107 protein-coding genes (1 of these 107 only partly in view) are annotated in these 113,499 nt (G+C 71.4%); 67 read left to right on the top strand and 40 right to left on the bottom strand.

All coding sequences use genetic code 11. The features are described from left to right. From ACIRC0_RS33385 to ACIRC0_RS33340, 10 genes are all read left to right on the top strand, one after another. Positions 1-394 carry the 3' portion of a DUF2231 domain-containing protein gene (locus ACIRC0_RS33385; RefSeq protein ID WP_403623847.1) on the top strand. It extends 155 nt beyond the left edge of the window, so the window shows 394 of its 549 coding nt (coding positions 156-549); its start codon lies beyond the left edge, outside the window; its stop codon occupies positions 392-394. 71 nt (positions 395-465) lie between these two features. Next, entirely contained in the window at positions 466-924 is a 459-nt protein-coding gene (locus tag ACIRC0_RS33380) for a hypothetical protein (RefSeq protein WP_403623844.1), read from the top strand. Position 925: 1 nt separating this feature from the next. Next, positions 926-1,582, top strand: a complete 657-nt coding sequence (gene folE / locus ACIRC0_RS33375) for a GTP cyclohydrolase I FolE (protein WP_403623841.1) — start codon at positions 926-928, stop codon at positions 1,580-1,582. Between the two features lie 453 nt (positions 1,583-2,035). Then, positions 2,036-4,426 (top strand): ATP-binding cassette domain-containing protein, encoded by a 2,391-nt coding sequence (locus ACIRC0_RS33370; RefSeq protein WP_403623838.1) that lies wholly within the window; start codon positions 2,036-2,038, stop codon positions 4,424-4,426. Between the two features lie 315 nt (positions 4,427-4,741). Then, positions 4,742-5,776 (top strand): LacI family DNA-binding transcriptional regulator, encoded by a 1,035-nt coding sequence (locus ACIRC0_RS33365; protein WP_403623835.1) that lies wholly within the window; start codon positions 4,742-4,744, stop codon positions 5,774-5,776. 151 nt (positions 5,777-5,927) lie between these two features. Next, complete coding sequence (locus ACIRC0_RS33360) at positions 5,928-7,190, top strand: extracellular solute-binding protein (RefSeq protein WP_403623833.1); 1,263 nt, start codon at positions 5,928-5,930, stop codon at positions 7,188-7,190. A gap of 75 nt (positions 7,191-7,265) precedes the next feature. After that, entirely contained in the window at positions 7,266-8,222 is a 957-nt protein-coding gene (locus tag ACIRC0_RS33355) for a carbohydrate ABC transporter permease (protein WP_403623830.1), read from the top strand. A gap of 1 nt (position 8,223) precedes the next feature. Next, complete coding sequence (locus tag ACIRC0_RS33350) at positions 8,224-9,138, top strand: carbohydrate ABC transporter permease (RefSeq protein WP_403623827.1); 915 nt, start codon at positions 8,224-8,226, stop codon at positions 9,136-9,138. Between the two features lie 88 nt (positions 9,139-9,226). Then, on the top strand, positions 9,227-10,690 hold the full coding sequence (locus ACIRC0_RS33345; protein ID WP_403623824.1) for a glycoside hydrolase family 32 protein: 1,464 nt from the start codon (positions 9,227-9,229) through the stop codon (positions 10,688-10,690). 178 nt (positions 10,691-10,868) lie between these two features. Beyond that, entirely contained in the window at positions 10,869-13,418 is a 2,550-nt protein-coding gene (locus tag ACIRC0_RS33340) for a GH32 C-terminal domain-containing protein (RefSeq protein ID WP_403623821.1), read from the top strand. A 180-nt stretch (positions 13,419-13,598) separates the two neighbouring features. Here ACIRC0_RS33340 and ACIRC0_RS33335 read toward each other — a convergent pair whose 3' ends face one another. Further along, on the bottom strand, positions 13,599-14,537 hold the full coding sequence (locus ACIRC0_RS33335; protein WP_403623818.1) for an aminoglycoside phosphotransferase family protein: 939 nt from the start codon (positions 14,535-14,537) through the stop codon (positions 13,599-13,601). Between the two features lie 294 nt (positions 14,538-14,831). Between ACIRC0_RS33335 and ACIRC0_RS33330 the strand changes: the two genes are divergently transcribed. Further along, the gene (locus ACIRC0_RS33330; protein ID WP_403623815.1) at positions 14,832-15,098 is read left to right on the top strand and encodes a hypothetical protein; all 267 of its coding nucleotides are present in this window, start codon (positions 14,832-14,834) and stop codon (positions 15,096-15,098) included. A 63-nt stretch (positions 15,099-15,161) separates the two neighbouring features. Here ACIRC0_RS33330 and ACIRC0_RS33325 read toward each other — a convergent pair whose 3' ends face one another. Continuing rightward, positions 15,162-16,016: an aminoglycoside phosphotransferase family protein gene (locus ACIRC0_RS33325; protein WP_403623960.1), complete on the bottom strand. Its 855-nt coding sequence runs from the start codon at positions 16,014-16,016 to the stop codon at positions 15,162-15,164. 165 nt (positions 16,017-16,181) lie between these two features. On the opposite strand from ACIRC0_RS33325, the gene ACIRC0_RS33320 reads away from it, so the two are divergent. From ACIRC0_RS33320 to ACIRC0_RS33300, 5 genes are all read left to right on the top strand, one after another. Beyond that, the gene (locus tag ACIRC0_RS33320) at positions 16,182-16,844 is read left to right on the top strand and encodes an ArsR/SmtB family transcription factor (protein ID WP_403623812.1); all 663 of its coding nucleotides are present in this window, start codon (positions 16,182-16,184) and stop codon (positions 16,842-16,844) included. Next, positions 16,841-18,178, top strand: a complete 1,338-nt coding sequence (locus tag ACIRC0_RS33315; RefSeq protein WP_403623809.1) for an MFS transporter — start codon at positions 16,841-16,843, stop codon at positions 18,176-18,178. The genes ACIRC0_RS33320 and ACIRC0_RS33315 overlap by 4 nt, the downstream gene beginning before the upstream one ends. A gap of 189 nt (positions 18,179-18,367) precedes the next feature. After that, on the top strand, positions 18,368-19,564 hold the full coding sequence (locus ACIRC0_RS33310; RefSeq protein WP_403623806.1) for a glycosyltransferase: 1,197 nt from the start codon (positions 18,368-18,370) through the stop codon (positions 19,562-19,564). 36 nt (positions 19,565-19,600) lie between these two features. After that, entirely contained in the window at positions 19,601-21,751 is a 2,151-nt protein-coding gene (gene helR, locus ACIRC0_RS33305) for an RNA polymerase recycling motor ATPase HelR (RefSeq protein ID WP_403623803.1), read from the top strand. Between the two features lie 192 nt (positions 21,752-21,943). Continuing rightward, a complete protein-coding gene (locus ACIRC0_RS33300) occupies positions 21,944-22,375 on the top strand; it encodes a YrdB family protein (RefSeq protein ID WP_403623801.1) in 432 nt (143 codons plus the stop codon). 4 nt (positions 22,376-22,379) lie between these two features. On the opposite strand, the gene ACIRC0_RS33295 is transcribed toward ACIRC0_RS33300, so the two are convergent. Then, positions 22,380-22,514, bottom strand: coding sequence for a hypothetical protein (locus ACIRC0_RS33295; RefSeq protein ID WP_403623978.1), 135 nt, complete (start codon positions 22,512-22,514; stop codon positions 22,380-22,382). A gap of 37 nt (positions 22,515-22,551) precedes the next feature. Here ACIRC0_RS33295 and ACIRC0_RS33290 point away from each other — a divergent pair, with 37 nt between their 5' ends. Next, positions 22,552-23,100, top strand: a complete 549-nt coding sequence (locus ACIRC0_RS33290; protein ID WP_403623799.1) for a GNAT family N-acetyltransferase — start codon at positions 22,552-22,554, stop codon at positions 23,098-23,100. A 225-nt stretch (positions 23,101-23,325) separates the two neighbouring features. Next, positions 23,326-23,610: a hypothetical protein gene (locus ACIRC0_RS33285; protein WP_403623796.1), complete on the top strand. Its 285-nt coding sequence runs from the start codon at positions 23,326-23,328 to the stop codon at positions 23,608-23,610. A 68-nt stretch (positions 23,611-23,678) separates the two neighbouring features. Here the strand turns inward: ACIRC0_RS33285 and ACIRC0_RS33280 are convergent, their stop codons facing one another. After that, complete coding sequence (locus ACIRC0_RS33280; protein ID WP_403623793.1) at positions 23,679-23,801, bottom strand: Lrp/AsnC ligand binding domain-containing protein; 123 nt, start codon at positions 23,799-23,801, stop codon at positions 23,679-23,681. A 3-nt stretch (positions 23,802-23,804) separates the two neighbouring features. Here ACIRC0_RS33280 and ACIRC0_RS33275 point away from each other — a divergent pair, with 3 nt between their 5' ends. The 3 genes from ACIRC0_RS33275 to ACIRC0_RS33265 all read left to right on the top strand — a co-directional run bounded on the left by ACIRC0_RS33275 (position 23,805) and on the right by ACIRC0_RS33265 (position 25,011). Next, on the top strand, positions 23,805-24,047 hold the full coding sequence (locus tag ACIRC0_RS33275) for a hypothetical protein (RefSeq protein ID WP_403623790.1): 243 nt from the start codon (positions 23,805-23,807) through the stop codon (positions 24,045-24,047). Between the two features lie 158 nt (positions 24,048-24,205). Further along, the gene (locus ACIRC0_RS33270; RefSeq protein ID WP_403623787.1) at positions 24,206-24,475 is read left to right on the top strand and encodes a hypothetical protein; all 270 of its coding nucleotides are present in this window, start codon (positions 24,206-24,208) and stop codon (positions 24,473-24,475) included. Beyond that, positions 24,472-25,011, top strand: coding sequence for a hypothetical protein (locus ACIRC0_RS33265; protein WP_403623785.1), 540 nt, complete (start codon positions 24,472-24,474; stop codon positions 25,009-25,011). Before ACIRC0_RS33270 ends, ACIRC0_RS33265 begins: the two co-directional genes overlap by 4 nt. 144 nt (positions 25,012-25,155) lie before the next feature. Here ACIRC0_RS33265 and ACIRC0_RS33260 read toward each other — a convergent pair whose 3' ends face one another. The 4 genes from ACIRC0_RS33260 to ACIRC0_RS33245 all read right to left on the bottom strand — a co-directional run bounded on the left by ACIRC0_RS33260 (position 25,156) and on the right by ACIRC0_RS33245 (position 30,861). Next, positions 25,156-25,824, bottom strand: coding sequence for a CAP domain-containing protein (locus ACIRC0_RS33260; RefSeq protein ID WP_403623782.1), 669 nt, complete (start codon positions 25,822-25,824; stop codon positions 25,156-25,158). Positions 25,825-26,351: 527 nt separating this feature from the next. Next, entirely contained in the window at positions 26,352-27,548 is a 1,197-nt protein-coding gene (locus ACIRC0_RS33255) for a cytochrome P450 (RefSeq protein ID WP_403623780.1), read from the bottom strand. A 323-nt stretch (positions 27,549-27,871) separates the two neighbouring features. Then, positions 27,872-30,163 (bottom strand): FUSC family protein, encoded by a 2,292-nt coding sequence (locus ACIRC0_RS33250; RefSeq protein ID WP_403623777.1) that lies wholly within the window; start codon positions 30,161-30,163, stop codon positions 27,872-27,874. Positions 30,164-30,366: 203 nt separating this feature from the next. Continuing rightward, positions 30,367-30,861 carry a PaaI family thioesterase gene (locus ACIRC0_RS33245; RefSeq protein WP_403623775.1) on the bottom strand — a complete coding sequence of 165 codons (495 nt, stop codon included), beginning with the start codon at positions 30,859-30,861 and terminating at the stop codon, positions 30,367-30,369. A gap of 91 nt (positions 30,862-30,952) precedes the next feature. Between ACIRC0_RS33245 and ACIRC0_RS33240 the strand changes: the two genes are divergently transcribed. After that, positions 30,953-31,420 carry a winged helix-turn-helix transcriptional regulator gene (locus ACIRC0_RS33240; protein WP_403623772.1) on the top strand — a complete coding sequence of 156 codons (468 nt, stop codon included), beginning with the start codon at positions 30,953-30,955 and terminating at the stop codon, positions 31,418-31,420. A 261-nt stretch (positions 31,421-31,681) separates the two neighbouring features. Here the strand turns inward: ACIRC0_RS33240 and ACIRC0_RS33235 are convergent, their stop codons facing one another. The 6 genes from ACIRC0_RS33235 to rpmG form a co-directional block, all read right to left on the bottom strand. Further along, on the bottom strand, positions 31,682-32,104 hold the full coding sequence (locus tag ACIRC0_RS33235; RefSeq protein ID WP_403623769.1) for an Hsp20/alpha crystallin family protein: 423 nt from the start codon (positions 32,102-32,104) through the stop codon (positions 31,682-31,684). A 125-nt stretch (positions 32,105-32,229) separates the two neighbouring features. Continuing rightward, a complete protein-coding gene (locus ACIRC0_RS33230) occupies positions 32,230-32,712 on the bottom strand; it encodes a flavin reductase family protein (protein WP_403623766.1) in 483 nt (160 codons plus the stop codon). Between the two features lie 200 nt (positions 32,713-32,912). Beyond that, positions 32,913-33,329, bottom strand: a complete 417-nt coding sequence (locus tag ACIRC0_RS33225; RefSeq protein WP_403623763.1) for a hypothetical protein — start codon at positions 33,327-33,329, stop codon at positions 32,913-32,915. 522 nt (positions 33,330-33,851) lie between these two features. After that, positions 33,852-33,974 (bottom strand): type B 50S ribosomal protein L36, encoded by a 123-nt coding sequence (gene ykgO / locus ACIRC0_RS33220; RefSeq protein ID WP_028801377.1) that lies wholly within the window; start codon positions 33,972-33,974, stop codon positions 33,852-33,854. Between the two features lie 55 nt (positions 33,975-34,029). Continuing rightward, complete coding sequence (locus ACIRC0_RS33215) at positions 34,030-34,290, bottom strand: type B 50S ribosomal protein L31 (RefSeq protein WP_403623760.1); 261 nt, start codon at positions 34,288-34,290, stop codon at positions 34,030-34,032. A 47-nt stretch (positions 34,291-34,337) separates the two neighbouring features. Then, positions 34,338-34,502 (bottom strand): 50S ribosomal protein L33, encoded by a 165-nt coding sequence (gene rpmG / locus ACIRC0_RS33210; RefSeq protein WP_366029637.1) that lies wholly within the window; start codon positions 34,500-34,502, stop codon positions 34,338-34,340. Positions 34,503-34,799: 297 nt separating this feature from the next. Between rpmG and ACIRC0_RS33205 the strand changes: the two genes are divergently transcribed. After that, positions 34,800-35,672, top strand: coding sequence for a polysaccharide deacetylase family protein (locus tag ACIRC0_RS33205; protein WP_403623957.1), 873 nt, complete (start codon positions 34,800-34,802; stop codon positions 35,670-35,672). An 11-nt stretch (positions 35,673-35,683) separates the two neighbouring features. On the opposite strand, the gene ACIRC0_RS33200 is transcribed toward ACIRC0_RS33205, so the two are convergent. Further along, entirely contained in the window at positions 35,684-36,529 is an 846-nt protein-coding gene (locus ACIRC0_RS33200) for an MBL fold metallo-hydrolase (RefSeq protein WP_403623757.1), read from the bottom strand. A gap of 324 nt (positions 36,530-36,853) precedes the next feature. Then, a complete protein-coding gene (locus ACIRC0_RS33195; RefSeq protein WP_403623754.1) occupies positions 36,854-37,333 on the bottom strand; it encodes an ATP-binding protein in 480 nt (159 codons plus the stop codon). A gap of 169 nt (positions 37,334-37,502) precedes the next feature. Here ACIRC0_RS33195 and ACIRC0_RS33190 point away from each other — a divergent pair, with 169 nt between their 5' ends. The 3 genes from ACIRC0_RS33190 (at position 37,503) to ACIRC0_RS33180 (ending at position 40,270) form a co-directional block, all read left to right on the top strand. Further along, a complete protein-coding gene (locus ACIRC0_RS33190; RefSeq protein WP_403623751.1) occupies positions 37,503-37,865 on the top strand; it encodes an STAS domain-containing protein in 363 nt (120 codons plus the stop codon). 547 nt (positions 37,866-38,412) lie between these two features. After that, positions 38,413-39,102: a GAF and ANTAR domain-containing protein gene (locus ACIRC0_RS33185; RefSeq protein WP_403623748.1), complete on the top strand. Its 690-nt coding sequence runs from the start codon at positions 38,413-38,415 to the stop codon at positions 39,100-39,102. Between the two features lie 274 nt (positions 39,103-39,376). Next, a complete protein-coding gene (locus ACIRC0_RS33180; protein WP_403623745.1) occupies positions 39,377-40,270 on the top strand; it encodes a trypsin-like serine peptidase in 894 nt (297 codons plus the stop codon). A 311-nt stretch (positions 40,271-40,581) separates the two neighbouring features. Here the strand turns inward: ACIRC0_RS33180 and ACIRC0_RS33175 are convergent, their stop codons facing one another. Next, positions 40,582-41,463, bottom strand: coding sequence for an LLM class F420-dependent oxidoreductase (locus tag ACIRC0_RS33175; protein ID WP_403623742.1), 882 nt, complete (start codon positions 41,461-41,463; stop codon positions 40,582-40,584). A 224-nt stretch (positions 41,464-41,687) separates the two neighbouring features. Further along, on the bottom strand, positions 41,688-42,953 hold the full coding sequence (locus ACIRC0_RS33170; protein WP_403623739.1) for an MFS transporter: 1,266 nt from the start codon (positions 42,951-42,953) through the stop codon (positions 41,688-41,690). A 167-nt stretch (positions 42,954-43,120) separates the two neighbouring features. Here ACIRC0_RS33170 and ACIRC0_RS33165 point away from each other — a divergent pair, with 167 nt between their 5' ends. Then, positions 43,121-43,297, top strand: coding sequence for a hypothetical protein (locus ACIRC0_RS33165; RefSeq protein ID WP_403623736.1), 177 nt, complete (start codon positions 43,121-43,123; stop codon positions 43,295-43,297). A gap of 61 nt (positions 43,298-43,358) precedes the next feature. On the opposite strand, the gene ACIRC0_RS33160 is transcribed toward ACIRC0_RS33165, so the two are convergent. Beyond that, complete coding sequence (locus ACIRC0_RS33160; RefSeq protein WP_403623733.1) at positions 43,359-44,066, bottom strand: SDR family NAD(P)-dependent oxidoreductase; 708 nt, start codon at positions 44,064-44,066, stop codon at positions 43,359-43,361. Between the two features lie 102 nt (positions 44,067-44,168). Here ACIRC0_RS33160 and ACIRC0_RS33155 point away from each other — a divergent pair, with 102 nt between their 5' ends. Continuing rightward, positions 44,169-45,008 (top strand): helix-turn-helix transcriptional regulator, encoded by an 840-nt coding sequence (locus tag ACIRC0_RS33155; protein ID WP_403623730.1) that lies wholly within the window; start codon positions 44,169-44,171, stop codon positions 45,006-45,008. Positions 45,009-45,042: 34 nt separating this feature from the next. On the opposite strand, the gene ACIRC0_RS33150 is transcribed toward ACIRC0_RS33155, so the two are convergent. Next, complete coding sequence (locus ACIRC0_RS33150; protein WP_403623727.1) at positions 45,043-45,741, bottom strand: SDR family oxidoreductase; 699 nt, start codon at positions 45,739-45,741, stop codon at positions 45,043-45,045. Positions 45,742-45,847: 106 nt separating this feature from the next. On the opposite strand from ACIRC0_RS33150, the gene ACIRC0_RS33145 reads away from it, so the two are divergent. Further along, on the top strand, positions 45,848-46,354 hold the full coding sequence (locus tag ACIRC0_RS33145) for a winged helix-turn-helix transcriptional regulator (RefSeq protein WP_403623725.1): 507 nt from the start codon (positions 45,848-45,850) through the stop codon (positions 46,352-46,354). A gap of 441 nt (positions 46,355-46,795) precedes the next feature. Here the strand turns inward: ACIRC0_RS33145 and ACIRC0_RS33140 are convergent, their stop codons facing one another. Both ACIRC0_RS33140 and ACIRC0_RS33135 read right to left on the bottom strand, forming a co-directional pair. Then, positions 46,796-47,647, bottom strand: coding sequence for an NmrA/HSCARG family protein (locus ACIRC0_RS33140; protein ID WP_403623722.1), 852 nt, complete (start codon positions 47,645-47,647; stop codon positions 46,796-46,798). 428 nt (positions 47,648-48,075) lie between these two features. After that, positions 48,076-48,804 (bottom strand): hypothetical protein, encoded by a 729-nt coding sequence (locus tag ACIRC0_RS33135; RefSeq protein ID WP_403623719.1) that lies wholly within the window; start codon positions 48,802-48,804, stop codon positions 48,076-48,078. Positions 48,805-49,018: 214 nt separating this feature from the next. Here ACIRC0_RS33135 and ACIRC0_RS33130 point away from each other — a divergent pair, with 214 nt between their 5' ends. The 4 genes from ACIRC0_RS33130 to ACIRC0_RS33115 all read left to right on the top strand — a co-directional run bounded on the left by ACIRC0_RS33130 (position 49,019) and on the right by ACIRC0_RS33115 (position 51,788). Further along, complete coding sequence (locus ACIRC0_RS33130) at positions 49,019-49,348, top strand: antibiotic biosynthesis monooxygenase (protein ID WP_366029654.1); 330 nt, start codon at positions 49,019-49,021, stop codon at positions 49,346-49,348. 147 nt (positions 49,349-49,495) lie between these two features. Next, positions 49,496-49,843: a DUF1330 domain-containing protein gene (locus tag ACIRC0_RS33125; protein WP_403623716.1), complete on the top strand. Its 348-nt coding sequence runs from the start codon at positions 49,496-49,498 to the stop codon at positions 49,841-49,843. A 125-nt stretch (positions 49,844-49,968) separates the two neighbouring features. Then, entirely contained in the window at positions 49,969-50,802 is an 834-nt protein-coding gene (locus ACIRC0_RS33120; protein ID WP_403623713.1) for a DUF1206 domain-containing protein, read from the top strand. A 191-nt stretch (positions 50,803-50,993) separates the two neighbouring features. Then, a complete protein-coding gene (locus tag ACIRC0_RS33115; RefSeq protein ID WP_403623954.1) occupies positions 50,994-51,788 on the top strand; it encodes a polysaccharide deacetylase family protein in 795 nt (264 codons plus the stop codon). A gap of 37 nt (positions 51,789-51,825) precedes the next feature. On the opposite strand, the gene ACIRC0_RS33110 is transcribed toward ACIRC0_RS33115, so the two are convergent. Beyond that, entirely contained in the window at positions 51,826-53,004 is a 1,179-nt protein-coding gene (locus tag ACIRC0_RS33110) for an NUDIX domain-containing protein (RefSeq protein WP_403623710.1), read from the bottom strand. 94 nt (positions 53,005-53,098) lie between these two features. Further along, a complete protein-coding gene (gene pip / locus ACIRC0_RS33105; RefSeq protein WP_403623708.1) occupies positions 53,099-54,061 on the bottom strand; it encodes a prolyl aminopeptidase in 963 nt (320 codons plus the stop codon). 381 nt (positions 54,062-54,442) lie between these two features. Here pip and ACIRC0_RS33100 point away from each other — a divergent pair, with 381 nt between their 5' ends. Beyond that, positions 54,443-55,633, top strand: a complete 1,191-nt coding sequence (locus ACIRC0_RS33100; protein WP_403623705.1) for a PP2C family protein-serine/threonine phosphatase — start codon at positions 54,443-54,445, stop codon at positions 55,631-55,633. A gap of 24 nt (positions 55,634-55,657) precedes the next feature. Here ACIRC0_RS33100 and ACIRC0_RS33095 read toward each other — a convergent pair whose 3' ends face one another. Further along, entirely contained in the window at positions 55,658-56,419 is a 762-nt protein-coding gene (locus ACIRC0_RS33095; RefSeq protein ID WP_403623702.1) for an ATP-binding cassette domain-containing protein, read from the bottom strand. Between the two features lie 213 nt (positions 56,420-56,632). On the opposite strand from ACIRC0_RS33095, the gene ACIRC0_RS33090 reads away from it, so the two are divergent. Next, a complete protein-coding gene (locus tag ACIRC0_RS33090) occupies positions 56,633-57,667 on the top strand; it encodes a substrate-binding domain-containing protein (RefSeq protein WP_403623699.1) in 1,035 nt (344 codons plus the stop codon). 67 nt (positions 57,668-57,734) lie between these two features. After that, positions 57,735-58,745, top strand: a complete 1,011-nt coding sequence (locus ACIRC0_RS33085) for an ABC transporter permease (RefSeq protein ID WP_403623696.1) — start codon at positions 57,735-57,737, stop codon at positions 58,743-58,745. Between the two features lie 32 nt (positions 58,746-58,777). Here the strand turns inward: ACIRC0_RS33085 and ACIRC0_RS33080 are convergent, their stop codons facing one another. Continuing rightward, positions 58,778-59,743, bottom strand: a complete 966-nt coding sequence (locus ACIRC0_RS33080) for a hypothetical protein (protein ID WP_403623693.1) — start codon at positions 59,741-59,743, stop codon at positions 58,778-58,780. Between the two features lie 221 nt (positions 59,744-59,964). Here ACIRC0_RS33080 and ACIRC0_RS33075 point away from each other — a divergent pair, with 221 nt between their 5' ends. Next, entirely contained in the window at positions 59,965-60,453 is a 489-nt protein-coding gene (locus ACIRC0_RS33075; protein WP_403623690.1) for a universal stress protein, read from the top strand. Positions 60,454-60,616: 163 nt separating this feature from the next. Here the strand turns inward: ACIRC0_RS33075 and ACIRC0_RS33070 are convergent, their stop codons facing one another. Then, a complete protein-coding gene (locus tag ACIRC0_RS33070) occupies positions 60,617-61,297 on the bottom strand; it encodes a hypothetical protein (RefSeq protein ID WP_403623689.1) in 681 nt (226 codons plus the stop codon). 325 nt (positions 61,298-61,622) lie between these two features. On the opposite strand from ACIRC0_RS33070, the gene ACIRC0_RS33065 reads away from it, so the two are divergent. The 8 genes from ACIRC0_RS33065 (at position 61,623) to ACIRC0_RS33030 (ending at position 69,359) form a co-directional block, all read left to right on the top strand. Continuing rightward, complete coding sequence (locus tag ACIRC0_RS33065; RefSeq protein ID WP_403623686.1) at positions 61,623-62,309, top strand: hypothetical protein; 687 nt, start codon at positions 61,623-61,625, stop codon at positions 62,307-62,309. Positions 62,310-62,361: 52 nt separating this feature from the next. Next, the gene (locus ACIRC0_RS33060) at positions 62,362-62,979 is read left to right on the top strand and encodes a hypothetical protein (protein WP_403623683.1); all 618 of its coding nucleotides are present in this window, start codon (positions 62,362-62,364) and stop codon (positions 62,977-62,979) included. Between the two features lie 101 nt (positions 62,980-63,080). Next, positions 63,081-63,758 carry a hypothetical protein gene (locus tag ACIRC0_RS33055; protein ID WP_403623680.1) on the top strand — a complete coding sequence of 226 codons (678 nt, stop codon included), beginning with the start codon at positions 63,081-63,083 and terminating at the stop codon, positions 63,756-63,758. A 154-nt stretch (positions 63,759-63,912) separates the two neighbouring features. Further along, positions 63,913-64,158 carry a ferredoxin gene (locus ACIRC0_RS33050; protein ID WP_403623677.1) on the top strand — a complete coding sequence of 82 codons (246 nt, stop codon included), beginning with the start codon at positions 63,913-63,915 and terminating at the stop codon, positions 64,156-64,158. Beyond that, a complete protein-coding gene (locus tag ACIRC0_RS33045) occupies positions 64,148-65,542 on the top strand; it encodes an NAD(P)/FAD-dependent oxidoreductase (RefSeq protein ID WP_403623674.1) in 1,395 nt (464 codons plus the stop codon). Before ACIRC0_RS33050 ends, ACIRC0_RS33045 begins: the two co-directional genes overlap by 11 nt. A 59-nt stretch (positions 65,543-65,601) precedes the next feature. After that, entirely contained in the window at positions 65,602-66,843 is a 1,242-nt protein-coding gene (locus tag ACIRC0_RS33040) for a cytochrome P450 (protein ID WP_403623671.1), read from the top strand. 70 nt (positions 66,844-66,913) lie between these two features. Then, a complete protein-coding gene (locus ACIRC0_RS33035; RefSeq protein ID WP_403623669.1) occupies positions 66,914-67,999 on the top strand; it encodes a YihY/virulence factor BrkB family protein in 1,086 nt (361 codons plus the stop codon). A gap of 166 nt (positions 68,000-68,165) precedes the next feature. Further along, complete coding sequence (locus ACIRC0_RS33030) at positions 68,166-69,359, top strand: hypothetical protein (protein ID WP_403623666.1); 1,194 nt, start codon at positions 68,166-68,168, stop codon at positions 69,357-69,359. Positions 69,360-69,421: 62 nt separating this feature from the next. Here the strand turns inward: ACIRC0_RS33030 and ACIRC0_RS33025 are convergent, their stop codons facing one another. Next, positions 69,422-69,901, bottom strand: coding sequence for an SRPBCC family protein (locus ACIRC0_RS33025; RefSeq protein ID WP_403623664.1), 480 nt, complete (start codon positions 69,899-69,901; stop codon positions 69,422-69,424). Between the two features lie 92 nt (positions 69,902-69,993). After that, positions 69,994-70,134, bottom strand: a complete 141-nt coding sequence (locus ACIRC0_RS33020; protein WP_403623661.1) for a hypothetical protein — start codon at positions 70,132-70,134, stop codon at positions 69,994-69,996. A 158-nt stretch (positions 70,135-70,292) separates the two neighbouring features. Between ACIRC0_RS33020 and ACIRC0_RS33015 the strand changes: the two genes are divergently transcribed. After that, entirely contained in the window at positions 70,293-70,415 is a 123-nt protein-coding gene (locus ACIRC0_RS33015; protein ID WP_403623658.1) for a hypothetical protein, read from the top strand. A gap of 540 nt (positions 70,416-70,955) precedes the next feature. Here ACIRC0_RS33015 and ACIRC0_RS33010 read toward each other — a convergent pair. After that, positions 70,956-71,336 (bottom strand): hypothetical protein, encoded by a 381-nt coding sequence (locus ACIRC0_RS33010; RefSeq protein WP_403623655.1) that lies wholly within the window; start codon positions 71,334-71,336, stop codon positions 70,956-70,958. 187 nt (positions 71,337-71,523) lie between these two features. Here ACIRC0_RS33010 and ACIRC0_RS33005 point away from each other — a divergent pair, with 187 nt between their 5' ends. After that, positions 71,524-75,927, top strand: coding sequence for an HAD-IC family P-type ATPase (locus tag ACIRC0_RS33005; RefSeq protein WP_403623652.1), 4,404 nt, complete (start codon positions 71,524-71,526; stop codon positions 75,925-75,927). A 310-nt stretch (positions 75,928-76,237) separates the two neighbouring features. Then, positions 76,238-77,818 (top strand): NlpC/P60 family protein, encoded by a 1,581-nt coding sequence (locus ACIRC0_RS33000; RefSeq protein ID WP_403623649.1) that lies wholly within the window; start codon positions 76,238-76,240, stop codon positions 77,816-77,818. 18 nt (positions 77,819-77,836) lie between these two features. On the opposite strand, the gene ACIRC0_RS32995 is transcribed toward ACIRC0_RS33000, so the two are convergent. Next, entirely contained in the window at positions 77,837-78,895 is a 1,059-nt protein-coding gene (locus ACIRC0_RS32995; RefSeq protein ID WP_403623646.1) for an NAD-dependent epimerase/dehydratase family protein, read from the bottom strand. A gap of 122 nt (positions 78,896-79,017) precedes the next feature. On the opposite strand from ACIRC0_RS32995, the gene ACIRC0_RS32990 reads away from it, so the two are divergent. The 5 genes from ACIRC0_RS32990 (at position 79,018) to ACIRC0_RS32970 (ending at position 84,566) form a co-directional block, all read left to right on the top strand. Then, positions 79,018-80,121 carry a PP2C family protein-serine/threonine phosphatase gene (locus ACIRC0_RS32990; RefSeq protein WP_403623643.1) on the top strand — a complete coding sequence of 368 codons (1,104 nt, stop codon included), beginning with the start codon at positions 79,018-79,020 and terminating at the stop codon, positions 80,119-80,121. Between the two features lie 104 nt (positions 80,122-80,225). Continuing rightward, positions 80,226-81,590: an FAD-dependent oxidoreductase gene (locus ACIRC0_RS32985; protein WP_403623641.1), complete on the top strand. Its 1,365-nt coding sequence runs from the start codon at positions 80,226-80,228 to the stop codon at positions 81,588-81,590. 88 nt (positions 81,591-81,678) lie between these two features. After that, positions 81,679-82,617, top strand: coding sequence for an ABC transporter ATP-binding protein (locus ACIRC0_RS32980; RefSeq protein ID WP_403623638.1), 939 nt, complete (start codon positions 81,679-81,681; stop codon positions 82,615-82,617). Beyond that, the gene (locus tag ACIRC0_RS32975; RefSeq protein WP_403623636.1) at positions 82,614-83,429 is read left to right on the top strand and encodes an ABC transporter permease; all 816 of its coding nucleotides are present in this window, start codon (positions 82,614-82,616) and stop codon (positions 83,427-83,429) included. Before ACIRC0_RS32980 ends, ACIRC0_RS32975 begins: the two co-directional genes overlap by 4 nt. A gap of 117 nt (positions 83,430-83,546) precedes the next feature. After that, on the top strand, positions 83,547-84,566 hold the full coding sequence (locus ACIRC0_RS32970) for an LLM class flavin-dependent oxidoreductase (protein WP_403623633.1): 1,020 nt from the start codon (positions 83,547-83,549) through the stop codon (positions 84,564-84,566). Between the two features lie 23 nt (positions 84,567-84,589). On the opposite strand, the gene efeB is transcribed toward ACIRC0_RS32970, so the two are convergent. After that, positions 84,590-85,870, bottom strand: a complete 1,281-nt coding sequence (gene efeB / locus ACIRC0_RS32965; protein ID WP_403623630.1) for an iron uptake transporter deferrochelatase/peroxidase subunit — start codon at positions 85,868-85,870, stop codon at positions 84,590-84,592. A gap of 68 nt (positions 85,871-85,938) precedes the next feature. Continuing rightward, on the bottom strand, positions 85,939-88,053 hold the full coding sequence (gene efeU / locus ACIRC0_RS32960; protein ID WP_403623627.1) for an iron uptake transporter permease EfeU: 2,115 nt from the start codon (positions 88,051-88,053) through the stop codon (positions 85,939-85,941). Positions 88,054-88,322: 269 nt separating this feature from the next. Between efeU and ACIRC0_RS32955 the strand changes: the two genes are divergently transcribed. Continuing rightward, a complete protein-coding gene (locus ACIRC0_RS32955; RefSeq protein ID WP_403623624.1) occupies positions 88,323-89,273 on the top strand; it encodes a TauD/TfdA dioxygenase family protein in 951 nt (316 codons plus the stop codon). A gap of 208 nt (positions 89,274-89,481) precedes the next feature. Here the strand turns inward: ACIRC0_RS32955 and ACIRC0_RS32950 are convergent, their stop codons facing one another. Next, positions 89,482-89,847 (bottom strand): cupin domain-containing protein, encoded by a 366-nt coding sequence (locus ACIRC0_RS32950; RefSeq protein ID WP_403623621.1) that lies wholly within the window; start codon positions 89,845-89,847, stop codon positions 89,482-89,484. Between the two features lie 187 nt (positions 89,848-90,034). Here ACIRC0_RS32950 and ACIRC0_RS32945 point away from each other — a divergent pair, with 187 nt between their 5' ends. The 4 genes from ACIRC0_RS32945 to ACIRC0_RS32930 all read left to right on the top strand — a co-directional run bounded on the left by ACIRC0_RS32945 (position 90,035) and on the right by ACIRC0_RS32930 (position 96,853). Further along, complete coding sequence (locus tag ACIRC0_RS32945) at positions 90,035-91,960, top strand: AMP-dependent synthetase/ligase (RefSeq protein WP_403623952.1); 1,926 nt, start codon at positions 90,035-90,037, stop codon at positions 91,958-91,960. Between the two features lie 100 nt (positions 91,961-92,060). Further along, the gene (locus tag ACIRC0_RS32940) at positions 92,061-94,586 is read left to right on the top strand and encodes a SpoIIE family protein phosphatase (RefSeq protein ID WP_403623618.1); all 2,526 of its coding nucleotides are present in this window, start codon (positions 92,061-92,063) and stop codon (positions 94,584-94,586) included. Between the two features lie 133 nt (positions 94,587-94,719). Beyond that, positions 94,720-96,009 (top strand): DUF4032 domain-containing protein, encoded by a 1,290-nt coding sequence (locus ACIRC0_RS32935; protein WP_403623615.1) that lies wholly within the window; start codon positions 94,720-94,722, stop codon positions 96,007-96,009. Positions 96,010-96,097: 88 nt separating this feature from the next. Then, entirely contained in the window at positions 96,098-96,853 is a 756-nt protein-coding gene (locus ACIRC0_RS32930; protein WP_403623612.1) for a dienelactone hydrolase family protein, read from the top strand. A 13-nt stretch (positions 96,854-96,866) separates the two neighbouring features. Here ACIRC0_RS32930 and ACIRC0_RS32925 read toward each other — a convergent pair whose 3' ends face one another. After that, entirely contained in the window at positions 96,867-97,736 is an 870-nt protein-coding gene (locus tag ACIRC0_RS32925) for a universal stress protein (protein ID WP_403623609.1), read from the bottom strand. A 134-nt stretch (positions 97,737-97,870) separates the two neighbouring features. Here ACIRC0_RS32925 and ACIRC0_RS32920 point away from each other — a divergent pair, with 134 nt between their 5' ends. From ACIRC0_RS32920 to ACIRC0_RS32890, 7 genes are all read left to right on the top strand, one after another. After that, on the top strand, positions 97,871-99,550 hold the full coding sequence (locus ACIRC0_RS32920) for an FAD-dependent oxidoreductase (protein WP_403623606.1): 1,680 nt from the start codon (positions 97,871-97,873) through the stop codon (positions 99,548-99,550). A gap of 22 nt (positions 99,551-99,572) precedes the next feature. Continuing rightward, entirely contained in the window at positions 99,573-101,033 is a 1,461-nt protein-coding gene (locus ACIRC0_RS32915; protein WP_403623603.1) for an ATP-binding protein, read from the top strand. Then, positions 101,030-101,380: a UBP-type zinc finger domain-containing protein gene (locus ACIRC0_RS32910; protein ID WP_403623600.1), complete on the top strand. Its 351-nt coding sequence runs from the start codon at positions 101,030-101,032 to the stop codon at positions 101,378-101,380. Before ACIRC0_RS32915 ends, ACIRC0_RS32910 begins: the two co-directional genes overlap by 4 nt. 430 nt (positions 101,381-101,810) lie before the next feature. Beyond that, entirely contained in the window at positions 101,811-102,782 is a 972-nt protein-coding gene (locus ACIRC0_RS32905; protein ID WP_403623597.1) for an LLM class F420-dependent oxidoreductase, read from the top strand. Between the two features lie 78 nt (positions 102,783-102,860). Next, positions 102,861-104,135 (top strand): 4-hydroxybenzoate 3-monooxygenase, encoded by a 1,275-nt coding sequence (locus ACIRC0_RS32900; protein ID WP_403623594.1) that lies wholly within the window; start codon positions 102,861-102,863, stop codon positions 104,133-104,135. Positions 104,136-104,249: 114 nt separating this feature from the next. Then, the gene (locus tag ACIRC0_RS32895) at positions 104,250-105,872 is read left to right on the top strand and encodes a protein kinase (protein WP_403623591.1); all 1,623 of its coding nucleotides are present in this window, start codon (positions 104,250-104,252) and stop codon (positions 105,870-105,872) included. A gap of 40 nt (positions 105,873-105,912) precedes the next feature. Next, entirely contained in the window at positions 105,913-106,212 is a 300-nt protein-coding gene (locus ACIRC0_RS32890; protein WP_403623588.1) for a glutaredoxin domain-containing protein, read from the top strand. Between the two features lie 36 nt (positions 106,213-106,248). Here the strand turns inward: ACIRC0_RS32890 and tgmB are convergent, their stop codons facing one another. Together tgmB and tgmA are read right to left on the bottom strand one after the other, a co-directional pair. Then, complete coding sequence (gene tgmB, locus ACIRC0_RS32885; RefSeq protein WP_403623586.1) at positions 106,249-107,205, bottom strand: ATP-grasp ribosomal peptide maturase; 957 nt, start codon at positions 107,203-107,205, stop codon at positions 106,249-106,251. Positions 107,206-107,218: 13 nt separating this feature from the next. Then, positions 107,219-107,410 carry a putative ATP-grasp-modified RiPP gene (gene tgmA / locus ACIRC0_RS32880; RefSeq protein ID WP_403623583.1) on the bottom strand — a complete coding sequence of 64 codons (192 nt, stop codon included), beginning with the start codon at positions 107,408-107,410 and terminating at the stop codon, positions 107,219-107,221. 250 nt (positions 107,411-107,660) lie between these two features. Here tgmA and ACIRC0_RS32875 point away from each other — a divergent pair, with 250 nt between their 5' ends. After that, positions 107,661-107,948, top strand: coding sequence for a hypothetical protein (locus tag ACIRC0_RS32875; protein WP_403623580.1), 288 nt, complete (start codon positions 107,661-107,663; stop codon positions 107,946-107,948). A gap of 44 nt (positions 107,949-107,992) precedes the next feature. On the opposite strand, the gene ACIRC0_RS32870 is transcribed toward ACIRC0_RS32875, so the two are convergent. Further along, entirely contained in the window at positions 107,993-108,976 is a 984-nt protein-coding gene (locus ACIRC0_RS32870) for an aldo/keto reductase (RefSeq protein WP_403623578.1), read from the bottom strand. Between the two features lie 135 nt (positions 108,977-109,111). On the opposite strand from ACIRC0_RS32870, the gene ACIRC0_RS32865 reads away from it, so the two are divergent. After that, a complete protein-coding gene (locus ACIRC0_RS32865; RefSeq protein WP_403623575.1) occupies positions 109,112-110,851 on the top strand; it encodes a cholesterol oxidase substrate-binding domain-containing protein in 1,740 nt (579 codons plus the stop codon). 21 nt (positions 110,852-110,872) lie between these two features. Here ACIRC0_RS32865 and ACIRC0_RS32860 read toward each other — a convergent pair whose 3' ends face one another. Together ACIRC0_RS32860 and ACIRC0_RS32855 are read right to left on the bottom strand one after the other, a co-directional pair. Then, complete coding sequence (locus tag ACIRC0_RS32860; protein ID WP_403623572.1) at positions 110,873-111,907, bottom strand: helix-turn-helix domain-containing protein; 1,035 nt, start codon at positions 111,905-111,907, stop codon at positions 110,873-110,875. A gap of 134 nt (positions 111,908-112,041) precedes the next feature. Further along, positions 112,042-113,055, bottom strand: coding sequence for an alpha/beta hydrolase (locus ACIRC0_RS32855; protein ID WP_403623569.1), 1,014 nt, complete (start codon positions 113,053-113,055; stop codon positions 112,042-112,044). Positions 113,056-113,499: the final 444 nt, after the last annotated feature.

Raw genomic sequence — 113,499 nt, 5'->3', positions numbered from 1 at the left:
TCCGGGATTCCTGACCCAGGGCTCGGAGTGGTTGATCGGGGTGGGGGTGATCGGGGCGCTACTGGCGGCCATGGTCGGGTTCCTCGACCTGTTCGCGATCCCCGCCGGCACCCGGGCCTTTCGCACCGCCCTGATCCACATGACGCTGAACCTGCTGGTGACCGCGGCCTACGCCGTCAACTTCCTGTGGCGGCACGGCGACTACACAGACGGCGGGAGTGTCGGCCTCGGCCGGCTCGTCCTGTCCGCGGTCAGCCTCGCGGTCCTGGGGGTCTCGGGATTTCTGGGGGGCAAGCTCGCCTACCGCTACGGCGTACGGGTTGCCGACGAGAGCACCCAGGCCGAGGGATATACGGCCGGCCGCAGCAGGCGGGACGTCGGCTCCCGCGTCTGACCCTGCCCGCGCGCCCTGGGCGCCGACCGGTCCTCCGACCTCATCGTCCCTTCACCATCAGGGAGTTCTCCATGGACATCGCCGCGCTCATCGCTTGGGTGGTCACCGCCCTCGGCGGCTTCTACATGCTCGGTACCTGGATCCAACGGGGCGGAGTCCGGCAGCAGCAGTCCGGCGCCAGCCGCCTGCCCGCACCGGTGATCTTCGGGCACTTCGCCCTGGCCGCGATCGGACTGGTGGTGTGGATCATCTATGTCGTGGCCGACAAGAGCGCCCTGGCCTGGACCGCCTTCGGTCTGCTCCTGCCGGTCGCCCTGCTGGGGTTCGTGATGCTGGCCCGCTGGATCCCCGTCTACCGCGACCGCGCCACGGCTACGGCCACACCAGCGGCCGCAACCGCTCAAGGAGCCGACGGGGCGGTCCCCGCCGAACGGCACTTCCCACTGCCGGTGGTGCTGGCACACGGCCTGCTCGCCGTGGTCACCCTCGTCCTGGTCCTGCTCACCGCCCTCGGTATCGGCGGCAGCTGACATGACCGACCTCGTCTCCCACGTCACCTCCCGAATACACCCCCACGACCAGGAAGAAGCGGCACCCGCAGAGCGCGCTCTGCGGGTGGTCCACGAACCCGGCGGTATCGACCTGGCCGCCGCGGAAGAGGCGGCCGGCCAGTTCCTCAAGGCCCTCGGTGTCTCCACCGCTTCGGAGAGCCTGCGCGGCACGCCCGGCCGGATGGCCCGCGCGTATGCCGAACTGTTCAGCCCCCGCCCCTTCGACCTGACCACCTTCCCCAACGACGAGGGCTACGACGAACTCGTCCTGGCACGCCGCATCCCCGTCCGGTCGGTGTGCGAGCACCATCTGCTGCCGTTCGTCGGCACCGCGCACGTCGGCTACCTGCCCGGCGGCCGGATTCTCGGCCTGTCCAAGCTGGCCCGTGTCGTGGAGCACTTCGCGTGCCGCCCACAGGTCCAGGAACGCCTCACCAAGCAGGTCGCCGACTGGCTGCAGACCCACCTGGAACCCAAGGGCGTCGGTGTGGTGATCGAGGCCGAGCACACCTGCATGACCCTGCGCGGCGTCCAGGCCACCGGCTCCAGCACCATGACCTCGACCTTGCTCGGGCTGCTGCGTTCCGACGCCCGCTCCCGAAGCGAATTCCTCGCCCTGACCGGGGTTGCCTCGTGACGTCCCCCGACACGTGACGTCGCCTGATACGCGACGTCTCCCGATACGCGATGTCTCCGGATATGCCGCGTCTCCGGATATGCGGCTCAGTCGCCCCCGCTCGGTCGTGCGCTGGGGCCGGCGCCGCCCCACCCACCATGAGGTACCGGTGTTGCCCCGATCTGCTCCGGCCTCTCCCCCCACGGCCCGGAAGTGTCGGCCGGCCATCGTGACCGATCAGGATTCGAGAAGCGCCGGTCACCGAGGCCCGCCTAAGGTGACCTCCACGGATTCCAGCATTCCTTCGAGGATTGCGACGACGTAGGACCTACGGCGGGATGCATTGGTCACGGTCGGCCCCGCCGATCGGCCCGGCACAGGGATGGCCGGCCGTTACGCTCGAAGCCGGTCTGATCGAGCCAGGCGATCCCCACGGAGACCGCGAAGGCGGCCCGCCCGACAGATGGAGACACCATGAGCATGGCCACGAGGACGGACACGCAGTCGCCTGCGCCGCACGTCGCCGACAGCCACGATCTGATCCGCGTGCACGGCGCGCGCGAGAACAATCTGAAGGACGTCAGCGTCGAGATACCGAAGCGCCGGCTGACGGTGTTCACCGGCGTCTCCGGCTCGGGCAAGAGCTCTCTGGTGTTCGACACGATCGCCGCCGAGTCGCAGCGGCTGATCAACGAGACCTACAGCGCCTTCGTGCAGGGCTTCATGCCGACGCTTGCCCGGCCCGACGTCGACGTCCTCGACGGGCTGACCACCGCGATCATCGTCGACCAGCAGCGCATGGGTGCCGACCCCCGCTCCACGGTCGGCACCGCGACCGACGCCAACGCGATGCTGCGCATCCTCTTCAGCCGGCTCGGGCAGCCGCACATCGGCTCGCCCCAGGCGTTCTCCTTCAACGTCGCCTCGATCAGCGGGGCGGGCGCGGTCACCATCGAGCGCGGCGGGAAGACCGTGAAGGAGCGGCGCGACTTCCAGATCACCGGCGGCATGTGCCCGCGCTGCGAAGGGCGGGGCACGGTCACCGACATCGACCTCACCCAGCTCTACGACGAGACCAAGTCGCTCGCCGAGGGTGCGCTCACGATCCCCGGCTACAACGCGGGCGGCTGGAACATGCGGCTCTACAAGGACTCGGGTCTCCTCGACCCGGACAAGCCGATCCGCGACTACACCGAGACGGAGCTGCACGACTTCCTCCACCACGAGCCGACCAGGATGAAGATCAGCGGCATCAACATGACCTATGAGGGGCTGATCCTTCGGGTCCAGAAGTCGTTCCTCGCCAAGGACCGGGAGGCGATGCAGCCGCACATCCGGGCGTTCGTGGACCGGGCGGTCACCTTCACCGCCTGCCCCGACTGCGGTGGCACCCGCCTGAGCGAGGCGGCCCGGTCGTCGAGGATCAAGGGGATCAACATCGCCGACGCCTGTGCGATGCAGATCAGCGACCTGGCGGAGTGGGTCCGCGGCCTGGGCGAGCCGTCGGTGGCCCCGCTGCTCGCGAAGCTGCAGCACACGCTCGACTCGTTCGCGGAGATCGGCCTCGGCTATCTCTCGCTCGACCGGCCGTCGGGCACGCTGTCGGGCGGCGAGGCGCAGCGCGTCAAGATGATCCGCCACCTCGGCTCCCCACTCACCGACGTGACCTACGTCTTCGACGAGCCCACCACAGGCCTGCACCCCCATGACATCCAGCGGATGAACAACCTGCTGCTGCGGCTGCGGGACAAGGGCAACACCGTGCTCGTCGTGGAGCACAAGCCGGAGGTGATCGCGATCGCCGACCACGTCGTCGACCTCGGGCCGGGCGCCGGTACGGCGGGCGGCTCCGTCTGCTTCGAGGGCACCGTCGAGGGCCTGCGTGCCGGCGGCACCATCACGGGCCGCCATTTCGACGACCGGGCCGCGCTCAAGGACACGGTGCGCAAGCCCACCGGCACTCTGGAGATCCGCGGCGCGACGACGCACAACCTGCAGGGCGTCGACGTCGACGTCCCCCTCGGGGTGCTGGTGGTCGTCACCGGCGTCGCCGGCTCCGGCAAGAGCTCCCTCGTCCACGGGTCGATCCCCGCCGGCGCGGGTGTGGTGTCGATCGACCAGAGCGCGATCCGCGGCTCCCGGCGGAGCAACCCGGCGACGTACACGGGACTCCTCGACCCGATCCGCAAGGCGTTCGCCAAAGCCAACGGTGTGAAGCCAGCACTGTTCAGCGCCAACTCCGAGGGCGCCTGCCCCACCTGCAACGGCGCCGGCGTCATCTACACCGACCTGGCGATGATGGCCGGTGTCGCCACCACCTGCGAGGAGTGCGAGGGGAAGCGGTTCCAGGCATCGGTGCTGGAGTATCACCTCGGCGGCCGCGACATCAGCGAGGTGCTCGCGATGCCGGTGGCCGAGGCCGAGGAGTTCTTCGGCGCAGGCGAGGCGCGGACGCCGGCCGCGCACGCCATCCTGCACCGGCTCGCCGACGTCGGGCTCGGCTACCTCACCCTCGGCCAGCCCCTCACCACCCTGTCCGGCGGCGAGCGGCAGCGGCTCAAGCTGGCCACCCACATGGCCGAGAAGGGCGGCGTCTACGTGCTCGACGAGCCGACCGCCGGCCTGCACCTCGCCGACGTCGAGCAGCTGCTCGGGCTGCTCGACCGGCTCGTCGACTCCGGCAAGTCGGTCATCGTCGTCGAGCACCACCAGGCCGTCATGGCGCACGCCGACTGGATCATCGACCTCGGCCCCGGCGCCGGCCACGACGGCGGCCGCATCGTCTTCGAGGGCACCCCCGCCGACCTCGTCGCCGCCCGCTCCACGCTCACCGGCGAGCACCTCGCGGACTACGTCGGCCACTGAGCGGGGCGCTCGCGGACACCGGGAGACGGACTCTCTCTCCTCCTTTCACATCTGCCCGGCTGTCACCGATCCCGCGAGTTCGCGATCGCACAGACGCCTCTGGCCGCCGCACGGGCACCACCTGCCCGACCTTCCCGGCGGCGGCCAGTGCGGCGTTCTTTCGCCGACGCCGCGCGTGTCCGCCTCGGACCGAGCCGTGCGGGGAACGCATCGGCGACATCGCACGGCCACGAGTTCGTAACGAAGCGTTGACAGGTGCGGCTCCAGGGGAGCAATCTCATCCCGCAATCACTTGCCAAAACGATTGGGCACAGCATGGGCAGGCGGGTCGGGATCAAAGATGTGGCGGCGGCCGCCGGGGTCTCGGTCACGACCGTCTCCCACATCCTGAACGAGGTCGAAGGCAAGCGGATCAATCCCGAGACCCGGCAGCGCGTTGTCGAGACGGCCCGCAGGCTGGGGTACGCGCCCAACGGCCTGGCGCGGGGGCTGCGGCTGAAGCGGTCGAACACCGTCGGCTTCGTCAGTGACCAGATCGCCACCACCCCGCACGCCGGGCGGATCATTCTCGGGGCGCAGGACGCCGCCGCGGAGCACGGCCTGCTGCTGCTCATGCTGAACACCGGCGGCGACCCGGAACTGGAGCGCAAGGAGATCGACCTGCTGCTGCAGCGCCAGGTCGACGGAGTGCTGTACGCGTCGATGTACCACCGGGTCGTCGAGGTGCCGGAGCGGCTTCGCACGGTGCCCACCGTGCTGCTGGACGCACGCTCGGACGATCTGTCCGTGCCCTCGGTGGTGCCCGACGAGGTCCAGGGCGGCTACACGGCGGTGCGTGAACTGGTGCGCCATGGCCATCGCCGGATCGGCTTCGTCACCAACGTCGACGACATCCCGGCCACCCACGGACGCCTCGAGGGATACCGGCGCGCCCTCGCCGAAGCCGGCATCACCCATGACCCGCAGCTGGTGGTGGCCGAGACCTCCGACGCCGCGGGCGGCTACCGCGCGGCGCTTGCGCTGCTGAGGGCGACACCGCGGCCCACCGCGCTGTTCTGCTTCGCCGACCGGATGGCGATGGGCGCCTACCACGCCGCCGCCGAACTGGGGCTGTCGATCCCCGCGGACCTGTCGGTGATCGGCTTCGACGACCAGGAGCTGATCTGTGACGGCTTGTTCCCCGGGCTGACCACCGTCGCCCTGCCGCACTACGAGATGGGGGCGCGCGCAGTCGCGCAACTGCTGGCGCTCACGGGTGCACCCGGCCAGGAGCCTGGTCCGGTCACTCAAGAGATGCTGCCCTGCCCGCTGGTGGCACGGGCATCGGTCGCTTCGCCGCCCCGACTCTGACCCCGGAGACGGCGAAGCACCACCGATACAGGCGGCCGCGTCACCGGCCGCCGGCACGGTCTGGCAGGACCGTGCCCTTTGAAAATGGAGGACCCCAGTGAACCCAGTGAAATCGAGAACCAGGCGCCTCGCTGTGGCGAGTCTAGCCGCTGTGACCGCGACGGTGCTCGTCGCCGGCTGCGGCGGTACCGGCGGCGCCGGCTCGTCGGGCGCCGACGGCAACACACTGACCCTGTGGACGCACAACGCCGGCAACGCCGCCGAGTACAGGGTCGTCCAGCAGGTCGTCAAGGACTTCAACGCGAGCCAGAACACCTACAAGGTCAAGATCCAGGCGTTCCCTCAGGGTTCCTACAACGGCTCGGTGGTGGCGGCGGCCTCCGCCAAGAAGCTGCCGTGCCTCCTCGACGTCGACGGGCCCAACGTGCCGAACTGGGCCTGGGGCGGCTACCTCGCTCCGCTGGACCTGTCCAAGGGGCAGGTCGCCGTGTCGGACCAGCTGCCCAGCACGGTCGGCACGTATCAGGGCAAGACGTATGCGTTCGGCTTCTACGACGTGGCGCTGACGATGTTCGCGCGCAAGTCGGTGCTGACGAAGTACGGCATACGGATCCCGACTCTCGACAAGCCGTGGACCAAGGGCGAGTTCATGGCAGCACTGGCCAAACTGAAGGCGAGCGGGAAGTTCGCCTATCCGCTGGATCTGCAGACGGGAGGCACCGGTGAGTGGTGGCCGTACGCCTTCTCCCCGTTCCTGCAGAGCTTCGGCGCAGACCTGATCGACCGCTCGGGCTACAAGACTGCGAAGGGCGCGCTGAACGGCGACAAGGCCATCGAGTGGGGCAAGTGGTTCCGTTCGCTGGTCACGGACAAGTACACACCGCAGAAGTCGGGGACCAGCCCCAACGACGACTTCCTCAACGGCAGGAGCGCCATCGAGTGGGACGGCAGCTGGGACGCCGCGACCAACGTCCAGAAGCTCGGCGACGACCTGTTGATGCTGCCGCCCCCCGACTTCGGCGACGGGCCGAAGATCGGCGGAGCGTCCTGGCAGTGGGGTATGAGCTCGACCTGCTCCAACAAGGCGGGCGCTGAGGCATATCTGAACTTCTCCCGGCAGACGAAATACTTCGTGGACTTCGCCAAGGCCACCGGCACCATCCCCGCCACCGACGCGGCAGCGGAACAGGTGAAGGGCTACGAGTCGGGCGGGCGGTTCAACTTCCTGGTGAAGGAAGCCCAGAAATTCGCACTGGTCCGGCCTGTCACCCCGGCCTACCCGTACATCTCCACGGTCTTCGAGAAGACCGCACGGGACATCCTGGCCGGCGCCGACGTCAAGGGCGCCCTCGACCAGGCGGTCAACCAGATCGACAACAACCTGTCGACCAACCGCTACACGAACGGCAACTGACCGCGTCCGCCCGTCCCGGCGGACGTGGCTCCTCCTCTCCGCCTCCGCCGGGGCACGTACCTGCCTGGATGTCCCATGACCACCACGTTGCCTTCGATGTCCTCCCACCCCCGCACCGCCGTCAGTGGGCCACCGGCCCGACGCACGAACCGTCTCCGCGCCCGGCGCAGGGAAAGCCTGGCCGCCCTCGGCATGGTGGGCCCCGCCGTCTTCCTCCTGCTGCTGTTCTTCGTCATCCCGGTGGTGCTGGCCTTCGCCCTGGCGTTCACCAACGCCCGTCTGGTCTCCCCGGTCCCGGCGCAGTTCACCGGCCTGCAGAACTTCCGCACCCTGCTGGCTGACCCGCTGTTCTACAAGTCGCTGCGGAACACCTTCTACTTCGCCGTCGTCGTCGTCCCTCTACAGGGCGGCCTGGCCCTCGTCCTCGCCCTCCTCGTGAACGCCAAGGTCAAGGGCGTCAACTTCTTCTGCACCGTCTACTTCATCCCGGTCGTCACCTCGATGGTCGTCGTCTCCATCCTGTGGACCTTCCTGTATCAACGGACCGGGCTGGTCAACCACCTCATCTCCCACCTCACCCTCGGCCTCGTGCACGGACCGGACTGGCTGAACAACCCCTCCACGGCCATGCCCGCCATCATCCTCATGTCCGTCTGGCAGGGCGTCGGCTTCCATATGATCATTTGGTTGGCCGGGCTCCAGACCATTCCGCAGGACCTGTACGAGGCCGCCGACATCGACGGCGCCACCCGCTGGGTGCGCTTCCGGTACGTGACCTGGCCCGGCCTGCGCAGCACCCGCACCTTTGTGCTCATCACCATCACCATCGCGGCGTTCAGCCTGTTCGCCCAGATCAACGTGATGACGCAAGGCGGGCCGCTGGACTCCACCACCACGGTCGTCTACCAGGCCGTACAGACCGGATACGCGCAGCAGCAGACCGGATACGCGTCCGCGATCTCCCTCGTCTTCTTCGTACTGGTGCTGGCGGTCTCCCTCGTCCAGCGCTTCCTCACCCGGGAGAAGGACTGACATGACCTCCGCATCCCCCGCCCCCGCACGTCCGGGCCACCACCGGAGGCCGCTGTTGCGCCCGCTCGCCGTGCAGGCGGCACGCATCCTGCTCGCGCTGTTCTTCGCCTTCCCGATCGTGTTCATGCTCGTGTCGTCGCTCAAGCCGGACCAGCAGATCTTCGGCGACCTGGACAGCGTCAAGGCGTTCCTGCCGGTCGGCCACGTGTCCCTGGACAACTACGCGGGCGTCTTCGACCGTGTGCCGGCCACCCGATTCCTGATCAACTCCATCGGAGTCTCCGCGGTGACCGTGGTCCTGGGCATCTTCGTCAACAGCCTCGCCGCGTTCGCGCTGTCACGGATGCGCTGGCGCGGCAAGAAGGTCGTGCTCGCCGCGATCATCGCGACGCTGATCGTGCCGTTCGAGACCTTCGCCCTGCCGTTGGTCTGGTGGGTCAACCAGCTGCCCTGGCTGCAGATGAACGGCTTCCGTCTCACCCTGACCGAAGGGTGGCTGGACACCTACCGGGTGCAGATCCTGCCTTTCGTGGCCAACGCGTTCTCCGTCTTCCTGTTCCATCAGTACTTCCAGAGCGTCCCGAAGGAACTCGACGAAGCGGCGATCATCGATGGGGCGGGCTGGTTCGGGATCTACCGGCGCATCGTCATGCCGCTGTCCGGCCCGGCGGTCGCCACGGTGGCCATCCTGACCTTCCTGCCGGCCTGGAACTCCTACCTGTGGCCGCTGATGGTCGTCCAGAGCGAGAGCCTGCGGCCCGTCATGGTCGGCATCCAGTACTTCTTCCAGCTCAACCCCTCATGGGGCCAGATCATGGCCTACGCCTCGATGATCACCGTGCCGGTGCTCGCGCTGTTCGTGGCCTTCCAGCGGGCCTTCGTCAACAGCATCGCCTCAAGCGGCGTCAAGGGCTGACCTCCGCCCGATTGCAGCACCGGCCCGTCGCCCCCGCCCCCTGTCTTCGCCTGCCCGTGTGCTTCGCGCACCCATCGAAAGGCACCGTGTGTCCACGTCGCGCGTCGACCCCCACCTGCCCGCCGTACACCTGCGCCCACCCCGCAACTGGATCAACGACCCCAACGGGCTGGTCTTCCACGACGGCCACTACCACGTGTTCTTCCAGTACAACCCGCACGGCCCGCAGCACGCGAACGTGCACTGGGGCCACTTCCGCAGCCCCGACCTGATCAACTGGGAGCAGCTCCCGGTCGCCCTCGCACCGACCCCTGGCGGCGAGGACGCGGACGGCTGCTACTCCGGCAACGCGATTTCCGTCGACGGTCGGCTGGTGGCCTTCTATTCCGCCAACCGCACCGGCCGCTGGTGGCAGCCGGTCACCACCGCCGAGTCCCAGGACGGCGGCCACACCTGGACCAAGCGCCCTGAGTTGCTCGTCCCGCAGCCGCCCGCCGACACGACCATGTACCGCGACCCCTACGTCTGGCGGCAGGACGGCCGCTGGCGGATGCTGGTCGGATCGGCACTCGCCGACGGCCGCGCGGCGGCACAGCTGTACGAGTCCCATGACCTCGAACACTGGTCCTATCGTGGCCCCTTCCACACCAGCAGCCCCGCCGCCACGGCAGACCCGTCGGGCTGGGAGTGCCCCCAGTACGCGACCTTCGGCGACCGGGGGGTCCTGGTCGTCAGTGACTGGACCCCGCAGAAGGGTCCACGCCGGACGCTGGTGATCACGGGCCGTGAGGTACACGGCCGCTTCACGGCGGACGCACCCCCCGTACCGCTGGACCACGGCCCGGACTTCTACGCCCCCGCCCTGCTCAAGAGCCCGGAAGAAGGCCGCTGGCTGCTGTGGGGCTGGGCGTGGGAGGCACGCGACGACGCCTGGGCACAGGAATCCGGCTGGGCAGGCGTCCTCACCCTCCCTCGCGAACTCACCCTCGCCGACGACGGCACGGTGGCCCAACGTCCCGCCCGGGAACTGCTCGCCCTGCGCGGCGAACGCGTCCTGCACCGAACGGGACACGTCACCCGTTCCCAGCCGGCCGAACTCGGGCAGGTCAGCCGCACCTTCGACCTCACCGCCACCCTGACTCCCGACCCCTCCGGCGCCGGCGGCCTGCGCCTGCTCACGTCCGCGGACGGCACCGAATTCCTCGACATCAGCCTCGACCCCGTCGCCGGCCATCTCACCGTCGACCGCAGCCATGCCTCACTGGACCCACGAGCCCGGCCCGGCAGGTACACCCTCCCCTGCCCGACCGCCGAGGTTCCCGGCGCACCCGTGGAACTGCGCGTCATCGTGGACCGCTCCATCGCCGAGGTCCACCTGGCCTCCGGTCAGGCCCTCACCCTCAGGATGTATCCGGTCGGAGACGGCCCGTGGCGGCTGCTCGCCCATACGACAGGCACCGGCCGCAGCGACTTCGCCGTCGAGGCGTGGGAGCTGAGCACCGGCGGAACTCACCCGGAGCCGCTGCTGGCCGGCCGAGGACAGAACGCCTGACCGCTTGTGCCGGCCGCCCGCCGTACCGGTGCGCCCGGCCCGCGCCGGTGAATCGCCCCACCCGCTGCCCGGCCCTCGCCGGTGAACCGCCCCGCCGCAGCTCCGCAGCCCTCCATCGTGCGCCGCAGGCCACGACACCTCCCACCGCTCACGAACCGCCTCACGGAGAAGGAGCACCATGTCCACAACCGCCCGTCCCCGCCGTAGACTCCTCGCCGCACTGAGCGTCCTGTCCGGGCTGTCCCTGTTCGCCGCCTCGCCAGCCGCGGCCGACACGCTGTACCACGAGCAGTTCCGCCCGCAGTTCCACTTCACCCCGGCCCAGAACTGGATGAACGACCCCAACGGCCTGATCTGGTACAAGGGCCAGTACCACCTGTTCTTCCAGTACAACCCGTCCGGCAACACCTGGGGCAACATGTCCTGGGGACACGCCGTCAGCACCGACCTCGTGCACTGGAGGCAGCTCCCGGTCGCCCTCCCCCAGGACGACCAGGAGATGGTCTTCTCCGGCAGCGTGGTGCTCGACAGGGACAACACCACCGGCTTCGGCACCAAGGCCGACCCGCCGCTGGTCGCCGTCTACACCAGTCTGCAGAAGGCCACCGGCAGACAGGAACAGGCCCTCGCCTACAGCACCGACGGCGGCACCACGTGGACCAAGTACTCCGGCAACCCGGTCCTCGACATCGGCTCCGTCAACTTCCGCGATCCGAAGGTCTTCTGGTACGCGCCCGCCCGCCGCTGGGTGATGGCCGTCGCCCTGTCCGACCAGCACAGGGTCTCCTTCTACAGCTCTGCCGACCTCAAAGGCTGGACCCACCTGAGCGACTTCGGCCCGGCCGGCGCCACCGGCGGAGTGTGGGAGTGCCCGGACCTGTTCCCGCAGCCCGTGGACGGCGATCCGCGCAAGACGAAGTGGGTCCTGGTGGTCAACCTCAACCCCGGCTCGATCGCGGGTGGTTCGGGTGCCCAGTACTTCGTCGGCGACTTCGACGGCACGCACTTCACCGCCGACGACACCGGCGCCTACACCCCGCCGAGCGGCGCTGTACTGCAGGACTTCGAGTCGGGTTCCTTCGGGAACTGGACGACCACCGGCACCGCCTTCGGCACCGCGCCGGCGACCGGGCCGCTGGACGGCCAGGGACCCGTCAGCGGTTTCGAGGGCCGGCACTTCGCCGACAGCTTCGACGGAGGTGACGCCGCCACCGGCACCCTCACCTCGCCCGCGTTCACCGTGACCAGCGACTACCTCAACTTCAAGATCGGCGGCGGCGACCACCCGTACGACCCCGACGCCGTCCTGGGCGACGAGCCGGCACCAACTGGAAAGGTCCTCGCCGACTTCGAGGGCAGCACGTACACCAGCCCCATCGGCGACTGGACCACCACCGGCGACGCGTTCGGCACCGGCCCGGCCCAGGGCACCCTGCCCAACCAGCAGCAGGTCTCCGGCTACCTCGGCAACGGACTGGTCAACACCTTCCTGAACGGCGACGCCACCACGGGCACCCTGACCTCCCCGACCTTCACCATCGACAAGAGGTACCTGGACTTCCTCATCGGCGGCGGCTACCACCCGGCCGGCTCCGACGCCCCCACGGCGGTCGAGCTCATCGTCGACGGCAAGGTGGTGCGCTCCGCGACCGGCGCCAACGGCGAGGCGCTGAACTGGGCCTCCTGGGACCTGTCCGACCTGCGGGGCAAGCAGGCGCAGATCAAGGTCGTGGACGCCAACACGGGCGGCTGGGGGCACATCAACCTCGACCAGGTCGTCCTCTCCGACACGCAGGCCAAGCCCCACTCCACCGAGACCGGGGTCAACCTGCTCGTCGACGGCAAGGTCGTGCGGAGCGCCACCGGCTCCAACTCCGAGAGCCTCGACTGGGCGTCCTTCAACACCACCGCCTACAAGGGCAAGCAGGTCCAGATCCAGATCGTGGACGCCAACACCGGCGGCTGGGGACACGTCCTCGCCGATCAGTTCACCGTTGCCGACAAGCCTGCCCTGTCCGCCACCCGGCGCGCCCACTGGCTCGACTACGGTCGGGACTTCTACGCCGCCAACTCCTGGAACGACGCTCCCGGCGGACGACGGGTCATGGTCGCCTGGATGAACAACTGGGACTACGCCGGGAACATCCCCACGAGCCCCTGGCGCAGCGCCGACACCTTCCCCCGCCAGCTCTCCCTGCGGACCGTCGACGGCAAGACCCGGTTGGTCCAGCAGCCGGTCGGTGAACTGGCCACCCTGCGCGGCACCGAAGTCCGGGTGCCCACCACCACTGTCACGGACACCACCACCCCGCTCGGTGTGCGCGGCAGCACGCTGGAGATCAAGGCCGACCTCACCGCCGGCAGCGCGACCCGATTCGGCCTGGACGTCCGCACGGGCGCCGGGCAGCGCACCCGGATCGGCTACGACACCAGCACCGGTGAGGTGTACCTGGACCGCACCGCATCAGGCGCGGTCGACTTCGATCCCACCTTCACCGGCACCGAGCGGGCCCCGCTCGCACTCGAAGGCAAACCCCTGCACCTTCGCATCCTCGTCGACGCGTCCTCGGTCGAGGTCTACGCCGAGAACGCGCGCGGCGAACAGGTCACCCTCAGCGACCAGATCTTCCCCGACCCCTCCAGTACCGGCGTCGACGTCTTCGCCGAGAACGGCACCGCCACCCTCAGCGGCATGCACGCGTGGCAGCTGAAGTCCATCTGGCGGTGACAGCGTCGAGTTCGGGCTGCCGGCGGCGACGGGCGCAACGCCTGACGCCGGCAGCCCGAACATCAGATGGAGGCCCCGACTCGCCGAAGCCATGAGCGCCATGAGCGAGCAGCTGCCGTCCGATCAGTCCCGATGCGCCGGCCCGGACTGCCGGATCACCGCCGGCCCCGGACTGCCGGATCACGGCTGCGTGCCCTCCGTCAGCAACTCTGCCAGGTGGTCCGCGAATTCGGTGAGCCAGTCGCGTCGTGGTCCACTGCGGGCCCTCCGGAATCCATGACGGCGGCCCCAGAACGCGGCCTGAACGGCGTGGAACTGGGCCCAGCGCCGGACGCGCACGCGATCGGCTTCCGCCGTCTCGGCGAAGATGTCCAGGACGCGGTGGACAGCCCGACGTAGGTCGTCCGCTTGGAGCAGCGCCAGGGCGCGCGACTTGAGCAGCGTGCCGCCGTCGTAGGCGGGGTCTCCCGCACACCCCTTGGGATCGACGGCCAGCCAGGGCTCACGGTCGCCGCGCAGGATGTTTCCGGCGTGGAGGTCGCCGTGCACGAGAAGGTCCGGCTGGACACGACCCAGGTCCCGGACGGTCGCCACGGCGGCGTCCACGACATGACGCGGCAAAGCGTGAGCCAGGTCCCGGGCGTCCTTGCGCAGCAACTCCTCCCAGACCTCGGCCTGCTCACACAGCCGGGGCAGACCGGGCGGGGCGGGAACAGCCAGGCGGCGACTGATCCGCCCCGCGACCGTCACCAGCTCATCGCCGTCCTCGACCTCCGCCAGGGTCGACGTGTGGACCCGCTCGAGCAGCATCGCGAAACGGTCGTCGTCGCGCTCGTGCAGCAGGACGGCTCCGCGCCCGCCCCAGGCCACGAACGCATCCGGCTCATGGACGTTGCCGGGATGGGGAAACGACACCTTCACGACCGCTGTGGCGCCGTCTCCCCGCCGGACCGGGACGATGATCCCGACACCCCCGTGCACGACCTCGCCGTCCGGCCCACATCCCCAGCGCCGCAGCAACTCGTCCACGATCTGCGGCAGTTCGGCGAGCCACGCCGCTCCCACCTCCCCTTCACGCTCCACCGTGGCCCGCGCGAACGCTTCCGGTACCTCGATCATTCGGGAACCTTATGCGCCTGCGTGCCACGGACGCCAAGCACGGGCCGCCGCGGCCCTACGGCCAGGCCGCGGCCGGCGATGGTCACCCGAAGTCGCAGCAGGTACGCGGCCTTCACGGACTCGTGAACATGTCACGTGTCCACTACTGCGGAGTCAGACAGTTGTAGCGATACGCCCGCAAGCGGATGGCATTGACTTCACCCGAATGCGCGTCAACGCCCACGGATAATTTGGTCATACTTCAGGATGATCAGACTGTCAGCCTGAAGGTTAATCAGGACTATGGAGGCAAAGGTGCGTCAGTACGTGAAAATCGGAGTAGCAACGGCCGTGACAGCCGTCGCCCTGTTCGGTGGTGCCTCACCGGCCAGCGCATGCTCAGAAGCCGATGCGGACCCCGACCTGACGAACACGGTCGGCAGCGAACTGGCCGAGCAGATCACATGTCAGGTCGGCGAGGGCAATAAGAACATCACCATCAATCAGACCAACAACATTTCGATCGGAGGCGATCTGGACGGTGAACTCAACGATTTCATCGTCCCTCCGGAGCTGGACTGAGGTCCTGTGCACGGCCAGTTAGAGGAATCGTTTCTCTGCGGTCCGGCACAGCCACCGGGCGGATCAGTAGCCGGCCAGCAGCAGGAGGAACCGGGTTTCCGCGTCGTCCCGCCCCGCGCACACCCTCGGGACCGCGTTGACGGCGGCCAGTGCTCGGCACCACCGCAGCACACGACGGGGAGACTGGCCGGGAACCATCCTCGCCAGTCGCTCGATCCTCCGCTCCAGCACAGCGAAGCTCGTAACTCCCGCAAGTACCCAGTCCACAGCGTCGAAGTCAGGGTCACCCCACGCGGGCCTCGGATCGATCGCCACCATGCGGGCACCCGGACCGGACAGGACGTTGGCCGGGTGCAGATCACCGTGGACAAGACCCACGGGTCCACTGATGGCGAGTTCCAGGGCCGCTGCCCGGGCCTGATCGAGCACCGCCGGGGCAAGCAGGCCGTCCACGCCCGCCGCCTCCAGCCTTCGGTCGGTCAAGTCGAACACGAAGTTGATCCGGTGTGAGAGAGGCTGCAGCACCGAGTGCTCCCCCGGCACCGCAGCAGAGCCCCGAAGGTCCCGTAGCAGTGCCGCGACCCCGGGCAGGTCCCAGGCGAGCTGCCGCACCGGCACTCCCGGCTCGACGTTCTCCAGTAGCAGGGCACCGGCGGCGAGGTCGTCGGCCACCAGGGTGACAACCGACGGCGTCTCCGCCCAGGCCCGCAGGGCTTCGGCTTCCTCTCGGGCGATGGTGGGCCGAGGTGTGAGTTTCAGCCACGCCGAGGTGCCCGTGTCACGTCTCAAGCAGCGGAACACCCGCGAGGTGCCTCCCCCGCCGGTCGCGACGAGATCCAGGCCCCAGCGAGCAGCGAGTTCGCCGACGAGAGCCGGCAACTCGTCACACCAGGCCAACACCTCGGCGCCGAAGCGCACGACGAACCGTTCCCGGACCTCCGGCGCGACACAGGCCAACTCTCTCAACACGTCCCCCGCAGGTGGTCGATGCGGTCGTTCGCATCCTAGGCCTGACCGAAACCGCAAACAGTTCTTCGCGAAGAAGTGTTTGCGAAGAACCGTTTGCGGTCTAGAGTGCGCGGTATGACTGACACAGGCGCCGGGCCGGACGGCCTTCGAGTCGAGGCAGACGCGGTTGTTCTGGATGCCAAGGGGCTGCGCGCCCTGGCGCACCCGGTACGCGTGCAGTTGGTCGGGCTCCTCCGGAAGTTCGGCCCGTCGACCGCCACCCGTCTCGCGGAACGGCTCGGCGTGAACTCCGGCACGGCCAGCTACCACCTGCGCCAGCTCGGGGCGGCCGGCTTCGTCGAGGAGGACACGGCACGCGGCAACGCGCGAGAGCGCTGGTGGCGTTCCGTACATCAGGCGACGGAGCTCAACGACCGGGACCTGGCTGACCGAGAGCCCGAGGCCACACTGGCCTATCTGCAGTCCGTCGCCGCCACTTACACCCTTCGCACCCAGCAGACGCTGAACGAGCTGCAGACGATGCCGCGTGCCTGGCGGGACACCTTCGACATGAGCGACTGGGCGCTGCGGCTCACACCCGAAGAAGCTGTGGCCCTGCGCGAGGAGTTGAGGGCCGTCATCGCCCGCTATCGCCGCGATACGCCGGAGGCGGCCGCGAGTGCCCCCGATGGAGCCGAGCGGATCGGTGTCGTCACGCAACTCTTGCCCGAACTGGACGCTCCCCCACCGCAGTCGCATCCCGGTCCTGAGACGGTGACAGGAGCGGAGACGTCGTGACCAGGAGTGTCTCGGGCTCCGACGGCATACCCACCAGGCGGTCCTTACGCCCACTGGGCGGGGTACTGGCCGCCATCGCCGTGTCGCTCACCGGTACGCGGGTCTCGGCCGTCGCACTGCCCTGGTTCGTGCTCGTCACGACTGGCAGCGCCACCCTGACCGGACTGGTCGCCTTCTGCGAGATGGCCCCGTACGTGGTGGTCAAGGCGTTCACCGGGCCACTCGTGGACCGCATCGGTCCGCGGTCCGTCTCCTGGACCACCGATCTGGCCAGCGCCACCGCCGCCGCTGCGATTCCCCTGCTCCACGCCCTCGATCTGCTCTCCTTTCCGCTCCTGCTCACCCTGGTCGCGCTCATCGGCGCGGCTCGCGGCCCTGGCGACCTGGCCAAGGAGGTGATGGTTCCGGAGGCAGCCGAGCGCGGCCGGGTGCCACTGGAACGAGCCACCGGTCTGGCAGGTGTGACCGAGCGGCTCGCGTCCACCATCGGCCCCGCGGTCGGCGGCTCCCTGGTGGCACTGCTCGGCCCCCTGTCGGGTCTCGTCGTCAACGCGGGCTGCTTTGCGCTCGGATCGTTGATCATCGCGGCGGCGCTGCCCCGCGGCATGGGGCATGCGGTCGAGGAAACCCCGTCGCAAGCCGGGGCGACGGGGCCGGGTTACTGGCGACGGTTCGGCGAGGGCTTCACCTTCCTTCGCGGCGAGCTGTTGCTGCTCACCGTCATCGTCATGGTCGGGATCACCAACCTCCTGGACGCTGGGTTCACCACGGTGCTCATCCCCGTCTGGGCCAGAGAGTCCGGCAACGGGCCCACCGCCATCGGCCTGGTGGGCAGCGTGGGCGGGGCGGCTGCGGTCGGTGGCAGCCTGATCGCCGCGATGGCCGCGCACCGGCTGCGCCGCCGGGTTGTGTTCTTCACCGGATTCCTGCTGGCCGGGGCGCCGCGATTCCTGATCCTCTCCTTGGACGCACCGATGGGAGCGGTGCTGGCCGTGTTCGCGGTCAGTGGGTTCGGTGCCCGCTTCCTCAACCCGGTGCTGGGGGCCGTGCTCTTCGAGCGGGTGCCGCGCCGGATGCTGGGCCGGGTCAACGCGCTCGGTGACTCGCTGGCCTGGGCCGGCATCCCTCTGGGTGGGCTGATCGCTGGGGCGGCGGTGGCCTCCGCCGGGCTTGTGCCGGTGCTCCTCGCCGGTGGGGCCGCGTACTTCCTCACCACCAACCTGGCCGGGCTGCGGCCGGAATGGCGCGAGATGGACCGCGTGGCCGGGCGAGGCGCCCGGGAACCGGGACCTGAGGAGGACGCCCAGTCGACCGATGCGCATCTCACGGCATGACGGCGAGGGGCTCGTCCATCCGCAGTGGACGAGGAAAAAGGGAAAGGCAAGGAGGTCACCCACTCCTTGCCACTCTCAACGTATAGCGCACTGGGGGGCTTGCGGCAAGGCCCCCGTCGTACCGCAGAATCGTCGGCCGAAGGTCAGATCCTGCGGAAACGGGGGAATCACGAAGTGCGTGTTCTTTTGATGAGCTATGGGTCGCGCGGAGACGTCGAACCCCTGGCGGCACTCGCGGTGGCACTCCGCGAGTTCGGCGCCGAGGCGCTGGTGTGCGCGCCACCGGACGAGGAGTTCGCCGAACTGCTGGGCGGTGTCGGTGTGGAGCACGTGCCGTTCGGCCCGTCGGTGCGCGCGCTGGTGAGCGGGGCGAAGCCGCCGACGCCCGAGGACGCCTTCCGGGTCGCGGCCGAGCTGGTCGACGCCCACTTCGGCCCGGTCGCGGAGGCGGCCGAGGGATGCGACGCGCTGGTGGCGACCGGCCTGATGCCGGCCGGCGCGCGGTCGGTGACCGAGAAACTCGGGATCGGCTACGTCTGCGCGTGCTTCCACCCGTTCTCGCTGCCGTCGGCGCACTACCCGCCGCCGGGACGGCCGGGCAAGCCGTTCCCGCCCGACGAGACCGACAACCGGGTGCTGTGGGCCCTCGACGCCGAGAGGGTGAACGCGCTGTACGGCGAGGCGCTCAACGACCACCGGGCGTCGATCGGCCTGCCGCCGGTGGCCAACGTTCGCGACCACGTCTTCACCGACCACCCGTGGCTTGCGGTGGACCCGGTCCTGGGGCCGCGGCCGGACCTCACTGACCTGGACGTCGTACCGACCGGCGCGTGGATCCTCCCGGACGAACGCCCGCTGCCGGACGAGCTGTCGGCGTTCCTGGAGGCCGGTGAACCGCCGGTGTACGTGGGCTTCGGCAGCATGCGCATGCACGGCTCGCCGGACGTCGCCCGGGTGGCCATCGAGGCGGTCCGCGCGCAGGGCCGCCGGGTCCTCGTCGGGCGCGGCTGGGCCGACCTGGCCCTGATGGACGACCGGGACGACTGCTTCGTCGTCGGCGAGGTCAACCACCAGGCACTGTTCCCACGCCTGGCCGCCGTCGTCCACCACGGCGGCGCGGGCACCACGACGACGGCCGCCCGGGCCGGTGCGCCGCAGGTGGTCGTACCCCAGATCGTGGACCAGCCGTACTGGGCCGGCCGGGTGGCCGAGCTGGGCATCGGCGCGGCACACGACGGTCCGACTCCGACCTTGGAGTCCCTTTCGGCCGCGCTCGGTACGGCTCTGACCCCGGGGATCCGCGCACGAGCGACCGCCGTGGCCGGGACGATCCGCACCGACGGAGCGACGGTGGCCGCGAAGCTCCTCCTCGACGCGGCGGGCTGAGCAGGACCGTTGGCGAACCACGCCGGAGCTGATGACGTGACCCCCCTTACCACCAGCGCTTTCGACCTTCCCGACCGCCTCTCACCCAAGGCCGACCCAGCGCTGATCGCCCGCGACGAGCGGCAGTTCGCGGCCATCGCGGAGAGCCTCGAGCTGACGATCGCCGAACTGTCCGACCGTCTCGACGCCGAGCTCAAGGCGCCCGGCGGCACGGGCCAGCAGGCCATGGACCGGGACATCGAGGTCCACCGGCTGAACGGCCGGCTGCGCACCCTGCGCCGCTTCGGCCTGGACCTGTGCCTGGGGCACATGGTCCGCGCGGACGATCCCGACCCCGTGTACGTCGGACGACTGGGCCTCACCGACGACGAGGGCCGCCGGTTGCTGGTCGACTGGCGCTCCCCGGCTGCCGAGCCGTTCTTCGCGGCGACCCACGCCAACCCGATGGGCCTGGCCAGCCGCCGCCGGTATCGCTGGACGGGCGGCCGGATCAGCGACTACTGGGACGAGGTGTTCACCGCCGACGGGCTCGAAGGGCATGCGGCGCTGGACGACCAGTCCGCGTTCATCGCCGGCCTGGGCGCCAACCGGTCGGAGCGGATGCGGGACGTGCTCGCCACCATCCAGGCCGACCAGGACGCCGTCATCCGGGCCGGATCCCGGGGCGCCCTCGTCGTCGACGGCGGTCCGGGCACGGGCAAGACGGTCGTCGCCCTGCACCGCACCGCCCACCTCCTCTACTCCGACCCCCGCCTCGGTCACCGTCGCGGCGGCGTGCTGTTCGTCGGTCCGCACCGGCCGTATCTGGCGTACGTCTCCGACGTGCTGCCCAGCCTCGGCGAGGAGGGCGTGCAGACCTGCGTCCTGCGGGACCTCGTCGCCGAGGGAGCGGGAGCGGCGGTCGAGGCCGACCCGGAGGTGGCCCGCCTGAAGTCGTCCGCGGACATGGTGAGGGCGATCGAGCGGGCCGTCCGGTTCTACGAGGAACCGCCCGCCGAGGGGATGACGGTCACGGTCGACTGGTACGACATCCGGCTCACCGCCGACGACTGGGCCGAGGCCTTCGAGGCGCCCGAGCCGGGCACTCCGCACAACGAGGCGCGCGACCAGGTCTGGGAGAAGCTGGTCGCGATCCTGAGGGACAAGTACGACGGCGATGTCTCGCCCGACCTGTTCCGCAGGGCGCTGCGGCAGGACGAGGAGCTGAACGCGGCCCTCGGCCGCGCGTGGCCGCTGCTCGAGGCGGCAGACCTCGTCGGAGACCTGTGGTCGGTACCGGCCTACCTGCGGATGTGCGCTCCCTGGCTCGGTCCCGACGAGGTCCGCAAGCTGCAGCGCGCGGACCCCCAGGCCTGGACGGTGTCCGATCTGCCCCTCCTGGACGCGGCACGGCAGCGGCTCGGCGACCCGGAGGCGTCCCGGCACAGGCGCCGGCAGGAGGCCGCGGTCGCCGCCGAGCGTGAGTACCGGGCCCAGGTCACCGAGAACCTGCTCAGGACCGATGACGACTGGCAGGGCATGCTGATGACGATGCTGACCGGGCAGGACCTGCAGAACAGCCTGGTCGACGAGGACGCACTGCCGCGGGCCGAACCCGACCTGCTCGCGGGCCCGTTCGCGCACATCGTCGTGGACGAGGCGCAGGAACTGACCGACGCGGAGTGGCAGATGCTGCTGCTGCGCTGCCCGTCCCGGAGCTTCACCATCGTCGGGGACCGCGCCCAGGCCAGGCACGGATTCGCGGAGTCGTGGCAGGAACGGCTCGAGCGGATCGGGTTCGACCGGATCAACCTGGCCTCACTGAGCATCAACTACCGGACGCCGGAAGAGATCATGGCGGAGGCGGAGCCGGTCATCCGGGCCGTACTCCCGGACGCCAACGTGCCGACCTCCATCCGCAGCAACGGCGTCCCCGTCGTACACGGATCGGTTTCGGATCTGAGCTCGGTCCTCGACACCTGGCTCCTCGCGCATGCCGACGGGATCGCCTGTGTCATCGGCGACCCCGCGTTCCGGGAGACGTCCCGCGTCCGGTCGCTGACGCCGGAGCTGGCGAAGGGGCTCGAGTTCGACCTGGTCGTCCTCATCGACCCGGAGGGGTTCGGCAAGGGCGTCGAGGGAGCGGTCGACCGCTATGTCGCGATGACCCGAGCGACCCAGCAACTCGTCATCCTCACAAGCTCCTGACACGGCCGGAAGAACGCCCGCTCCGGGTCGAGTCGGTGAGCATGACGGCAGGGCCCGGGCTCGCCGCCCGGCCTCTGCCGCTCTTTCCCGGGCTGTGGCGCGGCAACGGTGTACGTGGGCTTCGGCGGCCTGCTGTGAGGCGGCCCTTCGCGCGTGCCATGCTGTCATGCCGCCGCCCCCTGAGAGGACTTCATGCCGAGAGAAGACGACTCGATCACACTGATCGATGGGCGGCCGTGGTACGCCGCCAACGAGTTGCTGGCGTTCCTGCTCGAACTCGCCGCGCTGGCATGCCTGAGTTGGTGGGGATTCACGGTTGGGCCGGACGGGGCCGGCCGTGTCCTGCTCGGAGTGGGAACGCCCTTGTCGGCCATTGTGCTCTGGTCGTTGTTCGCTGCGCCGAAGGCTCGGTGGCGGCCGCGGTTGCCGCTCGTTCTGGTCGTCAAGACGGTCGTGCTGGGCGGTGGCGCAGCGGCCGTCTACGGAGTCGGGCACCACGTTGCCGCAGTGACCATGGCGGTCGTCGTGATCGCGAACACGGTGGTGGCCGAGGTTTTTCGCCGCTCTCCGGCAACCCGGCCCGCAGGGCAAGGGCCTGCCACACGCTCACCGGAGTCACGCTGAGGGTTCACGCACCTGCGGACAGAGCGGACTTGCGGGCCACGCCGCCGTAGAAACCGATCTCGCCGGATCTTGCCGGCGGTGGCGTGTCCGGGCGGGAGAACTGGACCTGGGCCAGACCGGGCTCGACGCTGTCAACCACTCGCCGGTGCGGACGGTGTCTCCTAGCCTTGAGAGCCATGGATCTTCGTGAAGAGCAGCCAGGTGACAGAGAAGCCGTGCGGAACCTCCATCTGGAGGCGTTCGGTGATCACGGGACTGTCGTGGGCGGGTTGACGGACGCCTTGCGCGACACCCTGACCCCCGACTGCGGGTTGTCGCTGGTCGCCGAGCAAGCGGGACAGGTGGTCGGACACGTCCTGTTCAGCCGCAGCCTGCTCGATGCACCACGTTGTCTGGTCGACGTGCAGGTGCTCAGCCCGCTGGCCGTGAGGCCCGGTCACCAGCGAAGGGGCGTGGGGGCCGCGTTGGTCCAAAGCGGTGTGCAGATCCTCGCGCGGCGGGCGGTTCCCCTTGTCTTCCTCGAAGGGGACCCGGCCTACTACGCGCGTTTCGGGTTCGTGCCCGGCGGAGAGCTCGGCTTCCGCAAGCCGTCCCTGCGTATCCCCGACGCCGCCTTCCAGGTGCTCAGGCTCCCGGCGTACGAGGACTGGATGACGGGAACGCTCGTGTACTCGGAGCTGTTCTGGCAGCACGACGCAGTCGGCCTCCGAGACGCCGACGCCTGACGCTGTCCTCGCACATTGCCCTGGAACTGCGCCCATGGCGGGCAGGCCGCCCGGACACGCGGCTGACGAGCCGTTCAGACGCAACCGCGGCAGCGAGGACCGCCATTCGGACCACGGGCCGGCCCCTTCCGGTGATTGACGGACGTCTTCCGAACGGAGCAGGGGTCGCAGGGGTACGGCGTCTGCGGACAGCAGATGATGCCCCGGACTCGTGAGGAGAGCAGTGTGTACGCAGCAGTCAGACGGTACGAAGGGGTGACCGATCCGGCCGAGGCAGGGCGCAGGGTGAGTGAGGGGTTCGTACCGCTCATCCGCCGGATCCCGGGACTCCTCGCCTACTACTGGGTCGACGCCGGAGACGGAGTCATGATCTCGACCACTGTCTTCGAGAGCGAGGAGGGGGCCCAGGAATCGATCGAGAAGGCGGCGGCCTTCGTGCGGGACAACCTCGCGTCGCTGCTCCCCAACCCTCCCCAGGTCATGTCCGGCCAAGTCGTGGCTTCCGCATAGCGAGGAGTTGGCAGCCGATCGACGGCGGCCCGCTCGCGGCGACCACAGCTCCGGCTGCTGCCGCGAGGCTACCGGGCCATGGCGGTCTTCATCGTGAAGTGCGAGGTGACGTTCTTGACCCGCGGGATGGTCATGACCCGCCGGCTGAGGAACGTCCCGTACGCCGCGAGGTCGGCGACGGCCACGCGCACGAGATGGTCGGGGTTGCCGAACAGCCTGCGCAGTTCCAGGACCTCCTCGGGATGCCGGTGGGCATTCCGCTGATCCTCGCCGTGACCGCGCTGCGCGGCACGATGGCCAAGGACGCGCACGGCGCCTGGTACGCCCTGCTCGCCGTCGCCGTCACCATCGGCGTCCACCTGGGCTTCGGCCGGCGCACCATCCTGAGCGTCGGCATCGGCACCGGTGTCTACGTCGTCCTGCTCAACGCCCTGTGAACCGCCCGGCGGTGTGCCGCACATCACCCCGTGAAGGGCAGCCCTGAAGGGCCTCGGCCGGAATAACAGGAGAAGTGCCTCCGGTTGTCCCTGTCATCTCTCGGTTCTCCGGAGGCTGACATGGACCAAGACCGAACGGGTCAGAAGAGGTGGCCGCGATGAGCCACAGCACATCGGCCCTCTTTCACGGCCGGCCCGACCGCCCTGTGGCAGCCACCGCACCGCGTCAGGTCTGGCGGCGCGCCGCGTTCATCCTTCTCGCGATGGGCCTGGACGCCGCTGCCGCGGTCATGCTGGTGAGTCAGCACCTTCCAGAGGCCGTATTCGGGGTGCTCCTGGCCGGTCTCGGCTGGCTCACCACGCGGCGACTCGCGGCCTGGTACCCCGCACCTTCGCCCATCGTCGCCGAGGAAGCCGCGCGCCGATGAGCCGGACGACACAGGACCCGGCGCGGACCGTCCCCTGCGAGGACGTCTCGAGACCGGTGCGCCCGGCCCTCGCGGCCCGGGCCGGCCGGGACGCTCTGCTCGAACGGCGCCGACGGCACACGCTCGAGTTGCTCGCGGTGTCGGCACTGGGACTGATTCCCTGGACGGTGATACTGGGAGTGACCCTGCCGTCCGACTACCGAGTCCACGCATGGCGCACCACCTGGGTCGGCTTCGACATACTGCTCCTCACGGCACTGGGGGCGACAGCGGTCCTCGGAATGCGCCGCCACCGGGCCGTGGTGTTGCCTGCCCTGGCGACCGCCGTCCTCCTGGTGTGCGACGCATGGTTCGATGTCTCGCTCGCCCTGGGCACGTCCGCGGTCTGGATGTCCGCCGCGCTCGCCGTCTTCGTCGAACTTCCGATGGCCGCCTTCCTCTTCCACCGCGTCCGACTGCTGCTGCGGTCCCAGTGGACGCCGCAGCCATCGCCGGACACCGCCCCGGGCGCAGTGGACACAGGCGCCCGGCCCTGATCACCCCCGGCACGGGCCGCCTGCCGTCCGCGGATGGTGATGACCCGACCGCCCTCTTGTCACGGGCCACAGGGCGGCCGGGTATGCGCGGGCCGAACGCCACCGCCCCGCCGAGTCAGGTGAGTCGTCGGCGAGGCGGCGTGGTCAGCGGGCGGTGCCGAAGTCCTGCGTCCAGTAAGAGCCGGGCTGGGCGAGGCCTACCCCGATCTCCTTGAATCCGCAGTCGAGGATGTTCCGCTTGTGTCCCGGGCTGGCCATCCAGGCGGCCATGACACTCTCGGGGGTGCTGTAACCGTAGGCGACGTTCTCGCCGTACGAGCTCCAGGAGTATCCGGCGCTGGTGATCCGGTCACCCGGGGACGAGCCGTCGGAGCCGGTGTGGGACATGTTCTGGTGGGCGGCCATGTCGGCGCTGTGTGCCTGAGCGGCCTTCGTCAGCTTCGAGTTGACGGTCAGCGGTGCACAACCCACCTTCGCGCGCTCACTGTTGACGAGCGCGACGACGCGTGCCGTGGCTGAGGTGGGAGCGCTGGACGCCGGGGCACTCGATGCCGTGGGCCGGGCGGTCGGGGCGGCGGTCGCCGAAGGGCTCGCCTTGGCCTGGGCCGCCGGACTCCCGGTCGCCTTCGCCCGGTGCCATTTCGCGGCTTTGCCGGCGCCGTGGTGCCGGTGATGGTGCGAACGGTGCGTGTCGGGCCGTCCGTTGTACGAGTCCGCGCAGGCCATGGCGACGGACGGCACGCCCACGGCGGCGATGGCGACGGCGGCTATGACTGCCTTTCGGTGGTGCAATGTCCTGCGGTGCTTGCTCACGCGACCGTCCTCACTAGGTATTGGCATCGCTTCTCGCAGCACCCCGGCATTTGCTGCGCATGACAATTCCGCGTGCGGAGACCACGCGGTGCGCCGTACGCAACGCCAACCCCGGCCACCTGCACGGGATCCAGCGCAGAAGATGCCGGGACGCCCTGCGGCCCGGTCATTCTCGGAAGGCGGAGCAACGAGGGCAATGAGCGCGGAGTACTAGGCTTTCTCGTAGGAAAACGCGACTCTTGCCAGGCATCGATCGGCACGCTAAATCCCGCTCAGCGCATTCCCGATTCCGCGTGAGGCCGCCAAAGAAGCGGGAAAGAAGGAAAATCCGCGATGCCGGAATGATCGGTAATCCCGCACAGTCCCCGGTGAGGAATGTCCGCTTGGCGGCACATGAACACCAAATGAGAAGGAGGCGGGGAGCTACTAGGCATCGCCGTACGACAGAGGTCGGCCATGACAAGAGTCACACCGGCGGCCTCAGAGCGGCCGGCCCCCGCCTCGTCCCCCGCCCGGTGACCGGTGAGCTACCGGGTGAACCGGACGGGCAGGCTTCGCGGACCGCGGATCATCATCCCCGGGCGCCAGGTGATCGCTGCCGGGTGGATGTCCAGGGCCAGGTCGGCACAGCGTTCCAGCAGCGTCCTGATGGCGATGCGCGCCTCCAGGCGGGCCAGCGGCGCCCCCAGGCAGTAGTGGATGCCATGGCCGAACGCCACATGGCCGCGGGCGTCACGGGAGATGTCGAAGCGGTCGGGTGAGGGGAAGCGCGCGGGGTCGCGGTTGGCGTCGGCCATGGCGACGAGGACGAGTTCGCCGCCGCCGGGGATGGCTGTGTCGCCGATCGTCACCGGCTCGATGGTGAAGCGGTACGTGGGGGTCTCCACCGGGCCGTCGTAGCGCAGCATCTCCTCGACCGCGGTGTCGATGAGGGAGAGGTCGGCGCGCAGGGCCGCCAGCTGCTCGGGATGGGTGAGGAGGGCGAGGACGCCGTTGGAGACGAGGTTCACGGTCGTCTCGTGGCCCGCGACGAGCAGGAGCCAGGCCATGCCGAGAAGCTCCTCGCGGGACAGGCTGTCGCCGTCCTCGTCCGAGCCGTGGATCAGCGCGCTCATGAGGTCGTCGCCGGGCCGGTGCCGCTTGCCCTCCACCAACTCGGCCAAGTAGCGCGCCATCGAGGCCGCCGCGGCTGTTCGCTCTTCGGGGTCGGTCGCGCCGAGCGCGTCGTTCGACCACTTCCTGAAGGAGTCGCGGTCCAGGTCCGGAACGCCGAGGAGTTCGCAGATCACGGAGATGGGCAGCGGGAAGGACAGTGCCTCGACGAGGTCGGCGCGTCCGTCGGGGGCGGCGAGCATCCGGTCCAGGAGCGCGTCGGTGGTCTTCTGGATGCGCGGCGCGAGTTCCTCCACCCGGCGGGCGGTGAACTGGCGGGCGACCAGTTTGCGCAGCCGGGTGTGGTCCGGCGGATCGGCCCTGAGCATGTGGGGGCCGGACGAGACGGCCCCCAGCGGCAGAGAGGGGGACGCTTTGCTCCAGTCCTTGGAGAGCCGGGAGTCCGCCAGCGCCGCGCGCCCGGCCTCGTATCCGACGACGAGCCAGGCCTCCGCGCCTCCTTCCGGCATCCGGATGCGGTGCACCGGGCCCTGGGCTCGTAAGCGGGCGTAGACGGAGTAGGGGTCGCGGGTGAAGGACTCGCCGAGCGCGGCGAGGTCAACGATGCTCATCGAGGTACCACCTCACTGGCAGGGACGGATGTCCGGCCGGGCAACGCCACAGGAAGGCACCCCCGGGGGGGCGGCCTGGCGGGTCGGAAGCCACCGGCGTCCGACGGCGCGCGGAACGGCGAGTGCGAGGAGTCGCCGGCCGGACGCCCGGACCCGGACCCCGGTCCGCGCTGGGCATCGCCTCATCATGCTTCCGGTCATCGTCCGCTCCCCCTCGGATCAACACCCGACCGCCCGCCGACTGTAACCGGTTCCGTCGCCGGACGGACCCGCTTTCGGCGAAGGCCGCAGGGCGGAATCGAGCCGGAACAGCTCGTCCTCGGTCAGGACGCGCTGCCCGGCCGCGCCGCTGCCGCCAGGCCCGGCTGCAGGCGGCGCGCGGCGTCGAGGTGGTCGGCGGTCCAGATGATGCGGACGGCCGTGTCCGTGGCCCGCCCGTGCTCGTCGCTGAGGTCGCGGCGAAGGGAATCGACCAACTGCGCTTCGGCCGCGGGGTTGCGCGGCAGCGGATCGCGGACGGAGCCGTCCCGCCCCAGACCGGCGGCCAGGTCCCGGTACCAGCCGGAGACCCGTCCGGCGGCGGTCAGGAGAACGAGGCGGGCCTGCGCCCGATCGGCTTCGTCGTACGGTTGTGCGGCACGCTGCCACAGCCCAAGGACGGCGTCCGCGGCGAGGCGCAGTCCGACGATGCCGGTGACCAGGGTGGTCATGTCCGCGAGCGGTACCGGCTTCTGCCCGCGTTCGGCGAGGTAGGTGCGGAAGGCGTCGTCGAGCCGTCGCGCCGCGGCGGCGGCCTCGCGGCTCTCCTGCAGCGCGACCTCCGCCGACGGGGTACCGCCGCCGCAGCGGCCGACGCCGTACTCCACAGCGCCCGCCAGATAGCGGGCGCTGTCCGTGTACGCCTCGGCGAGGGCCCGCTCCACGGCCGCCGCGGCGCCGCGTGGCCAGAAGAACAGGCCGACCAGCACGCTCACGGCGCATCCGATCGCGATGTCCTGGATCCGCAGCAGCACGATGTGCCAGTCGGGGTTCTGGCCGATGTTGAACAGGACGACGAGGGTGATGGTGAAGGACGCCTGACCGGCGGCGAACGAGATGACCGTGGGGGCGATGCCGGCGAGGAGGACGGCGAAGGGCAGCAAGAACCAGAGCACCGTGCCGTGGTGTCCGATGAGCTGGAGCAGTCCGGCCCCGACGATCGATCCCGCGATGGTGCCGCCGACGGCGCGGAGCGCGTTCTGTCCGGTGTTGAGGGCGTTGGAACGCAGTACCGACAGGGTGCCCAGCAGCACCCAGAAGGAGTGCTGGACGCTGATCAGGTTCGCCAGGGCGACCGCGATGCCCAGGCCGATCGCGCCCCGCAGGCTGTTGTGCAGCCAGACGGACTGCGGCTGAAGGTGCGCGGCGGCCCGCTCGCGGGCCGCGACCAGCGGTCTGGCCACGGCACCGGGCTCGCGGCCGAGCAGACGCTCGGGCCAGCTGCGGCGCTCGGCGGCCGAGGCGAGGTCGACGTTGTCGGCGATCTGGAGCGTCGCGAAGCCCAGCTCCTGCGCGCGGAAGGACAGGTCCAGGGCCCCGATGACGGGGTGCACCTGTGCGGGCGTACCGGCTCCCGGGTGGTGGACGGGCAGTCGTGTGGTGGCGTTGCGCTCCATCCGGGCCATGGCCGCACGCAGGTGGCCGGACGCGGCGCGCAGCCCGTCCGGAGCGTTGCGCGGGGCGTCGAGCAGGTCGGCCGCCTCGTCCAGAACCGCGGCGGCGGCACGACGTACTACATGGGCGTCGACGTCGCAGGCCGGGCGGTCGTCGAGCGGGGGTGCGCTGTCGGCCAGGATGTTGCTGAGCCAGGTCAGTTCGTCGACCAGGCGAACGATGGCACGGGAGCCGGCGGACAGTCCTGTGGGCCGGTAGGGGGTGGCGTCGAAGACACCGCGCAGGTCGGCCGCCGCGGTCGCGGCCTCGTCGGCGACGGCCCGGCACTTCGTGCCGCTGGGTGCGCCGAGGCCGCCGGCCAGCAGAGAGGCGTCGGTGCGCAGTTGCGCCGCCGCCGCGCGGCACACGCGGGCCGCGGGCGCGCTGAGCGGATCAGTGGTGGGACGAGGCCACAGAAGACAGACCGCGATCATGGCGGCGGCCGCTGCCAGACCCGCTCCGGCGAGCCGGGCGGGCAGCTGCGACAGCGGCACCGGCGAGGTCACGGGGAGGACGAAGGCCAGCAACAGGGCGGTCGACGTGCCGGCGAGAACGGAACTGACCACCCCGGCGAACAGCACCAGGAAACCGATCACCACCATGGTGGTCACCGCGAGCCAGATCTGGTGCGCCACGAGCGTGCCCAGGCAGACGAGCACCGCCCAGGCCACCGCAAGACCCAGGTGTGCCCGTAGTCGCTGCACCATCGGGCCGGTGAAATCCACGAGCAGCAGCATGGAGAACGAACCGAACGCGGCGAAGGCAGACATCGTCGGCGACCCGATCACCTGGCCGCACAGAGCGAACAGCGCGGGCATGACGATCGCGGTGCGCCCGGCGCGGCGGGTCGCGGCCAGGTCGGGATCGCGGGCACGCAGCCACGCTGCGGCCGGAGGGAGCCGGCTTCGGCCAGGTGTACGCACGTCCCCGCGCACCTCCACTCGACGGAGTGTCCGCCCGCCTTCAGGGTGACGGGTCCGCCCGGGCAAAGCCATACGAACGGGGGCCCCGGGCCTGATCGGCCCGGATGGGGCATCCGGGATCACCAGAGCTCGCACTCGAAACGGAGCGCCCGGGCGGCGCGCCCGGCACCGCGCTCACCGTGCGCTCGCCGACCGCCGAGGCCCTAACTCCTGGTGACGGGAAAGAGCATGCAGCTGCTGGTGGCGTGGGCGAGCAGGCGGTCCTCGGAGTCGAACAGCTCCGCCTGGGCGAGGGCCGTACGGCGACCGTGGTTGAGGACGGAACCGATGGCGCGCACCTTGCCGGTGTCGACGGTCATCGGGCGCAGGAATTTCAGACTCAGGTCGAGCGAGGTGTATCCCATACCCGTCGGGAGGACGGACTGCACGGCACATCCGGCGGCCGAGTCCAGCAGGGTGGCGTAGACGCCGCCGTGGACGCTGCCTATGGGGTTGTAGTGCTCCTCCCCCGGCTCCAGGGCGAAGACGGCACGGCCGAACTCGACCTCCTCCAGGGTGAAGCCGAGGGTCGCGGCGATGGGCGGGGCAGGCAGACGCCCGCTTAGCACGCTGCGGAGGAAGTCGAGCCCGCTCTCCTGCCCGACGGCGGCCGCGGAGACGCTGGGGTCCTTCCACTCGAACGTGCGTGACCTCGTCATGGGCGCTTCCTTCCCCGCGCTGGCTTCTGAATGCGAAGCTAGCCAGCACGACCCCTGGCTGTCAATAACGAAGTCAGCCTACGATGGCCGTATGACCTGGCTGGAGACCAGCACCGAGAACTGCACGGTGCAGCGCACCCTGGACCTGATCGGCGAGAAGTGGTCGCTGCTGGTGTTGCGCGACGCCATGAACGGCGTGCACCGCTTCGACGACTTCCGCCGCCACGTGGGACTGTCCGACGCGGTGCTGTCGGACCGGCTGCGCAAACTGGTCGCGGCCGGGATCCTGGACACCGTCCCGTACCGCGAGCCGGGCCACCGCACCCGCCATGAATACCGGCTTACACGCAAGGGCTGGGATCTGTGGCCCGTGATGATCGCACTCAAGCAGTGGGGCGACCGCTACACGGCGGACCCGGAGGGACCGCCCCTGGAGGTCCACCACCGCGACTGCGGCGAATCCCTGGAAGCCGTCGTCGTCTGCGCGGGCGATCACGGGCCTCTCAGCCCGCGACAGGCTTGCACACGGCGCGGCGCCTCAGCGCGCGCACTGACCTGACCGGTCCCGGGTCGGGCGTGGCCCTCGATCGGCACGCGTGACCCGCACACATGACCGGCCGGACGGAACCTGCAAGTGCTCGGCGTCCTGGACGAGTTCGACGACGGCCCTGACTCCGTGACCGAGCTGCCTGAAGGCCCATCGTGTCGGCCGCTTCTGCGGGTGTGGTAGGAGCGTGAGAGCGTCACGAGCATGACGGCAGGGCCCGAGCTCGCCGCCCGGGCCCTGCCGCTGTGACCGGCGAGGGGAGTTCGCCTCGGATCAGCTCCTGAGCTCCTTGCGCTCACCGCCGCCGCTGACGGCGATCTTCCGGGGCTTCGCCTGGTCGGCGACCGGGATCCGCAGCTTCAGGACACCCGCCTCGTACGAGGCGTCGATCCGCTCGGTGTCCAGGGTCTCGCCGAGGAACAGCTGCCGACTGAACGTCCCCGCAGGCCGCTCGGTGATCACCGTTTCGCTGTCCTCGCCGTACGCCGGCTTGCGCTCGGCCTTCACGGTCAGGACGTTGCGCTCGACGTCGAGGTCGATCGACTCGGGCGTCACGCCCGGCAGATCCAGTTCCACACAGAACGTGTCGCCCTCGCGCCAGGCGTCCATCGGCATACCGGCGGGGCGGGCGGCCGTGCCCAAGACCCGTTCGGCGAGCCGGTCAAACTCGCGGAAGGGATCCGTCCGCATCAGCATCTGCATCCCTCCTTCGTGCGTGTTCCTGCTGTTCCGCTTCTCCTTCTCCACTTCCGATATACCGCACCCACCGAGAAGTTGACACCTGTCGGCTCAACTTTTTCGTCGGCGGAACCGTCGGCCGGTCAGTCCACCGGGTGGCCGGGACTGATGTCGAGGGCGTCGCCGAGCCGCAGCAAGGGGCCGTCGGCCCGCCGGCCGGACTGCACTGGTTCGAGGACGAAACCGACGTGATCGCCCCCGTCGACGCTTCGCTCGACGGTGCCGACGAACCAGGCCGACGCGTCCTGCAGAACGACCGCCCCGCCGTATCCCCGCGTCCAGCGCACCTGCGAGAACTTGTCGACCTCGTCGCCCGTCTCCCCGCCGAACAGAGCCGCCAGCTTGTGCTGGTCGCCGGTGAGCAGATGGACGGCGAGGCATTGCGCGTCGCGGGCCACCCCGTAGGTGTGGTTGACCTTGGACAGCCACACCACGAACCGCACCGGCCGGATGGAGCACTGCGAGGAGAATCCGACCAGACACCCCGACCGCTCCTCGCCCACCGCGGCCGTGACGACGCACATCTCGGGGTTCAGCCGGCTCATGAACGCGTCGACGTCCGCCATGTCCCATCACTCCCGTCACTGCACCCGACCGACCCCGCCGCCGGCCGCACGCCGCCCGGCACCAGGTCACCGCACGGGTGCCCCTCTTCTCCCTCGGCTCACAGGCTTGTCTCGATCGCGGTCCCCTGCCTGGGCCCGCCTCACCGGCTGTCGATGAGCGAGTCGTCCACCACCCCGGCGGGCCCAGGCTGTGTCACGTCCTAGCGGCGGTGGGCGTGGTGGCCGTGATGCCGCTGCTCGCCGTACCAGCCGTGGTGCCGGCTCCGGTCGCGAAGCCAGTCACCCAGACGACGGTCGTGGTGACGGTCGCCGTACCAGCCGTGGTGACGGTCGCCGTACCAGCCGTGGTGACGGTCGCCGTACCAGCCGTGGTGACGGCCCCGGTCCCGGTCCCAGCCGTGGAAGCGATCACGGTCGTGGTCGTGGCCGTGCCTGTAACCGCGGTCGTGGTCGTGGCCGCGGACGGTGTCGACGCGGTCGCTGTGGGCGTAGCTACTCCCCTGCTCACGGATGTGGCTGCCTCCGTCGGCGAGGGCGGGCAGGGCGGTCGCCCCCACGAGGGCGCCCGATGCCACACACGCGGCGATGAGCCGAAGAGCGGTACGAGAAACAGACATGGAGCTGTCCCTTCTGGCGTTCTCGCACACCCGCCCCGATCGGCGCCGGTGTGCATCCGAGATCCCGGCTGGGTGCCGAGGCCGCCACTCTGGCGGCCTTCGCCGCCGGGAGATCAACCACACCATTCGCGTTACAAAACGCCGACATATCCGTAACGCTCCCTTGTACGTGCCATCGACTGGCACGGGAGCCCGGGCTACGGATGAGGTCCCCCTCCCGCCGCGCTCTGGCCAGCGGAGAAGCAACCGCCCGTGCGGGGCACTCCGGATCGCACTACCGCCCAGGCTCCCCCAATCAGCCCATTCCAGTGCGTAACGGACCGGGAGCCTGCGTTCAGGGGACCCGCGGCGCCCCTGGATCACCCGGTACCTGGAGCGGCGGCCGGGAATGCGGTGGGGAGTGCGCGGTGATCCGGTCGACGCGGAGGGTCCGCCAGTGCCCGGCCGGGCGGCGCCCCAGATCGTGCATCGGCCCGGCCCGCGTGGTGCGGGCCGGGCCGATCGTGTTCTGTGTGGCAGCTGTCAGCCCTGGCGGGCCTTGAAGCGCGGGTCCTTCTTGTTGATGACGAAGGTCACGCCGCGCCGGCGGACCACCTGGGCGCCCGGCTTGGACTTCAGCGAGCGCAGGGACTTGCGCACCTTCATGACGGGTCTCTCCTTCTGCTCCGAACCGGAACCGGAACCGGGACCGGGGCCGCGGTCAGTGGCGGGCCGCCGCCGCGCGGCCGTAGCGGCGCTCGAAACGCTCGACGCGGCCCGCGGTGTCCACGACGCGCGAGGTGCCGGTGTAGAACGGGTGACTGGCCGACGAGATCTCCACGTCGATCAGCGGGTAGACGCGGCCGTCCTCCCATTCGGTCGTCCGGGCGGAGCGCGCGGTCGAGCGGATGAGGAACGAGGCGTTCGCGGCGCGGTCGCGGAAGACGACCGGGCGGGAGTCGGGGTGGATGTCGGGCCTCATGGGGTGTACCTCCTCGTGGTCCACCGCCCAGGGGGCGGAGGCGTGGTTCAGCGTTCCTCGCGGAAGTCGACGTGCCGGCCGACCACCGGGTCGTACTTGCGCAGGACGAGCCGGTCGGGGTCGTTGAGACGGTTCTTGCGCGTCACGTAGGTGACACCGGTCCCGGCTGTCGACTTCAGCTTGACGACGGGACGCGCGTTGGTGCGTGCCATGAGGTCCTCCTTCCGCTCACACCCCGGACGTTTGGCCCGAGCATGTCAGCTGCCTCCTGCAACAAGCAGACCCGCTCACGCATTCCCGCCGCCGCCCACAGCCGCGCACTCATGTCCGCGCCGGAGCTGCCCACGTAGTGGCACTCCCCTGACCTGGGGAAACACCGGTTCCGAGGCCGGGCCGACGGCCCCGCCCATCTCCGGACGAACCCCAGCGTTGAAGGAACCTCTCATTCCGCCAGGTACCGTACCCAGCGACAGGCAGTGACGGCACGGCAGTTGTGGGGGGCGGGCGCGGTGACGCGGCGCAGCGGGCGGGGCAGGTTCCACGGGACACTGGCGGGGGCGGTCGCGGCGGCCCTCACCGTCGGCGGCTGCGGCGCGGGCGATGCAAGGGGGCTCGGAGCGGCCCCCACTTCGTCGCGGCCCGCCCCCACCGGCGGCAGCGCAAGCAGCGCGCCGCGCGCCGCCGCCGACGCCTGGCACAAGTGGGGCCTGACACCGCTGCCCGCGACCCCCAGGCCTCCGGTCGACAAGCCCGTGAAGCTCTCCGCCACCGGAACAGTCCCGGTCCTCACCCACATACCGACCTCGCAGAAGGTCGTCTTCATCACCGTCGACGACGGGCAGGAGAAGGACCCCAGGTTCATACAGATGATGCGGGACCTGAAGGTCCCGCTCACGATGTTCCTGACGAACGACGCCATAAAGTCGGACTACGCGTACTTCAAACCGCTCCAGGCGATGGGTGACCACATACAGAACCACACCCTGCACCACCCGGTGATGAGCACTCTCCCGCCGGCCCGGCAGAAGGAAGAGGTCTGCGGCAACCAGAAGGTCCTCACCCAGCAGTACGGCACCGCGCCCCTGCTGTTCCGCCCGCCCTACGGCGTGTACAACGTCAACACCCGGATCGCGGTGGGTGAGTGCGGGCCGCGGGCGATCGTCTGGTGGCGGGAGTCCATGCAGATCAAGAACATGCAGTACCAGGAGCCGGACAAGAAGCTGCGCCCCGGGGACATCATTCTCGCCCACTTCCGCGGTCCCAAGGAGCTCAAGGGTGCCGGCATGACGGAGATGTTCCGCAATCTCCTCAAGCGCATCCAGGAGCAGGGATTCGCCGTGGCGCGCCTGGAGGACTACATCCAGCCACCGGCCGGTCGCTGAACGACGCCGCGTCAGAAGACGGTCGGCGCTTCGTCCTTCACCGCACTCACCCGCGCTCGCTGTCCATGGCGGCAGCGGACGAGCCGATCACCCAGCCCCGCCTGCGCGATCGCGGCGAGAAAGTCCGCGAGCGGCGAGCGCATCACCGTGTAGTCGCCGTAGTGGACGGGCAGGAGCAGGCGGGGCTGGAGACGCCGGGCCAGTTCGGCTCCCTGCGCGCCGTCCATGGTCACCAGGAAGCCACCCGGCAGGAGGGTGCCGCCGAGGTGCAGCACGGCGAGATCGGCGGCCGGGAAGCGCTGGGCGATGGCGTCGAGCCCGTCGAACAGGAGCGTGTCCCCCGATACGTACAGCCGCAGCCGGACCGGGCCGCGCGGGGGACCGAACTCGAGCATGCTGCCCATCACGGGCGGCAGCAGTCGGCGCAGCACCGGGTGGCCTGCGTGCCGTCCGGGCAAGGCGGTGATGCGCACCTGGTCGTCACCGTGCCGGAGCGTACAGCTCTGCCAGGTCCGCAGTCCTCCCGCCCGGCGGAACCCGTGCACGGTCCTGAGACGGCGCGCGGCGTGGGGGGTGGTGACGACGGGCAGGGAACGGTCGAGGTGCCGTCGGGCCCTGCGATCCCAGTGGTCCCCGTGGAGGTGGGAGAGGACCACGGCATCGAGGCGCGGCAGTGCGGCGGCATCGAGGGCCGGTTCGGTGAGGCGGCGGCTCACCAGCCCGTACCCGAGGTAGGCATACTCACCGCGGTGCAGGAAATTGGGGTCCGTCAGGAGGGTCAGCTCCCGGTAGCGGAGCAGGACGGTCGCGTTGCCGATGAAATGGATCTCGACCGCATCATCAATGGCATTGGTCATGACCGCCCCGTCCGACGGAACCGGAGCGGTTCCGTCTCCGTATCGCTGCCGGTGGTCCTCCCCCGCCTCCCGACGCCGGTCCGTGCCGAGTACCCCTCTCCGGCGTCCGACAACGTGCGGCGCGCCGCCGGGCCTGCGGGACGGCTGCCCTGCGTGGTCGGCCCCGTGGTCGGTGGAATCCCCCTGCCGGCCATGGAGTGTGTCCAGCCGCGGGCGGACGTACGGCGGCCACCGAACAGCCGGGGCGGGGCCATGGCCGGTGGCTCTGGCGGCGCCACTCCGGCCGGCGGACCGACCTGGGGGGAGGCCGGGCGGTGATCAGGCTTACCGGACGCGACGTCCGCCGACGTCGACGACCGGCTCGTCCGGCAGGGCGATCCTGGCGGTGATGCGCTTGCCGACCGGTTCCTGTCGTGCCTCGAAGCCCTGCACGACGGCCATCACGATCTCCAAGCCGTGCTGGCCCACCCGGCCGGGGTCGGCCGCCCGGGCCACCGGCAGTACCGGATCGCTGTCCCAGACCTCCACCTCCACCGCCCCGTCGGCGATCCGCACCTCCAGCAGCACGGGACCGGGCGCGTACTTGCGGGCATTGGTGACCAGCTCGCTGACCACCAGTTGCGTCAGGTCCACCGTGCGGTCCGACACGGGCACCCCGTGGACGGCCTCCGCCCGGGTGAGGAACTCAGCCGCCAGATGGCGGGCCTCGGCGATGCAGGCGCCATCGCCCTCCAAGGCGGCCGTGATGTGCACGTACTCACGCTCTGGCGCTATCCGGTCCTCCCCGAGGACATCTGGTTCCATCCGAATCACCTTCGCTACCCCGTTCACACGGCCGCGTATACCCACTCCCGCGCCGTACAGACCTGCCGCACCCAAGTGGCGGCACCTCGAGAGCATCCCCCGTAGCATCTTGGGCAGCATCACCGGAGAAGCACTGGCTTGAAGATCACCGAGCGTTGTTGAGGGACGTGTGAGAGACACCGACGAACTGGCAGAACCGAACCGCCTGTCGATCACCAGCGCCCTCGTCGACGGAGTCACCGTGGTCACGGTGCAGGGCGAGATCGACCACAGCACCGTCGGCTCTCTCCGCCAGGCCCTGACGCCTCCCTCCGGCACCACCGCGCCGCGGATCGTCGCGGACTTCAGTGGCGTGACCTTCCTGGACTCCGGCGGCATCACCGCCCTCATCACCGCCCAGCAGGCCCACGGCGACGGCGGCTGGCTGCGCCTGGCCGGCGTTCGGCAACCCGTCCTGCGCGTCCTGCAGCTGGTCGGTCTCGACTCCCTCATCGACTTCCACCCCACCCTCCGCGCCGCCTTGGACGCGTGACAGGCACCCGCCCACCTGGCCGGTGCCGCGCCGAAGCGGCCATGGGCTCGGACCGGCGAGCCGACGGCAGGAGCTGACGTCACGAGCCGACGTCACGAGCCGACGTCACGCGCTGGCGTCACCAACAGGGAAAGCCAGGGGAACCGGGTGAGGTAGCGGGAGAGGCTGCGGTTCAGTGCCTCGGCCAAGGTGGGCAACGTGGCGTGTTGGTGGGCGGCCTCCTGGCACGCGCCGAGCAGCGCGGCCCTCCCCGGCCGCGGCCAGTCCCCTTTCTCTGACGTCGCCGGTGATCACGCGTGTACGGTCGCCGGTCCGGGCCGCATGGAGATCGCCACCGATGCAGGCCTGGAGAGCACCCCGGCTGCCCGGTGCGACGCGAACCGGGGACCCACCGAGGAGACGGCGATATCCCAGGTCGACGCTCTAGTGTGGCGGGAGGACGGCGTGATGCGGGCACTGCCGGAGCCGATGCTCGCCGCTGCCGTGTCCGAGCGGATCTGCGGCCGGCCGGCGGCGCGCCGAAGTCATCGACAGCGTGGAGGGCGGTATGGACTGGCGTACGTTCGCGCAGCAGATGGCCTCCATGGCGCGCGACCTGCTCGCTCAGGACTCGGTCGACGCCACCCTGGAGCGGATCACCGCCTCGGCCATCGAGCTGGTGGCGGGATGCGACGCGGCCGGCATCCTGCTCCTGCACGGCAAACGGGTGCAGTCGCTCGCCCCCACCGACGACCTGGTCCTCCACAGCGACCAGCTTCAGGAACGCCTCCAGGAGGGCCCCTGCTTCGACGCAGCGCGCATCCGCGAAGGGGAGAGGGTGTTCCGCATCGCCGACCTCACCCGGGAGCATGCCCGCTGGCCCGGCTACGCCCCGCAGGCGCGCGAGCTGGGGGTGGGCAGCATCATGGGCTTCCTGCTGTTCACCGAGGACGAGGACCTCGGCGCGCTGGATTTCTACTCCCGCCGGCCGGGCGCGTTCACCGAGGCCAGTGAGACCGCCGGATGGCTGCTCGCCTCCCACGCCGCGGTCGCCTTCTCCAGCGCCCGCACCCACGCACAACTGGAGCAGGCCGTCGCCACGCGCCACACGATCGGCGAAGCCATGGGCATCCTCATGGGCAGCCACCACCTCACCGAGGAGCAGGCGTTCGACGTGCTTCGCCGCTACTCGCAGGAGAAGAACATCAAAGTGCGTGAGGTCGCCCGGCAGATCTGCGAGAAGGGCGCTCTTGCCTGACCCGGACGCCTCGGCTGCCCACGCGCGGTGAGGAGATCGGTGGCCTCAGGGCCGAGTTCATCCGATTCCCATCCGTCTCCCATGCGGGCATCACAGCGAGACCTGAATCTCATGCACATGCGCGGCAAGTGGGGGTACCAGGGGGCAGACGGCCAGGGAAGCGAGGACGAGCGAGATGACGATGCAGGGGGCGGCACACGGCTGCAGGCAACGCACTGGACGCGCCCGGTATCGCAGACCGGCGATGCTTGCGGGATGTGTCGTCGCATGCCTTGTGGCGTGCACCAGCGGTGCCACGGCCGCCAGCAAGATCTTCGGCCTGAACGCCGCGGACGTCAAGAAGACCGCGACCTCACCGCGGCGTTCCAGCGGCGGGGGGCACCAGCCGCCGTCCCCCGCCGATCGGAAGGCGACCGCCTCGCCGACCCCCTCCGTCGCCTCCGCCACCTCCGCCGCCTCCGCCGCCTCCGCCCGGTCCTCTCCGCACACCACCGCGTCCCCCTCTCACCAGACGCCTCCCCTGGGCGTCTCACGGACGGTTCCGGGTCCCCAACTTCCCCGGCAAGTAGGGGCGTTGTTCGACGGCAGCGGTTTGAGCGGGTCGCATCACTGCACGGCGAGCGTGGTGAACAGCCCCGGCGAGGACCTGATCGTGACCGCCGCGCACTGCCTCGGCTCCACGTCGGACGTCTTCGTACCCGCCTACCACGACGGTGTTGCCCCCTACGGTGTGTGGCATCTGCAGCGCATCGTCGTCGACACCGCGTGGACCGACGACTCCAGCCCGGACGACGATGTGGCGTTCGCCGTGGTCGCGCCACTCGACGGGCGCACCATCCAGTCGGTGGTCGGCGGCTACACCCTCGGCATCGACGAGGGTACGGGCGGTCGTGTCACCCTCACCGGCTACCCGGCGACGTCGCAGGACCCGGTGACCTGCACCAACCACATCTCCTCGTTCAGCAGCACGCAGAACGAGATCTACTGCACCGGCATGACCGGCGGCACCAGCGGCAGCCCCTGGGTCACCGGCGACAGCCCGGGCACGGTCGTGGGGGTCATCGGCGGCTACGAGCAGGGCGGCGACACCGCCGACGTCTCCTACAGCGTCGCCTTCGGCCAGAGCGTCCAGAGTCTCTACCGGCAAGCGACGTCCAGCGGCGACTGAACGTATGAGGGGCGAAGCGTATGGGCGTTCAAATGTTGCCCTGCGGGAGGAATGAACGAGACGAGCGGGGGTAACCGCCCAGGCGCAGGTGGTGGGGCGGCGTGTTCCTGGGGAGGTCACACGCCGTCCCACCCCTTCGTCCAGAGGCCACTCGTCCTGCCCGTTGCCCGTCCGGGGGCCACTCGTGCTGTCCGTTGCCCGTCCGGGGTCCACCCGTGCTGTCCGCCCGGTCGAGTCCCGCTGGTGTCACGACCGGAACGCGTACCGCTCAGCACCTGGGGTTCGTACGGCTGCCGACGTCCGCCGACGCCTCAGTCCAGCTCGGCCAGCCGTCGCACGGCGGGAGCCACGAAGGTCTCCATCCACGGCGATGTGGTGCCCGTGCGGGGCGCGAGGATCACCGTGTCGATGCCGAGCTTGGTGTAGCCGGAGATGTCGCTGGTGAAGCCGTCCACGTCGCCGGCGGTGGCCGGCTCTCCCGAGTACGTCACCGTCTTGCGGACGCTGTCGTAGTCGCGGCCGGCGTCGTCGCAGTGGCGGCGCAGCACGTCGAGCTTGTGCGCGACCTCCTCCGGGGTCGTGGCGAACAGGTTGCAGGCGTCCGCGTAGCGGGCGACGAGCCGCAGCGTCTTCTTCTCGCCCCCGCCGCCGACCAGGATCTCCGGGCGCGGGGAGCTCACCGGCGGCGGCACGCACAGCGTCTCGGCCAGCTGGTAGTACCGGCCCTCGAACGGCCCGTTGTTCTCCGGATCCCACATCTGCAGGCAGATTCGCAGGGTTTCCTCGAGCCGCTCGAAGCGCTCCGCCAGCGGCGGGTACGGCACGCCCAGGCCATGATGCTCACGGTCGTACCAGGCAGCCCCGATCCCCAGCGTGGCCCGGCCGCCGGACAGCACGTCAAGGGTCGTCGCGATCTTGGCGAGGAGTCCGGGATGACGGTACGTCACTCCGGTGACCAGGGCGCCGAGCCGCACCGTGGAGGTCCGGGCGGCCAGGTATCCGAGCGTGGTGTAGGCCTCCAGCATGGCCGCCTCGGCCCCGCCGTTGAACTCCATCTGGAAGTAGTGGTCCATGACCGACAGCCAGCTGACGCCTGCCGCCTCCGCCGCAGCGCCTGCGGCGGCCAGCTCGTCGCGCAGCGCGCCGCCGCCCTCGGGGTGGTCGAACCGGTTGATGTGCACGCCCACGTGCATGTCCGTCTCCGTTCACAGTCACCCGCAACGTCCTCGACCCTGGCGACACTAGATCTTCGAGTGTTCTCCAAGTCAAGGCCCATCGGGCGTGTCGGAAGGCCGTGCGCGTGCGCCTTCGGTGACTCTGCGGCGCGACCGGCGGCGACGGCGGCGCGCGACCGGCGCCGTGCGCGTGCGCCTGCGCGTCAGGTGTGTGTCAGGGCTGCGCCGCGTGCGCCTGCGCGTCAGGGCTGCGCGGCGTCGGCCGCGTCGGCCGGGGCCTGTGTGCCTGTGGTGCCGAACCGGATGCCCTTGGCTTCCTTGCCGACCGCGCTCAGCAGGATGACCACGGCCAGGGTCGGCAGGATGGTCCATGCCATCGCCGCCGGATAGCCGTGGCGCCCGGCGAGGGCCTCCTGGATCGGCAGGTTGAGGGCGGCGATCAGGTTGCCGAGTTGGTAGGTGACGCCCGGGTAGAAGCCCCGGATGGAGTCCGGGCTCATCTCCGTCAGGTGCGCCGGGATGACGCCCCACGCTCCCTGCACGCACACCTGCATCAGGAAGGAGGACAGCATCAGCCAGCCGACGCTGGTGGACAGCACGAAGAACGGCACGACGAGCAGGCCGCCGGTCGCCGCGATCATGATCGTACGGCGGCGGCCCAGCCGCTCGGAGTAGGCGCCGAGCAGCACACCGCCGAGGATGGCGCCGATGTTGTAGACCACGGCGATGGCGATCGAGGTGTTCGCGGACAGGCCCAGACCCTTCTTGACGAAGGTCGGGTAGATGTCCTGGGTGCCGTGCGACATCCAGTTGAAGGCGGTCATCAGCGCCACCAGGTACAGGAAGCGCCGCAGCACCGCCGGGTTCTTGAACACCTGGTACGCGGGGGTGCGGTTGAGCCGGACGCTCTTCTCCCACACCTCGCTCTCCTCGACCCTGGTCCGCACCCACAGCGCGACCAGGGCGGGCAGCAGGCTGAAGGCGAACAGTCCCCGCCAGCCGAAGGCGGGCTCGATGACGAAGAACGCCACGGCGGCGAGCAGGTAGCCCAGGGAGTACCCGCTCTGCAGCAGGCCCGACCAGAAACCGCGCCGTGCCGCCGGGATCTTCTCCATGGCCAGCGCCGCGCCCAGACCCCACTCGCCGCCCATTCCGATGCCGTACAGCAGGCGCAGCACCAGCAGCACGGTGTAGTTCGGCGCGAAGGCGCAGGCGAAACCGACGACCGAGTAGAAGACGACATCGGTCATGAGCGGGATGCGGCGACCGCGACGGTCGGCCCACATACCGAACAGCGCGGCACCGACCGGGCGCATCACCAGGGTGACGGTGGTGAGGAAGGCCATGTCGGTGAGGGAGACGTCGAAATCCTTGGCTATCTCGCTGTAGACGAGAACCACCAGGAAGTAGTCGAAGGCATCCATCGCCCAGCCCAGATAGGCGGCGACGAAGGCATGGCGCTGGTCCTTGGTGAGCCCCGCTGCCTGGTCTCTGACGGTCTTCAGCATGACGACCCTCCCGCAGTCCGCAGGTGAGGCTAGGCACGAGCGGCAGAGCAGGACAACGGTAGGGCAGCAAAGCACCGGCCACGATTGCACAAAAGGTGGCACGGCCGCCGTCTGTCGTCGGGGGCGGGTGTGGCCGTCTTCGCGTCTGCTGCCGCACACCCGGCGCAATGCTCAAGAACTCCCTCACCAGGGGTGACGCGTCCCTGCCGTATCCGGCGAAGCTCGCGGAGGGCGGCGTGGAACGGGCGGAGATCGCGCACAGCGGGCAGTGGCCGATGTACGCGAACGCGGTGGCGATGTGGGACCGGATCGCCGCGTTCGTGCGGCGGGCCGAGGAGTTCTGATCTCCCGCGCGGCCGGTGCCCCGGAGTCAGCAGTCTCCAGGGCACCGGCATGGTGGCGCACTCACCAGGGAAGAGGTCCAGCCGTGTCGAAGTACCCTCCGGTGGGGCCGTCGGGCCCGACCTGTGCCATCCGGACGATGATCTCGGCGCCCTCCTCGACGGTCTGCGTGCCCGTGTTGCCGTTGAGGTCCGTCGCGGTGTAGCCGGGCTCCACCGCGTTGATCCGCATGGTCGGGTACGCCTTTGCGTACTGCACGGTGATCATGTTGACCGCGGCCTTCGACGTCGGATAGGCGACACCGGGGTAGGCGTACGCCGGCGTGCCCGGGGTGGTGACGCGGGTGAGCGAGCCCAGGCCGCTGCTGACGTTGACCACGACCGGCGCGCTGGACCGCTCCAGCAGTGGCAGGAACGCATGGGTGACGCGCACGAGCCCGAAGACGTTGGTCTCGAACAGGCGGCGCATCAGGTCGGCGGTGGTTCCCGCGGCGCCGGTGACCGTGTTGGCTTCGCCGCGCTCCTCGATGCCGGCGTTGTTGACCAGCACGTCCAGTCCGCCGTCGGCCTCGATGGCCTTGGCGGCGGCCGCGACGGACGCGTCGTCGGTGACGTCGATGAGGACCGTCCGCGCGCCCAGCCGCTCGGCGGCGCGGCGTCCGCGGTCGGCGTCACGGCTGCCGATGTAGACGGTGTGGCCGGCGGCGAGCAGCCGGCGGGCGGTCTCGTGTCCGAGCCCCTTGTTGGCCCCTGTGATCAGTGTTGTCGTCATGCCCCCAGGTTCCGGGCGGGCGGCGCGGTCAGCCAGGCGTCCCGTGTTCCTGGGACTACTGGTACCAGGCACGCCGGGCGGCGAGGGGGCACACTGGTCGGCATGGCGACGGCGGAATTCGGCAGGGCGGTGCGCCGCTGGCGCGACCGGGTCTCGCCCGAGGCGGCGGGGCTGCCCGCGGGTGGGCAGCGGCGTGCGGCGGGGTTGCGCCGTGAGGAGCTGGCCATGCTGGCCGGCATCTCCGTCGACTACGTCACGCGCCTCGAGCAGGGTCGCGCCTCCAACCCGTCGACGCAGGTCGTCGACGCCCTCGCCCGGGCGCTGCGGCTGTCGGGCGACGAGCGAGGCCACCTCTTCCGTCTCGCGGGACTGGTTCCGCCCGGCCCGGACACGGTCCCCACGTACCTGACCCCGAGCGTCCAGCGGATGGTGGACCGCTTCACCGGGACGCCCGTAGCCGTGTACGACGCGACCTGGACGCTGCTCATGGCCAATCCGCCGTACGCGGCCCTGATGGGCGACCCGTCCGGTTGGCGGGGCAACGAGCGCAACAGCGTGTGGCGGCACTTCGTCGGCCCGGGCAGCCGGGCCCGGCACACCCCGGAGTCGCTGCGTGCCTTCGAGGCGGCACTGGTGGCCGATCTGCGCGCGGCCGCCGCCCGCTATCCGGCCGACCAGCGGCTGCGACGGCTGATCGGGGATCTGCGGACGAACAGCGACCGGTTCGCCGAACTGTGGGACTCGGGAACCGTCGGCCGCCACGAGGCCGCACGTAAGATCATCGACCACCCGCACATCGGCGCCCTCACGCTGGACTGCGACGTGCTCACCGTGGCGGGCAGCGATCTGCGCATCATGGTCTACACGGCCGAGCCGGGCACCGAGGACGCCGAACGCCTGGCGCTGCTCACCGTGCTGGGCACGCAGACACTCGCCGGATAACGGTCCCTGGGCGGCGTCGCCCTCTCCCCCTGTGTCAGCCGAGCTGCGGGTAGAGGGCTGCGACGCCACCGGCGAGGCCCGCCTGCACCTGGCGGCTGAGGTCGTCGACGACGATCTCGTGAGCGCCGGTGGCGATGCCGTCCACGGCCGCACGCGCGACGTCCGCCGGGTCGTTCTTGGGCGCGGTCACATCGCGGGCCATGTCGGTGTCCATGTAGCCGACGTGCAGTCCCGCGACGGTGATGCCCTTCGGCGCGAGTTGCTGGCGCAGGGCGTTGGTCATGCTCCACTCAGCCGCCTTGGCCGCGGAGTAGGCGCCGACGGTGGGCAGGTTGATCCACGACAGCACGGACAGGATGTTGAGGATCGACCCGCCGCCTTGGGCCTCGATGACCGGGGCGAAGGCCCGGATCATGCGCAGGGTGCCCAGGTAGTGGGTCTCGCTCTCCAGGCGGACGGCGTCCCAGCTCCCGGTGAGCAGATCGGCACCGGTCGAGGTGCCGGCGTTGTTGACCAGCACGGTGACGTCGCGGGCCTGCTCGGCCGCCGCGGCGACGGAGGCGGGGTCGGTGATGTCGAGCCGGATCGCCTTCACGCCGGGCAGATCGACCTGGTCCGGCTGCCGGGCCGCGGCGTAGACGGTCGCACCGCGCGCGACCAGCTCCTGTGCGAGGGCCCTGCCGAGCCCGCGGTTGGCTCCGGTGACCAGAGCGGTTGCGCTGCCGATGTCCATGATTCCTCCCAAGGCGCGGACGCCCTCAGCTGACTAACGTTTTCAGAAGTTAGCTGCGACGCTATCCCCTGACTAAGCTGGATGCAAGTCAGGTGAGAGGTGAGACATGAGCGATCTACTGACGGAACGCGACGCCTGGTCGATGGCGAACTGCTCCATCGCCCGCGCCCTGGAGATCGTCGGCACCAAGACGGCGCTGCTGATCATGCGCGAGGCGTTCTTCGGCACACGCCGGTTCGACGACTTCGCACGGCGTGTGGGCATCGGCGAGCCCGCCACCTCGGCGCGCCTGAAGGAACTGACCGCCGCGGGGCTGCTGGAACGCGTCCCCTACCGGGAACCCGGCCAGCGGACCCGGTTCGCCTACCAACTCACCGACAAGGGCCGCGACTTCCTGCCCGTGCTGATGGCGCTGCGCCAGTGGGGCGACACCTGGGCGACGGGTGAACAGGGGCCCTCGGTGGTCGTACGCCACAAGGAGTGCGGCGCCGCCGTGCACGCGGTCCTCCAGTGCGAGGACGGGCACGAGGTCACGTTCGAGGACTCGGTCCTCGACGCCGGCCCCGGCCTGATCCGCACGCCCGAACAACGCGACGACCAGTACGCCGGGTGAGGGCGGGAGGCGGCACGCTCAGGACGCGTGCAGGGCGGGGTGCAGGATCCCGCCGGGCCACGACCGTCGGGTGCCGCCGCGCGCGACGGGCCTCGGCCTCGGCCACCTTCAGCAGCGCGGTCTTCCCCATGCCGGGATCACCGCGCAGGAGCACCGACGTCCCGGTGGCGGCGATGTCCGCCAGGGCCGAGCGAGTGACCGCGACATGGGTGTCCCGTCCGGCCAGGACCGGTTCGGCCGCACGGTCCCCGGGCATGCCCGCACCGCTCATGACCTCGGTTACCCGCCCTCTGCACCACCGCGACGCCCGTGCCGCTCCCCCGCCCGCCCTCCGGACCCGCTCCGCACCTGGCCCGTGTGTCCCGGTCCGGGCATCGGACGGTCATTCAGCATGAAGAACATCACGGCATACTTCGTGATCTGCGAGCGTGAGGGCTGCCCTCAGAGGGCGCCCGCGAACGTGCGGCGCACCCAGTCGGTGAAACCGGTCCAGGAGATGCCGGGATGGGCGTCATGCAGCGCGGGGATGTCGACCTGATAGCCGGGCCCGTTCAGGAACGTCCACATCGCGTGCATGTCCGGATCGCCCACCGCCTCCAGCGGTACCCGCACATGGCGGACTTCGCGCCCCAGGGCCGTACCGAGCGCGGCCGCCATGTCTGCGGGCGTCGGGGCGTCACTGGCCAGCTCGATGCGGTGCCCTGCGTACGGGCCGGGGTTCTGCAGCACCGCGGCCGCGAAGGCACCGAGGTCGGCGCGGTCGAGCTGCTGCAACGGCCGATCGGACGGCAGCGGCAGGTCGAGCGCCCCGCCGAGGATCCGCTTCGCTCCGCCCAGCGCGTTGTCGTAGAAGTATGTCGGCCCGAGGATCGTGTAGGGCACATCGCCCGAAACCAGCTCGGCCTCGATGCGCGCCTTGCTGTCGAAGTGCGGCACCCCGCTCCGCTGGTCCGCCCCGGCCACCGAGCTGAACACGAGATGCGGCACGCGCTGCTCGTGCGCGGCGGCCAGGATCGCCCGCCCCTGGGCCACCTCGGCCTCCACACCGGCCTCGAAGGGAGTGGTGAACGCGAACACCGCGGCCACCCCGCGCATGGCCGCGGCGAGTGACGCACGGTCGCTCAGGGACCCTGCCACCACTTCGGCGCCCTGGTCGGCCAGTTCCCGCGCGGTGCTGCGCGCGGGATCCCGCACCAGTGCCCGGACCCCGGCCCCTCGGTCGAGCAGGGCCTCGGTCACCGCCCTGCCCTGGCCACCGGTCGCGGCAAGCACCAGGATCGGCTCGTCGACCATCGGGAACTCCCTTCTCGGGGAAACACTCGGCAGTTGATCACTGGCCAGGAACCCCACGGTATCCATCCGCCCCGCACGACACGCTCAGCCCGCGCCGTGCCTCGCCCCAGCGCCCGGTGGGGCAGGCGATGCGGAGCTTCGGTCCTGCTGGGGACCTGGCGTGGCATCGGCCACGTACATCCTGATACCGCGGGCGGCGACCGAGGTGGGCGCCCGGGCCCGGCAGACGCGGACAGGTCAGACTTCGTGCACGGGCAGGCAAAGTGCCCGTGCCGTTCGTCCCTACGCGCCCGCACCATCAGGGTCCGCGCACCGCACGCGGTCGCCGTGAGCGACCCGCGCCCCGTCACGGAGCTGATCCTGAGCGCGGTCCGCTCGACACGCTGAGCTCATCGCTCTCGCACCGCCTCCCCGACCAGGTCGCCGCTTCACCTGAGGATGTTCACCGCCCGTGCCACCACCAGCGCCACGGTGAGCAACGAGATCGATGCCTGCGACGCCATCAGCAGCTTGGCCCAGCGGGACAGCGGCATGGTGTCGGTGGGGCTGAAGGCGGTCGCGTTGGTGAAGGAGACGTAGAGGTAGTCGGCGAACGCAGGTTCCCAGTCCGCCGGCGCCAACTCCCCGCTCTGCATCTGGGGGAAGAGGAAGTCCGGGTAGTCGTGGTGGCCGGCGGCCCGGGCCGCCGGCCCACCCCTGTCCCACTCCCAGTACCACAGGGCGAAAACGATGACGTTGGTCAGCCAGATGCCCGCCCCCGTCATCAGCAGCGCCCCGGCATCACTGCCCTCGGTACCGCGCACCAGCCCCCGGATCAGCAGCGCCGCCGACCAGCCGTTGGCGACGCTGACGAGGGCGGCGAGCGCCAGCCCTCCCGCGCGCAGCAGCGAGGCAGTCCGTCTCGTACTGATCCGGAAGGCCCACAGCAGCACGACCAGCAACAGCATCTCCAGTGTGGGCAGGAGCCACACCGGCCGGAAGGCCAGCCGCTCGGGGAGCAGGAGTTGCAGGGCGACCGCGGCGAGCACGGCCGCGCTGACGGCCCAGCGCGACTCGTCACGAGTGGGCCGGCGCCAGGCCGGCTCCTGGCGGGCCGCGGTGAGCAGTTCCTCCAACCGGCCGAGTCGCTCGTGCAGGGCCCTTGGCTCTTCGTTCACGACCCCAGTGTGACCTCACGGCGACGCGACCGATCAGGGGCCCCCGGCCCTGCGCGAGGACAAGCCCCGTAGCGGACCTGCGCGCTTTTGCGCGCGGCGTGCCGCCGACCGTCCCCGTGAGCGGACGAGTCGCTCCGTTTGAGTGGACGAGCCGGTCCGAGTGAGCGGACGAGCCGCTCCGCGTCCGCCGGCCGGCCTGCGGCAGGATGGGACCATGAGCGTAGTCAAGATCAACGTACTGACCGTCCCCGCCGAGCAGCGGGAGACGCTGGAGAAGCGCTTCGCCTCCCGGGCCCACGCGGTGGAGAGTTCCGACGGGTTCGAGTGGTTCGAACTCCTCAGGCCGGTCGACGGCACCGACAACTACCTCGTCTACACCCGGTGGCGGGACGAGGAGTCGTTCCAGGCCTGGATGGAGGGCCCCATGAAGGCGGCCCACCAGGGCGGTGACGCGGCAGGGGGCGAACGCCCCAGGCCGGCGGCGAGCGGCTCCACGCTGTGGTCCTTCGAGGTCGTACAGCAGGCGGCGCCCAAGAGCGCGTAGGCCGGCACCGGCGGCAAAGTGGTCACCGGCCCTGGGCGGCGGGCACACGCCGCCGGCCAGGGCCGCTTACCTCTGAGGTCATCGACCCGGAACGGAGCGCATGCCACGATCGTCGGCGTACGGAGCCCGGCCGACCGGAAGGACGCCATGACCGCCTACGCCATAGCCCACCTGCAGGAAGCCGCCCCGCACCCGGAGATCGCCGAGTACATCGAGCGCATCACCGCCACCTTCGCCCCCTACGGCGGCCGGTTCCTCGTTCACGCCACACAGCACGAGGTGAAGGAGGGCAGCTGGCCCGGACACGTGGTCGTCATCAGCTTCCCCAACCTCGCCGAGGCCCGGGCCTGGTGGGACTCCCCCGCGTACCAGGAGATCGCACCGCTGCGCTCCCGGCACATCGACGGCGACATCATCCTGGTCGACGGCGTCCGCGACACCTACGACCCCGCCGGCACCGCACGGACGATGCGGGAAGCCATGCGCACGCCCTGAACAGGGGACCGGAGTACGTGCGATCAGGCTTCACCTCCCCTCCGCATCCGCCGCTCCTCCCCGACACCGGTGCCGGCCCGGTGTGTCAACGCGGTGCCGGGGCACACGGATTCGGGGAGGTCGAGATGAACACGAGTGCCATGGCCCATACCCGTCGGATGCGGGCCGGGGGCGAGGTCGGCTCACTGACGCAGGCCGCTGCCCGGGCGGGGCTGGCCGCCCGGGGAGTGATCTACGTGCTGGTAGGCGTGCTGGCACTGCGGATCGCGTTCGGCGACGGCAACCGGCAGGCCGACCGCAGCGGTGCTCTCGCCGAGATCGCGCAAGAGCCGTTCGGTGCCGTACTGCTGTGGGCGCTGGGCATCGGGGTCGCCGGCATGGCCGTGTGGCGGTTGTCCGAGGCGGTGTTCGGCGCCGTCGGGCCGGACGGCCGCAAGGTGAGGAAACGGCTGCTGGCGCTGGTCCGGTGCGTGTTCTATGCGTTCGTCGCCTACTCCGTGCTGTCGTTCGCGACCGGTTCCGGCTCGGGTGGCTCATCCAGCGACGAGCAGTCCAGGGACGTCACGGCCAGGGCTCTGGGGGTACCCGCCGGTCAGTGGATCGTGGGCGCCGTCGCGGTCGGCATCGTCGTGGCGGGGGTCTGGATCGGGGTCCGGGCCGTCCGGCGCAAGTACCACAAGGATCTCAGGCTCGGCGAGATGTCCCCGGGCCTGAGGCGACTCGTGGACATCGCCGGCGTGGGCGGAGGCGGTGCGCGCGGACTGGTGTTCGCCGCGGCGGGGGCCTTCGCGCTCCGCGCCGCGGTCGATTACCGGCCCGACCGGGCCAAGGGGCTGGACGACACGCTGCGGTCGTTCGCCGAAACCCCGTTCGGTCCGTGGCTGCTGGTGCTCGTGGCCGCCGGGGTCGTGCTGTTCGGCCTCTTCTCCTTCGCGCTGGCACGCTGGCGCAGGGTCTGAGCGTCGGCTCTCCTTGCTGCGGAGTCGCCGTGGGGACAAGGCAGTTGGATCCGCGTCCTGAGGGTCGCCGCCGCTGTGTCGTGGAATGCCCGCGGAATTGTCCGTGATCGGTAACAGACGGATCCCGCACCGTTCTTCCTCCGTCCTGATGAGTGCACGTGACCACAGAGACGACGAGGAGCGGGGCGGACATGGCGCGGCGTGGCGGACGGGGATGGTACGGGCGGGTGCTCGCGGCGGCGGTCGGAGTGACGGCGGTGGCCACCGCCACTTCGGTGTGGACCGCGCAGGCCGGCCCCGCCGAGGAACCCGGCGCGCGAACGGACGTCCTGGTGCGCCCCTCCGCGCCGAACGCCCCGGGACGGGGCGCCGCGGGGGCGCCGGTGTCCGCGGACATCGTCCACGCCTCCGACCGGGGCGCCCGCGGGGTCAACATCACCATCGACGACGGGCCGGACCCCGTGTGGACGCCGCAGGTGCTCGAGGTGCTGCGGGACAACGGTGTGAAGGCCACGTTCTGCATGGTGGGCACGCAGGCCGAGGCGCACCCGGACCTGGTCAAGGCGGTGGTGGCGGCCGGGCACCGGTTGTGTGACCACACGGTCTCCCACGACACCACCATGAACACCAAGTCCGAGGCCTACCAGTCGCAGCAGATCCTGGACGCCGAACGCTCGATCACCAAGGCGTCGGGGGGCGTTCGGCCGCAGTACTACCGGGCCCCGGGCGGCGCCTTCACGCCCTACAGCCGCCATCTCGCCGCATCCCACGGAATGCGGCCACTGGGCTGGAACGTCGACTCCAAGGACTTCGAGCGTCCCGGCACCGCAGCCATCGTGGCCACCGTCAAGAGCGAGATCCACAACGGTCCGACCCTCCTCTTCCACGACGCGGGCGGGGACCGCTCCCAGACCGTGGCCGCCCTGCGCCAGCTCCTGCCGTGGCTCAAGCAGCAGGGATACTCCTTCGGCTTCCCCGTCCGCTGAACACCGCCCACAGGACGGGAAGTCCGAGTCTGCGGCTTCAACCTCCCATCGTCGGCGTGCCGTTGGAGGCCAGCGGGTGGAAGCGAGCGGGCGGATGGTCGATCGGCAGCTCGGGGCGCCACGCGGTGAGGCACTGGGCGCTCGGGACGAACAGGCCGTTCGGGAGGCGGTCGAGCGGCCACCACCGCCAGTCGCCGACCGGCTCCCCAGGCTGATCCGCGGGCTCGCCGTCCCATGCGGTGACCAGGGCGGCCACGGTCGCCCTGACCACACCCCCGACGTCGTCCAGGAGCATGCCGAGCAGTACGACGTCCTCCTCCCGCACCGTGCAGCCGGTCTCCTCCCTCACCTCGCGGACGACGGTCCGGGTCAGGGATTCACCCGACTCCACGGTTCCGCCGGGCAGTTCCCAGGTGCGTCGCCGGTGCCGGCCCAGCAGAACGCCGTGGGGCGAGTGAAGGATCGCTCCCACCCCGAGGGCCGTGTTCGGCGGGGGCGGAGTGCTGGTGCGGGGCCGGCTGGTGGCCCGGGTGCGCCGACGTGCGTGGAACACGCTGCAGGACACCGGATCGCCGTCCGCGGGCGGCGCGTGCAGGATGTCCACCCGCTCGACGATCAGGCCGTGCTCCTCCAGCAGGTCCTCCCACACCTCAGGGGCGAGCACCCACATCTGCACGGTGAGCCGGCCGCCGCCGGCCAGCGGAAGGATTTCCGGGCGGGGGGTGACGGTGCTCGAGGGTCCGTGGCCGTGGGAGTCGGTGTGCAGTACGGAGAACACCAGACGGCCGCCCGGAGCGAGCGCGGCCGCGACGGCGGGCAGCATTCGCCGCGGTTCGACGTAGGCGAACCCGTGGATGGAGTAGATGACGTCGTACGGCTCAGCCTGCCGCAGGTGGTCGACGGCGTCGGCCAGGATCAGGTTCAGCCCCGGCAACCGGCCGTAGCGGGCGGTGGCCCGCTGGTGCTGGGTGGGAGAGGCCTCGACCGCGTCGACGACCGCCCCGTGGACCCGGACCAGGTGGGCGGCGTGCTTGCCCAGGCCCGACCCGAGGTCCGCGACGCGCCGGCCGCGCAGGTCGCCGAGGATCTCCGCTCCGGGACCGCTCGGCCAGAAACCCCAGGCGAGGCGGTCCACTTCGGGCACATGCGTGCCCCTGGCCAGATGGTGGGCCCCGTAGGTGGTCCAGGCTGCCGAGTTCGTCGGTTCGGCGTCCACGGTGCCGTCCTTTCCCGGCGCGCGGGCCGGCGTCACATGGCAGGGCGTAACAGCGGATCGGGCCGGTCCGCGACCGGGTCGGCGCGCGGCACGCTCAGTGGTGTGCGTAGGCGTCCGTCGCCTCTGTCAGCGCGTCCGCCATGCCGAGTGCCCCCGTCGTGTGTCCCACGTCGTCCACCACGATCAGTTCGCTGTCCGGCCAGGCGTGGTGGAGCCGCCATACCGTGCCGAGCAGATTGCCGAAGTCCAGGCTGCCCTGGACCAGGGTGCCGGGAATGCCTTTCAGGAGAGCGGCGTCGCGGAGGATGACGCCCTCGTCGTTGCCGTCGCCCAGGAAGTGGTCGTTGCCCCAGTAGTGGGTGACCGTCCGGGCGAAGCCCATGCGGAACACGGGGTCCTCGTAGCGCTCGACCGATCGCGGTGGCGCCGGGATCGTCGCCGTCTCCCAGTCGGTCCATGCCCGCGCCGCGCGGGACCGTACCTCGGAGTCCGGTGACTCGATCAGCCGGTTGCAGGCCGCCGCGAGATTTCCCTCCCGGTCCTCCTCGGGCAGCGCGGCCAGGAAGCGCTCGAAAGCGTCCGGGAAGAACCGCCCGAGTCCCCTGGTGAGCAGGGCCACTTCCCGGTTCGAGCCCGTCGCGACCGCGGTCAGGACCAGTTCCGACACCGCCTGCGGGTGCGTCTGCGCGTAGCGGAGCCCGAGCACCGAGCCCCACGACACACCCCAGACGAGCCATCGTTCGATCCCCAGGTGCCGCCGCAGCCGCTCCAGGTCGGCGATGAGGTGGGCCGTCGTGTTGACGCTCATGTCGGTGTCGTACGCGCTCGCGTGCGGGGTGGAACGGCCGCAACCGCGCTGGTCGAACAGCACGATGCGGTACGCCGCCGGATCGCAGTACCGCCGGTATCCCGCCCCGCATCCCGAACCGGGACCACCGTGCAGCATGACCGCGGGCTTGCCGCGCGGGTTCCCGCAGACCTCCCAGTAGACGCTGTTGCCGTCACCGACGTCGAGCATGCCGTGGTCGTACGGTTCGATCTCCGGATACAGCCCCATCGCAGCACCGTAAGGCCTGCGACGGCACCGTTGCTCCCCTTTTTCGCACACCTTCGGGGCACCGCGACCGGGCGGTCCGCGCCCAGCGGTTTCCGCCGGCCGGCCGTTGTGTGCGGTGGGGCTCGGCATCCCTCGCACGGATCACAACGTCTACGATTGCACTGAAGATCCGGGTTTGCCCCCTGCCCGAGCAGTCGTCGGATCGCTCTGTCGAGCCGCACCGAGCCCGTGGTCTTGATCAGGCTCTGCAGGAGTTCTCGTGAACAGGCCGTGTGAAGGGATCCGCCCGGGCTGCCGCCCGGTCATGGGAGGCGCCCTGGTGCGCCGGCCCGGTTGCGCGGGATGCCCGCCGTCCCTGTTCCGTGCTGGCGGGAGCATGCCATGAGGTGGTTGGCGCGCCGGGAGGCCGAAAGCCGCCGGGCGCCGCGACTCAGCAGCACCGGCCTGCAGATGCCCCGTCCGCCTGTGTGGCTGCGCTGGCTGCCGGCGATCTACGTCGCGGGCGTCCTGGTGCTCGAGCCGGTCACTCCGGTGCAGTGGCCGGTGAGCTTCCTGCTGATCGCCCTCCCCGTGGTCGCCGCCTACGCGCACGGTCCCGCCGTCGTCGCCGCCATCACGGTGTTCGCCGTCGGGTTCGAGGCCCTGCTGGCCGGCACCCCGTGCTGCGCGGGCCGCGCCGTGGGGTACCTGTGGGAGCGCCACTACGTGGCCTCGTACATCTCGACCGTACTGGTCGGCGTCCTCGGCACGATCATGGCCGCGAGCCGGATCCGCCGGGAGCGCACCCTCGCCACAGTACGGTCCGTGGCCGAGACCGCCCAGCGTGTGCTGTTGCGCCCCGTGCCCCGGTGCCTCGGGCAGGTGTCGATCGAGACGCTGTACCTGTCCGCCGCCGCGGAGGCGCGGATCGGTGGCGATCTGTACGAGGCTGTGCCCACCGCCTACGGAGTCCGCCTGCTCATCGGTGACGTCCGGGGCAAGGGCCTGGTGGCGGTGGAGACGGCCGCCACGATGCTCGGCGCCTTCCGTGAGGCCGCCCACGACGAACCCGACCTGGCCGGGGTGGCGCGCCGGGTCGAGAGGAGCATGACCCGCAGGGCAACGGAGCTCGCGGGCAGCGAAGTGGCGGAACGCTTCGTCACCGCGGTGTTCGCCGAGGTCCCCGATCACGAGCCCGTGGTCCGCATCGTCAACTGCGGCCACCCCCCTCCCTTGCTCATCGGCCCGAACGGGGTCACCGAGCTGGACTCGGCCGATCCCTCACCGCCCATCAACCTCGGCGTGCTGGTCGGGGACGACTACCACGTCGAGGTGAGCCCGTTCCGTCCCGGCGAACAGCTGCTGCTGTACACCGATGGCGTCACGGAGACGCGCGACCGTACGGGAGCGTTCTACCCGCTGGCCGAGCGGGTCCGGTCGTGGGCCGCTCTGCCTCCCGGTGAGCTTCTCGACCGTCTGCACCAGGATCTGCTGGCCTACAGCGACGCGGCCCTCGACGACGACACCGCCGCGCTCGCCGCCTACCGTCTTCCCGGTGACCTCCACGGGGAGACCGGACCGCACCGGCGGTGACCGTCGCGCCGTCGCGGTGGCCGGTCAGGGACTGCTGGTGACGCCGATGATCGAGGACATGATCCGGTCCTGGGGGGTGGTCGGCACATGGAAGAAGCCGTTGTTGCAGCCGAGCCGCAGCACCGCGGCGCGGTCCGCGAGGGCCTTGACGTCTCCCATGTTGTGGCTGATGAGGATGACACCGACCCCGTGCTCGCGCAGTTCGTCGACCAGGTCGAGGACGTGGCCGGCCTGCTGGACGCCGAGTGACGCGGTCGGCTCGTCCAGGAGGACGGCCTTCGGTTCGCCGAGCAGTGCCCGGGAGATCGCGACGGTCTGCCGCTGCCCTGCCGACAGGGAGGCGACCGGGGTGCGCATGTCGGGGACGCGGATACCCATGGCGTCCAGCTGCCGCCGTGCCTCCCTGCGCATGCCGCCCTTGTCCATCAGCCGCAGGAGACGGCCCAGGGCACCCGGGCGCCTCTGTTCGCGTCCGAGGTAGAGGTTCTCGGCGACATCGAGGCCGTCGCACAGGGCCAGGTTCTGGTACACCGTCGCGATACCCAGGTGCCGGGCGGCCCGCGGCGTCCTGATCTGCACGGCCTGCCCCTCCCACTCGATGACGCCCTGGTCGGCGGTGACGACGCCCGCGATGATCCGGACGAGAGTGGACTTGCCCGCGCCGTTGTCCCCCAGGAGGGCGACGACCTCCCCCCTGTGGACCTCCAGCTCGACGTCCTTGAGTGCCTGGACGGCGCCGAACCGCTTGGAGATGCCGCGCAGCGCCAGCAGAGGCGGCTCAGTCACGTGAACCTCACCTTCTGCGTACGGCGGGGTGACGCCGTACGGCCGGACTGATCACCAGGGTATCCGAGCAATGGCCCCTTCAGGACGAATGAGGCATGGAACAGCAAGGCGCACCACATCCCCCTTATCTAGGCATTTCCGAATAATCTCGGCTCATGATGGAGGTCACAGAGGCTCGTGTGACGCCGGCTCCCGCCGGAGGAGGGCTGATCCATGACACACGACCGTGCGGGCCACGAACGCATCCGGCGGCGCAGGCGGCGAGGGGTGACGCTCCTCGTGGTGGGGGCGCTGGTCAGCGGTGCCGCCGCCTGCGGCGGGGCGAACGGCAGCGGTGGCCAGGGGGCGCACGGGATCACCATCGGCCTGGTGACCAAGACCGAGGCCAATCCGTTCTTCGTGGCGCTGCGCCATGCCGCCACGGCCGCGGCGCACAGGAACGACGCCCGGTTGATCGCTCTCGCCGGCAAGTTCGACGGGGACAACGAGGGTCAGGTGAACGCGGTGGAGAGCCTCATCGCGCGCGGTGTGAACGGCATTCTCATCACGCCGTCGAACACGACGGGGATCCTGGGCGCGATCAGGGAGGCACGCCGGCAGGGCATCCTGGTGATCGCGCTGGACACCGCGACACAGCCGGAGAACGCGGTCGACGCCACGTACGCGACGGACAACTTCAAGGCCGGTCTCCTGCAGGGGGCGTATGTCAAGACGGTACTCGCCGGCCGGGCTCCCAAGGTGTTCATGCTGGACGGCACGCCGGGCTCGGAGGTCAGTCAGGACCGCCACGACGGGTTTCTCGACGGCTTCGGGCTCAAGGACGGCTCACCGGCGATCATCGGCCAGGCGAACGCCAACGGCGACCGGAACACGGCGCAGGCCGCGACGGAGAACCTGCTGCTGCGCGCGAGCGACGTCAACACCATCTACACCATCAACGAGCCGGTGGCGGGCGGCGCGTACGAGGCCATCACGGCCCGGGGGCTGACCCGCCAGGTGACGATCGGCTCCATCGACGGCTCATGCGACGGGGTCCGTGACGTCAAGGCGGGCACTCTCGCGGCGACCGTCATGCAGTTCCCCGTCAGGATGGCGACCGACGGCGTGGACGCGGTGATCGCTTTTGCCAGGAGCGGGAAGAGGCCGTCCGGTTTCACGGACACGGGCACGGTGCTCATCACGGACAGGCCGGTGCGCGGTGTGCCGTCGCAGAGCACGGCCTGGGGGCTCCAGCACTGCTGGGGATGACGAAATCCAGTCACCGACTCACCGAGTCACCGAGTCACCGAGCGGGTCGAAGGGATCGGAACAGCACATGAGGTCACCCGTCACCACCCCCGCCGCCGGCGGTGATGCGCGCCCCCGGCCCAGGGACGTGCTCCGGTATGCGTTTCGCACGCCGGCCATCGGCCCGCTGGCGGCTCTGGTCGTCGCCGTGGTGGCGTTCGCGGTCACCACGGAGACGTTCCTGACACCGCAGAACCTGTCGCTGGTGCTGCAGCAGTCCATCGTGGTCGGCACGCTGGCGCTGGGCCAGTCGCTGATCATCCTCACCGCGGGCATCGACCTCGCGAACGGCGCGATCGCGGTGCTCGGCACGATCGTCATGGCCAAACTGGCCCTCGACGGCGGCGACCCGGTGACGGCACTGGTGCTCGGCCTGGTCGCGGCGACCCTCGTCGGGCTGGTGAACGGGCTGCTCGTGTCCCGGCTGCGCCTGCCGCCCTTCATCGTGACCCTGGGGGCGCTCACCGTCGTCTACGCCGTCGCCAGACTGTACTCGCAGTCCCGCAGCTATCCGGTGACCTCCGGCCTGCTCCTCTTCTGGGGCAACGGTCTCGACATCGGTGGTGTGTTCCTCACCTGGGGGACCTTTCTTCTCGTGGGCCTGTACGGGTTCTTCTGGTACGTCCTCACCCAGACCGCGTGGGGCCGGCACATCTACGCCGTCGGCAACGCACCGGAGTCCGCCCGCCTGACCGGCATCGACGTACGGCGGACGCTTCTCTCGGTCTACGTCACGGCCGGGTTGCTGTACGGCGTCGCCGCCTGGCAGTCCCTCGGCCGTATCCCGAACGCCGACCCCAACTCGTACCAGACGGCGAACCTCGAGAGCATCACCGCGGTCGTCCTCGGCGGCACGAGCCTCTTCGGCGGCCGCGGAAGCGTCTTCGGCACGCTCATCGGGGCGCTCATCGTCAATGTGCTGCGTTCCGGGCTCACCCAGGCGGGTATCGACAGCCTCTACCAGGATGTGGCGACCGGAACCCTCGTCGTCGTGGCGGTCGGTGTGGACCAGATCCTCCGCAGGAGCGGCCCGCGGTGACGCTCGGGCACGTCACGGCCGGTGGACGGACGTCAAGGTGTTCCGGTCGGCGTGTCCATCGAGTTCGACGGGCCGGTGAGCGTCCGCTGCTGGGGCAACTTGGCAGCTGACGGCTCGTCATACGGGGTGAGCGGCGCAGCGATGGTGCGTTCGCCGTCGCCCTGCACCGGCGCATCGGCGGGCCCGCTCCCGATCCGCAGGACGGACCACACCCGTCGCCGCAGGCTGCGGCCGTGTCCGTGGAGCAGTCCCAGGACGATCGCCGCGGCCACCGCGATCAGATGCTCCCGGCCGGCCAGGTTCGGTATGGCGATGGACTCCCAGACCATCGACCCGCCGGTGAGGAGGAACACGACGGGGGCGCGCCGGACGACGGAGAGGTAGGTGAACAGGCCCACGACCGCGGCGGACGGTCCCGTGTCGAGTACCCGCCCCATCTCGGGCGGCAGTCCCAGCCCCCACCAGCCCGGCCCCAGCGCGATCATCGCCCGTACGGTGAGGGTGCCGGCGAGGGTGGTCGCGTACGCGACGGCCAGGGTGCGGGCGCGGCCCAACGCCAGTTCCGCCAGGGCGAAGGCGAGGAACAGCTGGGTGATGCCGGCCCAGACCGGCAGGTCCAGGGCCGGGACGTACAGCGACACGGGGGTGCGTAACAGGGCCAGCCACAGCGGCAGATCGGCGTAGACGCCGCCCAGGAGCCGTACCGCCACCGCGCCGGCCGGATGCTGCGCGACCGCGTGGAAGAAGATCACACCGAAGGCCGCGACGAAGGCCAGCACGAGTCCGGACAGCCCGCGCCGCAGCAGTTGCCGTACCGGATCGACGACGATACCGTGCCACTCACCCCGCACCGTGCGCACGATGAACAGCGCGACGCGGCGCACTGCGGCGGCCGCCCTGTACGGGGCGCCGTCGTCCGTGGCGGACGGCGCCGTACCGCCGCGTGGTCCGATGCCCCGTGTGCCGTGGTCGTCGGCACGGTTGTGAGGCCTTTCCACCCCTTGACGCAAGGACTTCCCCCCCAACGCCCCCAGAGCGCACAATTGTACGGGTCTGAAATCTAGCCCCCCGTCCCGGTAATGCCGGGTTGCGGACCCCGTGTCGCGGTGGGCGGTTCGGGTCGGTGGCCGTTCCGGCCGGGCTTCTTGTCACCCCTCGGCGTTGCGGGGATTCTGCACACGATCGGCACCCGACCCACCACGCCCCACCGGAGCCGCCCATGAGCGCCGTCGTCTGGATCACCGAAGGGACCTGGCCCGCCTGTGTGGACGCCGCGCTCAGCCGCGCCGACCCCGGCGAGGAGATCGTGCTGCTGTACGTGCGCGACGACACGGTTGCCGAGACCGCGCACGGCGCGTTCGCCGGGCTCCTGGGCCGTGGCCGCCCCGAGCGGGACCCCGGGCATCGCATCGAGGGACTGTCGGAGTCGGCCGCGCGGCACCTGCTGGATGCCGCGGCGCGGCGTCTGGGGCACCCGGCCCGCCAGGTCCTCACCCATGGCCGTACGGAGCGGAAGGTGGTCGAGGAGGCCACCGGCGCGGATCTGCTGATCTGTGCACGGGACGGCGACCGTTCCCGGCTCGGCCCGCACAGCCTCGGCCCCGCCACTCGCTTCGTGGTCGACCACGCGCCCTGTCCTGTTCTGCTGGTGTGGCCCGAAGGGGCCCCGTCGACGGAGTTGCCACCGCCTCCGCCGCCTCATCACTGACTCACCGTGTCACCCAGGCCTGCCTTTCGGATCAGCTCGGCGCCGCGGGGCCGGGCAGGCGCGTCTGCGGCGTTGCCCTCGGCCCTGGGCCCGGACAGACCGGAACCCCGGCCCGATTCCGGCGGGCCGGGGTTCTCGTTCTCCATGGCAGGCGGTGACGCGGTCAGTCCCAGTCGTGACCGTTGTTGTCGTGGTCGTTGTCGTGGTCGTGGTCGTGGTCGTGGTCACGGCCGCGGTCGTTGTCGTAGTCGCAGCGGTCGTAGCCGTCGCCGTCACCGTAACCGTCACCGTAGCCGTAGCCGCCGCCACGGCGGTCGCAGATCACTCGGAAGCTGCCCACCACGCCGTTCTTGACCTTCACGCCGCCGTGGACGCGCCGGGGATGCACGCCGTCGCTCTGGCTCCACGGGCCGACGATGGCGATGGGAGCGCCGTTGTCGCAGGTGACCCCACTGAACACCTCAACGGTCTTGTGGCTGTCGTTGACGATGTTCAGGCTGTTGGAGCCGAGGCCGCTCACGATGGTGACGCAGCCGTCCACGACGGCCGGGTAGTCCCGCTCGTTGATGTGGATCCGGCCGAGGTGGTGGCGGTGGTGGTGCCGGTAGTGGTGCTCGTGGCCCTCGTTGCCCTTGCCGTTGTTGTTGTTGTCGTTGTTGTTGTTGTTCCCGTTGTTGTTGTTGTTGTTTCCGTTGCCTTCGAGGGCTGCGGGGGCGGCGGCCTGCTGGACGACCGCGGCCGAGCGGGCGGGCTCCGAGGCGGCCGAGGCGTAGGTGATACCGGTGGCCACCAGGGCCGCACCAGCCGCGATCGCGGCGGTCACTGCAGTGGAACGCGTTGCCATGTCACTTCTCCTGTCTCAGACACGTCGGCTGTGAACCGATGCGAGACTGAAGTTACATATCGCCACGAATGCGAATCGATTCGACATACCGACCATATGACGAACAACCCTGTCGGAGTAACGGTTCATCATCTGCCCTTGGGGGCAGCAGACCTCGGGCGCCGGCCTGAGCGCCGGAATCGGGCGCTGATGAGGCGTCAGCAGCCCGCGCTGATGACTGACGAACCAACCGAGGAACAAGCGGCTCCCCTCGCTCGTACCATCTGTGCACCGGGGGGACACTGTGCAGCAACATCGCCGTAGGCGAGGAAAGGTGAGTCACGCCATGTCCGAGACCACGACCGCGACTTCCGAACTGACATCGCAGTACGCCGCCCAAGTGGCCGGCGATCTCGAGCGCAATGTGAAGGAGCAGGAACGCATCAGTGCCGAAATCGCCGCTCTGCAGGAGCAGTTGGCGACACTGCAGCACGACCACGCGGTGCTGGTGACCATGCAGAACGCACTCGGTATTCCGACGGCACCCGTGGAGCCCGTCGCCGTGCCCGAGAGCGCCACGGTCCCCGCTCCGCGCAAGAAGTCCCCTGCCGGGTCCGGCACGGGCAGGCAGCCGCAGGCGAAGAAGAAGGCCGCCGCCGGGCAGACGCGTACGACGGGCCGGAAGACCGCCGGCAAGAAGGCCGCGGGCAAGAAGGCGGACGCCACGCAGGCGGAGACCGTCAAGACGGAGGCGACGAAGGCGGGCCAGCCCACGCTGGTCGAACTCGTGCGCGCCCACCTCGGCGAGCAGAGTGAGCCGCGTTCCGCCGCCGAGGTCGCCGACGCGCTCGGCAAGGCCCATCCCGAGCGTGGCATCAAGACCACCGTCGTGCGGTCCACGCTCGAAGGGCTCGTGGCCAAGAAGCAGGCCCAGCGCACCAAGCAGGGAACCGCTGTCTTCTACACCGCACCGGACACTGCCGAACCGACCACGGCGAACGGGGCCGAGGACCGGCCGGAGCAGGACCGGTAAAGCCGCCCAGTAAGGTTCGCGCCGCCTTCCGGCGATCACTAGGGTCGCCGGTATGGGTGCGATGCGTGTGATGCTGATCGGCGGGACGTCGAATGTCGGGAAGTCCACTGTCGCCCGGGAGTTGGCGGACAGACTCGGGTTCGCGTACCGGTCGACGGACAGGCTGGCGCGGCACCCGGGAAGGCCGTGGCGGACTCCGGAACGGGAGGTGCCCGCACATGTCACCGAACACTACGCGGCCCTCACGGTCGAGGAGTTGACCGAGTCCGTGCTCCGTCACTACGAGCGGCTCCGGCCCCGTATCGAAGAGTTGATCGCGGCCCATGCCGGTGAGGACGGCACCGGGCCGGGGCTGGTCCTCGAGGGGTCGGCGCTCCTGCCCGATCACGTCGTGCGGCTGCAGGGTCCGGGCACGGGCGCGGTATGGCTCACCGCGGACGTGTCCGTCGTACGGGCGCGGGTGTACGCGGCCGGGCACTACGACGCGGCCACGCCGTCGGAGCGGCTTGTGATGGACAAGTTCGTGGCCCGTTCCGAGCGCTTTCAGAGCATCGTCCTCGACGCCGTCGACAGGCTCGGGCTGACCCGCCTCGACGTGGGGGACGGCCGGCCGGTCGGCGAGGTGGCTGACGCCGTGCTCGACGCCGTCGACGTGCGGGACGGGAGGTGAGCCTCGGCGCGGACGATCTGCCGTTCGGGCGTGTCCCGGTGGCGGCCCTTCCCGCACGGCGGCTTGCTGGTGCCAGGGGTACCGGAGGGAGTGAGCCGCGTATGACCGAGACCCGGGCGGGGCAGCAGGCGTTGCAGACCCCGCGGGCCGCCGGGCTGGCCGGGGTCGTGTTCGCGCTCCTGCTCGCGGCGGCCATGGTGCTGATCCGGCTGTCGATCCCCCAGGGCGCGGAGTCGGTCACCCTGCAGGGGCTCGCGGACCCCATGCGGCGCAGCGCGGTGAAGGCGGCGCTCGCGCTGGTGCCGTTGGCCGGTATCTGCTTCCTGTGGTTCATGGGGGCGCTGCGGGCCCGTATGGGTGAGGCCGAGGACCAGTTCCTCGCCACCGTGTTCCTCGGCAGCGGGCTGGTCTTCGTGGCGACGCTGTTCGGGGTGGCCGCGGCCGCCGCGGGCGTGCTGGCCACCACGGACGCGCCCGGCGGCACTCCGGGCCTGCCCGCCTGGAACTTCGGCCGCCACTTCGCGTACACGCTGCTGACCGAGTACGCGACGCGGATGGCGGCGGTCTTCACCTGCTCGACGTCGGTCATCTGCCACCGCCTGGGGCTCCTGCCGCGGTGGCTGACTCTGCTGGGTTTCCTGACCTTCCTGACACTGCTGTTCGTCTCGGCCGGTGTGCCGTGGTCGGAGCTGGTGTTCCCGGGGTGGTCGCTCCTCGTCGGCGCCTTCGTCTTCGCGGCGGGCCGCGGCGCCCGGCCAGGCACCACCGCGGCGCCGTAGCGGGGCGCCGGCCGGTCACTCCTTCGGCGCGCCTCGGCGGGCGCGCCACCGTCCGGTCCGGCGATGCTGGCGTGGGGGAGCTGACCGCCGTCCGACGTTGCGCCGCGCAGCAGCGGCGCCCCGCGGACCTGGCCGCCGAAGGGGCGGAGGGCTCATGAGGCTTGTCGTCGATCTCAACAGGTGCCAGGGATACGCGCAGTGCGCTTTCCTCGCACCGGATGTCTTCGCCCTCCACGGCGAGGAGTCGCTGGTCTACAACCCCCGGGCCGAGGAAGGGCAGCGGGAGAGGCTGGCGCGCGCCGTGGCGGCCTGCCCGGTGCAGGCCATCCTGGCCGACGGGCTGGACGACGTGGGCGAGGAGCCCGCCGAGGCCGGGCAGGAGACGTCCCATGCCCGCTGAGGACTTCCTCCAATGGCTCAGGCGCGAGGGCCGGGTCGTCATCGTGGGCGCCTCGCTGGCGGGGCTGCGGGCCGCCGAGACACTGCGCGCCGAGGGTTTCGCCGGTTCGCTCACCATGATCGGTGACGAGCCGTACGAGCCGTACGACCGGCCACCGCTGTCGAAGGCGGTCCTGCTCGGCAAGGCGTCACCGCACCGCACCGAGCTGCCCCGGCGCCTCGAGATCGACGCCAAGTGGCGCCTGGGTGTCGCGGCGACCGGCCTCGACATGACGGCCAAACGGGTACGGCTGGCCGACGGGGACGAGGTGGAGTACGACCGGCTGCTGATCGCCACCGGTGTGCGTGCCCGGCCCTGGCCGAAGGAGTCGGAGGCCCAACTGGACGGTGTCTTCGTGCTGCGCACGCGCGACGACGCGGCCGCCCTGCTGCGGAGGCTGCAGGCCTCCCCGCGCCGGGTGTTCGTCATCGGCGCCGGATTCACCGGTTCGGAGATCGCCTCCGCCTGCCGGGAGCAGGGCGTCGCGGTCACCCTCGCGGAGCGCGGGGGCGCCCCGCTGGTGGGCGCCCTCGGCGGGGTGATCGGCGCGGTGGCCGCGGAGCTGCAGCGGGAGAACGGTGTGGACCTGCGGACCGGCGTCATGGTGACCGCGCTGGAGGGCGACTCGATGGGCCGGGTGCGGGCCGCCCATCTGTCCGACGGCAGCGTCGTCGAGACGGACGTCGTGGTCGTCTGCCTCGGCGCGACCCGCAACACCGAGTGGCTGGAGGGCTCCGGCCTCGGCGCGGGGCCGCGGGGCATCGCCTGCGACGCGGGCTGCCGGGCCTTCGACTTCAGGGGCATCGTGACCGATGACGTCTACGTCGCCGGCGATGTGGCCCGCTCTCCGCATCCACTGTTCGGCTATCAGTTCCTGTCGCTGGAGCACTGGGGCAACGCCGTCGCCCAGGCCGAGGTGGCCGCCCACAACATGATCAGCAGCGGAGCGGACCGGCGTCCGCACCTGTGGGTGCCGGCCTTCTGGTCGTCGCAGTTCGGTGTGAACATCAAGTCGGTCGGTGTCCCGTCCATGGGCGAGCAGATCATGATCACTCAAGGGTCGCTGGCCGAGCGCCGGTTCGTCGGGGTGTACGGCTACCAGGGCCGGGTCATCGCCGCGGTGAGCTTCGACAACACGCGGTGGCTTCAGTTCTACGAGCGGCTGATCGAGACGGCCACGCCGTTCCCGCTGGAGTTCCCGACGGTCGACCGCCGTCCCGAGGGCCGCCAGCCGGTGCCCGCCGACTTCCCCGACCCGTCCCTGCCCACGCACGGCCCGACCGTGACGCTCAGCGGTTACTCGCCGAGCGACCGCCGTCTGGTGTTCACCCCGGCTCGCCACTGACCGCCTCCGGTCCCCGCGCCTCCCCCGCCCTGACGGACTCCACGCCCCTAGGACCGCTCATGACGCAACGCTCGCTCCTGCACCGGATCACCGATTACGCCAACCGCGCGAACCCCTATCCGCTGTACGAGGAGCTCCGGAGGACTCCGGTGCTGCACGAGGAGGACGGCGGTCCCTACCTCGTCGGTTCGTACTGGGACATCCTGGGTCTGCTGCATGATCCGCGGATCAGCTCCGACGCCGGCAACCTCGCCGCGGCGGGAGCCGACGAAGCGGTCGGGGCGGAGGAGACGGGGCTGCCGCCGAGCTTCATCCGCCTCGACCCTCCGGAGCACGACCGGCTGCGGCGGATCGCCAACCGGTCCTTCGGACCGCCGCACTGCCCCCGCCGCATCGACGCGATGCGCGGTGAACTCGCCGGTATCGTCACCGGGTTGATCGACGGCTTCGGGGACGCGCGGCAGATCGATGTGGTGGACCAGTTCGCGTACCCCTTCCCGGTGACCGTCATCTGCAGGCTGCTCGGGGTACCGCGTGAGGACGAACCGCGCTTTCGGGCCTGGGTCGAACCGATCGTCGCCAGTCTGGATCCGCAGACGCAGACGGGTGAGAACGAGGCCGAACGCCTGCGCTCCACGCGGGAGGCGCGGGTGCAACTGGGCCTGTATCTGGCGGAGCTGGTCGAGCAGCGGAGGAGGGAACCGGGGAACGACATGCTGTCCGAGCTGGTGACGAGCCACGGCCCGGACGGCCCGATGACGACGATGGAGGTGCTCAGCACGTCGGTGCTGCTGCTGATCGCGGGCCACGAGACGACGGTCAACCTGATCACCAACGGCATGCTCACCCTGTTGCGGTACCCAGAGTACCTGCGCGAACTGCGCGACGACCCCGGCCTGGCCGTCAACGTCGTGGAGGAGCTGCTGCGTTACGAGCCTCCGGTGCAGCTCGTGCCGCAGCGGACCTGTATCGCGGACATCGAGGTGCGCGGGGTCACGATTCCGAAGGGTTCGAGGATCTGGCTGGTCCTGGCCGCGGGCAACCGGGATCCGGAGCGGTTCAAGGACCCCGACCGGTTCGATCCGTACCGGGGCGACATCCAGCACCTCGGCTTCGGCAGCGGCATCCACTCCTGTTTCGGCGCTCCGCTGGCGCGGCTGGAAGCGCAGATCGCGCTGTCCGAACTGGCCCGCAGGCTCGACGCTCCCCGTCTCCTGGAGGACCCGCCGCCCTACCGGCAGAACGCGGTGCTGCGCGGACCGCGCCATCTGGCCGTCGGGTTCGACGGTCTGCGTCCCTAGGGGGCGTGCGACAGTTGCCGTCGGCCGTGCCGGCGGAGTGGTCCGGCGCGGTCGGGTTACCCGCCGAACCATGACTCGGCTGCTGAAAAGGGAAGACAAGGATCACGGGGCACGTCATGGGCACCGGCGGGGCGCGGCGGACCGCCGCACCGAGCCCGCCGCGGATTCCACCGCCGCGCCGCCCGGGCCGGACCCGGAGGTGGAGCGCAGGGCCCCGGACGCGCCGACCGAGTTGCCCCGGCGCTCGTGGTGGGCGGTGTTCAGGGGCACGCTCCGCGAGTTCGGCAACGACGAACTGACCGACCGGGCCGCGGCCCTGACCTACTACGGGGTGCTGTCCCTCTTCCCGGCCCTGCTGGTGCTGGTGTCCCTGCTGGACATCGCCGGGCGGTCGGCGACCGACAAGGTGCTGGCCAACCTCAAACAGTTCGCCCCGGGCGCGGCCCGGGACATCATCACCCGGGCCGTGGCGCAGTTGCAGGGGCACAGCGGCGCCGGGTCCGTGATGGCGTTCGTGGGTCTGGCGCTGGCGCTGTGGTCGGCGTCGGGTTACATCGGCGCGTTCATCCGCACCGCGAACGCCGTCTACGACATCCCCGAGGGCCGGCCCCTGTGGAAGGTCCTGCCCCTGCGGCTGGCGGTCACCGCCGTGCTCATGCTGCTCGCCCTGGCGAGCGCGCTGATCGTGGTGTTCACCGGCGGGCTGGCACACCAGGTGGGCACGGCACTGGGGATCGGGCACACGGCGCTCATGGTGTGGTCGATCGCCAAGTGGCCCGTTCTCGTCGCCCTGGTCACGATCCTGCTGGCGATCCTGTACTGGGCCACGCCGAACGCCAAGGTCCACGGCTTCAGGTGGATCACACCGGGCAGCGTGCTGGCGCTGGTGCTCTGGATGGGCGCGTCCGGTGGGTTCGCGGTCTACGTCGCCGCCTTCTCCTCGTACAACAAGACCTACGGCACCATGGCGGGCGTCATCGTCTTCCTGGTGTGGCTGTGGATGGGCAACCTGGCGATCCTGCTGGGTCTGGAGTTCGACGCGGAGACCGCGCGGCAGCGGGCGATCGCCGGCGGTCTTCCCCCCGACCAGGAGCCGTACACCGAGCCACGGGACACCCGCGCGTGGGACGAGGAGGACCGGCGCCGCGTGGACTGACGAACGGCTCGGCCCGCCGGGGGAGCCCCCTTGCCCGCCCCTAGGTTCGTAAGTTCGCGAGCGGATGCCGGAACGGAGCGAACCCCCGGACCGCTTCGATCATCTTCCTTGGGGGGCCATGGGGTTCCCGGTCGGTCGCAGGGGACAGGAGCCGAAAGGAAGGGCCGTGCCGGTCATCAGTCAGCGGGTGCACCTGGTGCTGCTCGCCGCCTGGACAATCCTCTGGTTCGCCGTGGTGGAGCGGCACGGCGGGTTCTCCTGGCACTATCTGCAGCAGGGCGGGAAACTGCTGTATCAGGGCGCCGGCCGCGGCGGCGGTCTCAACCTGTACGCGCACCACCCCGAGCTCCAGATGGGCCCGCTCAGCTTCCTGGTGGCGGGTGTGTTCAACCCGTTCCCCGACGACGTAGGACAGTTCCTGGCCGCTGCCCTGATGTCCGCGCTCGGCCTGGTGATCCTGGTCCTCGCCGGACGCAGCGCGGCCTGGTACTTCCGGGGCACCGGGACCAACCACCAGCGGCTGCGGCAGCGCGTGCTGATCGCGGGCCTGGCCTTCATCCCCATGTGGATCGAGGTGTCGGTCCGCTTCGGGCACCTCGACGACGTCCTGGCGCTGTTCTTCACCGCCTTGGCCGTACGCTCGGTCACCCTCGGCAACGCTGCGGGGACCGGCGTCTTCATGGCCCTGGCCATGGACTCCAAACCGACGGCGCTGGCCTTCCTGCCGCTGCTGCTCGCTCTGCCGAGACACCAGTGGCTGCGGGCCGGTCTGTGGTGCGCGGGCCTGGTCGCGGTCGTCTGGCTGCCGTTCTTCATCGGCTCCCCGCACACTATGGCGGCGGCGCACTTCACCATCCCCAACCAGCCGGCGTCCGCGCTGCGCTGGCTCGGCGTCGGCGATCCCCAGACACCGCCCTGGGACCGCCCCGCGCAGGCCGTGGTGGGTCTGACGCTCGGCTGTATCGCCGTCTGGCGCGGCCGCTGGGCGGCGGTGGTCCTGCTCGGCGCCAACGCGCGGATCGTGCTGGACCCCAGTGTCTACACGTACTACACCGCGTCCGTCCTGCTGGGCACGCTGCTGTGGGACGTGATCGGCCAGCGGCGCCTCGTCCCCTGGTGGAGCTGGATCGCGCTGCTCACCCTGTACGGCAGTGTGTTCGTCGTGCCCGACGACTCGGCCCGTGGTCTGATCCGTCTGGGCTTCGTGGCCGTCTCCACCGCCTACGTCCTGTTCTGGCCGGTACGCGACCGCGGCGACCGGCGCTCCCGCGGCCGGGGCCGGCCGCGACGGACGACCATGCCCCCGGCGCAGCGGAGCCGGGACGCGACCCGCGGCGAGCCGGAGGCGACACTCGGCTGACCGGCACGCGAAGCGCCTCGGCCGCCCGGGAGGCGGCCGAGGCGCTTCGGGATCGGCCGGTGTCAGGCGGACGGTCCACCGACGTCACCGGGCTGGATGCGGCCGCGCCAGGCGCCGGACTCGCCGCCACGCTGCTCGATGAACTCCTTGAAGCGGCGCATGTCTCCCTTGACGCGCCGGTCGATCACTCCCAGCATGTCCGCGGTCTTCTCCGCGGCTCCGCCGGGTTCGACGTCCATCACGAGCTCCACCCGGGTGTGGGAGTCGTCCAGGCGCTGGAAGCGGACCGAACCCTTCTGCCGGGTGTCGCCGCTGGTGGTGCGCCAGGTGATCCGCTCGTCGGGGAGCTGGTCGACGATCTCGGTGTCGAACTCCCGCCGTACTCCGCCGATCTTGGTGGTCCAGTGGTTGTGGCGTTCGTCGAGCTGCGTGACCTCCTCGACGCCCTCCATGAAGTTCGGGAACTCCTCGAACTGCGTCCACTGGTTGTAGGCAGTGTGAACCGGAACCTCGACTTCGACCGTTTCCTTGACCGTGCTCATCTGCGCCTCCTTCTCACTGATCGACCGCAGCGGGGTGTCGGCCCGCCGCATGGATCTCGGCACATTGCGGCGGGTACCCAAGGTCCGTCCGTTTACAGCTGCGGGTTGACATCGGTACGCGGGGCGAGGTGAGCGGCACGCGGTGGCCGCCCCACCGGCGGCGAGGCAGGGTGGAAGGCGTGGGTCCCCACCTGGGCCTGGACGGCCTGCGGCAGCAGTGGCACTCGAGCCATGCGCTGCTGCTGCTTCCGATCGCCCTCATCGTGGTGATCACGGTGGTGGACATCCACTCCCCACGAACATCCACCTGGGCCCCACACTGCTCATCGCCCCCGCGCCCACCCTGTCGTTCGCGGGCCCCCGGCTGACCGGCCTCGTCGGGGCGCTGGCGGTGGCGGCACAGTTCCTCATCGCCGTGCAGCGCTCCCCGGTCACCCACCGGGGCAACCGGCAGGGGCGGATCGTCCATGCCGACGGCTTCCGTCACCGCCCGGGAGCGCGGACGGACGGGTGAAGGGGCGGCGCGTGCCCGCGCACCGCGCGGTGTGCGGGTCGGCGGGTCGGTGGAGACCACGCAGATCGCGCCGACGATCCTGCGGCTGCTCGGGCTGAACCCCGAGCCCTGGAGGCTGTACGGGTCGAACACACCCGCGTGCTGCCGAGGCGCTGACCGGGACCGGGCGGGGCGCGGCCTCCGCGGCCCCACCCTGGGGTGTTTGCCGTTTGTTCACCCAAGCGACATCAGAAGTGCGCCCCTATGGCACCCGTTCCCACGCAATGGCCTGCATTGTCGGATATCGGACACCCGCATCCGAGCACAGAAAGTCGACCGACATGGGTCAGATCCTTGTAGCCGTGGCCACGAAGATAGGCGCCGCGCTGGCCGAGGCGCTCATCCTGCGCCTCGTGTGGCAGCTGTGGGCCGCGTACGCACGGCACCAGCGCACGGTCACCGCACCGGCCGCCGCCTGACACACGACGACCGCCACGGCCCGCCGCCGGCCCACGGCGCCCGGCGGCGGTGTCGCCGCCGGGCGCCGTGGGCCGGGTCGTCTCAGGCCGTCCTCCTCGCCGAGGCACGACTCCCACCGTTGTGCCCGGCCGCCGTTTCGACGCCCCGTTCGCGCGTCCTGCCGCCGCGCAGCAGCCAGGTGGCTCCGCCGACGGCCAGCGCCACCGGCCATTCCAGAGCCCCCGCGACCGCCATCGCGGTCAGCCCCCCGTAGAACACGAGGTCCTTGCCCGGTACGCCGGGCATCCGCGACGTCGCCTCCTTGGCGGTGCTCGTCAGGTCGTCCCTCGTGATGTACGGAATCCTCAGCGCGGGGTGCACCGTACGCGTGTGAAGGTGCAGGCCACCGCCCTCGTGCGCATGGGTTTCCGCCGACTGCTTCCGGGTCTCTTCACGCGGTGTCGTTGCCGCTGTTCTGGCCATCCCCCTGTCCTCCTCTCACGGAGTCGGTGTGGTGTGCCACTTCAATTCTCGCGCGCTCCGCGTGACGTGCGCCTTTGCGATCCGGTGGAAATAGGAGGTTTGTCAGCATTCCGGTTGAAGTCAGCGGTTTATGGCTACTCGCGTTGTTCGGAGCGGGTGTCAGGCCGCAGGGAGCGGGTGATGCGCTGTGGCACTGCCGGGACGGCGACTGCTGCGGTCCGTCGTGTCCTCCGCCACCGCCTCGTTGTGGGACGGCACACGCAAACGGGTACGCCGGTTCGAGGGGCGTCTCCACATCGCCGTACGCGGCCTGAGCCACGGCGAGCTGTCCCGCGCCTCGGCGGCGACGCTGGCCGGGGAGGTGGAGCGGCGGCTCACCGGGCTGCCGGGCGTGACCTGGGCCGTGGTGAACACCGTGCTGGGGCATGCCGTCGTCGGCACGGACGACTCCTTCGACCTCGAGGAACTGGTGCCGGCCCTGATCGACGCGGTAGAGGAGGTGGAGGAGGCCCACGGACTCGAGCACCCACTGCCCGACCATCCGGCCTCCGGCCGGACGACCCGGCGAGCGGCCCTGGCCGTGGCCGTGCAGGTGGCGGCCGCCCCCTTGGCCGCCGCGACGGGCCTGGCCCGCCGGGCGCCGCTCCCGTCGGCGCTCACGGCTCTCATCCCGCTCGTCGACGTCCACCCGAGGCTTCGGGCGGTGGTGAACCGGGCGATCGGCACCGACAACGCCAATCTGCTGCTGCCCCTGCTGGCGGCGGTGGGGCATGCGGGCTCCGGCGGTGTGGTCGGGGTCGTCGTGGACACCGTCCGGCACACCCTGCGGGTGCTGGAGGCGAACGCGGAAGCCGCCGCCTGGACCGCGGCCGAGCCGCGCCTGGCCGGCAGTCCCGCCGCCGGATCCCATGGCCCGATGCACGACCCACCGCCACGCGAGACACCGCTGCGGCCGGGGCCGGTCGAGCGCTACGCCGACCAGGCCTTCCTGGTGGCGGCGGCGTCGTTCACCGGATCCCTGCTGGTCACCCGGCGCCCGGCCAGGGCCGCCGGAGGTGCGCTCGCCGCGATCCCCAAGGCACCGCTGCTGGCCCGCGAAGGCTTCGCCTGTGCCCTCGGCCGCGGCCTGGCCCGCAGAGGCGTGCTCGTGGCGGACTCCGGCGCGCTGCGCCGGCTGGACCGCATCGACACCGTGCTCCTCGACACCGGCGTTCTGGCCACCGGGTCCCATGTGCTGGCCGATCTCGTGCCCCTCGACGACGACGCGCCCGTGGGCGACCTCGCCGCGCGGGCCCACCGGCTTTTCGACGGCTCCGCGCCCGAGAAGCCGGCCCGTGACGGCGAATGGGCCCTGAGCCCGGTCGAGCAGCTGTCCCTGCAGGGGCGCACCGGAGCGCGCGAGCGGGATCGGCTGCACCGCGGCGGGGCACGGCTCGTGCTGGGACTGGCACACGAGCGGCGGCTGCTCGCCGTGATCAGCGCGGTGCCGCAGATGCACGACGCCGCCGGCGCCTTCGTCCCCGCGGCGCATGCCGCCAGGCTGCGCGTCGTGGCCGCCGGGGCGCACACGGCCGACCCGGCCGTACGCGAGGCCGACGCGGTGCGCCCGGCGGGCGAACGACTGGTGGACTGCGTACGGGACCTCCAGCGGGACGGAGAAGGGGTGCTGCTGATCTCCCGGGACCGGGCGGCCCTGAGCGCGGCCGATGTCGGGGTCGGTGTCGCCGGCCCGGACGGGACTCCGCCCTGGGGCGCGCATCTCTACGTGGACGCCGATCCGGCGGCGGCCGTCGTCATCGTGCGGGCCTGCCGCGGTGCCCGCGACAGTGCGCGGCGCGGGGTCCGGATCGCCGAGGCGGCCGCCGCCGTCGGCGCGACGGCGGCGCTGGCCGGGCGGTCGGGGCGGACCGCTGCGCGCGGCGTGACGGCGTTCAACGTGGGGGGCGCCGTCGCCACCTGCACCGGAGTCTGGTCGGCCGTACGACTGCTGCGGCGCCCTTCCCCGGTGACCGCCGCGTCCCGTGGCCCCTGGCACGCGATGGACCCGGGCACCGTGCTCGAGCGGACCGGGAGCGCCGAGGCCGGGCTGACGGACGAGGAGGCGCAGGCGCGGGGCACCGCACCCGGCGAGCGGGCACCCACGTCGTCGCCCGTGCGGGCGTACCTCACCGAGATGGCCAACCCGCTCACGCCCGTCCTCGGTGCCGGGGCGGCCATGTCGGCGTCGGTGGGCGCCGTCCTCGACGCCGTCGTCATCGTGGCGGTCACCGCCGTGTCCGGGCTCGTCGGCGGGTTCCAGCGCTACCGGACCGACCGGGCGGTGGCCCGGCTGCGCCGCGAGTCGGGCGTGATGGCGCGGGTGCTGCGGGACGAGCGGGAGACCACCGTGCCCGCCCAGCAGCTGGTCGTGGGCGATGTCGTCGTGCTGAGCGCCGGCGATGTCGTGCCCGCGGACGCGCGCCTGCTGGAGGCGCACCACCTGGAGACCGACGAGTCGGCGCTCACCGGCGAGTCGCTGCCGGTGGCCAAGACCGTCGCGCCCGTGCTGGCCTCGGACGTCGCGGAGCGTACGTCGATGGTGTACGAGGGCACCACCGTCGCGGCCGGCCGCTGCCGCGCGGTCGTCGTCGCGACCGGCACGGCGACGGAGGCGAGCCGGGCCGCGGTGATGGGCCGGGGTGCGGCCGCGCCCGCCGTCGGGGTGGAGCGCAGGCTGGCACGGATCACCCGCAGCACACTGCCCGTGGCCCTCGGCTCGGCCGCCGCGGTGATGGTGGCCGGAACGCTGCGCGGGCGCTCGACGCGGGAGACGGTGGGCGCGGGTGTGGGGCTGGCCGTGGCCAGTGTCCCGGAGGGACTGCCGTTCCTGGTGTCGGCGGCCCAACTCGCCTCCGCCCGCAGGCTTTCCGCACGGGGCGCCCTGGTCAGGGATCCCCGTACGATCGAGGCGGCCGGCCGTACCGACGTCCTGTGCTTCGACAAGACCGGAACCCTCACCTACGGACGGATCTCCCTCGTCGCCGTCTCGGCGGACGGCGACAGCCGGCCCCTGGAATCGCTCGGCGACGAGCAACGCGCCGTCCTCGCCGCCGCGTTGCGGGCCACTCCGCACCCGCACGGCGGCGCCGGGTTCGAGCACGCCACCGACGGGGCCGTCACCGCCGGCGCGGAGGAGGCGGGTGTGCGGCGGACGACGGACGTGCCCGGCTGGCGGCGCCTTTCCGGCCTGCCGTTCGAACCGAGCCGCGGCTTCCACGCCACGATGGGCCGGTTCGGGGAACGCCGGATCCTGTCGGTGAAGGGCGCGCCGGAGGAGGTCGTCGAGCGCTGCGCCACCCGTGGCGGCCGACCGCTGGACGAGCGGGAGCGCGCGGACGTGCTCGCCGCCGGCGAGAAGCTGGCGGCCGAGGGCCATCGCATCCTCGCGGTCGCGGAGCTGCGGGACGCGGTCGGCGAGGAGCTGAGGGACGAGACGGTGCGGGGGCTGGACTTCGTCGGGTTCCTCGCCTTCGCCGACCGGGTGCGCGGCACCGCCGCCGAGGCGGTGCGCCACCTGGTGGACGCCGGGGTGCACATCGTGATGATCACCGGGGACCACCCGGGCACGGCCGGTGCGATGGCCGCCGAACTGGGCGTCCTGGACGGCAGGCGGGTGGTGACCGGCACCGAACTCGACAGCCTGGACGACCGGGCGCTCGACGCCCTGCTGCCCGATGTCGGGGTCGTCGCGCGTGGTACCCCCGTGCACAAGGTGCGTGTGGTGCAGGCGTTCCAGCGACTGGGACGCACCGTCGCGATGACCGGGGACGGCGCCAACGACGCGCCCGCGATCCGGCTCGCGGACGTCGGCATCGCGTTCGGGACGCGCGCCACGCCGGCGGCGCGCGCGGCGGCCGACCTCGTGGTCACGGACGACCGGCTGGAGACGGTGCTCGCCGCGCTGGTGGAGGGCCGCGCCATGTGGGCGTCCGTGCGGCAGGCGCTGGCGATCCTGGTCGGCGGCAACCTGGGCGAGATCGCCTTCACCCTCCTCGGCGCGGCCGCCACCGGGACCTCTCCCCTGACAGCCCGTCAACTTCTGCTGGTGAACCTGTTCACGGACCTGGCTCCGGCCATGGCGGTCGCCCTGCGCCCGCCGCGCCCCGAGGCCGCCGAGCGGATGCTGCACGAGGGACCGGAGGTCTCCCTGGGCACGGCCCTGACCGAGGAGACCGTGTGCCGGGCCGTCGCCACCGCCCTCGGCGCCACCGCCGCCTGGATCGTCGCCCGGTTCACGGGCCGCGCGGCGCGTGCCCGTACGGTCGCCCTCGTCGCGCTGGTGGGCACACAGCTCGGGCAGACGCTGCTGGCCGGCGGCCGGAGCGGGGCGATCGTCGGCTCCTCCCTCGGCTCGCTGGCGGCACTGGCGGCCGTGGTGCAGACACCCGTGCTCAGCCAGTTCTTCGGCTGCACGCCGCTCGGCCCGCTCGCCTGGGGCATCGCCCTGTCCACCGCGGCGGCGGCGACGGTGAGTTCGCTGTTCCTGCCGCCGCTGATCGGCCGGATCCGGAGCGCGCTTCCGCTGCCGCTGCCGGCCGCCGCCAGGGCATAGACGGTAGCCGACTGAACACCTTCCGGAACGTCAAAACACTTTCGTGAACGACAAGATGAAAATCACACCGACGTCTCGGACATTTCGCGGCTCAATCTTCACGCGAGGCACACAAGTTGGCTAGGTTGTCCGGCAGGCCGCACGACTCCCTCCGGCGAACGTCGCCGGGTCGCACGGCCTCCGCCGAGGGCACGGGCCACAGGGCACGCCTTCCGGAGCCTCCAGCCCGAACCCTCCCCCAGCGCCCCGAACGGCCTGGGGGCGCTGCACGGCCGACCCGGCAGGCGGAGCACGGAAGGAGTACGTCCCCATGGCGCAGCGCGACTCCGAGGGGCCGAGCCGCGACGAGGTCCAGCGGCGGATCCAGAGCCTCTACGACCGGGCCGAGACCGCCACCGGGAACTTCAACGCGACCCGCGCGATGTCGACGGGGACCCGCAGGCGCACCGACCCTGTCCTCGGCAGGCAGCCCAGGCGCAGCGATCCAGCGCTCGACGACGTCGCCCGGGAGTGGTTCGACGCGGTGCGCGCGAAGCTGGGTCCGATCGTCCCGGCGGTGCTGCCGGCGGACAGGATGCCGGACGGGGCGGCCGGGGACCGGTCCGTGATCCCGGCTGGGCGGCCGGGGAACGAACTGCCCGCCCTCGAGCGGGCGAACGCGGACCGGCCGGTGCGGGAGTTGACCGCCGGGCCGGCTTCCGGGTCGGACCGGCCGGTCCGGGAGTTGACCGCCGGGCCGGTGGCGGAGCTGACGGGCGGTCCCATGGCCATGCTGCCTGCCGCGCCGGCGTCGCGGCAGGAGACGCCGCGGGCCCTTCCGGGGGCTCCCGCCGAGCCGGGGCGGTCCACGCCGACCACCGCCAAGGAGCGGAGCCGGCGCAAGCTCGCCGCGGCCCGGGAGTTGCTGGACCGGCATGCGGCGCAGCAGGGCCGGGTGGGCGGCACCTGGGGCACGCCGGAAGCGCTCGGTGACAGCGGGCAGGCGTGGCAGCGGGGGCGGACGGCCGGTGTCGCCGCGGTCCTGCCGGGTATGTCCCCGGCCGCGGACCTCGCCCTCACCGCCGTTCCTTCTGCCATGGGCCCGTCGCCCATCGCGCCGACCCTGGACACGTCGAGGGGGCTCGCCGTGCCGGTGCCCCCGGCCACCACACCGGGCCCAGCCACCTCGACGGCATTCGCCGTGCCGGCGCCGACGGCCACCGAGCCCGGCCCAGCCGCCACGACCGCCTTCGCCACGTCGGCACCGCCGGCCACCGCGCCCGTCGCGACCGCCTCCATGCCACTCACCGGTCCGGACACGTTCGCGCCCACGGCCGCCCTCGCCGCCCCGGCGCCCGTCGCCCCCGCGCTGGACTCCTCGACCGCCTTCGCCACGTCGGCGCCCCCCGTCACCGCGCCCCACCCGACCGCCTCCATGCCACTCACCGGTCCGGACACCTTCGCCGACACAGCCACTCCCGCCGCCCCGGCGCCCGACGCCCCCTCTCTTCCGGTCGCCGGCGCCTTCCTCGGCGTGCCCGACACGGGGTACGGCATCAAGGCCGCGAAGGCGCTCGCCTTCGCCCGGGCGCAGATCGGCAAACCGTGTGTGTGGGGTGCCACCGGGCCCGACTCCTACGACGCCTCGGGCCTGACCCAGGCCGCCTGGAAGGCCGCCGGGGTCGTGCTCCCCCGCTCCGCACCCGATCAGGCGGCCATGGGCACGCCCGTTTCCCTCACCACTCTCCAGCCGGGGGACCTGGTCTTCTTCCATGACGGCGCCGGCCATGTCGGCATCTGCGCCGGCAACGGCATGATGATCCACGCGCCGGGCCCGGGAGCCTACATCCGTGAGGAGTCCCTCCACTACGCCGGCCGGTCGGCGATCCACGGTGCGGTACGGCCCGCCTGAGGCCGGGGCGCCCCGACCTCAGTGTGCCCGGCGTCGCCGTCGCCAGGTCTCGTAGTGGTCCAGCAGCGTCTCCTCGATCGGGCGGTAGGCGATACCCAGTTCGCGCACGCTCCTGGAGTTGTCCACGCGGAAGCGGATGCCTAGGTGCTTGCGGACGTAGTCCTGGGTCAGGCCGAAGGCCGGGCCCAGGATGTGTACCGGCCAGTGCGGCAGCGCGGTACGGGGCAGGCGCAGGTCGCGGGGGTACCGGGTGCGGATGATGCGGGACATCTCGTGGAAGGACGTCATCGTCTCGGCGGCGACGACGTACCGGCCCTTCGCCGCGGGGTGCTCCGCGGCGGCGATGTGCGCGTCGGCCACGTCGCGGACGTCGGCCGTGGTGAAACTGAAGTCGGGGGCGCCGTAGAAGAAATAGCCCTTGAACAGCTCGTCGAGCAGGAACAGGCTGCCGGATTCCGAGGCGGGGGTCAGTGACGGGCCGAGGATCAGCCCTGGGTTGACGGACACCATGCGCCAGCGGCTCTGGGCCGCCTCCGCCGCCCAGGCCTCGCGTTCGGCGAGCGTCTTCGCGTAGTGGTAGGGATTGTTCTCCACCGTGCTGGTCGTGTTGACGTACTTCTCGGACAGTGTCCGGTCGTCCATGGCCAGTACGTCGATGTAGTCGCCGAAGATCGCGCCCACGGTGGACGTGAGGACCAGCCTCTCGACGGTCGCGGCCCGCTCCACGCTCGCCAGCACGTTGCGGGTGCCGTCCACGGCCGGTTCGACCATGTCCCGGTGGCCGTCCTTGATCTTCTCCGGCATACGGAACGGCGAGGCGACGTGGAAGACCACACGGCAGCCGCTCATCGCCTCGTCGAAGGAGCCCTGCCGGAGCAGGTCCGCCTCGAAGAGGGTCAGCCGGCCGGGGAACTCCTGCTGGAGCCTGCGCAGCGGCAGCACCTTGGCCGAGTGCGCGGCGCTGCGTACCGTGGCGTGCACCTGGTAGTCGCGCTCCAGCAGCCGTCGTACCAGATGGCTTCCGACGAATCCGCTGCCGCCGGTCACCACAGCGGTCCTCGCCCCGTCCGCGCTCACGCTGTCACCTCTCGACGCCTGCCCTGACGCATCGGACGGCGGAACGATACGCGCAGCCCGGCGCATCCACGAGACCCTGCGCCGACGTGCGGCGGGGCGCTCGGCGTAGGAGCGTTAAGGGTGTGCGAAGCGTGCGTGCCGTGCCTGGGCGCCGGGAGGCGGACGGCCGGAGCTGGCTGCGCGGGGCGCCGCCCCCGCGGTCGGTGCGGGTGCTGCCGCTGGTGCTGCTGGTCTTCGTGTGCGTCGCCACGCTCGCCTCCCCGAAGCCCGTGGACATCGGCTTCCTGCTCGGCGCCATTCCGCCGCTCGCCGTGCTGTCCTACGGGCCGCTGACGACCGCCGTGCTCGGCGCGCTGGTCATCGCCCTTCAGCACATCCGGGTCTTCCATCTGGACCACCCCGGCAACACCGACCTGCTCACCATCAGCTTCGTGGCGCTGCTGAGCGTGTTCGTGTCGTATGTGCGCAGCCGCCGTGACGCCCAACTCGACCTCGAACGCACCGTCGCCGAGGCCGCACAGCGCGCCGTCGCGCCCCCGCTGCCGCCGCGGGTCGGACCGGTCCGCTGCACCGGGCTGTACCGGGCCGCACAGCGCGGGACGCTCGTCGGCGGCGACTTCTACGACGTGCGCGCGGGGCGCGCCGGGATACGGGCGGTGATGGGCGATGTGCAGGGCCACGGCCTGTCGGCCGTGGCGACGGTCGCGTCACTGCTCGGCGCGTTCCGGGAGGCCGTCCTCGACCAGCCCGACCTGCCGTCGGTCGCCGCGTGCCTCGACCGCAGGCTCCTGGTGGACTCCGGGGACGCCCGGCTCGGTGAGCTGTTCGCGACGGTGGTGCTGCTCGAGTTCGCCCCCGACGCCCGTACGGTACGGATCATCGTCTGCGGCAGTCCGGCGCCGGTTCTGCTCCAGGACGGCAAGGCGACGGAGGTACAGGTCACACCGGGAACACCGCTCGGGCTCGGCCTGCCCCAGGGGGGCGGGTACGACGAGACCACCTGTCCGCTGCAGCGGGGGGACCGGCTGTTCCTGGCCTCCGACGGCATCTGGGAGGCCAGGGACTCCACCGGCGCGTTCTATCCGCTGATCGACCGGCTGCCCCGCCTCGCCGACGACGACCCCGTGGTCACGACCGAGCGCGTGTGGACCGATCTCGTGGAACACTGCGGCAGCGTCCGGGACGATGTGACGATGCTCCTGCTGACCCCGGAGCCGAAGCCATAAGTCCGCCTTATGAGGTCATAGAGCAGACCCGCGTACCAAGTTAGGATTGCCTTAGCTTAAGGTTCCCGACGAGCCGTCCATCCCCGCTCGAAGGGAACCTGATCATGCCCCGCCCCCTGCGGGTAGCCATCGTCGGAGCCGGTCCCGCCGGCATCTACGCCGCCGACGCCCTGCTGAAGTCCGAGGTGGCCGCCGAACCCGGTGTGTCCATCGACCTCTTCGAGCGGATGCCCGCCCCGTTCGGCCTCATCCGGTACGGCGTCGCCCCCGACCACCCGCGCATCAAGGGCATCGTCACGGCCCTGCACCAGGTGCTCGACAAGCCGCAGATCCGCCTGTTCGGCAACGTCGCGTACCCGTCCGACATCAGCCTGGACGACCTGCGCGCCTTCTACGACGCCGTGATCTTCTCCACCGGCGCCATGGCCGACCGGCCCCTGGACATACCGGGCATCGACCTCGACGGCTCCTACGGGGCGGCGGACTTCGTCTCCTGGTACGACGGGCACCCGGACGTGCCGCGGACCTGGCCGCTGACGGCGGAGAAGGTCGCCGTGCTGGGCGTCGGCAACGTCGCACTGGACGTGGCCCGCATTCTGGCCAAGACGGCGGACGAGCTGCTGTCCACCGAGATCCCGCCGAACGTGTACGACGGGCTCAAGGCCAACCCGGCCCGCGAGATCCACGTCTTCGGCCGCCGAGGCCCGGCCCAGGCCAAGTTCAGCCCCATGGAGCTGCGCGAGCTGGACCACTCCCCCTCCATCGAGGTCGTCGTCGACCCCGAGGACATCGACTACGACGAGGGCTCGATCGCGACCCGGCGGGGCAACAAGCAGGCCGACATGGTCGCCAAGACGCTGGAGAACTGGGCCATCCGCGACGTCGGTGACCGGCCGCACAAGCTGTTCCTGCACTTCTTCGAGTCCCCGACCGAGATCCTCGGCGAGGACGGCCGGGTGGTCGGCCTGCGCACCGAGCGCACGGCTCTGGACGGCACCGGCAACGTCAAGGGGACCGGCACGTTCCGGGACTGGGACGTCACCGCCGTCTACCGTGCCGTGGGCTACCTCTCCGACCCCCTGCCGAAGCTGCCGTGGGACGTCGAGTCGGGCACGGTCCCCGACGAGGGCGGGCGGGTCGTCGAGGACAGCGGCACGCATCTGCAGTCGACGTACGTCACCGGCTGGATCCGCCGCGGCCCCGTGGGCCTCATCGGCCACACCAAGGGTGACGCCAACGAGACGGTGGCCAACCTGCTGGACGACCACGCGAACGGACGTCTGCACACGCCGGCTTCGCCCGCGCCCGAGGCCGTGGACGCGTTCCTCGCCGAGCGCAACGTCCGTTTCACCACCTGGGAGGGCTGGTACCGCCTGGACGCCGCGGAGAAGGCGCTCGGTGAACCCCAGGGCCGGGAACGCGTGAAGATCGTCGAGCGGGAGGACATGCTCCGCGAGAGCGGCGCATAGACGCGCGCACCGACGGCGGAAGCGGCCCGGCATCCGGCCGGAGCAGTCCCGCGCGACAGCCGGGCGCGCTCGTACGAGGGTGGAGGGCATGATCGAGGCCCATTCCCTCACCAAACGCTTCGGCGAGCGCACCGCCGTCGACGACCTGAGCTTCACCGTGCGGCCCGGCGTCGTGACCGGGTTCCTCGGGCCGAACGGCGCCGGCAAGTCCACGACCATGCGGATGCTGCTGGGGCTGGACGCGCCCACCTCCGGCCGGGCCGTGGTCAACGGCAGGAACTACGCCGATCACCGGGCGCCCCTCCACGAGGTGGGGGCCATGCTGGAGGCGCGCTCGGTGCACACCGGGCGCAGCGCCTACCACCACTTGCTGGCGCTCGCCGCGACCCACGGGATCTCCCGGCGCCGGGTCGAGGAGGTGATCGACCTGGTGGGGCTGCGCGCGGTGGCACGGAAACGGGTCGGCAGCTTCTCCCTGGGCATGGGCCAGCGGCTGGGCATCGCCGGGGCGCTGCTCGGCGACCCGGCGACGGTGATCCTCGACGAGCCGGTCAACGGCCTCGATCCGGAGGGGATCCGGTGGATCCGAGATCTGCTCAAGGCGCTCGCCGCCGAGGGCCGTACGGTCCTCGTCTCCTCACATCTGATGTCGGAGATGGCGCTCACGGCCGAGCATCTGATCGTGATCGGGCGGGGACGGCTGATCGCGGACACGTCGGTCGCGGAGTTCGTCGCACGGGCCGCCGGTGAGGTGGTGCGGGTCCGCACCGAGGAGGTGGAGCGGCTGCACGGTCTGCTGGCCGGCCCGGACGTGTCCGTCACGGCGGAGGAACCGGGCGTGCTGACGGTGACCGGGCTCGGCAGTGAGCGGATCGGGCGGATCGCGGCCGAGCACGGTATCGCGCTGGCCGAACTCACGCCGCAGCAGGCCTCGTTGGAGGAGGCCTTCATGCAACTGACCCGGGACGCCGTGGAGTACCAGACACCGGCGGCGCACCTGGTGGGCGCGGAAGGACGTGCGGCATGACGACGGCATCGGTGATCCCCGCCGCGGAGCGGGGCGAGGTCACCCAGCTGCGGGTGATCCGCTCGGAGTGGATCAAGCTGCGGTCGCTGCGGTCCACCCTGTTCACGCTCCTCTTGGCCGTCGTCGCGATGGTCGGACTCGGCTGTGTGTTCAGCTACTTCACCGCCCACCGCTGGGACGAGCTGCCGCCGCAGGAGCGGCTCGCCTTCGATCCGACGCTGGTCAGTCTGCGCGGCTTCTTCCTGGCCCAGCTGGCCGTCGGCGTGCTGGGGGTTCTGGTGATGAGCGGGGAGTACGCGACGGGCATGATCCGCGCCTCGCTGGCCGCGGTGCCGCGCCGCCTTCCGGTGCTGTGGGCGAAGGCCCTGGTGTACGCGGTGGTGGCGTGGGTGCTGATGACGGGCGCCGCACTGGCCGCGTTCCTGCTGGGTCAGGCCGCGCTGTCCGGACGTCACCTGGGAACCTCGCTGAGCGCTCCCGGAGTGCTGCGCGCGGTCCTCGGCGCGGGTCTGTATCTGACGGTCGTGGGTCTGATCGGGGTGGCGCTCGGCGCGCTGATCCGCAACACGGCGGGCGGGATCGCCACTCTCTTCGCCGTCCTGCTGGTGCTTCCCGTGCTCGCCCAGGCGCTGCCGTCGTCCTGGCTCGACGCGATCAACCCGTATCTGCCGAGCACGGCGGGCCAGGGCCTCGTCCACGTCCAGCAGCAGCCGCACACCCTGGCGCCGTGGGCCGGGTTCACGGTGTTCTGCCTGTACGCGCTGGCGACGCTGGCCGGGGCGGCGGTGAGGCTCCGGCGCCGCGACGCCTGACGCGAGGTACCCGGGTCGCCCTCACCGGCTCGTTCACGTGCGCGCAACGATCACCTGCGAGAATCGGACACAGCACCGGCGTACGGCAGACATGCCACTGACCCTGGAGGAAGCCCTGTGCCGCCGACCTCGCAACCGCTGCGGAAGCTGGGCTTCCTGACCATCGGCCTGTTCGACGAGGCGGATCCGGGCCGCGGGCACGAGGCGACGCTGGAGATCATCGAGCTGGGTGAGCGGCTGGGGTTCGACAGCGCGTGGGTGCGGCACCGGCATCTGCAGTACGGCATATCCTCGCCCGTCGCCGTGCTGGCGGCGGCCTCCCAGCGCACGAGCAGGATCGAGCTGGGCACCGCGGTCATCCCGCTCGGCTGGGAGAACCCGCTGCGCCTCGCCGAGGACCTGGCGACCGTCGACATCCTCTCCGGGGGCCGGCTGAACCCCGGTGTCAGCGTCGGCCCGCCGATGCACTACGAGCAGGTGAAGCAGGCGCTCTACCCGGACACCGCCGACGTCGAGGACTTCAGCTACGAACGGGTGCAGCGGCTGCTGGACTTCGTCCGCGGCAAGCCCGCCACGGACTTCAGCGGTGTCGAGGCCTTCGAAGTGTTCTCCGACCGCGTGCAGCCCCACTCCCCCGGCCTCGGCAGGCGCCTGTGGTACGGCGGCGGGAGCCTGCGCTCGGCCCAGTGGGCGGGCGAGCACGGGATGAACCTGCTCACCTCCAGCGTCGTCAAGGCGGAGGAGTCGGAGGACTTCGCCCAGGTCCAGCTCTCCCACATCCGCACGTTCCGCGCGCACCATCCGGACGGTGAGCGTGCCCGCGTCTCACAGGGGCTGGTGGTCGTACCCACCGACAGCGCCACGGCGGAGCAGCGCGCCAAGTACGAGGCGTACGCGGCGAAGCGGCTGCCGCGCACGGCGACGCCGCAGGGCCCGGCGCGGATGATGTTCGCGCCGGACCTCGTGGGACCGTCCGACCGGATAGCCGAACAGCTCTATGCTCACGCCGCTTTTCGCGAGGTGGACGAGGTCGCCTTCGCGCTGCCGTTCACCTTCGAGCACGAGGACTACGTGCAGATCCTCACCGACATGGCGACGCGTCTTGGGCCCGCGCTGGGCTGGCGGCCCGCCGGCTGACCACCCGGTGGCGGCGGGGGCCGTCAGGCGGACATGAGCCCCCGCCCGAGCCAGTCCGAGGAGTCCTTCACACCGGGCAGGGCGAAGAAGTAGCCGCCGCCGGTCGGGGAGATGTAGTCCACGAGGGGCTCGTCGATCAGCCGGGTCTGGGTGGCCTCGAACTGGCGCTGGACGTCCTGCTGGTAGCAGCAGAACACGAGCCCCATGTCGAGGTTGCCGACGTTGTCGACACCGCGGTCGTAGTTGTAACCGCGGCGCAGGATGCGGGAGTCGTCGGTTTTCGCGGTGCGGGGGTTGGCGAGCCGTATGTGGGCGTCGAGCGGGATCGCCGTGCCCTGCGGGTCCTTGGCGTAGTTGGGGACGTCGGTCTCCTGGGCGCCGTCCAGCGGGGCGCCGGTGTCCTTGCGGCGGCCGAACATCTTCTCCTGCTCGGTCAGCGAGACCCGGTCCCAGAACTCCACGAGCATCCGGATGATGCGGATGACCTGGTAGCTGCCGCCGCTCGCCCAGGCGGGCTCGCCCTGTCCCTCGTCGACCCAGACGAGACGGTCCATCTCCCGGGAGGAGGTGACGTCGGGGTTGGCTATGCCGTCCTTGAAGCCGAGCAGGTTGCGCTGGGCGCCGCTCGGGCGGGGCGTGTTCTGGAAGCCGTCGACGCGCCACTTGATCTGCATGGCGCCGCGGGTGTGCCGGGCGATGTCGCGCAGCGCGTGCAGCACGGTGTCCTGCCGGTTGGCGCAGATCTGCAGCGACAGGTCGCCGTGGCACTCGGCCGGCTGCAGGCTGTCGTTGGGGAACGTGCGCATGGGGGTGAGACGGCGCGGTTTGGCCTTGGCGAGGCCGTAGCGGTCGTCGAACAGGGAGGCACCGACCCCTACGGTGACGGTGAGCGCGTCGGCGGGGACCTCGGGGCCGAGGATGCCGTTGTCGGAGGGCGGCGCACCCACGCCGAGGTCCTCCGGGGTGCCGCCGGAGGTGAGGAAGCGGGCCCGCTCGGTGATCGTCCGCAGCAGGTCGGTGAGGCCCTTGCGGTCCTCGGCTATGACGTTGAAGGAGACGAAGGTGGCGGCGGCCGGGGCGGGGGTGGTGATGCCCGCCTGGTGGGCGCCGTGGAAGGGGACCTTCGTGGCATTCGCGTCGTCCGCCGCGTGCGCCTCGCCGGCGCCGGCCTGGCTGAGGGCGAGGCCGCCGCCGGCCAGGACCGCGCCCGCGGCCCCTGCGCCCAGGGCCGTCTTCACGAAGGTGCGGCGACCGTGACCGGCGGGGCAGCCGCCCTGGGGGGCGGGCGTTTCGGCGGACGGCATGGAGCGGTTCCCTTCGGCGTGTGCGTTCTCGGCTTCGGCGCGGGTGTTCGCGGCGCGCTCTTGGCCCATCAGGCGGGCTTCCGGATCTCGAGCAGGTCCGGGATGGGGGCGAGGTCCTCGAGGAGTTGTCCGGTGGCCCCGTTCAGCCGGTCACGGGCTGTCTCGTCGAGCCGGTCGACGGGGGTCCAGGAGTCGCCGTGGTGGGCGGCGTCGAGCAGCTTCTGCACCCGGGCGATGTCCGCGTCCACGGTGGGCAGCAGCTTCGGGGCGCGGGGGGTCAGCAGCGGCTTGAGGACGGTGAGGAGCTCACGAGTCCCGGCCAGGTTGGCGTCCGCGGTGGCCAGTTCGGTGCCGCTGCCCTGGTCGGTGTGGCCGGTGAGCTCGAACTGGAGGGTGTTCTCCAGGATCTCGTGGGCACGCAGGGGCAGGTCGCCCGGGTCGAAGGTCTGGGTGGGGAACGCCTTCCGCAGTCCCGCGGCATCGTCGGCGAGCTGCTGGGCGGGGGCCTTGAGCCGGTCCGCGGACTGCCCGTGCCACAGCCCGTACTCCAGGCGGTGGAAGCCGGTGAAGTCCTTGTCGTTCACCCCGCCGGGCAGGCCGTCGGGGCGGCCGTTGATCTTCTGGTCGAAGTCCTCGAAGGTGCCGTAGGCGGCACCGAGCGAGGAGTAGGTGCGGTGGGCGGTCAGCCAGTCGGCGCGGGCCGTGTCGAGGTGGCCCGCGGAGATGTCGTCGCTGAGCTTGCGGGTCTGGGTGACGAGGGTGGCCAGGCCCTGTTCGACGTACGTCCGATACGCGGCCAGGGGCGCGGCGAGGTCCTTCTCGGAGACGGGGACGACGGCCTTGGCGCCGGCGCCGCCGCTCACGCGGACCGCCTTGGAGGTGACGGCCTTGCCGCCGGTGGGCACGCAGCGCCAGGCGTAGCTGCCGCCCGCGACGGTGGCGACGAGGTCGCGCGTGGTGCCGGGGGCGAGGCCCTCGATCTCGCCGTACACCGCGTTGGTGGCCGGGTCGACCAGGTACACCTCGGAGGTCTTGTCGCCGGTGTTGTGCATCTGGAAGGTCTGCCGGCCGGGCTGGGGCGCGGTGAAGCCCTTGCCGCACTCGCTCTCGGAGACGGCGACGGTCTGGGTGCCGGCGGGCTTGGAGCCGCTGACGGCGACGATCAGCCCGGCCACGACGGAGGGGACGGCGACGACGGCGACGGGGACGGCCCAGACGGGGCGGCGGCGGACCGGGGTGGCGGACGGTGTGCGCGGTGCCTTGTCGGCGGGCCTCGGCTGGTCCTCCTGCGCCTTCACGTCCTCCTTCGCCTTCGCTGCGGGCTTCGCCCGGTCGGGCGCCGCGGGCTTCGCCCGGGTGGCCGTGGCCCCGGCCCCGCGCACGCCGCGTACGAACAGCGTCATGACGACGGCGAGGTATCCGGCGTAGGCGACGACCTGCAGCCACGTCATCGTCGGCGTCAGGTTGAACACGCCCTGGATCAGGGTGCTGTACCAGGAACCGGCGTCGACGCTGCCGCCGAGGTCCACAGCGTAGGCGGTGCCGCCGGGCAGGACCCCGGCCTCCTGGAGATCGCGCAGGCCGTAGCCCAGCACCCCGGCGGCTATCACGATGAGGACGGCGCCGGTCGCGGTGAAGAACCTGGTCAGGTTGATCTTCAGGACGCGGCGGTACAGACCCCAGCACAGGCCGGCCGCGAGGACGAGGCCGATGCCGGCGCCCGCCATCGGACCCGCCGACTCCCCGGCCGCGCGCGCCGTGGTCCACAGGAACAGGGCCGTCTCCAGGCCCTCGCGGCCCACCGCGAGGAACGAGGTGAGGATCAGCATGCCGGCGCCCATCGCGAGCGCGCCGGTGACCTTCTCCTTGATCTCGCCGGAGAGACTGCGGGCCGAGCGGCGCATCCAGAAGACCATCGCGGTGACGAACGCGACGGCGATCACGCTGAGGGTGCCGCCGAACGCCTCCTGGGCGGTCGCGGACAGGGACGCCGCGGTGAACGTCAGCACCGCGCCGAAGCTCATCGCGAGCGCGATCGCGGCGAGGACGCCGGTCCACACCTGGGGCAGCCGGGACTTCGCACCCGCTCTCACGAGGGTCGCGACGAGGATGGAGACGATGAGTCCGGCTTCGAGCCCTTCCCTCAGTCCGATGAGAAAGCTCGGAAACGCGTCATCCCACATGCGGCCCTCCCCGGCATGCCCCCCGCCGTCGGTCGTGCAGGTTAGCGAAGGCATGCCTTACCAGTGCCGAACCATCATGACGACAGCCGTGTCGCCAATTACCCATGGGACGGCAATGGGACGGCAAAAGGACCGACGTGGGGGCGGCCCTGAACCGACGTGACGAGGGCCGACGGGTCACTCGTACGCAGCCCGTGTGATCTTTCGCACGAGCCGGGGGTGGGGGATGCTTGCCCGTGAGGTCCTGACCCACCACGGACGGAGCCCGTATGACGACGGACAGCGGTACCGAGGTCGAGGTGAGGCCCGTCGCGGGCCGCATCGGCGCCGAGATCACCGGGGTCGACCTGGCCGGCGACCTGCCGGACGCGGCGGTCTCCGCGATCAGGTCGGCCGTGCTGCGCTGGAAGGTGGTGTTCTTCCGGGACCAGAAACTGGACCACACGGCGCACGTCGCGCTCGCCCGGCGGTTCGGCGAGCCCGTCCTCCCGGGCAGGCGCGGCAGCGCCTCACCGCGGGACTTCCCGGAGGTGGAGACCACGGCCGACCGGCTGGAACTGGGCGGGCGCTACGGCATGGACCACGACGAGTGGCTGCGGCGCAGGCGCCACTCGCTGTTGCGGGGCTGGCACTGCGACCACGGCGCCCGCGTCGATCCGCCCGCCGCGACCATCCTGCGCGCCGAGAGCGTGCCCCCGTACGGCGGGGACACCCAGTGGTCCAACCTCGCCGCCGCCTACGCGGGTCTGTCGGAGCCCGTCCGGCGTTTCGTCGACGGCCTGCGCGCCGAGCACCGGCTCGGTGTCGGATACCAGCCTCGGCCCGGCGACGACGCCTACCTGCGTCATCTGCTGGACCACCAGGTGGCCACGGAGCATCCACTGGTGCGGGTGCACCCGGAGACGGGCGAACGGATCCTGTTCGTCAACGGCTACTACGTCGAGCAGATCCTCGGCCTGTCACGCGCGGAGAGCGCGCACATCCTGCAGATGCTCCTGGAGCAGGCCACGCGCCCGGAGTACACGGTCCGTTTCCGCTGGGAAGCCGGCAGCGTGGCCTTCTGGGACAACCGGGCCACCGTCCATCTGGCCCCGAGCGACCTCGTCACCCCCGAGCATCCCCGGATCATGCACCGCGTGATGCTCGCCGGGGACGTCCCCGTCGGCCCGGACGGCCGGCCCTCGTCCCCGATCACCGGTACGGAACCCGGCCGCTGGTGACGCGACGGCACCGGGACACTCACCCGGCACGCCGACACTCGCCGAGGACCGCCCCGGACACGGCGCGGCGATACCCGACGAAGACCCGCCCCGGACACGGCGCGGCGATACCCGGCGAGGACGCGCCCCGGACACGGCGCGGCGACACCCGGCGAGGACGTTCCCGCGTACGGCGCGGCGGGTCCCCGCAGGCCTTCTCCCTCCGCCGCTATCCGCGGTCCGCCCTCGCGTAGTCCTGTGCCATGGGACCCGCGAAGTCCAGGACCACGACGGGCTCGTCGCCCTCGACCCACGCGTCGTGCCCGGCCGAGCACACGAAGACGTCGCCGGGTCCGAGCTCCTCCTCGGCCCCGTCGTCCATGCGGATGTGCATCCGTCCCCGGACGACATAGCCGTTGTGGTGGAACTGGCAGCTCTGTGTGCCGGCGATCGGGGCGACGGACTCCGACCAGCGCCAGCCGGGCTCGAAGGTCCCGACCGCGAAGTCGAGTCCGGTCAGATGGACGGCCTCCAGGTGGCCCCGGGGGAAATCACGCCGCTCGTCGGGCTTGTCGGCTGCCTTCACCTCGAGCATGACCGCTCCCTCCGCAGTGAACGGCTCCCACCACTTCATCGTCCGCCCGTCCACCCGGCACCGCCAGAGCGGGACCGGCGGGTTCGTCGCCGTTTCCGGCACGTCCGGCGGCAACCTGGGCTACATTCGAGCACCGCCGATGCCGCGACCATCGGCGGTCAAGCGGGAAAGCCTCGGGGGGCGGCGCATGCGCGACTTTGGGAACGCCCGTCGGGCCGCCCCGGACCCGGTCTCAGGGCCCGTGATGACAGGCGGACTCACCGACAGCGTCTTCGACACGGCGAGCCGGAGCCCCGGGCTCCCCCTGGTGGCACGCCGCGGCGACGACGGATCCTGGATCCCCATGACGGCGGCCGGGCTACGGGACGAAGTGGTCGGTCTGGCGAGGGGACTCGTCGCCTCCGGCATCCGCCCCGGCAACCGCGTGGCCATCATGGCGCGCACCCGCTACGAGTGGACTCTGTTCAGCTGCGCGCTGTGGGCGGTCGGCGCGGAGGTGGTGCCGGTCTACCCGACGTCCTCGCACGAACAGGTCGAGTGGATCCTGAGGGACGCGGGCTGCGTCGCCGTGGTCGTGGAGGACGAGCAGGGCGTGATGACCGTGGGGTCGGTGTGCGGCTCACTGCCCCGGCTGCGCCACGTCTGGCAACTGGACGTGGGCGCGCTGGACGACCTCGTGGCGCGCGGTCGCCCGGTCCCGGCCACGACCGTCGACTCGCTGCGCCGCATCGTGCTGCCGGACTCGACCGCGATCGTCGCCTACACCTCCGGCACCAGCGGCCACCCCCGCGGGTGCGCGCTCAGCCACCGCAACCTGGCGAGCCCCTGCGACACTCTGCTGGCCGGCTGGGGGCACACCGCGGCACCGCCCGGTGAGCAGCCCTCCATCCTCGTCTTCCTGCCCTTCTCGCATGTGTACGGGCTGATGCTCCAGGAGCTGTGTCTGCGCGGCGGCATCCTCATGGGCCACGAACCCGAGCTGACCGCTGAGGCCCTGGCCTCGTCGTTGCTGACGTTCCGGCCCACGTACCTGTACGCGGTGCCGTACGTCTTCGAGAAGCTGTACAAGAAATTCCTCCAAACCGCCCAGCAGGCGGGCCGGGGCGCCCTGTTCGAGCGGGCCGTCCGCACCGCGCAGGACTACGCGCTCGCGGCCGAGCGGCAGCGGCTGGGCACCGGGCCCGGCCCCGGCTTCGACCTGAGACTGCAGCACGCCCTCTACGACAAGACCGTGTACCGCAAGCTGCGCGCCGCGCTGGGCGGGCGGGTGTGCGGGGCGGTGAGCGGGGGATCGCCGCTGAACCGCGAACTCGCCCTGTTCTACGCGGGCATCGGCATCCTCGTCCACGACGGGTACGGGCTCACCGAGACGAGCGGAGGCATCACCGCACAGCCGGTCGGGCGGGAGAAGTCAGGCACCGTGGGGCGCCCGCTTCCGGGTGTCGACGTACGGGTGGCCGAGGACGGGGAGATCCTGGTGCGCGGCCCGTCGGTGTTCCAGGGGTATGTAGGCGACGACCACGGCACCCGCACGGCGCTGCGCGACGGCTGGCTCGCCACGGGCGACATCGGGCGGCTGGACTCCGAGGGCTATCTGTCCATCACGGGCCGCAAGAAGGACATCATCGTCACGAGCGGCGGCAAGAGCGTGGCCCCGGCGGCGCTGGAGGAGCGCCTGCGGGTGCATCCGCTCATTCACCAGGCGGTCGTCGTGGGCGACAACCGGCCCTGCGTCGGCGCCCTGATCACCCTGGACCCGGAGTTCGTCGCGCACTGGCGCGGCGCCCTGTTCACGCGCGGGGACACCCCGGGCCGGGACGCCCGGGAGGAGAACGCGCTGCGGCAGGAGATCGCGCGGGCCGTGGCCGCGGCCAACAGCACGGTGTCGCGGTCCGAGTCGATCCGGGTCTTCCGGGTGCTGCCGGAGCCGTTCGACGTCACGAACGGGCTGCTGACGCCGTCGATGAAGCTGCGCCGGGACGCCATCGCCCGCCGGTACGCGGTCGAGATCGACGCGATGTACCAGTCGGCGTCACGCGTTCCACGGGAGCGGCGGCCGGAGGAACCGCCCACGTGGGACGACTCCGACGACGTGTTCCGGCGCGTGCGGTGACCGCTTCCCGGGCCGCCGGCCCGCCGGGATGCGGGCGCACGGTGGGGCGGCGCATGCTGACTGTGGTACGGACCCGACGGGCGGGGACGAGGGCGGACCGATGCGAGGGAGCATCGACGACACGGGCAGCGCGCTCGGGACGCCGGCCACGGTGCTGACCGGCGCGGTGGTGGACGCGCTGCGTGCCGTGGGCGGTCTGGCGTGCGGCGTGTACCTGCGCTCCGGCACGCCGGGTGTGCTGCGCCTGGCCGTGCTCTCCGGACTGCCCTCGAAACTCTTCCGACCGTGGTCGCGGCTGCACCAGGACCGGCCGTTCCCCGTCGCGGACGCCTACCGGCTGGGCGTGCCGGTGGTGCTCGCCGACGCCACGGAGACGATGCGGCGCTATCCGCAGCTGTCCGCCGGGCTGCCGTTCCGCTTCGGCTCGGTGTACGTGCCCGTGCGGGCCGGTGCCACTACGTACGGTGTGCTGACGGTGCTGCGGCCCCCGGCGCCGTCCGCGACCGAGGCGATGCCCGACCGGGGCCGGCTGACGGCCATAGCGGACCGGCTGGGTCACACCCTGGCCACCCTGGAGGAGGGCGGGGATCCGGTGGTGTGGGACGGGCCGTCGCTGTGTGTACGGCCCCCCGCGGCCGGCCGGCCGCGGGGCCGCATCGGGCACTTCGTGTGGGACCCGGCCGACGGGACGGTCACCACGGACGACACCTTCCGGGGGCTGGCCGCGGGCTCCGCGGACGAGGTCGTCCGGTCGCCGGAGGCGCTCGCCCGGGCCGTCTCCCCCGACGACGCGCACCTGGTGCTGTCCGCGCTGCGCGAGACGGCCGCCGGCGGCTCGCCGGCGCGGCCGTTGCGGGTGCGGGCCGAGGACGGTGGCGAGCGGCTGCTGGAGTTCTGGACGGAGGGGCCGGAGCACGGGAAGCACCGGGTGGGCGGTCTCGTCATCGATCCGGGACCCGGCCCGGCGGCGGAGGGCGCCACGGACCTGCTCCCGGACGGGGTCTTCGCGTTCGACCGGCTGGGCCTGATCACCTACATCAACCCGCGGGCCGCCTGCCTGCTGGGGCGGCCGTCGGCGGAACTGGTCGGCCGGCCGCTGCTGGAGGCCGTGCCGTGGCTGGACCGGCCCGCTTACGAGGACCATCTGCGGGCGGCCCTGCTGTCGTCGGAGCCGGTGCACTTCCAGGTCGAGCGCCCCACGAGCGGGCCGCACGGAGAGCGGGACGGCGACTGGCTCACGCTGTCCGTCTATCCCGGCCCCGACGTGGTGACCTGCCGGGTGGTGCCGCTCGGGCACACGGCGGAGGCGGCCTCGGTGGAGGAGACCGCGGCGACGACCGCCGCGGGGACGCTGGGCGCGCAGGGTGCGCTGGCCCCGGTGTACCGCCCCATCGTGCTCGCGATCGCGCTGTCCGAGGCGCTGACGGCCCGTCAGGTGTCCGAGGTGGTGATGCGGGAGCTGCTGCCCGCGTTCGGGGGCCGCCATCTCGCCATCTACCTGCTGCACGAGCGGCGTCTGTATCTGGCCTGGGAGTCCGGCTTCCCGCCGAGGTTCCTCGACCAGTTCGAGGGGGTCGGGCTGGATGCCAGGCTGCCGGGCGTGGAGACGCTCACCACCGGCCGCCCGCTGTTCTTCGAGTCCATGCAGCAGCTTGAGGCGACCTACCCGGGCATCCCGCTGGACGCCCACGTGGGCTCGCGGGCCTACCTGCCACTGATCGCCTCCGGCCGGCCGGTCGGCTCGTGCATCCTCGGCTTCGAGCGGCCGCGGACCTTCAGCTCCGAGGAGCGCACGGTGCTCACCGCGCTCGCCGGGCTGATCGCGCAGGCCCTGGAGCGGGCCCGCCGCTACGACTCCGAGGCGGCCCTGGCCCGGGGTCTGCAGGAGGCCCTGCTGCCGCAGCGGCTGTCCACGCACCCCCGGGTGGAGACCGCGGGCCGCTATCTGCCGGGCACGCAGGGCATGGACGTGGGCGGCGACTGGTACGACGTGGTGGAGGCCGGGGACGGTCTCGCCCTGGTCATCGGCGATGTGCAGGGGCACGGGGTGCAGGCGGCGGCCACCATGGGGCAACTGCGCAGTGCGGTACGGGCGTTCGCGCTGGGCGACCATTCTCCGGACCAGGTGATGAGCGGGACGAACCGGTTGCTCATCGGACTCGACCCGGGGCAGTTCGCGAGCTGCTGCTACATCCGTCTCGACCCGGTCACGGGGGCGGCGCGGGCCGCGCGGGCCGGGCATCCGCAGCCGCTGCTGGGCCATCCGGACGGGCGTACGGATGTGCTGGACCTGCCCGGTGGGGTCGTGCTCGGGGTGGACCCGGAGGCCCGGTATCCGGTGACGTGGCTGCGGCTGGAACCGGGGGCTGTGCTGGCGCTGTACACGGACGGGCTGGTCGAGCGGCCGGGGGCGGACATCGACGAGGGGGTCGGTGAACTGCGTGCGGCGCTGTCGCAGGAGTGGGAGTCGTCCCACCGGCGGGCGGGGCTCACCCTGGCGGAGCTCGCGGACCGGCTCACGGACCGGGCGCGGCGCGCGGCGGACCGGCCGGACGACATCGCGCTGCTGCTGGCGGCGCGGCGGGGTGGGGGCGACGGTGCGTCGTCAGGCTTCGGCGCGTCGTAGCCTCCGGCGCGTAGCTGAGCCGCCGCCGCACCTTCCCGTCCAAGATCCGGGCCGGCTGTTGACTCCGGTGCCGTGCCGGTGCGGTGATGCTCCTTGGTACGTCGGCCGACCGTGAGGCGAGGACAGTTCATCGATGGCTCTGCAGATCAGCGCGACCAATCCGGAGCACCCCGCGCTCCTGCTCGAACTGCCGTGGCAGCTGCCCCTGGAGGAGTGGCCGGAGCACTACCTCGTGCCGCTGCCCCGCGGTATCTCCCGGCACGTGGTGCGCTACGCACGCGCCGGAACGGAGGTGGTGGCCGTCAAGGAGCTCGCCGAGCGGCCCGCGGTGCGCGAGTTCGAGCTGCTGCGGGACCTCGACCGGCTCGGCATCCCGGCGGTGGACCCGCTCGCCGTGGTCACCGGCCGTACCGGCAAGGACGGCGAGCCCCTCGAACCGGTGCTGATCACCCGGCATCTGCGCGGCTCGATGCCGTACCGCTCGATGTTCGAGACGACCATGCGGCCCGCGACCATGCACCGGCTGATGGACGCGCTGGCCGTGCTGCTGGTCCGGCTGCATCTGGCGGGGTTCGCGTGGGGGGACTGCTCGCTGTCCAACACCCTGTTCCGGCGCGACGCGGGCGCCTACGCCGCGTACCTGGTGGACGCCGAGACCGGCGATCTGCACCCCCGGCTGAGCCCGGGGCAGCGGGAGTACGACCTCGATCTGGCGCGCGTCAACATCAGCGGTGAGCTGCTGGACCTGGAGGCTTCCGGGGCACTGCACCCGTCGGTCGATCCGATCGAGTTCGGCATGGAGATCTGCCAGCGGTACTCCGGTCTGTGGGACGAGCTGACCCGCACCTCCGTGTACCCGGCGGGCAAGTACCACTACATCGACCGCCGTGTCCGCCGCCTGAACGACCTCGGGTTCGACGTGGCGGAGATGCAGATCTCGCACTCCTCCAACGGCGACACCGTCACCTTCGTGCCGAAGGTCGTCGACGCCGGGCACCATCAGCGGCAGCTGCTCCGGCTGACCGGCCTCGATGCCGAGGAGAACCAGGCGCGGCGGCTGCTGAACGACCTGGAGAGCTGGATGGCCACCCAGGACGACTACGCGCCCGGCGACCCTCTCGCCGCCCGGCCCGAGGTGCTCGCCCACCGCTGGGTGCGGGACGTGTTCCGGCCCACCGTGCGCGCGGTGCCGCCGGAGCTGCGGGGGGCGATGGATCCGGCTGAGCTGTACCACGAGCTGCTGGAACACCGGTGGTATCTGTCGGAGCGGGCCCAGCACGACATCGGTCTGGACACCGCCGTGAAGGACTATGTGGACAACATCCTGCCCAAGGTCCGCGAGACGCTGGCCGATCCGCAGGAAGAGGACGAGGCGCCGGCCGATCCGCAGGAAGAGGAAGACGGTCCCGTTCGGCCCTCCTGAGCGACCCGCCGACCGGCGTTGCGATGATGATCGCAAGGCCCGGCCGGGGTCGTCGCCGGCCGGACGTCGACAGGCAGGAGAACCACACATGACCGCCATCCGTGGAACGTCCGTGGACATCCCCACCGAGGACGGCACGGCGGACGCGTACCTCGCCCACCCGGACGACCACAGCCCCCGCCCCGCGGTCCTGCTCTACATGGACGCCTTCGGACTGCGCCCGTCCCTGAAGAAGATGGCCGACCGCCTCGCCGGGCACGGCTACACGGTGCTGGTGCCCAACGTCTTCTACCGCCACGGCCGGGCGCCCGTCGTCGAGCTGCCCGACTTCATCGACACGGACGCACGTCCGGAGCTTTTCCAGAAGGTCATGCCGCTCATCCGGTCGGTGACGCCCGAGCGGGCCGAGCGTGACGCCGACGCCTATCTGCGCCGGCTCGCCGACTGCCCGCAGGCCGCCGACGGCCCGGTCGGTGTCACCGGCTACTGCATGGGCGCCCGGCTGGCCCTGCGCACCGCCGGGACGCATCCGGAGCGGGTCGCCGCCGTGGCCGGCTTCCACGGCGGGCAACTGGCGACCGACAAGCCGGACAGCCCCCATCTGCTGGCCGACCGCATCACCGCGGAGGCGTACTTCGGACACGCCGACCAGGACCACTCCCTGCCGCCCGAGCAGATCGAGCGGCTGGAGAAGGCGCTCACCGACGCGGGTGTGCGCCACCGCTGCGAGGTCTACCCGGGCGCCCCGCACGGCTACACCCAGGAGGACACCTCCAGCTACCACGCCGAGGCGGCGGAACGGCACTGGCGGGAGCTGCTGGCCCTCTTCGACCGCGCCCTGTGAGTCAGAGCCCGTGTCAGGCGGGCGGTACGACCGCCACCGGGCAGGGCGCGTGGTGCAGCAGCGCGTGCGCCACCGATCCGATGCGGGGCCCGACGGCCCGGGTGGCACGGCGTCCCGCCACCACGAGCTGGGCGTCGCCGGCCGCGGAGAGCAGCACCTGGGCGGCGCTGCCCATCTCCACGTGCTCGGTCACCGGCACCTCGGGGTAGCGCTCCCGCCAGGGGCGCAGCGCCTCGTCGAGCGCCTTCCTCTCGAACTGTTCCAGCCCACCGGCCTCGTCGAGCAGCTTCAGCGAGCCGGGGCTGTAGGCGAACACGGGCGGCAGGCTCCAGGCCCGTACGACGCGGACGGCCGCGCCCCGGGCGGCGGCCGTCTCGAACGCGAAGGCGAGCGCGGGCGCGCTGTCGTCCGGCGCTCCGTGCTGTCCCACGACGATGTCGCGGCCCGCCGCCTCCGCGGTGGGCCGGTCGCCGGCGCGGACCAGCACCACGGGCCGGGTGGACTCGGCGATCACCTGCTGGCCGACGGAGCCGATCAGGAACCCGACGACCGCGCCGTGCCCGCGTGAGCCCAGCACCAGCAGTTCGGCCGTGGCCGCCTCGGCGACCAGCGACTCGACGGGCGCGCCCTGGAGCGCCTCGGCGGTCACGGTCAGCTCCGGGTGCCGCTCGGTGAGCGTGCCCCGGGCCGCGTCCACGACCTCCCGGGCCCACCGGGCGTGGGCTTCCTCGTCGGCCGCCAGGGCGACGTCCAGGGCCTGCCACTGCCAGGCGTGCACGATCCTCAACGGCAGGCCCCGGCGCACGGCCTCCCGGCCCGCCCAGGCCGCCGCGGCGACGCTCTCCGGCGATCCATCCACTCCCACGGTGATCGGGCGGGTCATGCTGCTGCCTTCCTGTCGCTGCTCCGGTGAGGGTGATCATGCCACCGGTCAGGTGCTCACCGGGTTCAGGAGCGAAACCGGACGATCGAACATACGATGGGCGAGACGCGCATGAGCTCGGGGCGGGAGACCTTATGGCACAGGCTGCGGGGGCAGCTGCACGGACCGTCATCCTGACAGTGGACGACGACCCCGGGGTGTCGCGTGCCGTGGCACGCGACCTGCGCCGCCGGTACGGCGAGACGTACCGCATCGTGCGCGCCGAGTCCGGTGAGAGCGGGCTCGAGGCGCTGCGGGAGCTGAAACTGCGCGGCGACCTGGTCGCGGTGATCCTGGCCGACTACCGGATGCCGCAGATGAACGGCATCGAGTTCCTGGAACAGGCCCTGGACGTCTACCCGGGCGCGCGGCGGGTGCTGCTGACGGCGTACGCGGACACCAACGCGGCCATCGACGCGATCAACGTGATCGACCTCGACCACTATCTCCTCAAGCCGTGGGACCCGCCCGAGGAGAAGCTCTACCCGGTCCTGGACGATCTGCTGGAGGCGTGGCGGACTTCCGACTACCGGCCGGTTCCCACCACGAAGGTGGTCGGCCACCGCTGGTCGGCACGCTCGTCGGACGTACGGGAGTTCCTGGCCCGCAACCAGGTGCCCTACCGCTGGTACTCGGTCGAGACCCCGGAGGGGCAGCGGCTGCTGGCGGCGGCCGGGCAGGACGGGGAGCGGCTGCCGCTCGTCGTCACCCCGGACGGCACGCCGCTGGTCGAGCCCGAGGACCCGGAACTGGCCGCGCACGTCGGCCTGGCGACGACGCCGACCTCGGAGTTCTACGACCTGGTCGTGATAGGCGGCGGGCCCGCCGGGCTCGGGGCGGCGGTGTACGGGGCGTCGGAGGGGCTGCGGACGCTGCTCGTGGAGCGGTCCGCGACCGGCGGTCAGGCCGGGCAGAGTTCCCGGATCGAGAACTACCTCGGCTTCCCCGACGGTGTGTCCGGCGCGCAGCTGACGGACCGGGCGCGCCGACAGGCGAAGAAGTTCGGCGCGGAGATCCTCACCGCACGGGAGGTGTCCGCTCTCGAGGTCAACGGTGCCGCCCGGATCGTGCGGTTCTCGGACGGGACCGCGATCGGCGCGCACAGCGTGATCCTGGCGACCGGCGTGTCGTACCGGCAGCTCCAGGCGCCTGGGCTCGCCGAGCTGACGGGGTGCGGGGTGTTCTACGGTTCGGCGCTGACGGAGGCGCCGGCCTGTTCCGGGTACGACGTGTACATCGTGGGTGGCGCCAACTCGGCGGGCCAGGCCGCGATGTACCTGTCGCGGGGCTGCAAGTCGGTCCACCTCCTGGTACGCGGGGAGTCGCTGTCGGCGTCGATGTCGCACTATCTGATCCAGCAGATCAACGACGCTCCGAACATTCACGTCCGCACCCGCACCGTGGTGGACGCGGCGCACGGCTCGGACCATCTGGAGAAGCTGACGCTGCGGGACGTGGCGACCGGGCAGACCGAACTCGTCGACGCGCAGTGGCTGTTCGTGTTCATCGGGGCGGCCCCGCTGACCGACTGGCTGGAGGGAACGGTGCTGCGGGACGAGAAGGGGTTCATCCCGACCGGTCCCGACATGACGAGCGACGGGCAGCCGCCGAAGGGCTGGGAGCTGGATCGGCCCCCGTACCACCTGGAGACCAACGTCCCGGGTGTGTTCGTGGCGGGCGACGCGCGCGCCGAGTCCGCCAAGCGGGTCGCCTCCGCGGTGGGCGAGGGCGCCATGGCCGTGATGCTCGTCCACCGGTATCTGGAGCAGTCATGAACCCACGACGCGGGGAGCGGCGATGAGCGGCCGGCCGATGGCGTGCGACCGGGCGGAGCTGAAGTCGCTCTTCCTGTTCGAGAAACTGGACGACGAGCAGCTGGCGCGGCTGTGCCGGGAAGGGCGGGTGGAGGAGTTCGACCCCGGCCCGGTCTACACCGAGGGCGAGCCCGCCACCTGCTTCTTCGTCCTCCTCAAGGGGACGGTCGTGCTGTCGCGGCGGGTCGGCGCCGACGACGTGGAGGTCAACCGCACTTCGCAGCGCGGTGTGTACGCGGGCGCCTTCCAGGCGTATCTGGGCGACCGGGCCGCGGCGTCGTACAGCGGGTCGATGCGGGTCACCGAACCTTCGCGGTTCTTCATCCTGCCCGCGGAGACGTTCGCCTCGATCATGCGGGACTGGTTCCCGATGGCGGTGCACCTGCTGGAGGGGCTGTTCTTCGGCTCCAAGAACACCCAGCAGGTCATCAACCAGCGGGAGCGGCTGCTGGCGCTCGGATCGCTGTCCGCCGGTCTCACCCATGAACTGAACAACCCGGCCGCGGCGGCCGTGCGCGCCACCTCGGCGCTGCGCGAGCGGGTCGCCGGGATGCGGCACAAGCTGGGCGTGATCGCCGCCGGACGCTACGAGCCGGAGACGCTGCTGACACTGGTCGAGATCCAGGAGAGGACGGCCGAACAGGTCGCCAAGGCCACGCCGGTCAGCCCGCTGGAGGCGTCCGACCGCGAGGACGCGATCACCGACTGGCTCGACGACCACGGTATCGACGGCGGCTGGCAGCTCGCGCCGACGTTCGTGCAGGCCGGTCTCGACACGGACTGGCTGGACCAGGTCGCGGCGGCCGTCGACGAGAGGACGCTGGAGGGCGCGGTCCGCTGGCTCAACTACACGGTCGAGACCGAGCTGCTGATGAACGAGATCGAGGACTCCACGACCCGGGTGTCCACGCTCGTCAACGCGGCGCGGCAGTACTCGCAGCTCGACCGGGCGCCGTACCGGACGGCCGATGTGCACGAACTCCTCGACAGCACCCTGATGATGCTGTCCGGGAAGATCGGCAAGCGGATCACCGTCGTCAAGGACTACGACCGGTCCCTGCCGAACATCCCCGCCTATCCGGGCGAGTTGAACCAGGTGTGGACCAACCTCATCGACAACGCGGTGTCGGCCATGAACGACGCGGGCGGGGAGGGCACGCTGACCGTGCGGACGGCCCTCGACCACGACCGGCTGCTCGTGGAGTTCCGCGACACGGGACCGGGCGTGCCGGAGGAGATCCGCGACCGTATCTTCGACCCGTTCTTCACCACGAAGCCGGTCGGCCAGGGAACCGGACTCGGCCTGGACATCTCCTGGCGCATCGTCGTCAACAAGCACCACGGCAGCCTGAGCGTGCGGTCCGAGCCGGGCGACACGCGGTTCCAGGTACGGCTGCCGCTCACTGCCGTGGATTCCGAGACAGCACCGGAGGCGTCGTCATGAGCGCAGTGCAGAAGATCGACCCGAGCGTCCCGCCCAGCGGTACCGGGTGCGTGGAGTGCGAGGCGGCGGGCGGATGGTGGTTCCATCTGCGGCGGTGCGCGCAGTGCGGGCACATCGGGTGTTGCGACGACTCGCCCGCGAAGCACGCGACCGCGCACTTCCATGCCACCGGGCATCCCGTGATCCGCAGTTTCGAGCCGGGCGAGGACTGGTTCTGGAACTACGAGACGTCCGAGCTGTACGAGGCCGGGCCCGAGCTGGCTCCTCCGGCCTGTCATCCCGAGGATCAGCCCGCGCCGGGACCACGGGGGCGTGTCCCGGCCAACTGGATGGAGACGCTCCGTTAGGCGGGCCGTCCGGCGCGGGGCGCCCGGTGCCGGTTCAGTGGCCCGCGTTCAGCGGTGTGGTGTGCCAGGGGGCCGTGAACGTGCCCGTGCCGGGCGTGCCCGTGATCTGGCCGCCCAGGCGGAGCCCGGAAGACGGAGCACGAGGCGGTCCTCGCCCTCGACCAGGGTCATTCTCCAGGTGCCGTCCTCGTGGGCGACCTCGACCGCCGTAGCGTCGGCTGTTGCGGGCAGTGGCCGCCCTGGGGTGTGAGGCGGATCGCCGACCGGAGTCCGGGTCCGGCGTCCGCCGCGACCGGGGGCAGGGCGAGGCGTTCGAGGCGGTGCTGGAGTGCCTTGTCCTGGTCCGTGTCCGCCCGGCGGGTGTCCACGGTGCCGTCGCACGGACCCCAATGGTCAGTTTTCGCCCCTTCCAACCGGGAACCCGCGCTTTATGGTGCGAATCGGATACACGATGATGACCGAACAGGCGGGCCCGCGCGAGCTCGTCGACCATGTGGTGCGGGCCGAGGAGGCCGGGTTCGACTTCTCCGTGACCTCCGACCACTACTTCCCGTGGCTGCGGGAGCAGGGCCACGCCCCCTACGCGTGGAGCGTGCTGGGCGCCGCCGCCCAGGCCACCTCACGCATCCCGCTGATGACGTACGTGACCTGTCCGACCGTCCGCTACCACCCGGCGGTGGTGGCGCAGAAGGCGGCGACGATGCAGCTGCTGTCGCAGGGCCGCTTCCGGCTGGGGCTCGGCGCCGGCGAGAACCTCAACGAGCACGTGGTGGGCCGGGGCTGGCCCTCGGTCGAGGTGCGGCACGAGATGCTGGAAGAGGCGATCGGCATCATCCGCGACCTGTTCGGCGGAGGCCATGTCAGCCGGCGGGGCAAGCACTTCAGCGTGGACTCGGCGCGGCTGTGGGACCTGCCGGACGAGCCGCCGCCGATCGGTGTCGCCGTCTCCGGCGAGCGGTCGTGTGCGCTCGCGGGCCGGCTCGCCGACCTGGTCATCGCCACGGAGCCGAAGCAGGAGCTGCTGACCGCGTTCGACCGGCACGGTGGCGAGGGCAAGCCGCGGATCGGGCAGCTGCCGGTCTGCTACGACCGGGACCGGGAGGCGGCGATCCAGCGGGCGCACGAGCAGTTCCGCTGGTTCGGCTGCGGCTGGAAGGTCAACTCCGAGCTGCCGCACCCGGATTCCTTCGCGTCGGCCACCCAGTTCGTCACGCCCGACGACGTGGCCTCCTCCATTCCGTGCGGCGACGCCCCGGCGGACTTCGTGGAGGCCGTACGGCCCTATGCACAGGCCGGGTTCACGGAGATCGCACTGGTGCAGATCGGTGGCGAGTCGCAGCCAGAGTACATCGACTGGTCGAGCAAGGAGCTTCTGCCCGCCCTGCGGGAGGCCCTGGGCTGAGACCGCGACAGCGGGGGCCGGCAGGCACAACGACCCCTGGCCGGTAAGGGTTTGACGGTGCGCCGCCATAATGACCGGATGATCGACTCCTCGCCCGCCCCCCTCCCCCCGCCCGAGCCGCGCGTTCCCGTCGTCATCGTCGGCGCCGGTCCCGCAGGGCTGACACTCGCCAACCTCCTGCGGGACGCCTCCGTCGACTGTGTCGTCCTGGAGCAGGAGAGCAGGGAGTTCATCGAACAGCGGCCGCGGGCGGGGTTCCTCGAGGAATGGGCCGTGCGGGCGCTCGAGCGGCACGGGCTGGCCGGGCGGCTGCTGGAGACGGCGCAGACGCACAGCGAGTGCGAGTTCCGCGTCGGCGGGGAGCGGCTCCGGTTCCCGTACACGGAGATCTCCGGCCACCACCACTTCGTCTACCCGCAGCCGCTGCTCGTCACCGACCTCGTACGCGAGTACGCGGACGTCAAGGGGGGCGACATACGGTTCGGCGTGCGGGACGTGGAGGTGCGTGGAATCGACACCGATGAGCCGTCCGTGTCGTACACGGATCCGGACTCCGGCGAGCACCGGCGCATCGCATGCGAGGTGATCGCCGGCTGCGACGGCGCCCGCGGTGTCACCCGGGCCGCTCTGCCGCCGGAGCGCGCACAGCTCGCGCGGCTCGACCACGGGGTCGGCTGGCTGGCGCTGCTCGCCGAGGCGCCGCCGTCGTCTGACTGCGTCGTCTTCGGGGTCCATCCGCGCGGCTTCGCCGCCCACATGGCGCGCAGCCCGCAGGTCACCCGCTACTACCTCGAGGTGCCGCCCGGGGACGACCCGGAGAACTGGCCGCACGAGCGTGTCTGGTCGGAGCTGCGCGAACGACTGTCCGTCGCCGGGGCGCCGCCGCTGACCGAGGGGCGGCTGATCGAGAAGCGCGTCCTGGACATGCACAACTATGTGGTCCAGCCGATGGTGCACGGGCGGCTGTTCCTCGCGGGCGACGCGGCACACCTGGTCGCTCCGATCGCCGCGAAGGGCATGAACCTCGCACTGCACGACGCGCTGCTGCTCGCGGACGCGCTCATCGCCTACCACCGCAGGGGCGACACCGGCGGCCTGCGCGGCTACTCGGCGGCCTGCCTGCGGCGCGTGTGGCAGTACCAGGAGTTCTCCGAGTGGTTCGCGGAGCTGCTGCACGGGCCCTCGTCGGGCGATCCGTTCCGCGCGGGCAATGCCATCGCCCGGCTGCGACGGCTCTTCCACTCCCCCGCGGCGGCGGCCGCGTTCGCCGAGTCGTACATCGGCGCGACGGCAAAGGTAACCGACGGTAAACTACCGACCAGTAGCCCAGGGGACGCATTTTCGCACGTGTGAGCGATGCGCGCCGGGTCGGGGAAATCCGGCTCGTAGAAAATCGCCTTTCTTTGAACACCCACCGTCACGTCCGCCGTACATCCGGGAAAGGGAGAGTCCGGTGCGCTGCGAGGGATGACGATGGACCACGGGCAGGTCTCCACACGGGAGTTGGTCGCCGGACGGTACCGGACGCTCGAAGTCGTCCACCGGGAGGAGGGGCGCACCGTCTGGCTCGGCCAGGACGCGGACTTCGCACGGCCGGTCACCCTCACCGAGTCGCGGCTCGCACCGCTGCGGCCCGAGGTCACCTCACGACGAACGATCGCCCGGATCCTGCGCGAGTCGGAGGCGATGGAATCGCTGTGCCCCGGCCGGATCGCCACCGTCCTCGACGTGGTCGACGACAACGGTGTCCTGTGGACCGTGACGGAACGGATCGACGGCACGCCGCTTGGGCAGATCCTCGATCGCGGGCCCCTGAACCACGTGCGTGCCGCCCGCATCGGCCTCGGGATCCTCGACGTCCTGGAGGCCGCCCACCGGCGGGGCGTCACCCACGGGGACCTGAGCCCCGGGCAGGTGTTCGTGCGGGAGGGGGGCCAGGTCGTGGTGACCGGGTTCGGACTGATCGGATCGTCCGTCACCCAGCGGGTCACCGCGCCGTCATACGCCTCCCCCGAACAGGCCCGCGGCTCGAGCGCCGGGCCGGCGGCGGACCAGTGGGCTCTCGGAGCGCTGCTGTACGCGATGGTGGAGGGCCGTCCGCCGTTCCGGGACCGGGGTTCGGCCGAGGCGACGCTGCGCGCCGTGGACCGGCTGCCGCTGCGCCCCCCGCTGAGCGCCGGGCCGCTGGCACCGGCCATCACGGGGTTACTGCGCCGCAACGCCCTGGAGCGGGTCCCGGAGTCCGCGGTGCGTGCCTCCCTGGTGCGCATCGTGAGCGACGACCTCGACGAGCCCACGCAGGAGACGCTGATGCCGCGCCTGAGGGGGGCGTGGCTGGTCGCCCACCGGGCGGGGCGGGCCTGGGGCAGACCGGCCGTGCGCCGGTCGGTGCTCGTGGGGGCGGGGCTGGTGCTCGTGGCCTCCTCGGTCGCGATCCTCGTCGCGACGGTCGGCTCGGAGGGGGGCGGCGCGTCGACGACCGGGACGGCGCCGTCGCGCTCCGTCGCGCCCTCGCGGCCGGCCGCGCCCTCCGGGCACGACACCGACGGCACGACCCTCCCTCCTGCGACGAGTACGGCACCGGCACCCTCCGCGCCCCCGTCGTCGCCCGCCACCAGGAACCCGGCAACGACCTTCCGCCGCTACGACGCGCCGGAGGGCTTCTCCATCGACCTGCCCCAGGGATGGAAGCCCATTGACACCCTCAAGGCCGCCGAAGGCACCTACCGCGTGACGTTCGGGGCGAGTGGGGACCCTCGCACGCTGGCGGTCACCTACAGCGTGCGGCTCGGTACGGATCCGGTCGCCGTGTGGCGGAAGCTGGAGCCGTCCCTGAAGAGCACGTACGCCGAGTACACGCGGGTGGGCGACATCCGCGCCGTGACCTACCAGGGCCGCAAGGGCGCCGACATGGTGTGGCTGTCCACGGTGAACGGCGTCCGGGTGCGCACCTTCGGGCGGGGCTTCCTCCTCGGCGACGGCCGCGGCTGCTCCCTGCGCTGGACGACCCCGGCGGCGGACGCGCAGAGCACCGCCAACCAGCAGGCACTGGACGTGTTCCTGAGAACGTTCCGGCCGCCGGCCGGGTGAGTGGACTCTCCGTCCGGCGTCGAGTGGAGCGGGGGAAGCGGTGGCGCAGGCGCGGGGCGAAGTGGTCGTCTACTGGCGGCCGTTGTGCCCGTACTGCATGAAACTGCGGACGCGCCTGTTGTTCTCGCGCCTGCCGCACACCAAGGTGAACATATGGCGGGATCCGGAAGCGGCGGCGTTCGTCCGCTCGGTCGCGGACGGGAACGAGACCGTGCCCACCGTGACGGTCGCGGGCAACGCCCTGGTGAACCCGTCGATGCGGCACCTGCGGGACACGGTCGCGGACCGCGCCCCGCATCTGCTGCCGGGGTCCCGCGGGAGAACGGGGCGGCGCGGCTGATCGGTACGGATCCGTTCCGCCGCGTCGGCTCCACGGCTACCAGCGGCTTTCCGAAGGCCGCCGGTCGGGTGCGCGTCGGGCCAGCCAGTGGGCGATCGACTCCGCTATCGGCTGGCCGGTGGCCAGTTCGATGAAGCCGAACTGGCCACCCTGGTTGCACTCCAAGAACCACCACACGCCCTCCCCGTCCTCGGCGAAGTCGAAGGCGGCGTACGCGAGGCCGGCAACCGCCAGGTACTCGTGGACCGACTTCACGATACGGTCGGGCACCACGGTGGGCTGCCAGGAGTACTCGGTGTCGCCGTACCGGCCGTCCACCTGCCCGGGCGCCGCTCTCTTGCGGGCACCGAACAGGCGCGCGCCGACGCAGGTCAGCCGGATGTCGGCACGCTTGGGGATGTAGCGCTGCAGCAGGGCCGGTCCGGCCGCGACCGCGGAGAAGTCGGCGTCCGGGCCGATCAGCGTCGTCGGCAGGGCCAGTTCGGGGTCGTCCGGCGGCGGCCCCGACGCCGACTTCACCACCACGTCCCGGTACTCCTCGGCGAACTGCTGGGCCACACGCGGCGCCGTGGTGACGACGGTCGGCGGCACGGCGAAGCCGCTGAGGTGGGCGATCCGCAACTGCCACGGCTTGTAGCGGGCCTGCTCGGCGTTGCGGGGATGGTTCATCCACCGTGTGGACGCCGAGTAGAGCATGCCGTACAGGGCCTGGCGGGTCTCCGCGGTCAGCCAGGTCGAGGGCTCCGCGGCATGCGCGGCCGGTTCGCCGGGTCGGCGTACCCACACCGAACGCAGGCCTCCCATGCTCAGGACGTGCCCGCCCACCGAGAGGTGGCCGTCGAAGTCGCCGTGGGCGTAGTCGGCCGACAGCACCGCCCTGCCGGGGAGGTCGGCGGGGTCCAGGCGCATCACGGGCACAGCCCGCTCGTGCAGCTCGGCCACCACCATGTCGGCCGTCACGTCCTGATCCGACGTGAGGATGAGAACCGTCATCCGGTCCGTGCCGTCAGTCGTCGAAGTGCGTCTGGGAGCCCGCCGTCGACGTCGTCGTGCCGGCCGCCAGCAAAAGGGCACGGTCACTGACGGCGGGGCGACCGTCCGGAAGCACATTCAACTGCCGCGAGGCGTCGAAGCGGTACGGCGTCACCGTGGCCTGAACCCCCATGGGCACGGCGTAGTTGAGGGTGAACGGTCGCACGTGAAACCTCCACGGTCTTGGGTTGCCACTTCCCAAATCTTTACGTCTTCCCCCCGTAAGGAATTCATCACTTTCCGACACATGAGGGTGAAGGTCGTCACATACCCGAGACGCAACCCCGTGACCTCTAGGGGCGTCCCCGGCACGCCGGATGCGCGCTGTCAGTGCCCTCGGCAACAATGCGGGGGAAAGATCATCTCGCCTTCCGGGCGGGAGGATCACCGTCCTGCCCCGGAAAGGCTGACCGCCCATGACGCGCCCTCGGCTCAGTTCCCGTGCTGCCGAAGTGCTGCGCCTGATCATGGACCAGCACCTGGCGGTCTTCCTGACGGTGCATGGGAACGGGCGCCGCCGGTACGGCTATTGGCAGACCGACGGCCGTCCCGTGGCCCTGCCGACCGAGGAGTGCGACGCGTTGTGCGCGGCGGGTCGGATCGTGCTCGGCGACCCGGTGGTCGACCGGTCGAAGACCGTCTACCGGGTCCGGGCCGCCGCGCGCGGAACATCCCGCGCGACCCGCTCCGCCCTGACGGCGTGAGGTCGTAGGGGCGTGAAGGTGGAACAGGCCGACGCGGCGGGCGGCTACCAGCGGTCCTCGACCTGCTCCTTGATCCGCCGGTCGTACAGGTCCCGGATCGCGTCGAGCGTCTCGCGCGGCAGCGGGGGCAGCTTGGCGACCGCCGAGTTGGCGCGGGCCTGGTCCGCGGAGCGGGCGCCGGGGATGACCGTGGTCACGCCGGGCTGCCGGAGGACCCAGGCGAGCGCGAGCTGGGCCGGCGTGTAGCCCTCGGGCGCGAGCGCGGCGAACTCGGCCGCCGCCTCGACACCGGTGGCGAAGTCGACACCGGAGAAGGTCTCGCCCTGGTCGAAGGCCTCACCGTGCCGGTTGAAGGAGCGGTGGTCGTTCGCGGCGAAGACAGTGTCCTTGGTGTACTTGCCCGACAGCAGGCCGGAGGCGAGCGGCACTCGGGCGATGATGCCCACGCCGGCCTCCCGCGCGGCCGGGAGGACCTCACGCAGCGGCTTCATGCGGAACGGGTTGAGGATGATCTGCACGCTGGCCACGTTCGGGCGGGCGATCGCGGTCAGCGCCTCCTGGCACGTCTCGACGCTCACCCCGTAGGCGGCGACACGGCCTTCCTCGACCAGGGTGTCCAGGGCGTCGTACACCTCGTCGCAGGAGTAGACCGGCGTCGGCGGACAGTGCAGCTGCACCAGGTCGATGCGGTCGACGCCGAGGTTGCGGCGGGAGCGGTCGTTCCAGACCCGGAAGTTGTCGAGGACGTAGTTCTCCGGGATCTGGTCGACGCGGCGGCCCATCTTGGTCGCCACCAGCACGTGCAGGTCCGGCCTGCCGTGCAGGAAGGCGGCGATGGCCTGTTCGCTGCGCCCGTCGCCGTACACATCGGCGGTGTCGAAGAAGGTCACCCCGGACTCGGCCGCCGCCTCCAGCACCTCGTGGGCGTCCTTGTCGTCGACGTCGCCCCAGTCGGCGCCCAGCTGCCAGGTGCCGAGGCCGATCACCGAGGCGTGCTGCCCCGACCTGCGGAATTCTCGCTCTTCCATGCGGTCAGTGTGTCATCCGCGTCCGGTAGCACTGGGAAACGCCCCTCCCGCACCGGAGACATCTCCATCACCCATACGGGTGGTTTGATGTGACAGGAGGGAGACACGTGTCAACTGGCGCCTACTGTGGGCGACATGACCGAACCACCAGCCGGTCCCCCTCCCGCCATAGGCGGAGCCGACGCCTCCTGGACGCGCCGGGGATTCCTGCTCACCGCCGCCTCGCTGGCCACCGCCTCCCCGGTCCTGACGCAAGGCACCGCCGCCGCTGACGGGCTGCCCGGATTCCCGCCGGACGTCGGCCTGTACCGCACGGCGTACCGCAACTGGGTCGGGGAGATCACCGCCGACGGACTGTGGGCCTGCGCGCCGGCGGACGCACGACAGGTCGTGGACGTGGTCAACTGGGCCCGGCGGCAGGGCTGGACGGTCCGCGCCCGCGGCTGCTCCCACGGCTGGTCGCCCCTGACGATCCCCGCCGGCACGGGGGCCGGGTCGCCCGTACTGCTCCTGGACACCGCCACCCACCTCACGGGGCTGTCGCTGGAGTCAACCGATCCGGCCGCCGTCCGGGCCGGCACCGGCGTCACTCTCGAGGCGCTGCTCGGCTTCCTGGAGGACCACGGCCTGGGCCTGACCGCGGCACCGGCGCCCGGCGATCTGACCCTCGGCGGTGCCCTGGCCATCGACGCCCACGGCACCGCGGTCCCGGCCCACGGCGAGAGCAGGCTGCCCGGGCACACCTACGGTTCGCTGAGCAACCTCGTGCTGTCCCTGACCGCGGTGGTGTGGGACGAGGACAGTGACGCCTACATCCTGCGGACGTACCGGCGCGACGAGCCCGAAGGTGCCGCGCTGCTCACCCATCTCGGCCGCGCCCTGGTCACCGAGGTGGTGCTGCGCGTGGGCGTCAACACCAACCTCCGCTGCGTCAGCCGCACCGACGTCCCGGCCGCCGAGCTCTTCGCGGCGCCCGGCAGCGACGGCCGGACGTTCGCGCGGTTCCTGGACGAGACGGGCCGGGCGGAGGCGATCTGGTTCGCCTTCACGGAGTTCCCCTGGCTGAAGGTGTGGAGCGTCGCCCCGCGGCGCCCGCTCACCTCGCGGCCGGTGACGTCGCCGTACAACTATCCGTTCTCCGACCACGTGCCCACACTCGTGGCGGACCTCGCGGGACGGATGGTGTCCGACGCCGCCTGGTACCTCGCGCCCGAGCTGGGCAACGCACAGCTGGACGCCGCCGTACTCGGCCTGACCGCCACGCTCTCCGCGGACCTGTGGGGACCGTCCAAGAACACGCTGCTGTACATCAGACCCACGACGCTGCGGGTCACCGCGAACGGCTACGCGGTCCTCACCTCGCGCGACGGGGTGCAGGGCGTCGTCCACGAGTTCACCTCCTTCTACCGGGAACGGCTCGCCGCGTACGCCGCGCGCGGGCGCTTCCCGGTCAACGGGCAGGTCGAGATCCGCGCAACGGGCCTCGACGATCCCGCCGACGTCGGGCTCACCGGCGCCCGAGCCCCGTCGCTGTCGGCGTTGCGGCCGCGCGCCGATCACCCCGAGTGGGACACGGCGGTCTGGCTCGACGTGCTCACCCTGCCGGGCACGCCCTACGCGGAGGAGTTCTACCGGGAGCTGGAACGGTTCCTGCTCGACACCTACGACCGTGGGGCGGGCCTCGTGCGCGTGGAGTGGTCCAAGGGGTGGGCGTACACGGACCAGGCGGCGTGGTCGGACCCGGACGTGCTGCACGACGCGGTGCCCGACTCCTTCGGCGACGAGCCGTCCTGGCCCCAGACGTCCGCGGTGCTCTCCCGGCTCGACCCGCACCGCGTGTTCGGCAACGCCTTTCTGGACCGGCTGTTCGCCTAGACCGGCTGTTCGCCCAGGCGGTCAGCCGGCGGTCTCGGGCGTGGAGCGCCGCAGTCTCCGTATGGCCAGGGCGAGTTGGAGGCGCAGTCGGCCGTGCGGGGCGTGCACGTCCCAGCCGAGGACATGCTCCAGCTGGGCCAGGCGTTCCTGCAGCGTGGAGTGGTGCACCGTCAGCTCCGCGGCGGCGGACCGCAGGCTGGGCGCCGACGCCACGGCGTGCAGGGTCACGGCGGCCCACGGGGCCTCGGCGACGGCACGCTCCAGCGCGAGCAGGTCCGGGATCGGCGGGGTGTCCGGGCCGACCGCCCCGGCGAGCAGGGCGAGTCCGCCCAGGTCGTCCGCGTGGACGGTGCGCGGGCCGGGGTCGTGCGCGGTGCCCTCGGCGGTGAAGCGGAGCGCGGTGCGGGCCGCAGCCCAGGACTCGGGCAGCCCTACGGGCTCCACGGCGGGACCTATGCCGGCCCGCGGCTCCTCCCCCGCCGGCCCTCGCACGGTGTCGGCGGGCACGACGCGGACCCCGCCGCCGTACAGCGCGACGGCCCGTACCCGCTGCTCGGCGCGGAGTCCCAGCCGGGCCGCCGCGCTCAGCCGTACGGCGGGTGGCGCGGAGGCGTCCAGCAGCGTCTCCAGGAGCGCCGGGTCGTCGGCGGGTGCCCGGCCCCGGGTGCGGTCCAGGACCAGGCGGACGGCCGCCACAGCGCGCTCCAGGATCATGGCGTGGACGCCGTCGGCCGGGCCGGGGTGCTCCAGCCACAGCCCGGCTTGCTCCGGGTCGTCCGCAGGGACATCGGTGCCCGTCGCCAGGGGCGCCCAGGGCCAGACGGGGTCGGGCGGGTCCGCCGTGTCGTGGCGGCGCCCGTCGGGCTCGACGCGGACGCGGACCACGCGCCGTTCGTCGACCAGCCGGGCCGGGCTGCCGGACAGGACCGCGGCGCCGCGCACCAGGGCCTCGAGGCCCGCACGCTCCTCCGTCAGGCGGTCGAAGTACGCGATGACGCGCAGCGCGGCGCCCGCGTCGGGATCGAGCGCCGCGAGCCGTCCTGCCAGCTCTTTCACGGGCAACATCCTGCGGGTGAGTACGGCGTCTGCCAAGCTCCAAGGCCGGATCCGCCGCCGCGTCCCGGCGCGGCGGACCGCCCGCCCCGCCGGGGAGGGGCACCGAACCCGCCGGGGAGGGGCGCCGAACCCGGTCAGGCGCTCAGCAGCCGCCGCAGCCAGCGCAACCGGGCCGCTCGGGCCTCCTGGGAGAGCAGGGCCTGCGGAGCGAAGCCGTCGAAGCCGTGGAACCCGCCGGGCCACACATGGAGTTCGGCGCGGCCGCCCGCCTGCCAGATACGGGTGGCGTAGCTGACGTCCTCGTCGCGGAAGGTCTCCGCGGAGCCGACGTCGATGAAGGCGGGCGGCAGGCCGGACAGATCGGTGGCGCGGGCCGGGGCGGCGTACGGGGAGACGTCCGGGCCGCCGCGCGCGTCGCCGAGGAGCGCGCCCCAGCCGGTGGCGTTCGCGGTTCGGTCCCATACGCCGCGCCCTGCCATCTGGTGGGCGGAGACCGAGTCGTTGCGGTCGTCCAGCATGGGGCACATCAGCATCTGACCCAGCAGGGCGGGGCCGCCTCGGTCCCGTGCGAGCAGGGCCAGCGCCGCGGTGAGGCCGCCGCCCGCGCTGCCGCCGGCGACGATGACGCGCTCGGGGTCGATGCCGAGTTCCTCCGCGTTCTCGGCGGTCCACTTCAGACCCGCGTAGCAGTCCTCGATCGGGGCCGGGTGCGGGTGCTCGGGGGCCAGCCGGTACTCGACGGAGACCACGACCAGCCCCAGCTCCTCGGCCCAGTCGAGCGCCTCCTCCACGCCGAACCGGTTGGTGCCGAGGATCATCCCGCCCCCGTGCGCGTGGTAGATCGCCGGCAGGGGGCCGGTCGCACCCGTGGGGCGGCAGATGAGCAGGGAGACGTCGGGCGCGCCGGCCGGTCCCGGCACCGCCCGCTCCTCCACCTCGAAGGCGCCGCCGCGGCGCAGCTCGTCGTCGGAGGGCGGTGGGATGACCATGCCGGCGCGCACCTCGGGGATGGCCTCGGGCGGGAAGCCCGGGGACAACTGCTCGCCGATCAGTTCGAGCGCCGCCGCCAGCTCCGGGTCGAAGGGCGGGGGCGGAAAGACGGGCTCGGCGTCTGCGGGTGCCGGGGAGGTCGTCGGCTCGGCGGTCATGGCTGCTCCTCGCGTCGTGGCCACGCCCGTGTGGCCAGTGCCGTTCATGGTGCCCGCCGCCCCACCGCCGCGGCACGCGCCGTTCGGCGGGAATCCCCCGCCGAACGGCGGGGGGGCACCTGGAACGAGCCGTCGGTGCGGAGCACGGAGGCGGCGGCGCCGCGGACGGGGAGCCGGGATGGCGTAGGCCGCCGCGGACGGGCGCGGCCGGGATGGGGCAGGTCGCCGCGGAAGGGGGGCGGCCGCGGACGGCGGGCGCGGCTGGGGACGGCCGCGGACGGCGGGCAGGCCGCGGACGGCGGCGGTTGCGGACGGGGCCGGTTGCGGAAGGGAGGCGGGGGGGGGGGGGGGGGGCCCCCCCGCCCCCCCCCCCCCCCGGGCGCGGGGCCCCCCCCCCCGGGCCCCCCCGCGGGGGGGGGGCCCGCCCCCCCCCCGGCCGACACC

The organism is Streptomyces sp. NPDC093984 (genome assembly GCF_044764595.1).
Classification (GTDB): domain Bacteria; phylum Actinomycetota; class Actinomycetes; order Streptomycetales; family Streptomycetaceae; genus Streptomyces; species Streptomyces cynarae.
This window is presented reverse-complemented; position numbering and strand designations above follow the sequence as displayed.

Bases quoted from the DNA above. Each gene is read 5' to 3' on its own strand.
- ACIRC0_RS33380 (WP_403623844.1), top strand. From the start codon at position 466: ATGGACATCGCCGCGCTCATCGCTTGGGTGGTCACCGCCCTCGGCGGC.
- folE (WP_403623841.1), top strand. From the start codon at position 926: ATGACCGACCTCGTCTCCCACGTCACCTCCCGAATACACCCCCACGAC.
- ACIRC0_RS33370 (WP_403623838.1), top strand. From the start codon at position 2,036: ATGAGCATGGCCACGAGGACGGACACGCAGTCGCCTGCGCCGCACGTC.
- ACIRC0_RS33365 (WP_403623835.1), top strand. From the start codon at position 4,742: ATGGGCAGGCGGGTCGGGATCAAAGATGTGGCGGCGGCCGCCGGGGTC.
- ACIRC0_RS33355 (WP_403623830.1), top strand. From the start codon at position 7,266: ATGACCACCACGTTGCCTTCGATGTCCTCCCACCCCCGCACCGCCGTC.
- ACIRC0_RS33350 (WP_403623827.1), top strand. From the start codon at position 8,224: ATGACCTCCGCATCCCCCGCCCCCGCACGTCCGGGCCACCACCGGAGG.
- ACIRC0_RS33340 (WP_403623821.1), top strand. From the start codon at position 10,869: ATGTCCACAACCGCCCGTCCCCGCCGTAGACTCCTCGCCGCACTGAGC.
- ACIRC0_RS33335 (WP_403623818.1), bottom strand. From the start codon at position 14,537: ATGATCGAGGTACCGGAAGCGTTCGCGCGGGCCACGGTGGAGCGTGAA.
- ACIRC0_RS33320 (WP_403623812.1), top strand. From the start codon at position 16,182: ATGACTGACACAGGCGCCGGGCCGGACGGCCTTCGAGTCGAGGCAGAC.
- ACIRC0_RS33310 (WP_403623806.1), top strand. From the start codon at position 18,368: ATGAGCTATGGGTCGCGCGGAGACGTCGAACCCCTGGCGGCACTCGCG.
- ACIRC0_RS33300 (WP_403623801.1), top strand. From the start codon at position 21,944: ATGCCGAGAGAAGACGACTCGATCACACTGATCGATGGGCGGCCGTGG.
- ACIRC0_RS33290 (WP_403623799.1), top strand. From the start codon at position 22,552: ATGGATCTTCGTGAAGAGCAGCCAGGTGACAGAGAAGCCGTGCGGAAC.
- ACIRC0_RS33275 (WP_403623790.1), top strand. From the start codon at position 23,805: ATGGTCGGGGTTGCCGAACAGCCTGCGCAGTTCCAGGACCTCCTCGGG.
- ACIRC0_RS33270 (WP_403623787.1), top strand. From the start codon at position 24,206: ATGAGCCACAGCACATCGGCCCTCTTTCACGGCCGGCCCGACCGCCCT.
- ACIRC0_RS33265 (WP_403623785.1), top strand. From the start codon at position 24,472: ATGAGCCGGACGACACAGGACCCGGCGCGGACCGTCCCCTGCGAGGAC.
- ACIRC0_RS33255 (WP_403623780.1), bottom strand. From the start codon at position 27,548: ATGAGCATCGTTGACCTCGCCGCGCTCGGCGAGTCCTTCACCCGCGAC.
- ACIRC0_RS33245 (WP_403623775.1), bottom strand. From the start codon at position 30,861: ATGACGAGGTCACGCACGTTCGAGTGGAAGGACCCCAGCGTCTCCGCG.
- ACIRC0_RS33240 (WP_403623772.1), top strand. From the start codon at position 30,953: ATGACCTGGCTGGAGACCAGCACCGAGAACTGCACGGTGCAGCGCACC.
- ACIRC0_RS33235 (WP_403623769.1), bottom strand. From the start codon at position 32,104: ATGCTGATGCGGACGGATCCCTTCCGCGAGTTTGACCGGCTCGCCGAA.
- ACIRC0_RS33230 (WP_403623766.1), bottom strand. From the start codon at position 32,712: ATGGCGGACGTCGACGCGTTCATGAGCCGGCTGAACCCCGAGATGTGC.
- ACIRC0_RS33225 (WP_403623763.1), bottom strand. From the start codon at position 33,329: ATGTCTGTTTCTCGTACCGCTCTTCGGCTCATCGCCGCGTGTGTGGCA.
- ykgO (WP_028801377.1), bottom strand. From the start codon at position 33,974: ATGAAGGTGCGCAAGTCCCTGCGCTCGCTGAAGTCCAAGCCGGGCGCC.
- ACIRC0_RS33215 (WP_403623760.1), bottom strand. From the start codon at position 34,290: ATGAGGCCCGACATCCACCCCGACTCCCGCCCGGTCGTCTTCCGCGAC.
- rpmG (WP_366029637.1), bottom strand. From the start codon at position 34,502: ATGGCACGCACCAACGCGCGTCCCGTCGTCAAGCTGAAGTCGACAGCC.
- ACIRC0_RS33200 (WP_403623757.1), bottom strand. From the start codon at position 36,529: ATGACCAATGCCATTGATGATGCGGTCGAGATCCATTTCATCGGCAAC.
- ACIRC0_RS33195 (WP_403623754.1), bottom strand. From the start codon at position 37,333: ATGGAACCAGATGTCCTCGGGGAGGACCGGATAGCGCCAGAGCGTGAG.
- ACIRC0_RS33185 (WP_403623748.1), top strand. From the start codon at position 38,413: ATGGACTGGCGTACGTTCGCGCAGCAGATGGCCTCCATGGCGCGCGAC.
- ACIRC0_RS33175 (WP_403623742.1), bottom strand. From the start codon at position 41,463: ATGCACGTGGGCGTGCACATCAACCGGTTCGACCACCCCGAGGGCGGC.
- ACIRC0_RS33170 (WP_403623739.1), bottom strand. From the start codon at position 42,953: ATGCTGAAGACCGTCAGAGACCAGGCAGCGGGGCTCACCAAGGACCAG.
- ACIRC0_RS33165 (WP_403623736.1), top strand. From the start codon at position 43,121: ATGCTCAAGAACTCCCTCACCAGGGGTGACGCGTCCCTGCCGTATCCG.
- ACIRC0_RS33160 (WP_403623733.1), bottom strand. From the start codon at position 44,066: ATGACGACAACACTGATCACAGGGGCCAACAAGGGGCTCGGACACGAG.
- ACIRC0_RS33155 (WP_403623730.1), top strand. From the start codon at position 44,169: ATGGCGACGGCGGAATTCGGCAGGGCGGTGCGCCGCTGGCGCGACCGG.
- ACIRC0_RS33150 (WP_403623727.1), bottom strand. From the start codon at position 45,741: ATGGACATCGGCAGCGCAACCGCTCTGGTCACCGGAGCCAACCGCGGG.
- ACIRC0_RS33145 (WP_403623725.1), top strand. From the start codon at position 45,848: ATGAGCGATCTACTGACGGAACGCGACGCCTGGTCGATGGCGAACTGC.
- ACIRC0_RS33140 (WP_403623722.1), bottom strand. From the start codon at position 47,647: ATGGTCGACGAGCCGATCCTGGTGCTTGCCGCGACCGGTGGCCAGGGC.
- ACIRC0_RS33130 (WP_366029654.1), top strand. From the start codon at position 49,019: ATGAGCGTAGTCAAGATCAACGTACTGACCGTCCCCGCCGAGCAGCGG.
- ACIRC0_RS33125 (WP_403623716.1), top strand. From the start codon at position 49,496: ATGACCGCCTACGCCATAGCCCACCTGCAGGAAGCCGCCCCGCACCCG.
- ACIRC0_RS33120 (WP_403623713.1), top strand. From the start codon at position 49,969: ATGAACACGAGTGCCATGGCCCATACCCGTCGGATGCGGGCCGGGGGC.
- ACIRC0_RS33115 (WP_403623954.1), top strand. From the start codon at position 50,994: ATGGCGCGGCGTGGCGGACGGGGATGGTACGGGCGGGTGCTCGCGGCG.
- pip (WP_403623708.1), bottom strand. From the start codon at position 54,061: ATGGGGCTGTATCCGGAGATCGAACCGTACGACCACGGCATGCTCGAC.
- ACIRC0_RS33100 (WP_403623705.1), top strand. From the start codon at position 54,443: ATGAGGTGGTTGGCGCGCCGGGAGGCCGAAAGCCGCCGGGCGCCGCGA.
- ACIRC0_RS33090 (WP_403623699.1), top strand. From the start codon at position 56,633: ATGACACACGACCGTGCGGGCCACGAACGCATCCGGCGGCGCAGGCGG.
- ACIRC0_RS33085 (WP_403623696.1), top strand. From the start codon at position 57,735: ATGAGGTCACCCGTCACCACCCCCGCCGCCGGCGGTGATGCGCGCCCC.
- ACIRC0_RS33075 (WP_403623690.1), top strand. From the start codon at position 59,965: ATGAGCGCCGTCGTCTGGATCACCGAAGGGACCTGGCCCGCCTGTGTG.
- ACIRC0_RS33070 (WP_403623689.1), bottom strand. From the start codon at position 61,297: ATGGCAACGCGTTCCACTGCAGTGACCGCCGCGATCGCGGCTGGTGCG.
- ACIRC0_RS33065 (WP_403623686.1), top strand. From the start codon at position 61,623: ATGTCCGAGACCACGACCGCGACTTCCGAACTGACATCGCAGTACGCC.
- ACIRC0_RS33060 (WP_403623683.1), top strand. From the start codon at position 62,362: ATGGGTGCGATGCGTGTGATGCTGATCGGCGGGACGTCGAATGTCGGG.
- ACIRC0_RS33055 (WP_403623680.1), top strand. From the start codon at position 63,081: ATGACCGAGACCCGGGCGGGGCAGCAGGCGTTGCAGACCCCGCGGGCC.
- ACIRC0_RS33050 (WP_403623677.1), top strand. From the start codon at position 63,913: ATGAGGCTTGTCGTCGATCTCAACAGGTGCCAGGGATACGCGCAGTGC.
- ACIRC0_RS33045 (WP_403623674.1), top strand. From the start codon at position 64,148: ATGCCCGCTGAGGACTTCCTCCAATGGCTCAGGCGCGAGGGCCGGGTC.
- ACIRC0_RS33040 (WP_403623671.1), top strand. From the start codon at position 65,602: ATGACGCAACGCTCGCTCCTGCACCGGATCACCGATTACGCCAACCGC.
- ACIRC0_RS33035 (WP_403623669.1), top strand. From the start codon at position 66,914: ATGACTCGGCTGCTGAAAAGGGAAGACAAGGATCACGGGGCACGTCAT.
- ACIRC0_RS33025 (WP_403623664.1), bottom strand. From the start codon at position 69,901: ATGAGCACGGTCAAGGAAACGGTCGAAGTCGAGGTTCCGGTTCACACT.
- ACIRC0_RS33020 (WP_403623661.1), bottom strand. From the start codon at position 70,134: ATGGCTCGAGTGCCACTGCTGCCGCAGGCCGTCCAGGCCCAGGTGGGG.
- ACIRC0_RS33010 (WP_403623655.1), bottom strand. From the start codon at position 71,336: ATGGCCAGAACAGCGGCAACGACACCGCGTGAAGAGACCCGGAAGCAG.
- ACIRC0_RS33000 (WP_403623649.1), top strand. From the start codon at position 76,238: ATGGCGCAGCGCGACTCCGAGGGGCCGAGCCGCGACGAGGTCCAGCGG.
- ACIRC0_RS32985 (WP_403623641.1), top strand. From the start codon at position 80,226: ATGCCCCGCCCCCTGCGGGTAGCCATCGTCGGAGCCGGTCCCGCCGGC.
- ACIRC0_RS32980 (WP_403623638.1), top strand. From the start codon at position 81,679: ATGATCGAGGCCCATTCCCTCACCAAACGCTTCGGCGAGCGCACCGCC.
- ACIRC0_RS32975 (WP_403623636.1), top strand. From the start codon at position 82,614: ATGACGACGGCATCGGTGATCCCCGCCGCGGAGCGGGGCGAGGTCACC.
- efeB (WP_403623630.1), bottom strand. From the start codon at position 85,870: ATGCCGTCCGCCGAAACGCCCGCCCCCCAGGGCGGCTGCCCCGCCGGT.
- efeU (WP_403623627.1), bottom strand. From the start codon at position 88,053: ATGTGGGATGACGCGTTTCCGAGCTTTCTCATCGGACTGAGGGAAGGG.
- ACIRC0_RS32955 (WP_403623624.1), top strand. From the start codon at position 88,323: ATGACGACGGACAGCGGTACCGAGGTCGAGGTGAGGCCCGTCGCGGGC.
- ACIRC0_RS32950 (WP_403623621.1), bottom strand. From the start codon at position 89,847: ATGCTCGAGGTGAAGGCAGCCGACAAGCCCGACGAGCGGCGTGATTTC.
- ACIRC0_RS32945 (WP_403623952.1), top strand. From the start codon at position 90,035: ATGCGCGACTTTGGGAACGCCCGTCGGGCCGCCCCGGACCCGGTCTCA.
- ACIRC0_RS32940 (WP_403623618.1), top strand. From the start codon at position 92,061: ATGCGAGGGAGCATCGACGACACGGGCAGCGCGCTCGGGACGCCGGCC.
- ACIRC0_RS32935 (WP_403623615.1), top strand. From the start codon at position 94,720: ATGGCTCTGCAGATCAGCGCGACCAATCCGGAGCACCCCGCGCTCCTG.
- ACIRC0_RS32930 (WP_403623612.1), top strand. From the start codon at position 96,098: ATGACCGCCATCCGTGGAACGTCCGTGGACATCCCCACCGAGGACGGC.
- ACIRC0_RS32925 (WP_403623609.1), bottom strand. From the start codon at position 97,736: ATGACCCGCCCGATCACCGTGGGAGTGGATGGATCGCCGGAGAGCGTC.
- ACIRC0_RS32920 (WP_403623606.1), top strand. From the start codon at position 97,871: ATGGCACAGGCTGCGGGGGCAGCTGCACGGACCGTCATCCTGACAGTG.
- ACIRC0_RS32915 (WP_403623603.1), top strand. From the start codon at position 99,573: ATGAGCGGCCGGCCGATGGCGTGCGACCGGGCGGAGCTGAAGTCGCTC.
- ACIRC0_RS32910 (WP_403623600.1), top strand. From the start codon at position 101,030: ATGAGCGCAGTGCAGAAGATCGACCCGAGCGTCCCGCCCAGCGGTACC.
- ACIRC0_RS32905 (WP_403623597.1), top strand. From the start codon at position 101,811: ATGGTGCGAATCGGATACACGATGATGACCGAACAGGCGGGCCCGCGC.
- ACIRC0_RS32900 (WP_403623594.1), top strand. From the start codon at position 102,861: ATGATCGACTCCTCGCCCGCCCCCCTCCCCCCGCCCGAGCCGCGCGTT.
- ACIRC0_RS32895 (WP_403623591.1), top strand. From the start codon at position 104,250: ATGACGATGGACCACGGGCAGGTCTCCACACGGGAGTTGGTCGCCGGA.
- tgmB (WP_403623586.1), bottom strand. From the start codon at position 107,205: ATGACGGTTCTCATCCTCACGTCGGATCAGGACGTGACGGCCGACATG.
- ACIRC0_RS32875 (WP_403623580.1), top strand. From the start codon at position 107,661: ATGACGCGCCCTCGGCTCAGTTCCCGTGCTGCCGAAGTGCTGCGCCTG.
- ACIRC0_RS32870 (WP_403623578.1), bottom strand. From the start codon at position 108,976: ATGGAAGAGCGAGAATTCCGCAGGTCGGGGCAGCACGCCTCGGTGATC.
- ACIRC0_RS32865 (WP_403623575.1), top strand. From the start codon at position 109,112: ATGACCGAACCACCAGCCGGTCCCCCTCCCGCCATAGGCGGAGCCGAC.
- ACIRC0_RS32855 (WP_403623569.1), bottom strand. From the start codon at position 113,055: ATGACCGCCGAGCCGACGACCTCCCCGGCACCCGCAGACGCCGAGCCC.